This is a genomic window from Streptomyces sp. NPDC033178, assembly GCF_055577685.1.
In genome coordinates, this window is sequence record NZ_JBVIPT010000020.1 from 55,344 (window position 1) to 168,005 (window position 112,662).

A 112,662-nucleotide genomic window follows, 5' to 3' on the forward strand; every position below is an offset into this window, starting at 1 on the left:
GGCGGCTCTCTGTGCGAGGGGTGCCACGAGACGGTGAACGCGACCCGGTCACCCGGCGCTACCGTGAAGTCGGCATAGGTCGTCTGCGACTCGCTGTAGGTCTCGGCCTCCGTGTCGAACCACACCGAGTCCGGGCCCGCCACGGCCGCCGTGCGCCCATTGTGTTGGTGCACCGTCGGCACGATCCGGCCGTATGAGAAACGCATGCGCAGTGCCGAGCGCATCGGGACGCAGCCCGAGACGCCCTCCACGATGCGGATCAGCTGGGGAGCGCCGTCGCGCGGGGGCATGAAGTCGATGACCCGGACAGTTCCGCAGGGTGTGTCCCACTCGGACTCCAGGATCAGGGAATCGCCTCGGTAGCAGCGCCGGGTGGCGGGCGGCGGTGGGGTGTCGGCGGCGTGGGCGGGACCGATGTGCCAGAAGCCGTGGTCCTCGTTGCCGAGCAGGCCGGCGAAGATCGCGGGCGAATCGAAGCGGGGCAGGCACAGCCAGTCCACCGATCCATTCAGGCCGACCAGAGCGGCGCTCTGCATGTCGCCGATGAGCGCGAAGTCCTCGATGAGGGATGTCCTTCGCTGGTCCAGGGGGGACGTCGGCAGGACGCTCGGGGCGGTCACGACGGTCACGGCACCTCCACGGGCATAAGGCTGGTGATGAGAGCCGACGCGCCGTGGCTCGATTCCGGGCGGCGTTGCATCAGGGAAACCTGGCCGAGATCCTGGTCACGGCGGACACGGACCTGCTGCCAGCCCAACTGGTCGCGGTAGTGGGCCACCAGCGCCGGATCGGGAACCCGGCACCGCAGCCACGCCGGCGGGTCGGGTTGGTGGGCGGCGTAGTCGCCGACCCATATCGCCATCAGCCACCCGATCCGGTCCCTGCGGAAGGTGGGGTGGGTGTGAGACATCGTCACGATCCAGGTCCGCTCCCGCAGTTCCGCGGCCTTCCATCCAGGGGCGGCGGGAGCGGTCGAGAGGAGAACGCTGCATCCGAGAACCTGGCCGTCCTCCTGCTTGAAAAGGCCGATGACCGTGGTGGTCTCTACCGGCTGGCCGATGAGACCGAGCACGGCGTTCCCCTGGCCGTAGCTGCGTTTTCCCCGCCTGCGTAGCCACAGCTCTCTCTCCGCGATCATGGCGGCCATCGGCTTCAGATCCGCGGTGGTCACGCGGCGCATCACGTACACGAGGTCTCGCACCTATCGGCTCGTAGTGGCGGCGGTCATGGGCAGGCACTGATCCAGGAGCCGGGCGTAGGCGTCGCTCATGACCGGGGGCACGACTTGGGAAGCAAGAGCGTGTAACTGCCGGAGATAGGGCGACTGGCTGGGTGGGGAGGTGAACGACCTCCCGGTCGGCTCGGCGTCACACCATTGCGTGGCGCGCCCGGTGACGTACTGAAGACCGACGATCTTGAAGGTGCATGTTGCGTGGGCGAGCCACGGCATCGTCCGCATGAGGCGCAGGTGTCCCTCCACGCCGCGGCGGGAGGGCCCTTCCAGGACGGCCTTCTCGGCGCGGAGCGCCTCCAGCAGCAACCGGGCTTCCACTCCGCACCGGGCCTCGACGAGTTGGTGGGCTGCGTCGTTGGCCAAGGGCCACTGGGGAATGGCGTGGAGCAGGCATGCGGCGACCACCTGCGGTGGGGCGTCCGGGGTGTACCGGCCAAGTGTGTTGACGATGTTGACGCCGTGGCCCAGGGCGTCCACGCCGTCAAAGGCCTGGCCCGGGCCCCAAGCAGCGGCAAGGCGAAAGGCGGCTTCTGCTCTTGGGTCCTGGCATGCGCGGGCTAAGAAGCCGACCACGGCATGACTCCTCTCTACTACGGGGATCAGGCGGCGCTGGGGTCAGTGAACGTTCAACCCGGCCCGGGGACTGTCGTCTCTACTGCTCGGGCAAGTTGATGCGCTGCAGGCACCGTCAGGTCGGAGACCCGGAGACGGTGCGGACGCGAACGGACGCAGGTGCTACAGGCCGGATTGGATGTCACTACGACGATGTGGCCGGATGCGGCACTCAGGACGGCCGTTATCTGGCTGGCCAGGTTCTCCAGGGCCCGCCAGTCGTCGTCCGGGGCGTCCTCCGTCGCGGATTCCGGATACAGCAGCCGGGCGAGCAGACGCGCCATCGGTGCGTCGATGTCGCTGACGCTCACCACAGTTTCGGTGGCGTGGACGCCTTTTACTTGAATGCCTGCGGCCGTGAGAGCGGTGCGCAGACGCTGTGCCGCCGCAAGCGGCGGAGCCAGGTGGTCCATGATCCACTGAGCCAGGCAGCATGCTCCGTCACTGGTCATGAAGTTGATACGCATGACCGGTTCGGGTCCTACTACGTCGGCGCTGATCTCGGCCTTGATACCCAGGCCGTCCATGGCCTGCTGGAGGTAGGCGGCTGGCGATCGGTCAGGCAGAGTATCGACCGGGAAACCGGAGACGTCCCCATCGTGGGTGAACAGGGTCAGCGTCACCGCTGGGCCACGCTGTTCTTGGCCAGCACTGCACAACGACCTGACCGCGGCCACACGCAGCGCGTCCTTCAAGGTGCGTGCCGCGGCTCGGCGCTGATCGAGTTGCGCCCCGTCGGCCAGAGCTTCAGGGGGATCGGACTGGGCCGGGCCAGTGGACATGGATCCCTCCTCGGACTGGGCGTGAGGAAGCGAGCGGAGCATGAGGGTCACCGTGTCTCCACGGGCATGCGGCTCGCGGCGGCCCCGAGCGATGGGCTTGAGCTGGAGGGGAGGAGAGCGTTCAGGGAGAGATTCAGTGGGATCGTCGCGGTGAACAGCCAAGACGGTGGACGGCTGACCCACCACGGTGTGTGTAGGCCGGTACGCGCGTGCCGCGGGGGAAGCGAAATCCAATCGCCGGCCAGGTAGCGGGACTCGCTGGGCCACGGCAGGTCGCCGGAGTTCGGCGGGACGAAGAAGTTCCAACGATCTCCGACGGCAAAGACAGCTCCGCACGGTGCCCCGTGTCGACGGAGGTGGTGCCACGTCTGGTCGGCGAGGACGTACGGCACCTCGACGATGTCGAAGCGCTGACCAGTCTGCACGCGGGTCACAACGGGGCTGCGCCACGCAGCTCCCAGGACTTGGAACGCCTCGAACTCAGGGCCGCTACGAGACACCATCGGCTCGAGCCAGTCCACCGTGAACCCATGTACTGGGTGAGCGAGCTCGGTACGGTCACCAACGTTCGCCCGGGGATCGGAGGAAACAGGTGCCGTTGCCGGCCATCTCCGTGTGACGTTTCCGTCGATGGCCACGTGGGCCTGGTGGGTCAGGGTGAGCGTCGGAGGCATGGGTCCTTCTTGTTGCCGATCTGGGCGGAGAGCGGGATGCATGAAGGTCTTCGTGCTCGCTAACGGGGCATCTCGCCAGCCACGACGAACACGATCAAGGCGATGACGAACACGAGGAGGCGCTGTTGGTTGAGGGGCATGGGTTGGCTACGCACTCAAGTTCGGCCCTCTCCGGCCGGCGGCGAACGTTCGGGGGACGCGCGTTCACGGCACCCGGCCGGAGAGGGAGTGAGTGGCATCAGCCCGGAACTGATGCACCAGGTGACTACGGGGAGTTGTTCTTCCGGTCCCTCAAGCGTCGTGGCCTGCACGTGGCACCGGTACGCCAAACCCGCGCCACTTCTTCGCCACTTCAGAGGCAGTCAAGGAGTGGTCTCCGGTCCGGTGGATGCGGACGACTGGCGGAATCCAGGGCAAAATTCCCTCGTCGCTCTCCGCCGAAGGCGCCTCAAGTGTGTGCCGTGGCCATTTGTGCGTCATTTTGGCCCGCATTTGTCGGAGCGCAGGCCGTTTGATGGCCGACTCCCCCTGGGGGAAGAGGAGTGCGGGCCGGGGATGTCCGAGGTTCAGGTCTGGTAGCGAGAGTGGGTCATGTGCCAGACGAACGACTGGACGATGTGTCCCACTGCCTCGGCATGTGCTCGGAGGGGACCGGATCCGGTGGAGGTGAATTCGGTGATGCGTGTTCGCGCAATCTCGGCCTGTTTCTCGCAGAGCCGTGCGATGTGGCGAAAGGCATCCTCGGTCGAGTGACCGTGCTTGGCTATGAGGAGCGTTGGGAGACTCAGCGGCTTCGTGCGCGCTGACTCTCGCGTGTAGGAAGCGAGATCGTTGATCCAGCCGGCGAGGTTGGCCGCGGCTGACTCAAGGGACCAGGCCGATGCCCGCTCCTCGTCCGAGAGTTCGTACTGCAGAACGATCTCTGAAGCGGCGAGGATGGTTCGTACAAAGACGGTGTGGGGCCGCATCGCGCAGTACGTGGGCACGGTGACCCGCTCTGGCCTGGCTAGTTGGTGGGCTTCCCACACTATCCCGGCGAGGTTGTCCCGAACGCGTCCGGCGAGCCGCAGGTACTGGATGGGTGTGGCCAGGGCCCGGAATCGTGCCATCAAGTCATGAAGCGCGGCGGGGAAGGGGCTCGTGGGGGGCGCCAAGTGGTCGTCCGCAAGGACCAGGGTCAGTTCCCCGACGCGGTTGACCAGCCGAGTGCGGTCACGTGCTGCGGCGGACTCGCCGTAGGTGTCGTCGAAGGCGGTGAGCCAGAGGAAGAGGGCGGCACAGAGCTCGAGTCGGTCCGGGGCAGCGGTCGGCAAGGTGCGGGCAATGCCCTGACCCGTGATGTTGCACAAGGATCGGAGCGCGTCGGACGGGGACAGAAAACGGAAGTGGCGAAGCCACTGCAGGAGGTATTGCTCGGTTCGGTCTGCATGAGGACTGGCGAGGAACGGGCCGGGAAAGGTACTGCTGAAGTCGGGCATAGGCAGGGCGCCGGAACCCGTGCCGGCGCTCACGTCGCAGCCCGCGACGGAGCGTGCCTCGCCTCGGCCGTCATATGCAGCGCGGAGGGGTGCACAGTGATCTCTCCAATCGGTCGTACGACGGCTTGGGGCGAAGGCCGCAGCCGCCAGCGGGACGCGACGATCGCCGTGATGAGGGTGGCCTCGGCCCAGGCGAAGGAGTCGCCCATGCACTGACGCTTGCCGGATCCGAAGGGAATGAACGCGCCCTTGGGCGGCTGAGGACGCCCCGTGAGCCACCGGTCGGGGTCGAAGCGCAGGGGCTCGGAGTACAGATGGGGATCGCGGTGCAGTGTGTAGGGGCTCCAGATGAGGTCCGCGCCGGCAGGCAGGGCGAATTCCCCGAGCTGTACGGCCGTGCTGGCCTGCCGCGTGACGAGCCAGGCGGGGCTGTACAGGCGAAGGGTCTCGCTGACCAGTTGGCGGGTGAAGGAAAGCTGCGGGATGTGCTCGGCTGTGGGCTGGTTGCCGCCGAGCACGGTGTCCACTTCGTCGTGCAGCCGGCGTTCCAAGTCGGGGTTGCGCCCGAGCTCATGGAAAAGCCAGGCGAGCACCACCGCAGTGGTCTCAGATCCCGCAGCCAGGAGGCCGGTGACCTCGGACAGGATGTCGTCGTCGGGCAGGGCGGTGCCGGACTCGTCGTGCGCGGCAAGGAGCAGTGATACGACATCGTCGTAGGCGTCCGGGTTGGCCCGGTGGTCCGTGATGATCTTCCCCACTGCCGTGCGCAGGACATGACTCGCGTGCTTGACCTGCCTGTTGTGGCGGTTGGGTAGCCGCTCCAGCGCGGCCACAGGGAGCAGGGCGCGCCGGATGGCGGCCCTGAAGACGACGTCGACACTGTGGAGGATCGCGCGCGCGAGCACGGGCTCGGGCGTGGAGGAGAAGGCGACGGCCATGACGACGCCCTGCGTCATGAGCTGCATCTCGGATTTCAGGTCGAGAGTGGCCCCGTTGGGCCAGGTGTCGATGGTGGGCTGCACGGTGTCCCGCATGGTCTCGACGTACCCGCCGACCTTCTCCCGGTGGAATGCGGGCTGCATCAGACGGCGCCGGGCCAGGTGGCGTGCGCCTTCCGCGACAGGGAGGGCGTCAGCGCCGAAAATCTTGAGCTTTTCGAAGAGAAGCCCCTTGGTGACGTGCTGAGACTTACGGGTGAGCAGTTCCTGGATCAGATCCGGCGAGTTGACGACCGTGAGGGTCTTCGGCCCGACGGTGACCCGCACGATCGGGCCGTGGGCTCGCAGGGCCTGGAGGAAGGCCAAGCGGTCCCTGAGCAGTGGTAGTGCGTGGCCGATGAGCGGTCGCCCGCCCGGTGCGATCGGCGGTACGGATGTATCGGCAGCCACAGTGTCTTTTCCCTCCGTTTCGGATGCGTGCATGGGTGCGTCCGTCGGCTCAGTGGCGCCGAGCTCGCAGCAGTTCCAGGGCGGCCACGACCTCGGCGTGGACCATGGCCTGGGGGGCGTAGAGGGTCTTGTCGTGCCAGAGCGCCGGATGCGGTCGGGCTGGGTCTTCAACGGCGGCGCGGAGGACGGCTTCGGCACGGTCCAGGGCACGAAGCACCTGCGGCTGCACACGATCGGCAGGGGCGCGCAGAAGGATCTTCACGGCGTAGGCAGTCTCCTCGGCGGTGCCTCCCCAGACCCCCCAGGATCCGTCCGTGCCTTGTGTAGCCAGGACCCAGTCGGCAGCCGAGCGTACGGCGCCGACAGCGTGGCTGCCTCCGTAGCGGGCGAGGGCGCTCGTGCACCTCTCGGTGGCGTAGTAGGGGGAGGCGTGCCATTTGTCCGTCCAGGCGCCTTCGGGTGTCTGCTGTGCGAGCAGCCAGTCCCGGGCCATGTTCATGCGGGTCCAGTGGGCGGAGCCCGCCTCGGGCCGGTGCGGCAGGTGGCTGCCGAGGGCCTGGAGGGCGTGGGCGTTGGCGCTGACCGATCCGGTGTCCTCGCCGACATAGCAGTCGTAGTGGGTCCGGGCTTCGAAGGCGGACAGCGGAGCGGGGTCATGGGGTTGGCCGGCGAGGGCGGAGACCAGGATCGACATGGCGGTGTCGTCGGCGTCCGGCAGAAGGCCGGGGGCTCCGCGTACCCCCGCGGGCTCGTAGATCTGAGTCGCCCAGGCGCGGACGGTGGACAGGCAGGCGTCCGGCAGCCCCGGGCCGGCGAGCGCGGCCGCAACCCACAGACGTTCGAAGACAGCGATCGGCGCGGCTTCCGGGAAGAGGCCGTCGTAGCGCCGGGCTACGGCCGACAGTTGTGTGACGGCCTGCGCCCGAGCGTGGTCGGGATCCGTTGCTACAGCTGCCCATGCGGCGGTCGCGGCGGGCGAACTGCCGATGAGCCCGCCTACCAAGCCCACCCCGGTGAGTGGGGCGTGCCGGGCGATGCCCTCAAGGGTGTGGTGGAGTTTGGCCGGCAGGACGCCTGCCGAGCGGTATCGCTGGCCGACGTGATCGGGCAGTGCGCCATCAAACCCGCGCGGCACAGCGAGACGTGCTCCGCGGGACCATACGCCGAGCCGCGCCAGCCCGCGGATCGCTGGCTGGTCCTGGTGCTCGTTGATCTGGGCGACGAGGCTGGGCACGAGGATCTCGATGGCCGCTGTGTCCGGCCAGGGACCCGCCGGCGGCAGACTGCCCAGTGCGGCAAGCCCGTCCGCTGCAGAGGATTCCAGTTCTTCTCGAATCTTCCTGGGGGACGCGTCGTAGCGCAGGACGGACAGGACGGCTTCCACCGCGCTGAGGGTCGGAAGCAGCCGGTGGGGCTCCGGACCCTCCCCCCAACTGCCGTCACCAGCTTGTTTGTTCAGAAGCCATGCGAGCCGCTGGTCGTGACCAGGCAGCCATGATGCCAAAGAGGTCACGCGGGCCGTCTCGTACACCGACGGGCGGACGCTGCCCCACTGATCGTCGTTGACCGAGGTCACGAGGCGGATGGCCTGGGAGGCGTAGGACTCCGGCATGCGAGGGAACTCTGTGGTGTTGGCCGGGCTCTGGGCGTTGGTCATGCTCGCCTCGCCGTGGCTATTCGCGCTATTTCGCGCAGTGCAGCGGCTGCGGCCGCGTGGATGGGCGCCCGTTCGAGTGCGGCGACGGCCGCCGAGCGCCGGGTACGGATCATCTCCTCCACACGCTCGCGGGCACCGGTTGCCTCCAAGACGGCCCGGACACGGAGGATCTCCTCATTAGTCAGGTCGGGTCGGCCGACCAGCGTGCGCAGCACGTGCAGTTCGTTGTCGGAAGCCTGTTGCAGCGCGAGCGCCAGGAGCACGGTGGCCTTGCCCTCGCGTAGGTCGTCGCCGACCGGCTTGCCGGTCTCGGCGGGATCGCCGAATACACCCAGAAGATCGTCGCGCAGCTGAAACGCTTCTCCTAGCGGCAGTGCGAAGGCACTGCACGCCTGGAGGATGTCGGGGCCGGCGCCGGAGAGAGCCGCGCCGATCTGCAGTGGCCGTTCCACGGTGTACTTCGCCGTCTTGTACCGCACCACACGAAGTGCGGCCTCGACGTCTCCCGACAGCCGGTCGGTCGCCAGCAGGTCCAGGTACTGCCCGTAGACCAGCTCGTCGCGCATGGCGGCCACGAGCGGCAGAACCCGGGCCAGGGCACCGGGTTCGACTCCGCCGTGAAGGAGTTCATCGGACCACACCAGGGCGAGGTCCCCGAGCAGGACGGCTGCGCTCCGACCGTGCACGTCGCTTCTGCTGCGTCGGCCGCCGCCTGCCGTGTAGGCAGTGGACAGCACGCGGTGGGCCGAGGGGTGTCCGCGGCGGATGTCGCTGGCGTCCATGACGTCGTCGTGGATCAGGGCGAAGGCCTGGAACAGCTCCAGGGCCGCCGCGACGGTCGTGGCCATACTGCTGGTCCGGTCTCCGCCGCCGGCGTGCCATCCCGCGAAGCACAGCTGTGCGCGCAGCCGTTTTCCGCTGGCGAGGAGTTGCCGCAGCGTCGTGTGCAGCGGCGCCATCTCGGGACCAGGTGCGGCCAGTTCCTTGCGGCCGAGGAACTCGCGCAGTACTGCGTCGACGTCGAGCTTTACGGCGGAGAGGTCCGGTGTACCGGCTGAGGATGCTGTGTGGGTCATCGGCGGGCTTACCCCCTTTAGTCCAAGAAGCGTCATGGATGGATTCCGTCTCCTCGAGGGCGGGCAGGGGTAGGAGCCCCCCGGAGATCCGAGCGGCTAGTTGGGCGGGTCGCGAAGGCGTTCGCGGCCCTGGGGCATGGCGTCGCGGCACGCGTGTCTGGTGTGCGCGAATGTTCAGGCGATCACGAAGGCGCGGAGGCGAGCCCTGGAGCGGCGTGTTCCGGCGGCGCGGTCCGTCGGCTCCAGGGCATGGATGCCTGGCTCTCGGAAGACCGCGGGGAGAAGCGGCAGGGCAGAGAGGTGAGGATGCGGTAGATAGCGTGGGCCCGGTAGGTCAACTCGCTGGTAGGGACCGCGAGTTCGACGTCGGGCAGGTATGAGGCGAGCCGCTCGATCGCCGCGATCACGATGACGAAGGCGCTGGAGCCGGCGGGGCACTCGTGTGGGCCGGCCGCGAAGGCCAGGTGAGCCTTGTGGTCCGAGCGGAACTCGTCGTCGGCCTGGGTGGAGTAGGGACAGGTGTTGACTGCGGCGTACGACACCATGACGGGTTCGCCGGCCCTGATGTTTCGGCCGTGGAAGGGGATATCACGGCGGGGCCGGTGGAGGCTGTACATGGCCAGCGGGGTGTCGGTGCGCAGCACCTCGTCGACGGCGGTCTTGATGGGCAGGCTGCCGGTAATCAGGGTGCCGCGGTACCGCTCGTCGGAGAGCATCCGCAGGATGGTGTTGGCGATGAGACCGGCCACGGTCTCGTAGGCAGCGCCTACAGTGATCATGACCTGGTTGGCGACGTCCTCCGGGGAGAGGCCGTTGGGGTGGTCGATGAACCACGACGTGAGGTCGTGGCCTCGCTGGGTGGCCTTCATCTGGTACAGGGTGCCGAGGTAGGCGTTGAGGGTCTGTTCGCCGTGGGCTTTGGTGCTGGGATCGGTGCTCATCATCGACTCGATCGCCGCAGAGAGCTGGGGACAGTGCTCGTCGGGCATGCCGAACAAGGAGTTCAGGACCATCAAGGACAGCCGACGGGCGTACTGGCTGATGAGATCGGCTTTGCCCAGGTGGGCGAATTCGCTCAGGAGCGCGTCGGCGTGCCGACGGGTCACGTCCCGTACGTGCTGGGGGTCGAGCAGGGCGAAGCTGTCGGTGACGACCTTGCGCAGGTGGGCGTGCTCTTCGTCGTCGGCGAAGAAGAGGCTGGGACGCCACTGCACGAGCGGCATGATCGGGCTGTCCGGTGGCAGGTACTCTATCCAGCCCCGGGTGTCCTTGGACCAGGTGCGACTGGTGTCGTGGAAGAGATCGAGGGCGGCGCGGTAGTCGGTGATCACCCAGACGAAGACGCCCGGGTCGATCTCGGCGAGACCCACAGGGCCCTGTTCACGCAGCAGCGCGAAGCTGCCCTGGGGGTCGGCGGCGTGGTCGGCCCCATAAAGAGGCACGGCGGCATTCGGCGTGGTGGTCACGAGAGGGTGTCTCCGGCACGGGTGACGAGGTAGGCGGTGAGGGTCTTCAGGGCGTTCAGGGTCGAGTCCCTGTTCCGTGCATCGATCGCGACGAGGGGGGTGTGGTCTTCGAGGGCGAGCTTGCTGCGCACAATTTCGAGGTCATGCTCGGGGGACTCCGGGAATGTGTTGACGGCGACCGCGTAATCCAGGCCGGACTCCTCGGCCAGATCCATGACCTCCCAGGAGTCGTCCAGCCGTCGGGTGTCGACCAGGATCAAAATGCCCAGAGCGCCCCGAGCGTGGTCCGCCCACAGAGTTCGGAACCGGCTTTGTCCGGGGGTGCCGAACAGGTAGAGCACGATGCCGGCCTGAACGAGGGTGAGCCGTCCGAAGTCGATGGCTACCGTGGTGGTGTCCTTGTCCTCGACGAAGAGGGCATCCACGTCGGCCGCGGCGTTGGTCATGACCTCCTCGGTGTGGAGGCTTCGAATCTCCGATACCGCCTCGATCGCGGTCGTCTTGCCGATCCCGAAAGGCCCTGCGATAAGGATCTTCACCCGGTCGTAGTCCCCGGTGGGCAGATAGACCGGAGCCGGTGGACTAGATGGCGGCGAGTCCATGGAGAACCCTTTCCAGGAGAGCCCTATTGGGCTTGTTGGTGTCAGGAGCGTGAGCTCTCACATGGCCTTCGTCGACGAGTTGTGAGGCGAGCAGCTTGCACACTCCGATCGGCAGACTGAGGTAGGCAGCGGACTCCATAACAGTCAGTGAGCCGCTGCCGACCAGTTCGAGGAAACGCTGCTGCGCGGGATTGTGGTGCGCGGCGGGGGGCAGGCCGGTGGCGGTGAGCGCGGTAAGGCGCTGGAGCGTGTTGCGGGTGGGATTACCGCCGCCTCTGGTTGCCATGTAGCTCGGGACCAGCCTTGGCCGCCGGCCCTCGGTCATGACGCTGAGTCGTCGGTGCGGGCGGAGACGGACATGAGCTCTTCGCCGAGCTTGTTCGCCTGCTTGGCCATCGCGTGCGCGATGATGCTCATCGGCGTCTCCGGGCCGTAGGCGACGGCGATGAAGGCGTTGGTGTTCTTGCCGGCGGGCATGACCGTGAGCCTGCCCGGACTGATCGGCTCCTCCGGGTCCTCCGCGTCCGGGTTTTTGACGGCGGCCAGCTCGACAGTGAAGATCGAGATTGGGGTGTGCGGGGATGCGTCCAGTGCGGTGGCGGCTGCGGCACGCGCTGAGCCATGAAGGGAGGAGACCAGCGCCGCGATGCCTTCCATCGCGGCGACGCTCTCCTTGCTCTCCCGGTCGACTTTGTCGCAAGCACCGACGACCAAGCCATCGGCGGACAGGATGACGGCGCTCCTGACTCCTCCGATGGCGGTGATCGGGTCCAGGACCCAGGAGGGATCGCCGAGCTTCTCGCTGAGTGTTGATGTGGTCATGTGTTGTCCTTGGGGTCTGTTTCGGGGGCGATGTCGGCTCGTCCGGTGGCCAGGCCCCGCTCGAAGCCCTCCCAGTCCGTCAAGACCTGGTCGGGATCCGGGAGTTGCGCCTCAGGCGTGCGAGGTTCACCGGCTACGGGCGTTGTGCGCGTCCGGCGCCGCCGTTGAGGCAAGTCCGAGGCGACCTGAGGGCCGGTGGGTGGAGCCGACGCCGTCGCAGGCGGTCGGTGCGTGCGTGGGGCAGCGGCAGGTCGGGGAGCCATGGCCGAGAGTGGCTCGGCCTTCGGGTCGACTGTTGTCAGCAGAGCAGGGGGCACGGAGATCACCGCGCGAACGCCGTGGTAGGCGGACACTTGATCGACAGAGACTTGGAACCCGTGATCGGCGACGACGTAGCCGATGGCCGCGAACCCGAGAGCGGGTGGATCACCCAGTTCCGTGAGGAGTACAGCCTGTGGATTCTTCCCGGACACCAGCCGAGTTCCTCGGGCGGCTGCCTCGGCGCTCATCCCCTTGCCCGCGTCATCTACTTGGATACAGACAGCGCCGTTGTCGGTCTGCAGAAGGGTGACTTCCACGGAGAGGTCGCCACGCGAGGACTCCAGGGCGTTTGCCAGCACTTCGGCGCAGACCACGGCGAGTGGTTCGGCGGCACGGCCGACAACGCCAACGTTGTCGGCGAGCAATTTCGAGTTGACCTGGATCCGCTCGTAACCGTGCAGGCGTGACATGGCGCCGTTGACGATGTCCGGGAGATGGGTGTCCGGGCGGACGAGGCCGGGCCAGGCGTCGCTGACGATCGCTGCCTTCTGGACCAGGCGGGCGATCTGCTCGTTGTGGTGGTCGAGTTCGAGCAGGCTCTTGAGGGTCGCCTGGTCCTGGCAGTCCTGTTGGAGGGCAACGAGCAGCGTCCGCAGCTGGTAAGCCTTGGCCTGGATCTCCATACAGGTGCCACGCAACGCTGCACGAGCGGCAGAGTTGATACGACGGCGTTCATCAACGGTTGTGCTGACAAACAGCTCCTCGACAGCGTCGAGCAGTTGTGCGTACTCGGTGCCGGCGAGGCTGTCGCTCAGCAGGCCGGGAACCGGGTAGTGATCACTGATCAGCTTCAGCGCCCGGGCGGGGAGGCGGGTGGTCAAGAGGTGGCGCAGCTCGTCGTGCAGCGCCCGTTCCTTGGCCCCGGCGGCGGCAAGCAGCCCGCTCTGCGTCGTTCTCTGCTTCACGAGTTTGGCGTGGTCGCGGGACAGGGCTGCGCGTGAGCGGGCCAGGCGCGCCGTGGCAACGGCGCCAGCGGCTGTCGTGACACTGAGTACCACGGTGGCTGCTTCGAATATCGAAGTCACGGGCTGGTGTCCTTGGGGTAAGGGTTGGGTCCCTTACTCAAGGCAGCAGGTGAGGGGGAACCCCGGAGGCGGCCTGAGGAAAGGGACGTGTAGGGACGGGGGTGCGTAGCGCACTCGTGATCAAGCGTGGGCCGTTTCATGTGGCACCGATACGCCAAACCGACGCCATTTCGCGGCCACTTCTGGCGAGCAGGGCATCGTTCGCTGAATTGCAGAGCCCTATGGCCAGCAAATTGTGGGTGAATCGGGCACTCTCGGCGGCCGTTGCCTGGACCGTCAATTCGCGCCCCGGGAGTTCGCTGCAGCTACTGGTTCGCCCACCCCTCGGCGGCTGCTACCGCTGCGGCGGCATCCGGAACAACAGCGACGGAAGGATAGGCGTCGAGAGAATCGCCGAACGCGCCCACGCGGATGACAGGAATGCCGGCCGCGAGAGCGGCGCCGACCTCAGTTCTGGTAACAGCGTCGGGCCGGTCCCCCTCCAGCGCGATGACCAGGCGGGACTGGCGGATGTCGTCCAGCCGTGCCTGCGCGATCGCCTGGTCGGCGGCGGGGCCAGCGTCGACCTGGCTCACCACACAAAGCCCAGGGGAGCGGTCCAGCCAGCGCGCCGTGCTGTACAGCGGACGCGGCAGTGCGGCGCGCAACTCGTGCAGCTCCTGCCTCTTCTCGGACGGGCCGCCCAGGTAGACCGGTGCCCTACCGTCCGGCAGCGCCCGCCAAGCGTTGACCGAAGGCGACCCCGGATCCGGTACGCGCGCGGCAAGTCCTGGCGGGCGGCGTACGGGAGGCAGCAACGGCGTATCGGCGCGAGGAAGATCATCGACCACAGTCGGCAGGCCGATCCTGGTGCGCATGCGGTCGAGCTCGACTTCTGCCGACGCCGGGTAGAGGAAGCGAGGCGAGTCGTCCTGGCGCAACATGAAGGTGCCGAACAACTGCTCCTCCTTCATGACCGAGCGAGTCCGATCCTGGAGGAGAGCAAGGTGACGCGGATCGGTCCGGCCGCACGCCACCGCCTGAGTCACCGCGAAAAGGACTGCCTCGCGGGCGTCGTTGTGCAGGTCACAGTGCTGGAGCAGAAGCCACACCGCGTCCGTGACGTGGCGGCCGTCGGTGTCGGCACGGGGCCAGCCGAAGCGGTCGACGGCGACGAGTACGTCGGCGGCCGCCGTTTCCCAGAACGTCAAGTACGACTCGAGGTCCGGATGGGCTGCCGCCAGTTGAGAATCGAGCCGCGGCAGGAGGGTCAGCGGCATGGGCCAGTCCGGATAGCCCAGGGCTTTGGCAACGCGGTGCTCAAGGTCGGGCGTGGCCATCAGCATGCCCAACACCTCGGTCAACAGCACCTGCTCGTCCGCCGCCAGGCCGAACAGGTGCTCCCAGACTCGGTCCCTGTTGCTGCGCTGCACAGGGCGCAGGGTTTCGGGTCGATCGAGGACCGCGGCATCGCGGAGGAGCGCCCGGGCTCGGCTGACGCTGAACACTCCGTCGTGCGTGGTCGGGAGTTCCGGAACGCGGAGAACGAGCGCAGGGTGAAGGTGCGAAGGGAGGAGGCTGCGCGTCCGGGCGCGGACATCCGCAACGGTCCCCTCGGAGTCCAGGACGACGAGGACCCCGAAGACGGCTCCCAGAGCAGGATGGGGAAGGTCGACGACGCCGACCTCCTTCACATGCGGGTGGGCCACGACGGTTGAGAAGATCGCCTCGGCAGGCGGCAGCGACGCCGCTGCTGGCAAGGCGCTCGGTGAGGCCACGAGAACGACCTCACTCGACTCGATGAGATGGGCTGGGTCGCCGGTGCTCAAGACCCTCTCTCCTTCGCCGTCGATCAAGCGGTCCGCTGGCAGATCGCCCTGCACTCCGAGCCCAACCGGTTGGGGAGACACGACAGTGAGGTGTCCTTCATCCCAGGGGTGGGCGCGGCGCCCGTCGGCGTTCACGACCCGAGCACCGACGCAGAGGCTGAAGTGCCCGCTCGGGGGTACGTGCGCTGCTCTGGCAACCGAGTACGCAAGGCGAACACCCTCGGCCGTTTCGAACACGTAGACGACGCGGGCGTAAGGCAGCTGCCGGAGCAGCAGCTCCTTGCACGGGGCTGGACACAGCGACCCAGAGGTGAGGATGGTCCGGAGCTGATGGAGATCGGCTGTACCGCCACGGGCCGCGAGGGACTCCAGGTGCACGCCCTCAAGTTGGTCGCCGCTGATGGCCATTGATGTCGCCCCCTGTTCGGCGGCGACGTCCCACAGCTCCCTGTGTGACCGCGATGTGGTGATCACGGTTCCCCCACTGCAGAGGGCCTCCAGGGCCCGGTTCTGGATGCCACCGTCGAGCAGGCGGTCGGCGACGAGTAGCCGCTCACCCGGGTCCTCGGGGTGGACGTTCAGATGGAGCGGCCACCACGGTGGCCGCAGGGCGAGCTGCTGGGCGAAGTCGCGCGCGTTCCAGCGGTAGATGGTGCCTTCCCCGGCTGGGTGCCCGTGCGAGAGCCGGAACAGGGTGGTGCACTCCCCTGAGGCCTCGTCGTCCGCCTCCTTCCGGTCCGGCTCAGATGCCGGCCAGGCAACGGACCACGACGGTGCGTCCCGGTCACCGCAGAACCAGACGCGCGAAGCATGGGACGACGCCCGGATGGAGGCGAGGTCCTCGGCGTACGCGGCGTCGAAGAAGACGGCGGCCGGGGACAGGCCGTCGAGCGTGCGGCAGAACAGCTCCCACGGGTCGGTGCAGATCGGTGCTGCTCCTGCGCGCAGACAGGCAGCCAGAGCGATCAGGTGCTCGGGGCGGTTGCCGAGTGTGATGATGACGACGTCTCCCCTGCGGACGCCTGCTCCGCGGAGCGTGGCGGCGACCGCGTCGATCGTCCGGGCCATGGTCTGCCAGTAGACTGCCGCCCCGTCGTGGATCAGTGCGGGTCTGGTCGGTTGGCTGGCGCCGATTTGGAGCCACAGCTGTGCGAGGCCGCTCGGCGCTCCGCTGTCCGCAGCGGTGGCAGGGGCGTTGTCGGCGCTCATGCCCCGGCCTCCAGGGTCTGGAAGGTGTGGCCGCCCTTGTTGCTCGGGCGGAGCATCCCGGCGTGGCCGGCGGCGCCGTTGGACGTGCGCCGGTGGAGGAGGCGCGCCGTGATCTCGGACGCGGCGGTGCGTGACATGGGCTCACTCTCAGAACGGTCGGCTGCACCATGTGCGCGCGATTGATCCGCGCTCAAACATGGCCGACGCCGACCGCACCAGGGAGGTGACGGAGCCGGTCGGCGCCGGCACCTCCCACCGTGGCCGACAACGCGCGGCACCAATACGCCGAACCGGCGCCACTTCGTGGCCACTTCTCCTCAGCCCTTCGAGCTGAGCACTCCCTCGCTCTGATCCGCCGTTTCCACTCCTTCGGGGCGACACGCGGGGACGGAACCGGGAGAAGTGGCGTAGATGTGGCCACGGTTTGGCGTACCGGTGCCGTTCGCAGTCCGTCACCGTGGTTGTGGGCCAAGTCCGGCCCACGCCGTAGGGCTTCTCGAAGCGCAAGGAGACGGGAGTGCCCCCCACCACCGCACAGTTGGTCCACGACCAGGGCCTCGGACAACTGCTCAACCACCGTGACGTCGACCTGAAAGACATGGCCGCACCCCAGCGAGTTGCCCGGGCGGAGGTCCGCGCCGTACTGGAAGACCATGCCGATCCAGGGCGAGTTGACGACGCTCTGCTCGTCACCAGCGAACTGGTCAACAACTCTCTGACGCACGCCGGAGGCCCGGTGAACCTCACCGTCGACCTCTATGAGTACGGCGCTACAGTCAGCATCCTCGACTGCGTCGGCAACACCAGACCTGCGGTGACCGCACCCGCGGAGGCGGACCTTCCCATCGATCACGCCCCCGTTGATCTCGCGATGGTTCGGGACAGTGGGCGGGGCATGTTCCTCGTGAATGCCTTCGCGACCGCATGGTCAGTGGAGGAAGACGAAGGTGGAGGCAAGCGCGTCGTCGCGATCTTCTCACTGCTCGGCGGCATCTCCTGATGCCCGCCGCCGACCTCGGTGACCGCTATCTGTCCCGCGGCCTCCTCGTGACTCCGCTGGGCGTGACCTGCGCCAGCGGGCGAGACCACAGCACGCCAGAAGACGGAGACCTCCTTGACGGACTGCGTTCTGCCGTGGCGCACGGGGCCACACTCCTGGACACAGCAGACTTCCACGGCAACGGCCACGCCGAGCGCGTGATCGGACGATTCCTCCGCGAACTGCCGGACGACGCCCCACTACAGCTGAGCAGCAAGGTCGGCCGGATCCGCGGATCAGCTCCACACCCGTACGCAGGGCGTCACATCCATCACCAGTACGAGCAGTCCGTGGAGAACCTCTACGCCGAGAGCATTGGCATCTACTCCCTGGACTCGTTCGACTTCGGCCCAGGTGACCGCTACCTCGGCACCGCCATAGAATCCATGCACACACTTCGGAGGCTGGGGTCCATCCAAGCAGTCGGAATGCGGGGCCCGTGCGTGGACTACACCGCCACTCCCCAACAGACGGCCACGCACGTCGAGCGCTTCCTGTACCTGTTCCGCCTGATCAAGCCGGACGTCATCTGGACGCCTTTCAACGCCCTCACCCCGTCTGTACTCCTCGAAGGCGAAGACCTCTTCACCTTCACCGCCCGGCGGGGCGTCGGCCTGGTCCTGGCCGCGCCCTTGGCACATGGAATACTCACCGGACAGCCTTCAAGCGGCGCGGCCTTCTGGCGCACCATCGGAGGATTCGAACCCCACGTCGCGGAGACGATGACGTCGGGCTTCTGCGCGCTACGTGCCCGATTCGGCACCGCGCCGGGCACGCTGACCCGGGTGGCCCTCCGGTTCAGCTTGCAGCGCGGCGAGCACTGCGCCGTCGTGGCTGGCTTCAGCAACGGGCGCCAGGTCACGGAGAACTACCGCTGCCTCGCCGGACCGCTGACCCAGGACGAGCTCTCCTTTGTCGACGAGGTCTACGCCGGCTTCCGGGCTTGTATCAGCGCCGCCGCGGAACGGAGCCCGGTCGAACACGCGAGAGTATGACCGCGCCGGCCGAGGAGAGGGAGAAGGACGGCGTGAACTGTCCTACGTACGCGGCGCGGCGGACGGGCCTGGCTCAGGCGTGCCTGCTTCGGAGGTACCCCGATCAACCTGCCCGCCGAGGGGTCACGAACCTGACCGGCGGTACTCGGCCGTCAACATCAGCTGTCGTTCCAGGCGTGTGACGGAGGCAAGGACAAAACTGCTGGGCAGGAGCGAATGCTGACCGGCGGCTGGCATCCGGGACGCGGCCGGGACCGGCAGGAACAACGTGAGGCGGTCGACGAACCCCCCCTCAAGGAGGCCATCGCTGAGCTTCGAGTCGCCGATGAGCAAGACCGTACGAGCCCCGGCTTTCCCGATCTCGGCGAGGGCGGCCACTGCGGGCAGGCCTGCAAGGTCGCCGGGCACGCGGAACACCTGCGGCCCGTGGCCTCCGGGGCAGCCTTCTTCCGCGGCGGATACGCCTGCGGGGATCACGAGGTCGTGTACGTGCCGCTGTCGTTCGACTTCGGCCTGGGCAGCCGCCGAGAGCGAGTTGACTGCTCCGCTTTCGTTGATCTGACGCAGCACATGGACAACCGGCTTGCTCGATGTGAGGGAGGCTAGCCACGGGCCGAGAACGAGCAGCGCCTCTTCCTCCAGCACGTGAGTCTCGACCTCCACGCCCGCGCGGCGTAGTCGCTCAGCCCCGCCCTCGCCACGTGAGGTCGGGTCCAGCACGGCGATGAGCACACGGCTGACCTCGGCGTCGAGGAGAGCCTGGTGGCAGGGAGGTGTGAGACCGATGTGATTGCACGGCTCCAAGGTCACCACGGCCGTTGCCCCGGCTGCACATTCCCCCGCTGCGGCGAGGGCGTTAACCTCAGCATGAGCCTCGCCCTTGCGTAGGTGGTAGCCCTCCCCGACGACTTGCCCCGCCGGGTTGAGGAGGACGCATCCGACGGGCGGATTGGGGCTGGTGGTACCGAGACCGCTCGCGGAGATGGCGATGGCGCGACGCATCGCGTCACGTTCCGCTTGGGCCGGCATGCGATCTCCTCGTACTCAGCAGGCGACGGCTTCGATGAGCTCGGCAACCCCGCGGTGAGTGCGTGCCGGCTGCAGCGCGTTGACGGCCTTGATCGTCTCACGGAACGTACGAGCAGATCCGGAGAAGCGAGCGCTGGTGAGGGCGGCATTGGCCTCTTCCACGGCCTGCTCGATCTCGCCGATCTGAGCGTATGAGGTTGCTAGACGGGCGTGAGTGAGACCCCGGTCGCGTTGGTAGACGTCCGGCAGTTCGCCGAGCGACGTGCTCAAGATCGGTGCTGCGCGCTTCGGCCTCCTCAACAGCAACCAGCAGTGCGCACGCTGCCCTTCGAGGTAGGCCGGTGTCGCGAAATCGCCATGGCCGCTGCGGCCGTCCCCGGCACTCTCCGGGACCGCGGCGAACTCAACCGCCTGGTCGATCAGGTCATGGCAGTGCGCCTCGTCGCCCATGAGCGCGTAGCCGTGGGCTTCCTGCTGGAGGGCCGCGGCACGCATCTGCGGTGTCAGGACCCGGTCGTAGCGCTGCGCCGCCCTGGACAGGCTGATCGTCTGCGCGGCATTACCCGCGGTCGTGGCCTGCTGCGCCCGACGGAAGAGGGTCCACGCCGTCATCGTCTCGTCCCCCGACTCCACTGCCCACTCCATGGCCCGCTGGGTCCAGTACGAGGCACGGTCGTCGTCGTCACAGTCCTCGTGCAGCCAAGCCGGGGACTCGGCGTAGCGCGAGGCGAGGTGCAGAACCTCGTCTCGTACCGGCGGCATGGCGCAGCCCAGGAAACCATCCAGCACGCTCAGTTGCTGGTGGACGCCCTGCAGTGCATGGCGAGGGCCAAGCAGGTTGTCGCTGCGGACCAGCATGTGCCACATCTCCCGCAGATGGCTCAGCACGGCATCGACCTGCGCATGCCCCAGGCGGTCGAACGGCACGGCCGCGGTGCCTCCCTCGCCGGGAACGTTCGGTAGGCCGGGCAGCACCGCAAAGCTTCCCGCGCGGAGGAGCTGGCGACGGTCCACGGGGGCGCCTTCCTGCGAGAGGAGAAGCGACTCTGCAGAAAGGATGCCCGCTCTATCCGCGTCCGGCCCCATTGCGGCGGGGAAAATGCGATTCTGTCCCGATTGCGCTGCTGTTTCGCCCGGACCCGAGTCGAACGCTGCTGCTGGCGGGGGAGGCGGTCTGAACAGCGTTGGGCTCGGGACGTTGAAGAGGTGCTCCAGGACGCGGCGATAGTTCCGCTGGGGCCGCTGCAGGTCGCCGGCCAACCAGTGGTCCCAGGTGCGACGCGCGACGGCGAGATCTGCCAGGTCGCGTTCCCCGGTCTTCTCTGCGAGGTCTCGCGCGGCCTTGGCGAAATGCTGGTTGAACGTCTCGACGGTCGTCCAGTCCCTCTCCTGGACAAGCTGGCGAAAGAGGGTCATCCTCATCGCCTGCACCTCCCACACTCAGGCATTCCCGTGCTCCTCCCCCGGGTCGACGAAGGTCAGGAGCGGGACCCTGTACAGATCCGGTGCCGGGCGGCGGACGACCTCGGGTGTCGTGATCTCCTCGATTACGAGTTCACCGATGAACTGGACGGTCCCGCCGAGGAGATGACTCGTGCGTCCCTCCGCGGACTCTTCCTTGACGCCGCCGGAGACGTGGATGTGGGAGGCGACGCAGCCCTCCTCCTCGTTCCAGGCGAGGGTGCCACTGCCGAACACCTCAAGCGGGCGATCGATCTCGACCTCCTCCCACAACGGCCGTTCGGGGTGCTCCATGGGACCGGAGCAGCCGACCAGGCGGATCGAGGAGAATCCCCCGAGAAACGTCGGGATGTGGCCCGCGCGGACCCCGTGCGCGGCACAGAACCTGTTCAAGGACTCGAAGAAGTCCTCACCGTGGTCGATGGCGACCATGAACCTGCGGCCGATGGTGATTTCGGTAGCGCGCAACGGAAGCTCCGGATCCCTCGTAGTGGCGATGGTCAGGCCCGGGCCGCGAACTCGGCCTGGATCTCGTCGGCACTCGCGCCGGCCCGCAGCAGGGCCAACAGGAGCAGCCGAGCCTTACGCGGCCCCAGCGCCCCGCCGCTGATGAGGCCGCGCTTGAGCAGGTCGCTCTCGGAGCCAACGAAGTCGTACGTGGAAGCGAGCACGCTTCCCGCGCCGGTGCGCGAGCTCAGGACTACGGGAATACGCGCAGCGAGCTCCTCCAGCGAGTCGACCCACGTCTTCGGGACGTGCCCGGTTCCGAAAGCCGCGATCACCAGGCCGTTCACACATCCACCAACAGTCGACAACATCGCGCCGTCACTGCCCAGTGTTGCTTCGAGCGTCTCCACCGCGGCCGGACGGATGAAGGGCAACCGTAGGGGGGAGCGGCGACGCAGAGAGAAGTGCAGCCGCGGTCGGCCCTCGACGACGTGCCCGATCGGGCCGGCTCCGGGGGAAGCGAACGCGGAGGTGCTGGTGCTGTGAATCTTCATGACATGTCGCGCGGCATGGATCTCGTCGGAGAACACCACCATCACACCGAGATCGCGGGCCTCTGCGCTCGCGGCTGTGCGTACGGCCGCCAGCAGGTTGGCAGGACCGTCGGCGCCGGCCATCGCCGGATTGCGCATCGCTCCCGTGACTACGACCGGCGCGGACCCCTCATAGAGGAGGTCCAGGAGGTAGGCGACCTCCTCAAGGGTGTCGGTGCCCTGGACGACAACGAAGCCGGCCGCCCCCGCGCTTGCCCGCTGGTTGAGGGCGTGCGCCAGATCGGCGATCTCTTCGACCTGGAGCCAGGCTCCGGGAACCCGGAGAACGTCCTGGAGCTCCAGCTCGGCTTCCTTCTCGAGTCCGGGAACGGAGGCCACCAGGTCGGCGGCAGTCAGCTTCGGGGAAACCCCGCCTGTCTCGCCCTTCGACGGCGTCATGGACACGGTGCCACCGAGAGTGAACACGGTGACCGGTGAGACGGTCGGGTGGGCGGTCGAGTCCACTGAAGGCCTTTCATCGGGGTCAAGTTGTACGTTCACGGCGGCCGGCGGTCCGTCAGCTGTTCGGTGCGAAGGACCCGAGGTACCTGAGCACATTGTCGAGTGGGTCAATACTCAGGTGTCGGCTTCGTGGCCGCACGACACTGGCGATCCCGCATTCGCCCAGCTCGCGACATCTTCCGGTGAGCCATGCCCAATTGAGGTTCAGATAGGCCGCGAGTTCCTGCAGCCTGGCAACAGGATCGGGCCCCTGCATGATGCTGGCGGCCCGCGCGTCATCGAACACATCACGATAGCCGCGCAGGGTGAGTCGATCCGTGACGGTGTCCGCGGCCCATACGGAGTCGGTGCGGACCCAGTTGGCCACGACAGCCCGCTGTCCTGAAGCCAGGGCGAAGCCGTCCACTTGAGAGTATTCCGGGTGAGCTGTCACGTGGACGTGGATGCCGTACATCTCCATCAACGTGATGGCGAGGAAGAGAAGGATGCGCTCGTATGCCGCACTTCGTTCTACTTCTACCTCGGGAATGCAGAAGGACCGGCTGAGGGGGGTGCCAGAGTCTGTGTACTGGGCGGAGAGGGACTGAAGGTAGGCGATCTTGTGCCGGAAGAAGAGCCACGCCGCTGCCTGTTCTCCGGTCTGTTCGCGAGTCCAGAAGACGGGCGGCTCCGAGACGTCCTGCAGCTGCTTCTGGATGTGCTGAGCACAGAATGCGGACCCCAGCCACTGGGAACTCACCGTAGTGAGGGCAGGGAGGGCCATCCGGCTGGGCGCGGATCGGGGCAGGGAAAGGTAGGTGCCGAGGCCTCCCCACTCCTCCTCTAGCGCCTGGTCGTCAGAGAGGAGGCCTTCGTCGAACTGTGCCAGCGCCCACACGAAGGAGTAGGTGATGTCGTCGAGGAGTTGAGCGTGAGAGAGGCGGAGCGCCCCGCCCGGGATGAAGGGAAGTCGGACCCGGCGGACGTGCGACGAGTCGACTATGTAGAGGCTGAGACCGTCATCCGCTTCATGCACTCCGACGAGGACGCCCCGTCTCGCGGGGCGGAGGAAGCGGTCGAGGACCTGTGTATCGGCGGGCTGGACGTGCACTCCGTCGGCGTCCACCGACGCCGGATGGAACTGGACGGCCATGGTGGTGCCGTCTAATTCCTGTCGGCCCGTCAGCTCCCATGAGTCCGCCAGGTCGTCGGTGGCGGACATGAAGAGGCGCGATGTAGCCCACTGCTCCCCGATGTGGACGGCTGCACGCAGACCGCCTCGATCGTGAACACCCGCCTTGGCGTTCAGCACGTTCGGAGCAGGTTCGAACAGGTCGCCGCACGGGAATCCGAGGAGCCGTTCCAGTACCAGGGCGGCCACCCTCTGAGGGCGCCCGTACCAGGTGCCGGAGGCCCACCGCTCGAACGTCTTGCGCGGCACGGTCAGCGCGGCAAGAGCGGGCTCACTGCGTTCCGTGGCCAACCCTCGGGCCGTTCGCTCAAAGTGGTCGGAGAACACGCCCCAGCTGTTCCAACGGCGTTCCTCGACGAGGACGCGGAACAAGGAGGGGGCAGGCATCTCGGACCTTCCTGGGGGGTGAAGGCAGGGGAGCGCGCTTCCAACTACGTGAGCTGGGTCACCACACAACTATCCTCGCGCAACAAGCAGTTGGCAAGCAGCACTATGCAAATTGCGTAGTTAGACTTGCAATCTGTTGCCGCGCCGACGGCCGTGGCACACTGCCCGAGACGCTCACCACCCGGGGGAGAAGGACTCGAAGTGACCGAAGCGCGCTCCGCCCCGACCGTCCTCCAGATCGTCCTGGGCCGACGGCTCGCGGCCCTGCGTGAAGCCGCGGGCATGTCTGCGGTGCAAGCCGGTGAGGTCATCCGTGTTGCCACTTCAACCGTCACTCGGATGGAGAAGGCCGAGACAGGGCTGAACTACGCCAAGGTCAGCCTGCTCCTTGAAGCTTATGGAGTCAGCCAGGGCGAGAAGGCCGAATTCCTGGACCTGCTTGACAAGGCGACTGACCCTGGCTGGTGGCAGAGCTTCCGGGACGCACTCCCGACCTGGTTCGGAGTGCACGTCTCGTTGGAGACCGCCGCAACGCACATTCGCAACTACGAACCTGCCGTCGTTCCCGGCCTCTTGCAGACGGCGGACTACGCGCGCGCCGTGCTGGAACGCGGCCTGCCACGCATAGGCTCCGATGTCCTTGAGCGAAGAGTGCACTTGCGTACCAAGCGTCAGGAACTCCTCACGCGCACGAACCCGACGGCCCCTCAGCTCTGGGTCATCATGGACGAGACGACCCTTCGGAGACCCGCCGGCGGTCCGAACGTGATGGCCGCTCAGATCGACCACCTCCTCGCGATGGCCGATCTCCCGAACGTGTCGATCCAAATCTGCCCATCCGACAAAGGTCTTCATCCAGGCGGTTTCGGCCCGTTCAGTATCTTCCGGTTCGAAATTCCGGAACTCCCGGACATCGTCTGCATCGACACTTTGAGCCGCGCCACCTACAGCGAAGAGAAAGACGAAGTCGCCCTCTTTCGGGAGGCACTCGATCAGATGAGTGTGTACGCACTGTCACGGGATGCCACTAAGGAATTCATTGGTGACATCCGCAAGGAGCTTTACGCATGAGTCATGTCAAGAACGCCAACAACGAGTTGGGAACCGAGCAGTGGCACTGTCCCTGGAGCGGCAGCAACGGCGGAAACTGCGTTGAGGCCAAGAAGCTCAGCGACGGTCAAGTGGCCCTGCGCCAGTCGACAGACCCAGACGGCCCCGCACTGATCTGTTCAGCTCAGGAGTTCCAAGGCCTCATCGCCGCAGTCAAGAACGGCACGGCCGACTTCCTCCTCGCCTGAACCTTCACCCAGCCACGCCTGAACACAGCTGTTCTCCAGAGCCACGAAGGACCAAGAATGACCTTAGCCCCGATTGACACGAGCCGTCCGCACCCCGCCCGCATGTACGACTACTACCTCGGCGGGAAGGACTACTACCCCGTCGACGAGGAGGCGGCCGAACGGGTGATATCCCTGGTGCCCGGCATCAAAGTCGCTGCCCGGGCCAACAGGCGGTTCATGCATCAAGCCGTACGACTGCTGGCCGAGCAGGGGATTCGCCAGTTCCTCGACATCGGAACGGGCATTCCGACAGAACCCAACCTCCATCAGGTCGTTCAGCAAGTAGAACCCAGCGCTCGCATTATGTACGTCGACAACGACCCGATCGTATTGCGTCATGCAGAAGCTCTTCTCCGGAGTACGCCTGAGGGCGTAACCAAGTACGCACAGGCAGACGTTCGGGAACCTGACAAGATCATCACGGCCGCCCGGGAGATCCTCGACTTCGATCAACCCATTGCTCTGTCCATGGTGGCGCTGCTGCACTTCGTTTCCGACGAGCATGACCCCTACGGCTTGGTCAACACGCTGCTGGCGCCACTACCTGCTGGCAGCTTTGTCATCCTCACGCACGCCACCGGTGACTTCGACCCCGAGGGTTGGAATAAGGTCGTCGAAATCTATCGGCAGAGCGGTGTCCCGGCTCAGGTGCGGTCTCAGGAGGAGTTTGGTCGCTTCTTTGAAGGCTTGGAGCTTGTTGAGCCGGGTGTGCAGGTTTCCACCCAGTGGCGACCCGATCCCGACCAGGCGAAGGCCAACGAAGAATTCCCGCTTTACGTGGGTGTGGGCCAGAAGCCATAACTTTGGGCGCAAGTGTCTCTATCCCGGTCCTCAGCGGAAAGCGCCGATGTCACAACGTGAGGGGGCGTGGTCGCCGTGGCCTGTAACTGCCGTCGGACGCTTAGCTGTTCGCCAGGACTTCTGTGATCGATGCGACGATGAGGCAGGTTCCGAGTGGCAACCCATCGCGCTGGGACTTGCGCGATAGACGGAGCATGATTCCGGCGAACGTGGCGAGCAGCCAGGCCAACAGGATGCCGGTGAAGGCGGTGGTCCAGCTGAACTGGCCCAGGACCAGGCCGATGAGGCCGGAGAGCTTCGTGTCGCCACCGCCGAGCTGCCCAGGTGCGAGGGCGTATAGGGCGGTGAAGGCTGCCAAGGTGACCATCATCGAGGCCGCGCTTCGCAGGAGTGGCGTGGTGCTGTGCGAGGTGGCCGCGTCAACGCAGAAGAGGGCGAGGAGCGCGGGGTAGGTGGGGATGATCAGGGTGTTCGGTAGGCGTCGTGCGGTCAGGTCGGTGATGGCTAGTGAGACCCCGACAGCGGTGAACCAACTGTAGGGGAGGAGCTGCGTCCAGCCGTCGATCCGGGAGGCGAGCGCTGCGAAGATTGCGGCTGTGATGACTTCGGGGATGGGGTGTGGTGCCAGGCGCTGGCCGGCCCCGGGCGATGGGACGAGACGGCGGGTCATGGCATAGACAAGGCTGCCGATGGCCCCGCCCGCAACGGCCCATGGGTAGATCTCCTGAAGCTGCATGCCGACCCTGAACTGGAAATATCTAGTGAACCTGGCAAAAACGGTGCGAGGGGAGGGTGGCGAGCGGTCACCCGAAGCTCCCGGCTGCAATGTGGCGCTGTGTGCCGGGGAGGCTGAAGTTACCCGTCCGCCTGCCGGTCAAATTGCAATGCAAACTTCCCGGTTAGGCAAAGGATCCGCCAAGTAGCCGTTCCCGCTTTGAAGTTGGAGCGTGTCGGGCGGCGTTCGCACCTTGCAGCGGGAACGGGGCGAAGCGATAGACGTGGAACACGTTCATGTGCTGGATGACGGGATCTGCATCGTTCGCGGGGTGATGTGACTGTGGTGGTCTTAGGGGTACGTACGCCTGCCGGGCGGGCCGCCTGGAGGGCGGGCACGGTTGTCCTGACGCTGCTGATCGCAGGCTGTAGTGCGGCCGAGTCGACCGGTTCTACCTCGCAGGGAGGGGGCAGAACGCCCGCTGGCCCAGCGAGCGGATCGGCGTCTGGGTCCTCGCCTTCTGCCTCCCCCGCATTGGTCGCGCGTAAGCAGGCGACGGCGGCGTACGTAGGGATGTGGCAGGACATGGCGCAGGCCGGGACGACGTCGGACTGGAACTCGCCGAAGCTGGCGCAGTATGCGACCGGCGACGCCCTGTCGGCGATCTCGCGCAGTATGTACGCCGATCATTTCAATGGCCTGGTGACGAAGGGCGAACCGAAGAACTACCCGAACGTGACCTCCGCGGAGCCCGCGGTGAATCCGACTACGGTCATGATCTCTGACTGCGGTGATTCGACGCATTGGCTGAAGTACCGGAAGGACAACGGCAAGCTCGCGGACGAGGGCGGGGGGCGGCGCGCAATCACCGCCGAGGTGAAGAAGCAGGCTTCCGGCTCCTGGAAGGTCACACGGTTCGCAGTAGAGGGGCTGGGCTCATGCTGAGACGTGCGATCGTCGCGGTCGGCGTGGCCGCAGCGGCCGTGATCGTGAGCGCCCTCCCGGCGATGGCCGACGGGTGGGGGAACGTCGACTGCACGCAAAATCCCATCCCTGGCTGTGACCTGGGTGCGGGCTCGGGAGGCCGGTACGGCGCGCCTCCGCAGGGCGGCGGAGGTTCGTCCGGCTCGGGCGGTACGTCCAGCGGTGGTGGGAACAGCGGAGGTGGTGCCCGGGAGGAGCCGGAGTTCTCGAACCAGGATTTGAACTTGGCTGATTGTTCGTACCAGCGCAGCGACTACGAGCCCCCACCCGGGGTGGCGCAGACGGCTTACGAGGGCGGGCAGGACGGTGGCGGGGCGGTCGTGGCGGTGTCCGCGGTGTACTCCCCGACCACACCGTCCGAGGTCGTGCCGGCGGCTGACCCGAAGCCGGGTGAGTCGGGAGCGTGGTACGTGTACAAGTGCGCGGCGGGTGGAGTGCGGGATGCGGTGTACCGGCCGCCGATCTGGATTCCGGACGCGCCGCAGCAGGGCGGTGGGGCTCCACAGCCGACGCCGGCGCAGCTGGCGCAGGTGGCGCGCGACCAGTTGCGGTTGCCGTCTCCGCAGATCCAGGCGAATCCGGCGGATGAGCAGTTGGTGAACCTGCCGACCTGGTTGTGGCTGGACCGCGGCGACTGGGGAGCGGTGTCGGCGACGGCGTCGGTGCCCGGGGTATCGGTGACGGCTGTGGCGCGGCCGACGTCCGTGGTGTGGACGATGGGCGACGGCAATTCGGTGACGTGCACCGGAGCTGGGACACCGTACGGAGCGCGCACGAGCCCGAAGAGTGCGTCCCCGGACTGCGGTTACACCTACCGCACCTCTTCCGCGGGCCAGCCGGACAGCGCCTACGCGGTCTCAGCGAAGGTGCACTGGACAGTGACCTGGGCCGGTGCCGGCCAGACCGGCGTTTTCCCCGACATGACGACTACATCGAATGCCGACTTCCGCGTCGCGGAGAGCCAGGCCCTGAACAACGGCGGCTGACGCCGAAGCTCGCCGTCGTCACCAGGTGGCGCGGGAGCAACAACCCCACACGTGATCTTGTCTACCGCGTCGACGGCGCGGTGGAGAGAAGTCCTGCGCCGGGAGGTGGCAGTTGGTGAATACCCGTGTGCCCACGCACTCGGATCCGGCAAGCCCGGGGAGCACGCCTCCTGCGGGCTGGACAGGCCGCCGTAACGGGAAACCCCCGGCACGGATGACCAGTGCACCGAGACCACGTCGACTTCCCTACCTGCTGGTGGGCTTGCTGCTGGTCCTGGGCTGCACCGCAGGCGGCGTCGTAGTGGCGACAAAGGTCGGCCATCAGGAGCCGGTGCTGGTGCTGGCCCGTTCGGTCACGGTCGGGCAGGTGCTGTCCGATCAGGACCTGCGGGAGGAGAGCCTCTCGGCCGACAGCGGGCTGGCGTTCATCCCGGTGCGCTCGCGGGCCAAGGTGGAGGGACAGCCCGTCGCCTACAGCCTGCCGGCTGGGACCCCGCTGACCAAGAACGTTGTGGGCGAGGCTCGCATCCCGCCGGCCGGGCAGGCGGTGGCCGCGGTGGGGCTGAAGGCGGGCCAGTTCCCGCCCGGTGTGCAGCCCGGCAACCGCGTGACCGTGGTGGTGGCGCCCACCAGCACGAACGCCGCCAGTTCGACGTCCTCGTCGTCACAGGTGTGGAACGCCTCGGTGACCGAAGTGCGGAGCAACAGCACCGATCAGACCACGGTGATCTCGCTGCAGATGGCGCAGGAGGATGCCCGCCAGCTGGCCGCGGCACCGACGGGCCAGATCAGTGTGGTGATGGTGCATGGAGGCAGGCAGTGACGCTGGTGGCGCTGTGCAGTCTGAAAGGCTCTCCGGGCGTGACCACAACCGCCTTGGGCCTGGCGGCTGGGTGGCCGTCCGCGGAGCAGCCGGTGGTCGTCGAGTGCGATCCGGCCGGCGGCGACCTGCTGGGCCGTTACCGGCTGGAGACGGCTCCGGGGCTGATGAGCCTGGCGGCGGCCGCCCGGCACAGCGGAGAGCCGGGGCTGGTCTGGCGGCACACGCAGCGGCTGCCCGGCGGACTGCCGGTGATCGTCGGTCCGGCTGGTGCGGATCAGGCCCGTGCGTCGCTTGCCCAGCTCACCCAGAGCGGAACCGGGGCGCTGCGGCGGGCCGCAAACCGCGCCGGCACGGTGGTAATCGCCGACTGCGGGCGCATCGACCCGGACTCTCCGGCGCTGGAGGTGATGCACGAGGCCGACGTCATGCTGCTGCTGGCCCGCGCCCGCGACGACGCCCTGGCCCATGTGGCCACGCAGTGGCACGCCGCAGCGCGCTGGTCGCGGCACCCCCATTTCGTACTTGTCGGCGACGGCTATCCGACCGACGAGGTCGCGCGGGAGCTGGAGGTCGAGGTGATGGCCCGCATCCCGGAGGACCCCAAGGGCGCGGCCGCACTCGGCGGACATCCTGGGCGGCGCTCGGCACCGGGCCGTTCGCCGCTGGGCCGGGCCATGGTCCGCATCGCCGGGTTGGCCGCTTCCCGCGCCTTCGATCCACCCGGAGCAGTGCAGCAGGAGCAAGCTACCGGCTTCAACCCGGGGGCGGGTTTCGTCGACCTGCCAGCCGGCCCGGCAAGCGATCCGAGGACGTCATGGAGTGAGGTGCGGCGATGACCGAACCGGAGAAGAAGCACACAGCCCTGCCGTACGGGGGAGTTTTCCCACCACCGGACGGACACGGACAGCCACCTGCCCGTCCGGCCATGCTGAACGGCCTGGGCGCCCGGCGGATGCAGATCGGGCCGCCGGCCGAGCGGTTGCGACTCCACCTGCGCCAGCAGCTCTCGGAGCGGATGGCGCAGCAGATCCGCGACGACGAGGCCGCCGGTCGCCCCTCTATGACCGATGCTGCCCGCTTAGCCCTGGCGGGGAAGATCCTCACGGACGCCGCCGAGGCGTACACCCAGAAGCTGCTTAGTGGCGGACAGCAGGTGGTGGCGCCGGGCGTCGAGCAGATGGTCATCACCGCCGTCCTGAATGAGGTGTTCGGGCTGGCCGGTCTGGAGCCGCTGCTGAAAGATCCGCAGATCGAGAACATCAACGTCACTGGCGACCGCGTCTTCGTTCGCTATGCCGACGGCCGCCGCGAACGCCTGCCACCGGTTGTCGGCTCCGACGCGGAGCTGGTGCAGCTCATCCGCGACCTGGCAGCCCGCAGCGGGCTGGAGGAACGCCGCTTCGACCGTGGCAGTCCCGGGGTGAGCTTCCAACTTCCCGGCGGGGAGCGGGCGTTCGCCGTGATGGCGGTCACCGCCCGCCCGTCACTGTCCATCAGACGCCACCGCTTCCAACGCGCCACCCTGGCTCAACTGCGTGACAACGGCACCCTCGACCCGGGCCTGGAGTCATTGCTGGGAGCGATGGTCCGCGCGCGGAAGAACATCCTGGTCACCGGCGGGACCGCGATCGGCAAGACCACGATGCTGCGCGCCCTGGCCTCCGAGATCCCGCCGTGGGAGCGGCTGGTCACCGTTGAGGACGTCTTCGAGCTAGGCCTGGACGTCGATGAACCGGCCCACCCGGACGTTGTGGCGATGCAGGCACGCGAGGCGAACATCGAGGGCCAGGGCGAGGTGGGCCAAGCCGAGTTGGTGCGGTGGGCGCTGCGGATGTCCCCGGACCGGGTGATCGTCGGCGAGGTCCGCGGACCTGAGGTCATTCCAATGTGCAATGCCATGAGCCAGGGCAACGACGGCAGCATGGGGACCCTGCACTCCAGCACGAGCCGGGGAGCGTTCACCAAGCTGGCCGCCTACGCAGTCCAGGGCCCCGAGCGGCTGCCGCTGGAGGCCACCAACCTGCTGGTCGCCAACGCGCTCGACTTCGTCGTCCACCTGGACAAACCTCGCGGACACGACGACAAGCGCGTGGTCTCTTCCATCCGGGAGATCGTCGATGCCGACGACAAGCAGATCGTCTCCAACGAAGTCTTCCGGCCCGGCCCGGACCTGCGCGCGGTACCCGGTGTGCCGCTGCGCACCGAAACCATGGACGACCTGGTCGCGGCCGGCTTCAAACCCGAGGCGAACGAACGCCCCGAGTGGATGTGGCGCCAGCCATGACTAGATACGTGCCCTTGATGGGACTCCTGGGCCTCGGCGTCGGGTGCGGGCTGGTGCTCCTCATCCGTGCGTGGCGGCTCCCCGCCTCCGCTGCTGGTCCGACTCGCCGCCTGCGGCGGCGCGAGCCGCGCAGCCATGCCGGGCGCTGGCTGGCGGTCGCGGCCGGGACGGGGCTGCTGGTCGGGGCCATCACCGGGTGGGTGGTCGGCGGACTGCTGGCGGCCATGGGCGCATGGAGCCTGCCGCGGATCCTCGGCTCCGGCACGGCCGAAGGAGACCAGACCGCCCGGATCGAAGGCATCGCCGGATGGACAGAGATGCTGCGCGACACCCTCGCCGCCGCAGCTGGCCTGGAACAGACGATCCTGGCCACCGCCCCTACCGCGCCGAAGGCCATCCGCCCCCAAGTAGCGGAGCTAGCCGCCCGGTTGGAGCGCGGCGAGCGCCTGAACACCGCCTTGCGGCACCTTGCGGACGACCTGGCCGACCCGACCGCCGACCTAGTGATCGCCGCCCTGACACTGGCCTCCGAGCACCAGGCCCGGCAACTCGCCTCGCTGCTGGGCGAACTCGCCGCTACCGCCCGCGCGCAAGTAGAGATGCGCCACCGGGTCGAGGCCAGCCGCGCCCGCACCCGCACCACCATGCGCGTGGTAGTTATCACCACCCTGACCTTCGCGGGCGCCCTGATCCTGTTCAACCCCCAATTCCTCACCCCATACGACTCCGTGGCCGGGCAACTGATCCTGCTCCTGATCGGGTCACTGTTCACGATCGCCTTCATGTGGCTGCGCCGCATGGCCCGCATTGAGGCACCGGACCGCTTCTTCACCGGGCTCGAAACCATCGGCGAGGCACCCGAGGCCGCTGCGCCCGTGCATCAGGAGGTGACCTGAATGATCGCCCTGATGCTGCTGGGCGTCGGAGCCGGACTGGGCCTGTGGGCGCTGGTGGTGTGGCTGATCCCGCCCCGCCCGCCCCTGGCCGCCCTGATCTCCCGGCTGAACACCGCTCCTGCGCCACCGCCGATCCTCACCGCCAACACGGGCGGCTGGGCCGTACGACTCGGCAGCCCGTTCACCGGCCTGTTGCGCGCCGCCGGCCTGCCCGGCCGCACAGTCGGCCAGGACCTCGCCATCGCCGAACGGTCGCCCGAAACTCACCTGGCGGAGAAGGCCGCGCTCGCGCTGACCGGACTGCTGCTGCCCGCCGCTGTCGGCGTGCTGTTGACCCTGGGCGGCCGCCCGCTGCCCTGGGTTGTGCCGCTGGGCGGCTCTCTGGCCTTGGCGGTCGTCGGCTTCCTCCTGCCCGATGCGACGGTGCGGGCCGAGGCCGAACGTCGCCGGGAAGCCTTCCGCCACGCGCTGGGCGCCTACCTGAACCTGATCCACGTCCTGCTCGCCGGAGGATCCGGCGTCGACGGTGCCCTCACCGACGCGGCCGGTATCGGGCAGGGCTGGTCCTTTAGGCAGCTGCGCCGCGCGCTGAACACCGCCCGCCTCACCCGCACGTCCCCCTGGGCGACACTCGGTCAGCTCGGCGAGGAACTCCAGATCAGCGAACTGAGCGAACTCGCCGCTGCGCTGTCCCTGGCGGGGACCGAGGGCGCGAAGGTACGCGCCTCGCTGGCTGCCAAGGCTGCCGCCATGCGACAACGCAGCGGCGCCGAGGCCGAAGGCAAAGCCAACGCCGCAACGGAACGGATGGCCCTGCCCGGCATCCTCATGGCCTTCGGCTTCATCATCTTCATCTTCTATCCCGCCCTGACGCAGATCACGAACTCGCTGTGACGAGGCCTCGACGCCAGAAGGAAGCCCTGATGTCCCTGCTGAACTCGCTTATGACCCGTGCCCGGTCCTTGATCCGCAGCCTCGCCGACGACGATCGCGGGGTCACCACGGAACATGTCATCTGGATCGCGGGCCTTTCCACTCTCGCCATCACCATCGTCACCATGTTCAGCCCGGAGATCATCGCTGCGGCGAAGAACGTGGTGTTCGACATCAACAGGTAGGCCGTGCTGACATGACACCTACCGCAGCCAGACAGCAACCGTGCGCATCTCGCGCGGCCCGCACCGAAACCCGCCCCCGCACCGACCTGCTGCGAGACGAGCGGGGAGCGGTCACCACCGAGATGGTGATCATCATGCCGGTGCTGCTCACCATGGTGCTGCTGCTCGCGCAGGCCACCGTCTGGTGGCACGCCGTCCACATAGCCCAGGCCACCTCCGCCCACGCCCTGGCCGTCACCCGCGTCCAGGACGGCACCGCCGCAGACGGCCGGGACGAGGCCCAGCGCGTTCTCGACCAACTCGGCCGCGGACCGCTGCGCGGCGCGCACGTCACCGTCACCCGCACCGCCGACGGCGCCGAGGTCCAGGTCACCGGCACCGCCAGCAGCGTTGTTCCGTTCCTGCACCTGCCGGTCCGCACCCACGCATCCGGCCCCGTCGAACAGTTCCGCCCAGCGGCCCAGGCGGCGCCATGAGGCAGCTCCCGCGCGCCGCCGATCCGTGCCCGCGCTGGGGCCGTTGGCAGCACGCTGTCCGCCAGCTAGCTGGGCTGCGGCACGATGCGCGCGGATCGGTGACGGTCGAACTGGTGCTGACCATCCCCATCCTGATCCTGATGCTGTGGTTCCTGGTCTACTGCGGACGGCTGTCCGACACCCGGCTGCAGATCGAGGACGCCGCCCACCAGGCCGCCCGCGCCGCCACGCTGGACCGCAGCCCGTCAGCCGCCGCGGCCGACGCCCGCGCCACCGCCGCCACCGCCCTCAGCGACGCCGGCGTCACCTGCCAGAGCATGTCCGTCATCACCCGCGGCACCCTTCAAGCCGGATCCACCGTCACAGTCGCAGTCTCCTGCACCGTCGGCCTGCACGACCTGGCTCTTCTCCAGGTGCCGGGCACCACCACGCTCACCGCCGAGTTCGCCTCACCGGTCGACGTCTACCGCTCAACGACGACCACTGCAGGAGGTGACACACCGTGAGAACACGGCACGGTCGCCCCGCCCGCTTGCGTGGCCTCGCCGGTGACGACAAGGGCCAGGTCACCCCGTTCGTCGTCATCCTCGCGGTGGCGATCGTGATGTTCGCCGGCCTCGTCACAGACGGCGGCCTCGCTCTGGCCGCCAAGGTCCGAGCCATCGGCGAAGCCCAGGAAGCCGCCCGCGCCGGCGCCCAGGCCCTGGACCTCGCGGCGTACCGCAACTCTGGCACCGTGCGCCTCGTCCCCGGCCACGCCCGCACACTGGCCCAGACCTACCTTGCCTCCACCAGTGACACGGGCACCGTCACCGTCACCGGCGACACGGTCACCGTGACCGTCACCGCCCACCAGCACACCCAACTCCTCGGCCTGCTCGGCCTTGACTCCCTGACCGTGACCGGCACCGGCTCCGCCCACCCCGCCCGGGGCATCACCGCCCCTGAACCCTGACAAGGCCCGGCCATGCCCGCACGCAAACACCCTCCCCGCCCCCGGCCGGCCCGGCGCGCCACTGGCCTGCTGCGGCGTGGCGCCCACCTGCTGCGCGGCCTGCTCGCCACCGCGGCGCTGACCGCCCTGGTCGCCGCGATCCCCTGGGGGCTGGCCCGGTACATCGGCTGGCCGCTTCCGCGCCACCTACCCACCTGGCCCGAGATCGAAGCTGCCCTGCTCGCCCCGATGAGCACCAGCTTCCTGCTCCACACACTGGCATGCATCCTCTGGCCGGTCTGGGGCGCCTTCGTCCTCGACGTCGCCCGCGCCACCGTGGACGAGGCCCGCACCTTCCCCCGGCCAGCCATGCCCCACGCCGGCCCGCTCAACGCCCTGGCCACTGTGCTCGTCGGAACGATCATCATGGCCCTGCTGGCCCAACGGCCCACCGCCCCCGCAGCAGCTGCGCCAGCCCCCGCCGCGACGAGCACCGCCACCACGGTGAACACCCCAACGCCTGCGCCAGCCAGGCTGGTTGCCTTCGCCCGGCACGCCACCGTGCAGACGCAAGGCCACAGCCGCACACCCGGGACCGTCGAAGTCGAGCCGCCCCACGACGGCATCTACGACAGCCTGTGGCGCATCGCCGACCGCACCCTCGGCGACGGGAACCGCTGGCCCGAGATCTACGCCCTCAACCACGGCCGCCCCCAGCCCGACGGACACAGCCTGACCACACCCAACCTGATCCGTCCCGGCTGGATCCTCCGCCTGCCCAACGACCCATCCAACTCCGGCACTTACGACCCTGGACACCGCAAGCCCGCCAGCCCGGCGCCAAAATCCCCGCGTCCCCCGCAGACCAGCATCCCCACCACACCGACCCCCTCACCTTCACCCGACACCTCGCCGCCCACCAGCACACCGCCCCCCAGCAGCACCCCGACGACGCCTTCCACCCCGGCCGCACCGTCGCTGCCCCTTCCCACCCACGATCCCCACCGTCAGCCCGGTGTCAGTCTGCCCACGGGAGCATTCGTCGGCCTCGGCCTCGCCGCGCTGATCACCGCCGCCCTGCTCACGGTCCGGCGGCGCCGCCGGGTTCGCTACCGCCCCGGAAGCGGCGAACGCGACGACCTGACCATCGCCCCCGTCGTACGCGCCCTACGCATCGCCCACGACGACGCAACCCACACCGACGAGCCCAACGCCCCCGAAAGCGCTGACCCGCCGGCAGAGTCCCGCCCAGCCCTTCCCGAAGCCATCCGACCGACCGGCGAAGACCCGGACGCTCCCGCGCCCCCACCGGTTGACGGGCGGGTCATCGGTGTCAAGGACGGCCAAGCGCTCGCCTGGAACCTGGCACACGCCCGCGGACTCGGCCTCATCGGCCCAGGAGCCCTCGACGCCATCCGCGCCTTGCTGGTCGCCCTGCTCGCCGAAAAAACCCGCCAGCCCACCACCGGCCCCGTCGAGATCCTCATCCCAGCTTCCGACGCCCGCACGCTGATCGGCGATACCACCGGCCAGCCGGCTGGGCTGCGCATCGTCGACGACCTCGACGCAGCGCTAGAGGCCATGGAAGCCGAACTCCTCACCCGCAGCCGGACCCACACCGACCCCGACACGGCACCGGACGCGGGCGATCCGCCCCACGGCGACCTGGTGCTCGTCGCCACTCCCGCCCCGCACGCCGACCGCCGCCTTCAAGCGCTCCTCGACAACGGTTCCACCCTAGGCCTGGCGGGCATCCTCGTCGGCCAGTGGCGGCCCGGCGCCACCGCCCGCATTCGCCCGGACGGTACCGTGACGGCCATCAGCCCCTCCGCCGCGGACACACTCACCGGCGCCCGCCTGTTCACCCTGCCCACCGATGACGCACAGGCACTGCTCGACCTTCTCCACGAAGCCCAGCCTGTGACGCCGCCTCCGGACTCCCGGTCCCCAGCCATCACGGCCCTCCGGCACCCTGAGCCCGGCAGCCTCGGTCCCGGCACCGAACCAACCACTTCCCGCCCAACACCCCCGCGGCCCCGCCGGCGTCTAGCCCATGGACCTGCCACCACACCTCCCGACACCCGGCAGCCGCCGACGGCCGACAGCAACCAACATCGCACGGCCCCGGACAACGTCAAACGCCCTGAACCATCCCCCACCACGCCCCATTCAGATGAACCCCACCCCGCAACGACGACCTCCCGGCCCACCCCCACACCGGATACAGCGCCCACGCCGCCCAGCCCCGCCCCCGCATCCGTTCCCGGCACGCCGCCGACCACCGGCCATCCAGGCGACCCACGCCGCGCCACCACCAGCCGGCCAGCACCAGCAGACACCTCACCCTCATCTACCGACCAAGACGACGCTTCCCGCCGGGACCTCGGGCCCCAACAGCCGTTGAAGCTCGCCGTTCTGGGACACATGCGCCTGACTCACCACCAAGGCGACGGCGGCGAACACGCCAATCTCACCGATGCCTTAGCCCCCAGGCAGCGCGAAGTCCTGACCTACCTTGCGCTCCACCGGGACGGCGCCCGCCGCGAAACTCTGACCGCAGCCCTGTGGCCCGACGCCCCGCGAGACCGCCCCTCCAACGCCTTCCATGCCACCGTCAGCCAGCTGCGCCGGGCGCTGCGCATCGCCACCCACGACGCCGTCCATGACATCACCGTTCACCACGACGGCCACTACGCCCTGGACCGCCGCCAAGTCACCGTCGACCTATGGGAACTACAGGACGCGCTCGAGGAAGGCCGCCGCAACAGCGACAAACACAGCCGCCGCGCGGCCCTGGAACGCGTCGTCGATCTGTACACCGGTGACCTCGGCGACGACCTCACCACCGAATGGATCGAAGGCACCCGCGAAGCCCTCCGCCGGGACGTCCTCGACGCCGTCAGCGCACTGGTGCGCACCGTGCGCGATGGCCACCCGGCAGGGGCGCTCGCCCTGCTCGAACGTGCCCGCGTCCTCGACCGCTACAACGAAACGCTGTACTGCGACATCGCCCGGCTCCAGGCCGAACTCGGCCAGCACGACGCGATTCCTCGTACGCTCGCGCTGCTGACGACCACACTCGCCGAAGTCGACGATGAGCCAAGTCCCGAAACCGTAGCCCTCTGCGACTTCCTCCAACGCGGACCGCGCCGCAGCAGGCAGGCCAGCTAACGGCCCCGCACGGCCGGGGGGCGATGCGGGCCTGGGCCAGTTTGTCTGCGATGCGATGCTCAGTCGTCTCCGGAGATCTCCTCGTGCCGACGCTGCCGGGCTCGGTCCACCAGGTCCGCGTGGCTCTCCACCCACTCGACTGCCGGCACCACCAGGTCCAGTAACTCCCTCGCGGCAGGCGTCAGCTGATACGTCGTGTGATAGGGGAACTCCGCCTCGCGGATTCGCTCGACAAGCTCCCCCTGCTCCAGCCGCCGCAGCGTCCGGTTCAATGTGCTGTCCCGCAGGCGATGGTGCGTCCGCCCGGGCCAGCCATCGTCGACATGCCTGTCCTGAATAGCGGTAAGCAAATTCGAATACTGAGCCGATTCCTGATAAAGAGAGGCGAATACATCCCACACCCATTCGCCGCTCAGTAGGTGACGTAGGTCGAGGACGCTCTGTAAATATCTCTCGTCGCTGGGCAGAACAGTGGGGGGCGTGTTCCGCCCGCGTCGCCACCGGTTACCGTTAAAAAGCCCTTGCTGCGCAGCGGCGCTGACCCGTGTGGATCTTCTGCGTGCACGATCGGCCATGACCGTCTTCCCCTTGGGTCTGGACGCGTCGGTCTCGTCACGCTACGACAACCCTGCCACGAAGGTAAAGCGTATTTCGCAAAGGACCAGCGCATAGGCCAGTGTCATGCTCTTGTCGCCGTGAGTAAGATTGTGACTACGGAACGCGTTCGCCAATGGGGGTTCCAATTTCAGTGCCGATACATCTCCTAATACATCTGCCCACTAGGTCGGTAGCCCCCGCGCCCCGCCTTGGTGCAGGTGGCCGCCCCCTCGGCCCCTTCCTGGGCTGTGCGCAACTGAGGGGCTGGTAGGCACATCAACAGACGGGATGGCGGCCGAGGGTAGGGGATATGTATGACATGGCGTTGTTTTAATTGATGTTCTTGATTGGTTTTATATTCGCTATCTCTATTTGTTACGCTCGATCCCGGCTTCCCTCTTCCGTTTGCTCCAAATTGAGTTCCTGGTAATTGCTTCATCCGCCTTTGATGGTCTCCCATTTCTTGGTGATGTTGTTTTATTCGCCGGTCTCGAATTTCCGTAAAGAATAGGGAAAGGTGAGTGGTGACCCTTGAATTGAAGCGGAAATGCGCGAGAATGGAAGGGTAACGACGCGATACAGAGGGTGCGCGTCACGAGTGATCGGAGAGGATCGTGAGCGATCTTCCCGCCAAGGGAATGCAGGCGAATAAGCCTGTGGGAGATGTCACGGCAGAGGATATGAAGCGGGTGACGACGGAGGACTTTACGGAACTGCAGAGGATCGCGCGCGGCTACTGCCGCACGGTCGATTCCACGCGGTCCCGTAAGCGGATGGACGGAAGTGCGACCGTGGCGCGTAGCGGGTCCGCACTGTACGGAACGGATGACGTGAGCGACGACGTCACGCAGGATGCCGTTTTGATCTTCACGAAGCGGCTGCGCGAAATCATCGCAACCTGCGAGGTTTCGGCTTTCTGGGTGGAAACCCGCGAAGCGTGCGCATGGCAGTACGTTCGCAGGGACGGGGAAACGATCATCGTGTCTCGTGAAAAGCTCCGCTACTGGGCGGTCCGGGATGCTGCCGCGCGGAACGGATATCGGCTGGACGTCAAGCCGGAGCCGGTAGACGCTACTCCGGGCGCACAGACCACGCGCGGAATCCCGCACGCCGACAAGCTGTCGACCCTGGCAGTAACGCCGTATCTGTCGGGACAGAGCGAAACGATCTTCCGGTCTGCGTGGGGTGACGGACGCGAATTCCCGGTTTTGAGCACGATCCTGGACATCGCGAAGCAAGCGGATGATCTCGGCCGCACCAGCGTGCTCGGACGGACCGCGCAAGATCTGTACGGCGGACCGCGTCACTCGTCGTCCAAGGTGCAGCGCACGCGTGACGCTGCGGTCAAGGAATGGCGAGACTTGACGGCGTCCCTTGACGCCGTGCGCGACGAACTGATCTACCGCAGCACTGAGCCGCCGCGCACTGCCTGATAGCGGGCAACCGTACGGGTCCCTGGGCTTTCAGCTCAGGGACCCTTCGCGTTGCCCCAAACGGCAATGTGAGCGGCTGCACCGTGGGTGGGATTGGGGTGGTGTGGCATCCCGTAAATGGGTGGCAACGTGCTGCGAGAGCAACCGATCGCCGCAACACTTGCGTTACTCCTTGAATACCGGACGCGCGGCAGGCTGTGCCGTCCGGCCGTATCCTTGCCCCCGGAAGAAACTTGAAATACTTTCCCGTGATCGGTATTCGGACGGTCCGGCGCCCCGTATATAGGTGAGAGCGCGTTACGGCAGCGGCCAAACGCGTGAATGCCAGTCTGCCGTTTCCCGCCCGTTTCTGGACGGGAAACGGGCAGACGCAATGGCTCTCGCCAGACCGGGCAGCCAATTGTGTGTCCGGACACAGTAGGCCGCACTGCGTCATGCCTGAAAGGGATCTTCGGCAATCCCCCTTGTGATCGGTAATCGGGGGCTTTCGGGACCCGTATTTAGGTGAGAGCGCAATACGGCGCACGGTGAATGGTCAAGATTCCGTACCGTCCGCTCTCGGCGCGTATGTCTCGCCAAAAATCACGCTTGATCGACGATCGGGCGTTTTGGATGGCGTATTTCTGTGGGAGTGGCGTGCCGGTCCGGGAATTTGGTAGCGCGCTGCTCTCTGCCCGTTCGGGGAGTTCATCCATTCCTGGTCAGACGGGGAGAGCTGATCATGAGCGACACCACGCTGGTCACCAGCGACTTAATCGACCTGTATGACGTTGTGTTCACGCACGGTGGCTTCACAGTCCGGTTCAACGCGGCCGGAACCCTGGCCCCGGCAGCATCGGGGTTTGCCGTGTCCGCGACTGACGAACAGTGGTCCATCCCAGCCGCCGTGGCGTTTGCGGACTTCGCGTCGGCCGTTGAGCGGCTGCACACCCTGTACCCCACCGCCAATGCCGTTGGGGGATGGGTGAACGGCCAGCAGTTGTACTTGGACCCGGTCGAGATCATCGACGACCGCGTCAAAGCAGAGTTCCTTGGTCGTCTGCGGAAGCAGATCGCGATCTACGACCTGTCCGCCTCCGAGGAGATCACTCTCTGATCCTGCCCGTGATCAATGGTCCCCAGAGGGGCCGTTGCTCGCGGGGAAGGCCAGAACTGATCCGGGGAGGGGATCATGAAACTAGTCTCACGCGTTACCGGTCAGGAGATCACTCCAGGCTCGACACTGCACGTGCAATCCGGCCCAACTGCCGGACGGGCATGGCGCTTTGAGCACATCGTCGAGCGGCCGGACGGCAATCATCACGTGCACGTCACCCGCTTAAGCGGGAAGTTGGGGCGCACCCCCCGGCAGTACCACCCGGATGTATTCGGGTGCCAGATCACGATCGACATCACTTGGCGGCAGAGCGTCCGCAATGCGGCGCATCACGCGTGGACCAAGGTCGACGACTACCTGATGGCAGGGGCATTCGCTTTGGTCCCGCTCGCCTTCTTCGAGCACTACGACTGGGCCGAAACGATCACGTCGTCCCTGGGGTTCGGCGGTCACTGATCTGCCGGAGCATCGGGCGCGCGCTGCTGGCGTGCGCCCTGCTGCTCTTACAGACGAGAGCACGTCCGTGCCGGTCGGCTGCCGGTCCGGATGCATGGGCGAGGGATTGAGGAGAGAGGACATGGAGGCTCAGCAAGTTGCCGACTTGATCAACCAAGTGAGTTTCCGCCCGGGATGGGAGTTTCGGGCGGATGTGATGGCGGAGGGGGTGCCGTATGTGATCGTTCAGGTGCTCGTCGAGACCGTCAATTCCGACCGCGACCAGGCGCTCTTGGGCTACCCGGAGGAGATTCTGCTTGCCCCTTCGGTGATCATCGATGCCGGGGATTACATGATTCCGGACGACCTGTATGCGGCCATGATGCAGTGGATCATCGATTTGGAGATCCACGAGTGCCGCGAATTCTTCCGGGTCGGGCCGGACAAGGACGCCCCGTTCCATCCTCACCGCCGAGACGGACAGAGGGCGTGGGACGAAATGACGGGCGCCCCGGTCGTCGAGGGGTTCCGGTCATGAGTGGTATCTCTGATCGCGTGTGGCAGGTGATCGGCTGGCTCGCCCTCAGCTGCGTCGCCTTGCTGAACGTGTTCCCGGGTTTCTTCGGCGTCCGCTGAGCCCGCTCGCCCCAGGCTCCGCCGCCGCAGTCGAGTCATCCCGTACTCCCACCGAGACTCCCGTACCCCCTCAACTCCCCCCACCCCGGAGGGGGTACGGGGCCAGGCTGGGGGCGCTGCCAAGCCGGGCGGCGCCCCCAGCGCATTCCACGGCACCAACGGCGTCCGTGAATTGACGAGTCGGCATCGATCAGTTCCCGGGAGGGTGGGTGACCAGTGGCGCGTCCTACCCGGTTCCTGGGGCGTGACCAAGCATCTGCACGACGCAGAGCAGACCCATTCACGGTCAGTGACTGTCTGTGAGGCCGGAGAGCTCTACGTCCGCAACGAGCGCTCAGGGCAACCGCGTGCACCTCGCCCTGAGGCGGACGGCGGAACTCATCACGCTTGGTGCCGCCGTCTCGGACGCCATCGGACAGCTCGTTTGACTGCCGTTCCAGTCCGGCGATACGCCGCCGCACCGGGTCGTGCCGAGCGCCACGCGTGCGACCAAACGCGGCAACGAGCCTCGCCTGCGGGCCGCTGAGGGCCTGTGTGACCTCGTTGATTCCTGTCCGCTTCTCCTTTCTGGAAGGTGCCACGATGAGCATCGCCGAGCGCGCGGCAGCCGCATGTCGGCTGCTGGAGCAGCGCACCACGACCCTGCCGATTTCTCACTTCACCGCTGCCAATATCGCCCGGGCAGCGGGGCGGCTGGCTGCACTGCTGGGCATCGACCCGGCACAGGTGCGGCCGAAGACCAGCTGGAACCACATCACCTATCCCTTGGTGCCGCTCACCCTGTTCGTGAGCGACCGGGACGATCCCGGCACGCAGTACACGTTCTCCTGCCGAGATCCGCTCTTCGACGACGAGCCGTTCTTCCTCATGGGCCCTTGCCCGGTGTGCGGCGCCGACGTCCCGCTCGCCGAGATCCGCACGCTGGCCGATTTTGGGGCCTTTCTGGCGAGTGGTCCAGAACCCCTGCCGGAGAACAACGTCCTGCCCAACAGCTATCCGGACGAATTCGACCGGTACCCGGCGCACACCTCGAAGTGCCCCTACCGCGAGGGCGACTGCTGAGCCCACGCCAGCCGCCGCGCGGGGGTACCGCTGCCGCCGCGGATCCCGCTGAGTGCCAAGGCCGTGCCACGGCGCGCCCGCGTCACGGACCGAGGACTCGTCCCCGGCGCCCGGCGATCAGCGGGCGCACCGGGGTCGGCCGAGGAATGCCCAATCAACCTCCGGGGGGAGGAAGCCATGATCCCGATCAACGTGTCTGCCCAGACACGTGAACAGTTCGTCCAAAACATCATCGCCGCGTGGCACTCCGCCACTTCGGAGCAGCAGCAGTGCGGCCGCACCTGGTACCGCACCGCCCACGAACTCGCCGCGATGATGACCGACGGCAACCCGCGAGTGGGTGCCGGCGTCATCGCCGCCCTGTCGGCGAACAAGTCCTGGCCGGAGAACCTCCGCTTAGCCCGACAGGCCTGTGAAACCGGTCTCACCTCCGGGCACTTCACTGACGCCCTGCACAAGGCGGCCCAGATCGTGGCCGGAGCGGACCCGGCTGACGTACTCCCCATGGAGCGCAAGACCGGGCAGTTCTTCCGTCTCATCGCCAATCCGGACGACCCGGACGCAGTCGTGATCGACCGCCACGCGCACGACATCGCCGTGGGCGAGACGTACGGGCAGCGCGACCGCGGCCTGTCCAGCGCCGGACGCTACGCCCTGCTGGCCCACTGCTTCCGCGAGGCCGCCCTGCGGCTGGGCGAACTGCCCAGCACGGTGCAGGCTGTCACCTGGGTCGCCCACACCGAACGCATCGCGGGCACCAGCACTCGCGGCCCCCGCCGGGCAACGTGACTGGCCCCACCACCCGCCGCTCCGCACGCGGCACGCCGAGCCCGGCATGACCGGTTGTGTCCCAGGTGGCGCGCCAACGCTCTGAGCGGGGCTCATGGTGCTCGAAAACCGGTGGCCGGCCGTATCTCACTGAAGATCGGTAATCGGAGGCTTTTCTCTGCCGTATCTAGGTGACACTTCGGTGCTCAATGGCACGCAGTGCTTACTGCTCGGCTCAGTAAAACGAGCGCCGATAATCCCAGTTCCGCAGCTGCGTTCCGGCCCTTTTCCGGCGCGGCTGCCTGCCCGGTTGCGTAGCTCAGTTGGTAGAGCACCGGTCTTATAAGCCGTTGAGGTCGCGGGTTCGAGTCCCGCCGCAACCACCACCCGACCACCGATACAGCGCTCAGCCGCGTTGACCGAAATCCCCGCTCCCCTCCACGGGCGCTACGTGCGCTCCGGGAGGGGGCGGCCGCATGTCCCGTAGCGCCCCACGCCCGCACGCCTGCCCCGTGCCCTCCCCACACCGACGGGGCCGCGCGTGCGGGTCTGCGGCCCTACGGGGCCCGCCCTGGCCCTTTCGAGTCTGTGGAGAGGAGGCCACCAGGCATGGCCAAAAGCGCGACCGTGCTGCTCCTGGAGGCACAACAGCTTGGCGCGATGATCCGAGAGACCTTGTCGAACGCTCCGGTGCGCTATGCGCCCCGGAGCGCCCACGATCCCCGCCCCTGGGTGGTCCACGAACCCAACCTTGACCAGGACTTCCGGCTGACCGGCCGGGAGTGCACCGCCACCTTCCCCGACCAGGCCCGCACGGTGCCCACCGATCTGCCACCGGCCGCGGCCAAGCAGCCAATCCTTCCAGCAGCGCAACGGCCCGGCCCTCGGGAGGCGTTGACGGTGACCGCGAATACCTCAACTGCTGGCCTACCGGTGGGACATGACGTTGGCGCAGCAGATCGCGGCGTAGCTGCCGGTCCACCGGATGACCGTCACACCGTCGTCCGGCTGACGGGACGCGATCCGGCTGGATGAGGGCATTGCGCCCTCTGGACCTGGAGCGACCGGTGATCGCGGTGAAGATCCGGAAGGCCGACAAGTGGGCAGCGCTGGCTAGCCCGGTCCCCGCAAGCCGCTGTGATCGAGGTAGGCATCGAAGCCGGGCCCGGTCGCATGCAGCGCTGCTGCATCAGCATCGAGGACATCACCAAGGAGTCAGGCTGTGGCCAACAGTGACCGGGCGTTGGAGTGCGACAAGCGGGATTGCAAGAGGATCCCCACCTACGCCCTGCGGACGGACCGACTGTCGACCACCTTCGAGGTGTGCGGCGTTCACGTCATGTGGGCGATCAAGTTCTTCATGGAGATGCACGGCCGGAAGGTCGAGCCGTTCGTCATCTCGAAGATCGCTTTTATGCGGGAGGCCAGCGAGGCCGTACCCGCGATCAAGGCCGAGTTGCTCGACGAGGCGGCCGACCGCATCCAGGACGAGATCACCGTCCAGACCCGCAGCGAGGAGTACGGCAAGAACCGTGCCATCGAGCTGCTGCGCGAGATGGGCAAGGAAGCGCGCTCGTGAGCTGCGCAATCGGCACTCAACCGCGTGGCTGCTCAGCCAAAGGGTGCCGACGAGACGGGCGATGCGTGCTCACGGCACTGATCGACGAGATCGGGACCCTTTTTTGGCGCCCTGTCCACATCCGCCTGACGAGGGCCGCGCATGTGGCCCTCGTCAACCACATCCTCAAGCACATCATGAAGGAGCCGAACCATGACGACTGATCTCAACGCCCGCTTCACGCAGGAGAAGGCAGCCCAGATGGAGGCCGTACACGAGGAGGCGCGCACGTTCCAGGAGCGCATCGACCGGGGCGAGATCACACCGATCGGCGGTGACCGCTACCGCGTCCTCACCGGCTGGGACGAGGACGAGACCTTCACCGTGCGACGCAACACCGAGGGACGGATCGAGCAGATCCTCGCCCGACACGGGCTGGACACCACCACCGGCGGGGCAGCCCTCTACACCACCACCCCGGCCTGGCACGGCCTGGGCGCCGTAATCCCCGGCGGGACCACGGACATCGACGAGGTATTGAAGCTGGCCCGGATCGACTGGGAGGTCAGCAAGAGGCCCGTTCTGTACGAGTGGGACGACGGCATCCGCGACGCCGCCGACCACTACGTCACCCTCCGCAAAGACACAGCCGACGCCCTCGGCACCGTGGGCGAGCGGTACGAGGTCTTCCAGAATCGGTGTGTCTTCGAGTTCCTTCAGGACCTGGTACAGCGCTACGACGCGGTCTGGGAGTCGGCCGGCGCACTGCGCGGGGGCCGGAAGGTCTTCGTGACCATGCGGATCCCCCACTCGATCGTCATCGACCGCGGCGGCCTGGACGACGAGATCACCCTCTACCTCGCCGCGATCAACTCGCACGACGGGACCTCCTCGGCCGAGTCCGTCGTCACGCCCTGGCGCATCGAGTGCGGCAACACCGAGCGCTTCGCGACCCGGGACGCCGTGCACCGCTGGGGCATCCGGCACACCAAGGGTGGCCTGTCGGCCCTGGAAGAGGCCCGCCGCACGCTGGGCCTGACGCTCGACTACGCGAAGGCATTCGAGGCAGAGGAGAACCAACTCGTCCGCACCGACCTGCTGATCGACGACTTCCACAACCTGATCGACGGCCTGTGGAAGGTCGATGAGGATGCCAAAGACCGGGCCAAGGCCTTCGCACAGCAACGGCACGACGAGATTGAGGGCATGTTCCACGACGAGGCCCGGAAGCTGGGACGCACCGCGTACGCGGCCGAGCGGACTATCACCGACTTCCTGGACCACCGGATGGGGGTCGTGCCACGCAACCTCTCCGAGGACCTGGCGCGTGCACAGCGGTCGCTGGAGGGGACGAACGACGACCTGAAGTCCAAGGCCCACCGCAAGCTGCTGCTCCTGACGCAGTGACCCAGACCGCGGCGCCCGTCCGGGACGTGCCACCGTACGGGCGGCTCTACCAGGGTCGTTAACTCAACGGCAGAGCAGGCCCGTTAAACGGGCGCTGGATGCCGGATCGATCCCCGCCCACGGGCCGGGCCTGCCTTGCGCCCCTGCGTCTCCGGGGCTGGGTGCCTGTTCCCCCGCACAACCGGCGCCTGACCGGATCGGCCGCCGGACGCATGGCTACGACCTGGCCGTGGCCCGCGATCACGGTACGACGCGATGCGTCATGGCGCGTTCCTCGACGCCGTGCCGGACGTCGACTACCTCACGGCCCGGCACGGCTGCGGGCCGTCTTCACCGATCACGCCTCACCTCGCCGCTCCGCTGTCTGCGGCCCCATGCCATAACCACTGATGAACGCAAGGGAGTTCACACCATGCAGACCTACACCTTCGTCTTCGATCGGCCTGAAAACGAGGACCAGGATCAACCTCATGTCGTCGCCGCCGAAGGCTACGGCTACCAGGAGGCCGAGATACAGGCTCGCGACTACCTTCGGGAGACCACCGAGATCACCAGCGGCTTCCGCCGCACGCTGATCTTCCGGGGCGCTCCCCTCACACCCCCCGACACCGACGGCGGGGCCTGGATCGACGCCCGCCCTGCCCAACTTCCTGACCCGCAGGGGGAGGCACGGTGACTGGCCCCGAGAAGGAGAGGTACCTGGACGACATGGTCTTCGAGATCACGGGGATCCAGGAGGTCACGGAGAAGAACTGGACCGAGTTGTACTTCCGCCTCAAGATGTATGCGGCCAACGGCCTGTTCGCGCACGGCTTCGTTATCACCCCCGAACTCGCGTACACCCAGATCGGCTACAAGAACGCCTCCATCACGCCGAAGACAGCTGCCCAATTCAAGAATCAGTTCTGGACCGGCCGCCAGCGCGACGCGGCCAGCGATGCCAACAAGTGGCTTACCGAGCGGGACGGAAACGCCACCGCGACCCGCTGAGTCGCCCGGCACCAATCTGACAGGCTCAGCCCCGCTGAACCAGGACCAGATTCCTGGAGCCGTTCCTCGGCCACCGGCCCGCGGCTTGCCGCTTTCCTCGCCCGCCAGCCTCAGCGGGCCGGTGCACACCCGATCCGTCTCGATCCAGAAGGGAGGAACCATGCTTGAGGAGCAGCAGATCGAGACCACACTGATCGGCGAGATCGCTGATCACTTCACCGTCTGCGGCGACGGCCAGGTCTCCCACGCCGGCCTGGTGATCGCCCACGCCGACCAGCGTCAAGGAGAAGCTGTCATCCAAGGCTACGACCGAGAATCCCAGACCCACTTCACGGCGACAGCCCACGTACACGTGACCCCGGAGCCCACGGACACCGCCACGGTCTTCCCGAGGGAACACGAGGAAGGACACGAGGTCGGCCCCCGCTACGTCGATCCCGAAGAAGGCTGATCCTTAAGCCCCTCAGCACTCGCGGTACGCGTCTGCTCGGAGGGCCGGTACCGCATACGGGACGAGAAGACAGCCTTCCCAAGATCGGTATTCGGGACCCGCCAGCGCCGTATATCCATGAGAGGGAAATCGGAGCGATCAAGGAAGGGCCATGAACAGCACACACTGGTTCGTCACGGGCTACGAGCGAAACGGCAGATTCGAGGCGTCGGCCATCGCCGCCCCCTCTGACCATGCCGAACGCGGCAAGCAGTTCGACGGTCTGCTCTACAGCGACGAAGCCCAGGACGGCGGCATGCTCGTCTTCACCGTTCTGGCGATAGACGAATCCGCTGCGCTGCGACTCGGTCAGACAACCTATGCGGGGTGGAGGAACGGCACGCTGCCCGAGGTGCGGTGAATCATGAGCGCCGCAGCATTCAAAAAGCCATGTGAGGTGACGATGAACCTCGACAACCCGCGGTACTACGTCCGCGTCTTCCAGGCTCGCGTCAAGCATGCACAGCTCAGCGACGACCCCGGCATGTTCGAACTGGACCGGGAGATCGAAGCCTTCGCCCTTGACATGCAGGCGCGCGATCCCGAATTCGAGATCATGGAGTTCTATGCGGCCGTGTACGAGAGCGACGGCAACATGGAGCGCGGACGGAGCCTTGCCATGGAGAGGCCGAATCCCGAGGTCCTCTACCGCAAGAAACAGAACGGCTCGTACACACTCCTTGTCGGAAACGAAGAATACGGATCCTTCGGGACCGAGGAGGCCGCCAAGGAGGCCAAAGACCACTGGACCCGTCAGTTGGCGACAGGGCACCCACTCACGGACCGGGAAAAGAGACTGTGCCGCCGTGACACCCACCTGGAATACGGGATCACCTTCCGCGAGTACCTCGGAGGTCTCGCCTGGACGCCGGATCTGTGGGAGGTCTTCCAGAGCGGACGTCGCGTCGGGCGGTACACGACGGAACGCGGCGCACTCCGACGCATAGAGCGTCTCAAGGAAGAGACGCGGACCGAACTGGAGGGATGAGCCATGGCCGACAGGACGACTCGCACCCAGCTCAAGGAGCAGCCGCACAACGCGCTCATGCTCGAAGCCCTCTGCAACCGATGCGGCGAGACATTCACTCCCGCAGATCTGGGCGACCTTGAGCACGTCGAAACGATCGACGGCGCATCCTGCGGCGGGAAAGGCGAACTCGCCGGCATCGCCAGACTCCGCGGCTCCAAAAAGACCCAGAGCACCTAACGAGACCCTTCGGTGGACACAGAACCCTGCCGGGCCGTCCTGCGTATCAATCACAGGCGTGCACCCTCGGCCTTCAGCCCTGCACGACCTGTCCTCCGCAGTGGCAGCCGCAGACGCCTCGCACGCGGCTGCCCCCGGGATCACCACGTCCTCCTGCCGATTTCCGGCGGCAGCGCCCCACAACTCTGTCGCCGCCGCCCCCGGCTTCGGGCGCACGGCCACCCCGGTCTCGTCAGCCACGCGCAGGAGAGGCGAGCCGGTGACCAGGCATGTGGTTCAGTTCTCCGGCGGGATCGGCAGCTGGGCCGCAGCCCAGCGCGTCGCCGCCGAACACGGCACCGACAACCTGGTCCTGCTCTTCGCGGACACGCTGATCGAAGATCCAGATTTGTACCGGTTTCTGCGCGAGGCGGCAAACCAGATCGGAGTGCCGATCACACGCGTTGCCGACGGGCGCACCCCGTTCGAGGTCTTCTGGCAGCAACGCTTCCTCGGAAACAGCCGCATCGCGCCCTGCTCGGAATTTCTCAAGCAACGGCCGTGTCGGCGCTGGCTGGAGGCTCACGCCGCTCCGGCCGACACCGTACTGTACGTCGGCATCGACTGGTCCGAGCAGCGCCGCACGCCCGCCATCGAACGCGGCTGGGCACCTTGGACCGTCACCTTCCCGATGTGCAACCCGCCGTACCTGACCAAAGACGAGATGCTCGACCAGGCCCGAGCGGCCGGTCTCGAACCACCCCGGCTGTATGAGCTCGGCTTCGGGCACAACAACTGCGGCTCGCTGTGCGTCCGCGGCGGTCACCGGCACTGGGCCCGCGTACTGAAGGTCTTCCCCCAGCGGTACGCGGAAGCCGAACGCCAAGAGCAAGAGCTGCGAGCCGAGCTCGGCGACGTGGCGATCCTGCGTGACCGATCCGGCGGCCGGTCCCGCCCGCTGACGCTGACCGAATTCCGTGAACGCCAAGAAGCCTTGCGGAGCGCCTCGGCGGCGTGAGACCTGGCCCCGGAGCCTCCTCGAAGCAGACCAGCGCCGGAATACCCGAGACCGCGCTCGACCAAGGAGCTCGTGGCCAGGCCTTCGGGTCTGCCAGTTGAGAGCTCGGGGACTGGCCAAAACGGGACGCGGCGGGAATCTCTGCGTGATCGGTAATCGGCCGGATCCGGGCGACGTATTTGGGTGACGCGCACCAACTTCGGAGCACCACCCACGGATTCACCCCCCAACATTGCTTGCAGCCCGGTCAGCCGTCCGCAAGACCTCGAAATCATTCACGTACTCATTGACTGCACACACAGGGGACCACCATGGCGGACACCAAGCAGCACTCCATACGACACGTCCTGCACCGCGAAATCGCGGGCACCATCGGCCTGCTCACCGACGAGCAGGACTTCACTGCAATGCGGCGCTACCGCACCTTCCCTTTCGACGACCACGAGTCCTATCTACGGCAGGTGGAAGCCCTGCTCCGGACACGCGCAGACGAAGGCAGCCACACCACAATCGCCCTCTTCGACCCCGAGGAATACGCTGAGTTCTGCGCCGAAACCGGCCTCGACCCCGACGCCCCGGCCAGCCGCACCCGCTTCACCGCCGAACTCGCCACCACTGGCCCCACCCTCTCCTACGAGGGACAGCCCCTCACCGAAATCGTCCCTGACCTCGTCGACAACGCTGTCCGCCAGGCCACCTGGGAGTACGCGGCCACCGTTCTCTCCCGCATAGGCCCCTGCGCCACCTGCGGAGAAGACATAGGCCGCGCAGCCTTCGCCCGCGCCTCGGACCTGCTCCTGCGCATCCTCGACGCCGCGGGCACCGGCGAGCACCACCTCGTGTGCAGCGTCTCCGCCGAGCCCGAAACCCTCGTCGCCGTCCTGCACGCCGACGACAATGCCGAGAGCGACACACGACTCGACGAGACCGAAGCGCTGGAATTCACCACGGTCCTCGCCCTCGGCATCGCGACACACAGCGCCGGAGGCCTCGTGATGCGTACCAGCGCCCCCGGCACGAGCGACCGCGTCTACGGCTGGCGACTGCACGGAGACGGACTCCAGCCGCTTACCGCGGGCGAGGTACTCGACGCCTACTGCACCGACACCGAATCAGGAGACATCGTCTCCCCGGAATCGGGTGTCGACTACAGCGAGCCACCCGACCTGGGCGACTCGGGACAGGTGGGCGGACACACGCACTGAACGCGCGAGGGGCGCCCCTTGGATCACCGCCGGTCGGGCGAGTCCCCGGGCCTGACCCGGACCGGCACTTTCCCCACGATGACCGGTACCGCTTGCAGCCCCGCACGGGGCAAGGGCCACAAGTCCCATCCCCGTGCCGCAGCGGCGGCGAAGCTCATCCGCAACGGGCTGCTGGAGGAGGTCAATCTGCCCCGCCCGACGCCGCTGGGACGGAAGCTCGTGGAGGCAGCGCAGAAGGCCGGCCGACAGATGGACACCGGGGTGGCCACAAGCCCCGCGTGATCGTGGCCAACCGTGCACCGACCCCCGGTAGCCAGCAGGCAACGGCCTGAACGAGCTGCGGGAACTCCTGCGGTTCGAGTAACAGAAGCGAGCCCCAAAGGACGCGAAGCATGGGCAGCGTCGCACCCTACGCCTCTTCTGGGGCCAGCTCGCCTCATACGGAAGGGAGAGGAAGGTCGCCATGACGGTTGACCAGGTTGGCAAGGACGGCTGGTTCTTCCTGACCTGCGGCTGCGAGGTCTTCGTAGTGAGGGACTGGCGGCTGCATACCCAAAGCCCCAACACGGTCGAGTGCCCGGAGTCGCAGCGCCTTCATGCCGCGTACGCCGATGTTGCGCTCAACAAGTCCGTGTGGCATGCCCTGCCGGAACGCCGGGCGATCTATGAGCATTACGGAGTTCCGCAGGACGTGATCATTGTGTACGAGCGACAGGCTCGCCGCTGGCCGGTCCCGGCGCTGGAAGAACCCGAACTGGTCGACCGGATCGGCGACGTGAGCGGTTGGTACAACCTGCGCTGCGGCTGCCGGATGTGGGTGCAGTACCCGGGCTGCTGGATCCACATGGTCGATGCCAGGAAGTCGTGCGCCGAGATGAGCAGGCTCCGGCACGCACACCTGTCGCGGGTGCCGCACGGCTCCCCGCCGGGGCCGGAGGCCCTGGCGTTCTACCTTGCGACGCTGCACCACGTCGGCGCTCCTGATTCCAAGATCCAGCAGGTGGAGAATCTGGCAGGCATCGGACAGCAGACGCGTGAATACGAGGGAGTAAACGTGGCCATCGACGGGCGCCGAGACGATGCGGCCGAGGATCTGAAAAACGCCACCGATCTTCAGCACTGACCGGCGGTGCACACCGTCGCAGAGCAGATGTTCCGGATGCGCAAGAACGGCATACGGACGGAGATCGAACCCGACGTGGCGGAGCACGAGCAGCAGCGCAAGCGGTCCGGCATGAGCACTGTGGAGGTGAGGACGCCGAGGAACTCCACCTGTGCGGCTACTGCGCGCACTACGGCATCGCGCTCTGCACCTCGGTTGTCTCCGAGACCCCGACCGCGGTCGACGGAACTACCCGGTGCACGGGTAGCCCCTGACCCGCGGTCGCGTCACCACACCATTCCACCATGTTCTGCGGCACTGAACCCCCGGTGGAAGCTGTTGGACTCACGCGAGGCATTCGCCATCGAACCCTGGTCCGCCTCGACTCCCGAGGCGAAGACCTCCCAGGTCCCGGCAGAGCTTCACCACAAGACCACTGACTGGGCGCTCGACGCGCGGCCTGAGGCCGACGAGGAGAGAAGCCGGCGGCTGCGCCTACTAGCACCACACGCCACTGCACATCTTCTTCAGCGGCTCACCGGTCGGGAGCCGCTTTTTCATGTCCAGAAACGGAGGAAAGGACGTGCCGTTCAGCCTTGCCGAGTTCAAGCGCCGTGCCCAGACCTGCACGGCATTCCAGTGCGTCAACCACACGCACCCCCACCTGTCCGGTCCACGGACCATCACGTCCATCGGACCGAAGGTCATCCAGTACGCCATCGAGGGCTTTCCAAACACCGGACGTACCGAGTGGCCGAGGAAGGGCCTCTACCGCATCGAGGGCAACAAGATCACTTGGTTGCACGACGGCGACGGTAGTGACTGCTTCACCTACATCTTCCCATTCGATGCCGACGCCGAGCCCCGTCACGTTGCGCCGGAGGAGGTCAACGCGCTGCTGGCTGGGGCGACCGCGGTAGGGGAGCACCGGCCCAACGGGGTCACTGTGTGGCACCGCGACGGCTGGCGGTACCCCGTGACCTGGAGCGGCACTCCTATGGGCGTCCTTCCCGGCGAGCCGGTCGACGCTCACGTCCTGGCCGCCGGGTCGGGTACCTACCACGTGGACCTCTCCCTCGGCGGGACCGCGTGGTTCCGGATCCCGGAACCGGCTGTTCCCCGCCTCTTGCTGACTGGGGTGGCCGACGCCGAGCGCGACGGTGCCCGCTTCACCAGGAACGGCTGGACCTTCTACCTCGCCTACGTTTCCGGCCTGTGCGTACGCCTGACGCCCACCGGCCTGGACCGGCAACTCGTCGATCTGGCCTTGCTGGTGAGCACGCAGGACCCCGGATGGGACGACTCGGACGTTGCCCTGGACATGGCCGAGCGGGTCCTCAAGACCGCCGGACTGCACTGACGGCGGCCGACGGGTTTCCTGGAGTTCGTGGCCGTGGAGGTCAGGCGGTCTTGGAGAGCGCACTCCCAGTTGCGTGCGGCCTCCAGCTGGCCCGGCCTATGCGTCCGTTGATCAAGACTCCGGCGGCGGCTTCGTCTGCATTCCCCGCCGCCGGTCGCGCCCGCTCCCGGCCCTCCCTGCCCGGGAGCGGGCCATACAGAGGCCATGCCCCCTCGCCTCTACGCATTTGCCCGGCTCTGGGCACCGAGCGAACCAGACCCATCACCGCGTTGCTTCGCCACAGGAAGGAGAGCGCTTGTGGACCCATTCGTCCTTCATGAGGAAGCGGCCCGTGCCTGGCTGACCGAACTCGTCGTTGCCCACGAAGTTGACGCGAGCTTTGGCGGCGAGGTCTCGGTGCGCAGCGCTGACTCCCCACCGATCGGGATGGCCTGGGACCCTAGGCAACCGGGCGAGGAGGACGGAGTGTCCCTCCTGGTCGAGGCTGCTCAGGTCGCCGGCGTGGTCGGCAAGCCGGAGGAGATGACGATCACCTTTGAGTTTGTGGATGATGGGGACGAGGGTGTCTACCGTTGGCTGCTGGACATCGCGGACCCCCGTCCGCTGAAGGTTGCGACACTGAGCGAGGCGATGGCGGTGCTGGGAGAACCGGATCTCCACCGGGCGGGGATTGAGGCCGCTGTCGCTATCCTGCGGGAGGCCGTGCATGCAGCCAATCTCCTCGTCCACCAATTGTCGGACTACGTCGAGGCCAGCATCGAGCGGGGCGGCAACTGATCTACAGCCACGGGCTCCGCAAGCGTCCCGGATGCGGGAGACTGCCGGGGGAGCCTGGAGGTAGGGACAGTGAAGATCGATTTGACTCAAGCCCGAGCCACGGTGAAAGAGCTGGCCGAAGAGCTAGAAGCGCTGGACGGGACGGAAGTGCTTGAAAGGCCGAGCCGCGTAGCACGTCGCGAGAACAGCCACACCAGCCGCACGCTGCTGCGTCTGGCCCACCTGGGCGACCGCGTCTCCGTGGAGATCATGGGCGTTTACCACGACTTCAAGCTCCGGGATAACCCGCCGCAGGGAAGTGACCACTGACGTGAACCCGGACACCGAGAGCCTGGTGCTCGATGTTGCCGGCCGACTGGAGTGGGCCATCCTCGAGCGGGACAGCCCGGCGATGGTGGCTTTGCAGGGCGACCGTACTCTCGTGCTGTCCGACTACGACTACCTGCGCGACGAGCCTACCGCCGCGGCGTTCGAGCAGCGCGCGGCCGAGAAGGCCCGGGAGAACCACACCTCCCGCTTCGTCTTCGCTGTCCCGCAGGTCTGGGTCGACACCGACGACACGGTTCAGGCCCGGGCGGTGTCCAACCACCCGTTGCGCGAGGGCGAACGTGAAGTGATCGCCTGGATGAGTTACGACGCCCACGACGGCGTGGACTACGGATTCGTGCCGTATGTTCGCCGGCCCAATGGCGAGCCGATTTTCGCCGACCCTGAAGTCTTCACCGCCGCCGTCCGTCCCCGTGAGCAAGCGCCGGGCTGGACCCTGCTGCGCGCCCTGACGCAGGACGGCGCCGAGCCGACCGGCACATAACCGCTCGGACCCCAGCACCGCCACGGCGGGGCCATAGTCCAGCCGCAGGACGCAGCACCCGAGGGCAACCCTCCGCTCGCGACCTCACAGAGCCCGGACCGGTCGACCGTGCGACGAGCCGCACCTCGCATCCGCACCACCATGAGCGTGCCATGGGCAACGGTGCTGTTGCTGTCCCCTCACCGACTGCCCGCCCGCCAGCCATGGTCACGGCTCAAGGCGGACCCGCCCCGGCGGACGACGAAGAACGGTGCGAGGGCCTGTGTGATGTCGTGATCAATCTTGCCGATCCGGATCCGCCTGGAAGGCGGATCCGGTAGGAAGACGACCGTGACACGCAGGCAACTCACTGACGAACAGTGGAAGTTGACCGAGCCGTTCCTGCCTATAGGCGAGTACGGCCCGTACCCCGGGCGGCTGCGGGATCAGTTCGAGGGGGTGATCTGGCGGTTCAGGACAGGCGCGCAGTGGCGTGAGATGCCGGGCGAGTTCGGGCCCTGGCCGACCGTCTACGGACGCTTCCGGGTCTGGAGGAACGCCGGTGTCTTCACCGCCCTGCTGGAGGGCCTGATCGCCGAAGCCGCCCGCCAGGGCAGGACGGACCTGTCCCTGGTCAGTGTGGACTCCACGACCGCCCGCGCTCACCACGACGCCGCCGGGATACTCATCGGCAAGGACATCATGAAGGGTCTCGAGGAAGCCGCCGCCGAGCAGGAGATGACCCGGCAAAAGGGGGCGGCGAGGCGGAACAGAACGGGCAGGACGGCGGAAACGAGCCTGAGTGGGAAGAACGTCGGCGCGTCCGCCGTCGACACAGACTCCGTCTGAGGGAAGCCCTGCTCGGCAGGTCCCGTGGCGGGCTGAGCAGCAAGATTCACCTCGCCGCCGACCGGAAGCGCCGGCCGCTGTCGTTCGTCCTGACAGCCGGGCAGGCCGCGGACAGCCCGCAGTTCATCCCCGTGCTGAAGAAGATCCGCGTTCGTCTGCCGGCCGGTCGGCCCCGCTCTCGGCCGGGCGCGGTCGCTGCGGACAAGGCCTACTCGTCCCGCGGCAACCGCTCCTACCTGCGCCAACGCCACATCAAGGCGGTCATCCCTGAGAAGAAGGACCAGGCCGCCAACTGCAAGAAGAAAGCCAGCCGGGGCGGACGGCCCGTCAGCCACGACGCCGACCTCTACAAGGAACGGAACACCGTCGAGCGCCTGATCAACCGGCTGAAGGACTGGCGCGGCATCGCCACACGCTTCGACAAGGCGCCCGAGAGCTACCTCGCCGGCCTCGAACTCCGTGCCTCGATCATCTGGCTCGAAGATCTCCTGCGAGCAGCTGATTGATCACGACATCCCACAGGCCCTAAGTGGGCGGTTCGTAAGGTGATGTCCGTTTCCGGCTGAGGTTGGAGCAAGGGCGCTGGTGGAGGTTCCGTCGGCTCGGCTATTGCTTCCTGGTGAAGTTGCCGGTGTCGGTCTCGGTGAGATCCCGAGTTTGACCAGGCGTTTTAGCTTGGCGCGGGTTCCTTCGACGTTCTTCGGCAGCAGTTCGTGGCCGAGGGCTTCGCAGACGTCCCTGGCCCGTAGCGGCCTGGTCGCGTGGTTGAACGCGGCGAGGATGCGGGGGTAGTCCGGGTGCTCGGGCAGGTCCGGCGTGTGGGCCGGGAGCCGGTCGGCGAAGTCTCCGAGGCCTGCCAGCTCCGGAGACTTCGCCGAACGATCGGTTACTGGACGTCGACGTAGTCGCTGGTGGCGTTCACCGAGGATGTGGTGCTGGTGCCGGCGAAGCTGAAGCGCCAGTAGCCGTCGACGGACGCGGTCGTCGTGGCTTTCAGTGTGCCCGTACTGCTGCTGTAGACCGTCTTGACCGTCGTGTAGGTGCTCGTGCCGGCCTTGCGGAATTGCAGCTTCACCGGCTGGTTGGCATATCCCCCATAGGTGCCGGTGTCCCAGTTGGCGCGGCTCAGCTTGCCCGTCGCCGTGAGTGTGGCGCCCTTCTTCACTGGCTCCGGCGAGGCGTTGACGGTGAGTTGGGTCGCGCGCAGGACCTTGCCGGTGCCGGCGATGTCCTTCTCGATGTAGTCGCCGTCGTTGGCGTCCACCGCGGCCAGTACCTTCCAGGTCCCGGCGGCCGCGTTGATGAGGTCGGCGGCCGGGTCGATGGTGATGCTGGTGGTGCAGGTGGCTGTGGTTGCTGTCTTTGTACAGGTCAGCGGGGAGTCAGAGCCGGCGAAACCGTCCGGGTTGTCGAGCGTGCCGTGGTACATGAAGCCGTAGACGTCACTGATGCCCGAGTTGTCGGAGGCGGTGATCTTGAGGGTGAATGTCTTCCTCGCGGTGGTGCCGAGCACCACGGGCTTGCCGCCGTTCAGGACGACGCCGGTGATCTGCGTGTCGCCCTGGACCTCGTCGGCCTGGGCGGCCGGGACGGTGAGGGCGGAGAGTGCCAGCGCGCCCGAGAGGCCCGCTATGACAGCACGTATGCGCATGTTTCCTCGAAGGTAGGTGTCATCTGCCGGAAGCCGACAGGAGCCGAAATGGCTCTCGAAGGGTATGGATCACGCATAAATGCACTGGCCAAGGACCGGTCAAATCACTGCCTCGGGCGAGTCAACTTTTCACCTCTCAACGACCCAGTCGTGCACAGCCTGCGGCAAGCGCCTGTGCGGATGGGACTCCGACATCCCGCCGCAGTCCTGGGCCAACTGCGCGCCCCCGCCCCCCGGAAGACCGCCTCTTCCTCGTGGTTGCCGTCGGATAAGCCGCGCCCGCCGGCCGCATGAGCTCCTATCCGGTGGCCAGTTGCTGCAGTTGGTCGAAGTCGGCGTCGGTCAGGGGCTGGTGCCGCCGGGTCTACGCAGTCGATGGTCACGGAGGTTGTACGGACGGGGAACAACTCCAGCCGGCGGGGCAGTGCTCGACCGGTGCGGCGCTCTGCGTGACGTCCATGTGGCCACCCGACTCTCTCCTCTGACGGGGTGCCAGCCGGGCGTCACGCGGCGGGCACCGCCGCGAGCGCCCGGCCGAGTTGTTTGGCGGAGACCGGTCCGCGTTCGGGAAGGCCCGCCCCCGCATCCTCGCCGCGTTCAACCACGCGACCAGGCCGCTACGGGCCAGGGACGTCTGCGAAGCCCTCGGCCACGAACTGCTGCCGAAGAACGTCGAAGGAACCCGCGCCAAGCTAAAACGCCTGGTCAAACTCGGGATCTCACCGAGACCGACACCGGCAACTTCACCAGGAAGCAATAGCCGAGCCGACGGAACCTCCACCAGCGCCCTTGCTCCAACCTCAGCCGGAAACGGACATCACCTTACGAACCGCCCACTAAGAGCGGCGCCTACGCCACAACAGCCGGCGCTTGGCGGGGGCCGCCGGGCGCTGAGGCGTGCCGTCGCGAACACCGGACTGTGCCGTCAGTACACCGCCCGGCACGGGCGGTTCGGGGGCGGGCCCGAAGGACCCGGCAGGGGCGTGCGGTCGACGGGTGCGCCTTGCAACCCTCGACCTGCCTCCTGGTTGTCGAGGTAGAAGGTGATGAGGTGCGCGAACTGCGGCATCTGTTGCCGAAGTCGGCCAGCCACCTCAGGTTCCAGTATTTCGCTGTTGAGGGCGATTCTGCCGTCGTCACGCAGCGCCGCACACAGCATCTGGCCATCCGGCGTGCGGTGGTATCGCCATTTGGCACGGGCCTCGGCCTCCCGCAGTGCCCAGTCCTGCGCGCTCATCCCTCGCTTCGTCGCCCATCGCCGATCGTCGGCGATCTGCTGCTCATGCAGCACCCACGCCCGCACACGCACTGCGGCGCAGTACTCCTCCTCGGTGAGGCGGGCACCGCCCTCCCATGGCTTGGGCAACGCCTCCAACTGGGCTACCTGATGCAGGTAATGACGCTGCAGCGATACGTCTCCGCGGGCGCCGGCGGCGTAGGCGTACTGCTGCAGAGAATCGACCTTCAACGTGAAGTCCGCCCGCAGCATGCTCGCCCAGTCGATGTTCTCGTGGTCACTGACCATGAATTGCCCTCCGTCAGGCCCAGTCGTGCCGGGCACCTCGACAGTCACTCGGCGCCGTCACCCCCACGAGGACGGATGCCCATGATGATCCTTGCTCCCGGGCAGCAGCACCATAGGACGACCGGCCGCTGTCACCGGGCTCACCGGGGGGTGGGCCCGCACCGAGCAGACTGCGGCCGCGCCGTGGACGGATCAGCTGCCTGAGCTCGCCAGCCGGCCCCTCGATTGATCACGACATCACACAGGCCCGAGGACACCCCGCGACGACGTGTCAGTGCGGACCACCGGTGCCGCGAGCGGGACGAGACGATCGCCTTCCCGAGATCGGTATTCGGGGCGTGCCACGCCCGTATTCCTATGAAGGGAATTTTTCCGGAGAGATTCAAGGAGCGACCATGAAGAGCATTCGCTGGTTCATTACGGGATATGAGCGCAACGGCAGATTCGAGGCGTCTGTCACCGCCGCCGCCTCTGACGATGCCGAACGTGGCAAGCAGTTCGACGATCTGCTCTATAGCGACGGAGCCCACATCGGTGAGAGCTACACCTGGCGACCGACCATGAGTGAGGAGGAGCAGGCGTGAATAACCCCGGCATCAACGGCCGCCGAGCACGTGGGCTGCACGGCCAACTCGTCCAGCGGCTGGGCCAGATGATCGTCTCCGGCGACCTGGGCACGGACCACCCGCTGGTCCCTGAGGAGATCGGGCAGCGATTCGAAGTCTCCCGCACCGTCGTCCGTGAATCCCTCCGTGTCCTGGAGGCGAAGGGGCTAGTCAGCGCCCGACCGAACGTCGGTACGCGCGTGCGCCCTGTCAGTCAATGGAACCTTCTCGACCCGGACATCATCGAGTGGCGGGCCTTCGGTCCTCAGCGCAACGTCCAGCGCCGCGAGTTGAGCGAGCTGCGCTGGACGATCGAGCCGCTTGCCGCGCGCCTCGCCACCGGACACGGACACGACAAAGCACAGCATCAACTCGCGGACGCTGTCGCGAGCATGGGGTACGCCGTCGGGCAGGGCGACGCGATTGCCTTCTCGCGCGCCGATGCGGAGTTCCACGCCCTGCTTATACAGATGGCTGGCAACCCCGTGCTGGAACACCTCTCCAGGATCGTGGCAGTCGCCCTCCAGGACTCCGACGACTCGTTCGGCCTCTGCAACCCTGGCAACAAGGCCTCGCTAACGCACCACGTTCAGATCGTCGACGCCCTCGCCGCCGGCAATGGCTCGGCAGCCGAAGCAGCCATGCGTCAACTGCTCACCGACCCCACAGAGGCAGACCCCGGATTGCCCGCACAACGCAAGCCCTGACGTGGGGCCGGTGGCGCGCCCCCGACCCTTTAACGCGCCAGAGGCTCCGCTCAGAGGCAGCGCCACCAGGCGCCTTCCCGTCCTGCTCGTGTTTAGGGTCGTTCCTGCTCCTGACAGGCGTCCCTCCCACATCTGATGGCAGAACGAGGAATATGGTCCAGGAATCGAACGCTCGTTGGTTCAAACATATGTGTTGGTTCCGGCCTGACTACTCGGTCGGCAGCGCTGTGGCCAGCGGATATGGCTAGCTGTCCAGATGATCTGTCGGCGGTTTTGTCCGGCCGATCTGTCGCTTCTTGCGCGCCGAGGCCAGATCTGGGTAGTTGGCCCGGCTGACCGTCCGGCCACTTGTCGTCATCGGCGCGGATGAGGGAAGAGGGCGGACGTCGGTGTGTCGCCATCCGTCCAGGGGTAACCTGCCGAAGAGGCAGGACGCCAAGGCGGTGGGTCTGAAAACCGGAGGCAGGAGCCTCCAGCGACGGGCGCAAACCGACAAGTGGCCGACGGATCGCTCGGACAGTGACAGCTTGATTCGGAACCTGCAATATGTTCAGGCCGATGGTCTGGTGGCACCCGCGTAGTCGTCTCCCTGGTACCTGTACGGCTCGATCATGATCGTTTTCCCCGGGCGGGGGGCATCGATCATCTGTCCGCCTCCGGCGTAGAGGCCGACGTGGTGGATGCCGCCGTTGGGGCTGCCGTAGAAGACCAGGTCTCCCGGCTTGAGCTGCTGTCCCGCGGGCACACGGGGGCCGGCGTCGAACTGCTCTTGGGCGGTACGTGGCAGGGTGATTCCGGCGGCTGCGTAGGCGGCTTTGGTGAGGCCGGAGCAGTCGAATCCCGCGTTGCCGGTGCCCGGGCCGTTGCCGCCCCATTCGTAGGGGAGTCCGAGCTGGCCTTGGGCGTAGTTGATCGCCTCAAGAGCAGCGTCGGCGGGGGCCGTGTCGGCGCCGAAGGCTGCGCCGCTGGCGTACGTCTGGGCCTGGGTAAGGACTTGTGAGACGTACGAGTCGTCGGGGTTATAGGTCTTGATCGCACCGGGGAGGTTCTTGCTGTCTCGGGCGCCGGAGTCGCACAGGTACGCGGCGGCGGTGTAGATCGCGTCGTGCGGGTTGTACGGCGAGGGCGGAGTGACTCCGCCCTGCGGCGGCGGGTGTTTGGCAACGACGCTCTGGAAGGTGGGCAGCAGAAACTGCATGGGCCCGCGGGCCCCGGCCTCGTTAGTGCCGCTGTGCACGCCGGGGAGCGTTGAGCGGCCGTGGTCGGATTCGGTCTTGCCGATGGCGGCCAGGACGGACCAGTCCAGGCCGGGGCACGTGGTGGCGGCGTCCATGTACAGGGCGAGGTAGTCGGACGGGATGTCGGTGAGTGCGGCCCTGCTGGGCTGGGTGCTGCTGCTGCCGAAGCCGGACAGCATGCCGCCGGCCCCGGCGCCGCCGAGGACGGCGACCAGTACCAGCAGTCCCAGGGCCGCGGCGGCGATCTTTCCCATGTCCGTTTACCGCAGTGGGCGACGGTCTGATGGGTCGGGTGGCAGCGGAGCCGGCGGCAGGAGGCCGCTGCCCAGGTCCGCTCCGCCAGCCTGGGTGGGATCGGTGGATGAGGCAGCCAGGGGCGGCAGGTGTGGCCAGGCGCGGCCGAGTTCGGCGAGCCGCAGGCGTTGCGGTGCGGGTGGGCGGGCGTCCAGTGGCTGCCAGCGGGCCGCCGCGGGGTCGTTGTGCTCCTCGTCGAGGAAGTCGGAGCTGGAGGTGGCCACCGGCACCAGGGACGGGTCGTCGAGGCTGGTGAGCGCTGCGGACAGGGCGCGGCGGATGCGGGCTTCCCGGCGGGAAGTGGGGACCCAGAACAGGACGGGGGTGGTGATGCCGGTGGTGGTGGCCAGTTTGGCGTAACCGGCGAGTTTTCGGCCCAGGCGGTCGGGGCGCTCGGTGCCGAAGTCGAACTCCAGGAACCACTCGAATGCCGTCGGCGTGGGGCTGTGCTCGTGCCAGAGGCCGTAGGCGTCCGGGCGGACGATGTCGCCGAAGTGTTTGGCGCAGCGGGTCTCGGACCACCAGGCGGCGAGTTGGCCGGCGGCGTCGGGGCGACGGGAGTGCGCGGTGAGGGCGCTGAAGAAGCCGTTGGTGCCCACGGTGTGGGCCAGGTGCAGGGAGTAGGCGATGCCGGTCGCCCGGTCGTGCCGGTAGTCCAGGGCGCGCAGGTCGAGACCCTCCTCGCGGGCGAGCAGGGTGGCACCGGCGAGGTCGAGGACGTAGTGCATGGGGGCGGTGCCGTAGGTGACGAAGGGCTGGAACCGGTCGATCACGCGCCACTGGTACAGCCGGAGCAGACGCATGTTGGCGGCCCGCACCGACGGCCAGGCCATATCGACGATCTGGTGGGTGGTCAGGACCCGGTGCTCGTAGAGCATGCGGGCCAGCCACCGGTCGCGCTCGGTCAGGCGGGTGGCGAGCCGGGCGATGTAGCCGCTGATGGCGGCGTCGCGCTGGCTGATGCGTTGGGGCCGGTGCCCGCGCAGGGAGCGCTGGGGAGTGGGATTGGTGATCAAGACGGTACACCTCCGAATGAAACGGGAGCGGTTGGTGGAGTGGCCGTGCGGCGGCGCGGCTGGCCGCCGCACGGGGCCTGTCAGGGTGGTGAGCTCAGTCGCCCGCACGGGTCGGTCGGGGGTCCGCCGACTGCCCTGCGGGCCCCGTGCGGGTCGGGACTGGCTTGGGGCGGGCGTTGCGGCGGGCGGCGGTGCGGATCTGCTTGGCGCGGCCCGGGATGGGCGGCGGGAGCTGCTCGGTGATGGCGGTGAAGGCGGGCGCTTCGGCGCCGTGCACGACCGGGCGGATGACGGCGTGGAAGGCGTCGAGGTTGGACAGGTCGTGTGCGGTCAGCCGCGGTTCGGTGTGCCGGGCGAGGTGGCGGGCGTCCTCGGGCGAGGAGTTGAAGAAGATCTTGGTGCGGGCGTTGGTGCTGATGCCCTCCTCCAGTTCCTTGGGCAGCTGGCGCAGGTACTGGTGGGCGAGCGTCATCGACAGCCGGTAGCCGCGGGCCTCGGCGAGCATGTCCTCCAGCGCGTAGGGGAGGTTGAGGAAGTTGTGTGCCTCGTCCAGGTACAGCCCGGCGTCTGGGCGCTGGCCCTGGGAGATGCGGGCGCGACCGGTGGCGGCCTGCCAGGTGCGGGCGACCACGATGGAGCCCATCAGGTGGGCGGTCTCGGTGCCCAGGGCGTCTTTGGCGATGCGGACCAGGCAGATTCCGCCGTCGAGCACGGCGTCCATGTCGACGGTGGAGGGCCCGCCGGCGAGGGCGGCGCGGACGAAGGGGCGCAGCAGGAAGCCGCGGAGCTTGTTCATCAGCGGTGCGGTGACCTGGGCGCGGGCCGGCCCGGAGAGGTCGTCGTACCAGGACCAGAAGCCCCGCAGGATGTCGTCGTCGATCTGGTCGACGGCTCGCTGGCGGAACGAGGGGATGGACAGCAGTTTGGGCAGGTCGGTGAGGACCGGCGTGCCGGCCTGCGCGTGCAGGGTCAGCAGCCCGGCGCGCAGGATGTCGTCGGTGCGGGGTCCCCAACTGCTGGCGTAGACGCGGGAGAAGATTGACACCAGGTTGTCGACCGTGCGGGCCGCGTCGGTGCCTTCGAGCGGGTTGAGGATGGGCGGCCGGGCCTTGCTGTCGGCGTCGAAGAGGATCACTTTGTCCCCGAGGTGTGCGGGCAGCCGCATCAGTACGTCGGTGATCAGGTCACCTTTGGGGTCGATGACCACCAGGCCGCGTCCTGCGTCGGCGTCGGCGAGGATCATCCGGGCCATCAGCTCGGATTTGCCGGAGCCGGTGGCGCCGAGGATGTGCAGGTGGTGGCGGGCGTCCGGCACGCGCAGCCCGACGGGGCGGGGGTGGCCGGTGTCGGTGAGGCCGATGGGCCTCACGGCCGGGTTGGTGGTGGCGATGCCGGGCGGCGGCGGCACCGCGCGGGCGCCGGCACGTTGCAGGCCGGGAATGGCCTCGTCCCACGGCAGGTGTGCCACGGCGGACAGTTCCGGGATTGACAGCAGGTCGCCTTTGTTCAGGCGGCGTTCGGCGACGTACACCGCCGGTCGGCGGAGCTTGGCGCGGCGGTAGTAGTTGTGTTCGGTGAAGGCGGCGAACGCACTGGCGATGGCGTGGCCCCGGCCGCGCAGCCGCTCCCGTACCGCGGCCCGTTTCTCGGTGCTCAGGTCTTCGGGCACCGTCATGGTGATCGCGTAGCGGATGCGGGTCTCGTATGGGGCGCCGCGCTGCTTGGCGACGATCACCTTGTCCTCGGCGGACGCCTCCAGCGCCGTCTGCCGGTCTAGCACCGGGGCGGCGCGGTGGGAGCGCGGGGCCCGGTAGCCCGGGGTGAGCAGGTCGAGCACGCGACTGACGGGGCGGACGGGCTGCCCGGTGCGCGCCCGACGGGCAGCCCGGCGGGCCTTGGTGATCCGGCGCCCGGTGACAGGGCGGGCCAGGATCTGCACCACCGCCTGCTCGCTCGGGCCGAGGCCGACCGGTGCGCCGAGCAGGGCGCGGATCGGATCGGCGGGGAAGTTTGTGCGGATCGGCAGGGCCTCGGGGCGGGCCAGGCGCAGCTCGCCGCCTGCCGCCTCGCTGCGCTGCCCGGCGAGGGGGGTGGACGGCGGTGCGGGTGCGGTGCGGGTGCGTGCGCCGGGCCAGGCTGACTCGATCGCGCGCTCGACCATCCCCGGCGGGACGACACCCGGGACCCACAGGCGAACGCGGATCGTTTCACGGTCGAACGCGTATTCCCAGCCCAGGTGGGGCTGCCCGGTCAGGCGGCGGCACCAGGCCGGCCGCAACAGCCCCAGCAAGTTCGCCCACAGTGCTTCGGCACCCGCCGGATCGGCGGTGGGCGGCGGCAGCACATTGACGATCCGGGCGTCGGCGTTCAGCATCCGGCGGCAGCGACGCCGCCACCACCAGCGCGCCCCGCCGAACCCGGAAGCGGCTAGCACCAGGACGGGGCCCGCGACGGGCCCCCAGACGGTGACCCACTGCGCGACGTGGGCCAGGACCGCGTGCACGGCGCCGCCGGGATCGCGCAGGTAGTTCCCCAGCGGAGAATCGGGGCCTGCCGCAGCCGCGATGCGCGATGGCGACGGCAGGAGGTGGCTGGTGAGCATGGCAAGGGCCTCCAAGGGCGCGGTCACGAAGCAGGGGTCAGGCGGCACGACCGTGGTGCTCCGCCGCGGGCAGCTGGCCGGACTCGGCCAGTGCCGAGGGCTCGGGATCGGCGGTGTTGTGCACGAGCCGCAGGCCGCCGCGCTGGGCGCGGCGTTCGGCGTCGACTTCTGCCTGCCAGGAGCGAAACGTGCGGCCACCCAACCGTTTGAGGAAATGCGGGATGCGGTTGGCCGGGATGCCCACCAGGCGCGGGCCGAGGACGGCCAGCAGGTCACTGGCCTCCTGCGAGTGCCATCCCGCCGCGGCGATGGCTGCCTCGTCGGGGAAGACATCCGCCACACGATCGCGCTCGACGTCGAGAACGGCGTCCTGGGTTCCGCCGAAGCTGTAGACCCACAGGAAATTGGCCGGTGGGTCGGGCTCCACCAGGGCCCGGAACCGGGCGACTTCCTTGGTGTAGGCGTAGAAATTGGTCTCCGGCCGGGCGCGGATGATCCGCAGCCACGCCAGCAGGTAGGAGTCTGAGAGGAAGTCACCCGAATCGTGAATCCGCACCCAGGTCCCGCGGAATTTCCGCCTCCCGAGCTCGGCGGTCATCGCTTCTTCCCAGCCGGACAGGTCATCGAGGACGAAGCGGAGATTGGCCTGGTGCTTGGCTTTCACCGTGGGCCAGGTGTAGGTGCCATGCCGTGCGTAGCAAACGTCGCGGCAAATCCCAGCCGAGGGGCAGGTGTTGTAGGTTTTTCCGTCCGGAAAGCGGCCGGCCCAGGCGGGCAGCGTCCAGTTCCAGACGCCGATCGCGCGCATTTCGCGGTTCTGGGTCAGCAGCCGTGCGGGCCGCGTGGGAACGAGAGCGGGCACCGATGTGTGAGACGACATAGATGGCCTCCCAGAAGACGATCAGGAGAGATACGACGGCCTCTGTGCAGAGACCGGCGCACAGGTCGCAGAAGCGGTGATGAGGGACCGTTCAGCCGGCGTCGAGATCGATCTCGCTGCCGGAAACGGCGTCATAGGCGTCGTCGGGGGATTCGGCCGCTTCGAGATCCAGGAACGGATCGTCGGTGTCCGCAACTGCGCCGCTTTCCAAGTAGGCGGCCAGCTCTGCCGGATTCGTGGTCACCAGGTAGTGCTCGGTCGGTGAGGCCACAGACTCGAAGGCCACCCGCTGCGTGCCAGAGGACAGCAGTCCCTGACCGCGGTCGGCCGTCAGCAGGAACTGCCGCTCGCCCTCGGACAGATCGAACGTCCGGGTGATCTCGTCGATGGCCTGCGGGGCCTGGCGCAGCAGGATCTGGGTCGCGGCATTGGCCACCACCGCCTTGCCCAGGTCGGAGCCGAGTACGTCAGCGGTGTCCTGGGTGGCCACGGTCAGCCCGGCCCAGTGCTTGCGGGACGCCTTGGCCATCCGGAACAGGAATTCCGCCCCGGCCGGTTCCTTCATCAGCAGCCATGCCTCGTCGACGGTCACCAGACGGGGTCGGCGCAGCGCCGGGTTGGACACCCGGCGCCAGACCGCATCCAGCGTCAGCAGGGTCCCGATGGGCTTGAGTTCGTCCGGCAGGTCGCGCAGGGAGAACACCACCAGGTGGCCATCCGGCCGGGTGGTGGTGGGCCCGGCGAACAGCCCGGAGAACGCACCCTGGGTGAAGGGGCGCAGCCGGGCCGCCAAGTCCGTCGCGGTCTGGTGCTTCGCGTCGTGCAGGGTGGCGGCGAGGTCCGCCAGCAGCGGGGCTGGCCGAGTCCAGGTACGCGCGTCTGAGGTGATGCCGGCCCGCTGGTACGTCGCGGCGATCGCATGGTCCAGCACCGCCCGCTCGGTCGGCGCCAGAGTCGAGCCGAGCAGTACGGACAGGACGGTGTGCAGGAACAGGGCGCGCCGGACCAGGGCGTCCTTGGGCGCGCTACGGCGCCCGTCGGGGCGGGTGTGGATGGGCAGGTCGAAGGGGTTGAGCCGGACGGTCTCGGCGCCGAGGTGGACGTAGGTTCCGCCGACTGCCGAGGCAAGGCGGGCGTACTCGTCCTCGGGGTCGATGACATAGTTCTCGATCCCGCGGTAGAGCGAGCGCAGCAGTTCCAGCTTGACCAGGTAGGACTTGCCGGATCCGGAGCGGCCCAGGACGACGGAGTTGTGGTTGTCCAGCGCGAAGCGGTCCCAGTGAACGAGGCCTTGGCTGCCGACGTTGTACCCGTAGAGCACGCCGGACGGGGCGGCGACCGAGGTGGGGTCCGGCGGGGGCAGGTCGGGGCTGGTGAACGGGAACGCCGCGGACAGCGCGGCGGTGTCGAAGGTGCGGCGCATCCGCACCAGGTCCAAGGCCATCGGCAGGCAGGTCACCCAGGCCTGGAGGCTGCGGTAGGTGGTGGGCTTGGCGTCCAGCAGCAAGCTGGCAGCCAGCGACCGAACCGCCGCGACCTCGCCTGCCAGGTCCTCGCGGCTTACGGCATGGACGGTCAGGTACAAGCCGAGCCGGTAGAGCTTGCCCTCGCCGCGGGCGACCCGGGCGGACAGGTCGTAGGCGTCCTCGGTGGCGGCCTCGACCTGCGGGTCGATGAGCCGGCCGTGGTCCTGGGTGTAGCGGCGGCCCGATTCGAGCTTGGCGAGCTGCCGCTTGAGCCGGTTGGCGGCGGTGACCGGGTCGACCGGCTCAATGTGCAGGCTGACGTCCACCCGGCCGGGATAGGTCAGCAGCGGCTGGAGCCAGCCCGGATGCACCTCACGCGGGTAGCCGGTGACCGCGAAGGAAGCCACCCACTCCGCCCCGACCTCCAGATGCCGGGGCGCAACGGCCAGGGCATCCGGAGCGAACGCCCCGGCGCGCTCGCGGGCAGGTTCCGGGGATGCCGGGTGTCCTGCGTGCGTGCGGGAGCGCTTCACAGCGCGTCCCTCCCTTCAGGCTCGTCCCAGGGCGAGGACGTGTCATGGGGCCAGCCCTCCTCGGCCGCGGCGGTGGTGATGACGTCGTCGGCGCCGGCGAGAGCGGAGGACGGCGGCAGGAGGCTGTCGGGGTTGCACGCGGCGGCCAGTACGGCGGTGGCCTGGCCGGCGTCCAGCGGCGTGACGACGATGCCGATGGGTCCCAGGAGTTCGACCGCCTCGCCGAGCCGGCGCACCAGGCGCGCTTCAGCGGCGCGCCGGACAGCATGATCCTCGACCTCGCCGCCGGGCGGCCCTTGCCTGCGGCGGGTGAACGCAGGCAGCGGCGAGCCGCCGCCCAGTACATCGGCGGGAACGCTCGGGCCGAGGGGTTCGCGCAGGACGAGCAGGACCTGGCGGCGCAGCAGGTCGGTGTTCTGGCCGAGCTGGGTGAGGTAGTCGGCGTGCTCGCGGGCAGCGGCCTCCAGCGCCGGGTGCGGCAGGGACGGGGCATCCCGGCGCAGCTCGCCGATCTGCGTGGACAGGTCCAGGCGCTCGGCGCGGATGAGGACCTGGACGGGGGCGGTGAGTGAGTGCAGGTAGCGGCCGAACGCGGACACCAGGGAGTCCTGTTCGGCGGGGGTGCGCAGGGCGAAGTTGACGGTGCTGCACACCGCCACCGCCGCGACCCCGTCTGTGCCGAGGTCAATCACGCCGGTCTCGCTCACGCCTTCGGCGGGCAGCCGCAGCGCGGCCGGGGCGATGCCGCCGGTGGGCTGCTCGGGTTCGGTGGCCTGCCGGGTGAGCCAGGCGGGCGCCGGGTGGATGCCTTCCGGGGCGGCGACCTGGTAGCGGGGCGTCATGCGCTGGCGCAGGGCGGCGAGCAGCAGCCGGTCCAGCGACATCCCGTCGCGCCTGCCCAGCGCCAGGAAGGCAGTGGTGGCCCCGACAGGGATGGCGGGGATCAGGAACACCGGCAGGGGCACGAAAGCGCGCGTGATCGACCATGTGCCGTACAGCACGATGCCGGTGACGGCCAGAATCAGCAGCTGACGGGCGGTCAGGTTGGCCAGGACGGTGTCCTCGCGGTCAACGTCGGCAGGGATGCGCACGGGCTGGGTCATGACGGGTCACCTCCTGGGCGGCTGCCGCCAGTACGGCGCGGGGGTGGCGGTGGAGTGCGCCTCGCGGGAGGGGTGGTGGGTCGTGGGGAGCTGAAGACGGCCGGGGGTTGGGCGCTGGTGCGCGGGTGCCGCATCGGGGTGACCCGGGGCTCGGGCACCGGTGGCCGGAAGGTGGCGGGTGCGGGTGGCCGGGTGGCGCGCCGGGGCGCAACGTGGGGCCGTGGAGTGGGCTGCTGGAAGCGCGGCCGGGCGGGAACCGAGGGCCGGCCGGTCGGCTTGGTCGGCTTGGTCGGCGTGAGCGGGGTGCCGCCGGAAGCCCGGAATACCGGTGGGCCAGGCGGGCGGGCAGGTTGTGTCGGCGGCGTGGCCGGAGGGGCAGGGGAGGCGCCCGGGCGGGGATTGCCGGGAGCCCGGAATTGCGGCATCGGTGGCGGTCCGCCGGCCGGGCCGATCGGCTGGCCTGCCCCGGGGGCCGTGGGAATCGGCTGGAGGAACAGTGGCGGTCCCGGCGGGCGCTGCGGGCCGCCCGCCGGTCGGCCGGGCCCCGCAGGCGGGGGGTTCCCGCTCCCGCTTCGGCGGGCCGCACCGCCTGAGGACGGTCCCGAGCCGGACGGCCGGGGAGAGCGGGACGTGCCGCCCGGCCCTGCGGGGGGCGGTGCGCGGCGCGCACCGCCGCGCGAAGCGGCGCCCGCTCCACTCACGCCCCGCAGCAGTCCCATCGTCTTGTACATCACGTAGGCGCGGGCCACTCTGCCGACGAAAGAGCGGCCGTTGCCGAAGCGGATCGACCCCAGGATCCAGAACGGGATCTTGAAGACGACGTACATCAGCGCCAGCGTGATGAGCACGTTGACCAGACCGTTCTCGGTGAGTCCGAACAGTCCGTTGGGGCCGAACCCGCCGGGAGTCAAGAACACCCGCACCCCGGTGATCAGGGCGAGGGACTGGGCGACCTGGATGGCCAGCACGCCGCCGAAGGCCTTCCACCACCAGCGGGCGATGCCGTCGGTCTGCGGAAGGGCGTGGCAGATCAGCGCCAAAGGTGCGGCGACGATCAGAATGATCGTCAGGGCCACGCGGACGACGAAGGTCAGCAGCAGGGCGACCAGGACCCCGATGGCCACGAGCCACATCAGGACGAGGAAGATGCTGCCGCTGTCGGAGTTGAAGGAGCTCAGGACGAAGTCGCGCAGAGCAGGCCCGGCGGTATCGGCGTTGGCGCCGCCGCCCATGGCGGCGCGGGAGAGGGCATTGGACAGGTCGACGGCCTTGCCCGCGAAGAACAGCGACAGGGCTGCGGCGAGGAACCCCAGGGGAATCCGCGGCGCTATTTCCTTGATCGAGTAGCGGGTCTGCACGGTTTCGTGGCTCATCACCACGACTCCGGCGATGGCGACCAGCAGGGCGTAGCAGGCGAGAGCGATCTGCCAGGAATTCGTCCACAGCTCGCCCACGCGCGGCATGGACGCAGGACTCGGTGTGGTCAGCAGCGTGCCGCTGAGCAGGTCCAGCAGCGGATTGAGCGCGAACTTGATCACCGACTTGAAGAAGCCGGTGATCGCACTGCTGATGCCCTTCGCGATCCATCCGGATATCCCGCCGGTGCCGTCGCCGTCGGGAACCCGGGCCGGGGGCAAGGTTCCCGGCGTCGGGGCCGGGGAGGCCGATGTACCGGGCTCAGGGATGCAGTCCGATGCCGGGCACGAAGACTCGGTACCTGACGGTGTTGGTGTGGGCTTGGCGGAGGCGGTTGGGGCTGGCGCCGGGCCGGGGCTTGGGCTGGGGTCGGCATAGGCGGAGAACACCGAGGCGAGCACCGCCAGGGCCACGGTGCCGAGCACCAGGGCGCGGCGCCAGCGGCGCCACCGGCCGCGGAAGGCCGCACGCGATGGGCTCGGTGCTGCCGGGCGCCCGGCCCCGGTCCGGTCCGGGGCGGCCGGACCGGTGAGCCGGTGTGCCACGGCGGTGGTCGCCTGGGCGGTGGTCATCAGGCCCCCACGATCCCTTTGAGGATCTCGACCACCAGCGGGGCCAGCGCAGCCAGCCCATAGCCCCAGCCGGCACTCTTGAAGGCGGTCTTGGCCTTCTCCACCTCACCGGGATCGCCCCCGGCCATGACGTAGCGCACGCCGCCGATGGACAAGAACACCGTGGCGAGACCCGCCAGAATGCCCATGATCCAGTTACGGATGTTGTCCAACACCTCGTCGACCGACTTCGCCAGCGCCAGAACCTGGACCGGTTCGGCGGCGTGCGCCGAGGCGGCGAGCAGGGCGGGCATCAGCACGGTCAGACCGATCAGCAACAGCCCCCGGCGCAGCCAACGGCCCCGGGGTCGCGGCGTCGCAGCGTGGTGTCCGGCGCCCGCCGCGATGAGGGGAAGACGGTGGGGAAGGGGTATCAGGCGCATTTAGGCACCTCCGATGACGTGGCGGCAGGAAGGGCGGGCGTGGATCCCCCGCACCCGAGAAGGCCGGAAACGGGGCCCGGTTTGGACACCGCTGCCGCGGATTTCCCATCCGGCTGTGCCGGGCCGCCGCGCCCCGTGTTGGTAACGGACGGTGACCGTCGGGTCGGGTGGGGCCGCGACGTGACGGGGGTCAGTTCGTCAGTGACGTAGGAGGCGACGGGGTCGTCCGGGTCGGTGGTCGCGGCCTGCTCGCGCAGGAAGGCGACCAGACGTCGCTCGGCGCGCTGGCGGGCCTTGTAAGCCGCCTCGTGGCCCATCTGGTGGTGGTCGGCCCAGTCGGTGATGGGCGTCTCGTCCAGTCGGGTGGCGCCGATCAGGTCGGCCTCAGTCCGAGTCAGGACCGACTGTCGGACCGCGCGCGCCAGTACCAGGTCGGGGTGACCCCACGGCGGACGCGGCGGCGCCGACCGGAAGTCCCTGCCCACGGGAGTCGGCGCATCCAGTGCCTCGGACAGCGCCGCGAACCCGGCCCGGTAGGCCGCCCAGCGCAGCCGCACCAGCACCCGCGGCCGGTCCACGTCGACCGTCGCCAGCGCGCCGAGGAACCCGCCGAGCACCTCGGCGTGCACGTCGAACACCTCGCCGGGGAACCGGGCCGTCAGCCAGCGGGCCACCCCGGCCAGCGCTGGCAGCGCTATGCCCGCGCACGCCAGCGTCCACGTGGCGCCGTGCTCCCGGGACTGCCGCACCAGGTGCGCCCAGACGGCGTCCCGGGTGCGCCGCGGGCAGCGGCGGCGCAGCATCCGATCCCGCAACTCGTCCAGCGGGATGCGCCGGTTGGGCAGGCCCGGGAAGCCCCGGCCGTCCAGGGACAGCGGCTGCGGGCCGGTCACCATCAGCGTGAAGCACTCCCGGGCGGTATCCAACGGCGACGGCTGTTCGACGGTGCAGGCGCGGTGCGCGTGATACCTCTTAGCCATGTCAGGCGACTCCTTCACGAGGCGGAAGAAACGACGCCTCAAGGAATCCAGACGGTCGACAAGAAACCGACAAGAAAACGACAAGGAGATTCCCTTCCAGGAATCTCCTTGCTGCTAAAAATTGCTTAAATAGGGGGCTTGTCGTGGGGCTGGAACGGCCGCAGGAACGGGGCGGCGAGTGGCACTCTAGGAGGGCATTAGTAGCCGCTTAGTAGCCGATGACCTGCTTCTTTAATGCTGTCTTAGTAGGTCTTTAGGTGTCCTATCCGGTGCGCCCCTCCGATGGCACGACACCATTTTCAGAGCTCGCCGGGCGGCCAGGAAAAGCCGTAGCTAACGCACTGAAGCGATTGCGGTCAGGCTGGCCCCGTCGCCTCATGCCGGGCCTATATACGGAAGCTCTCCGGGAAAGTCTGCGACCTCGATATTGCGTGCGGTCCGGCCGCAGGGAAACGGCACTGCGGGTGCGGGCAGAGCAACGAACCTCGCGGCGCGGTGTCCAAAACAGCCCCGAATCCCGGCCTTCTGCGGTGACCGTGCACCACCACGCCACCACCGCATCAGGAGAGTGGGCATGACACCACCACCCCGCCCGCAGCCCCCCGCAGGCGACTCCACACCGCCGGACGGGCACCGGCCGCACCCCCTGCCCTCGCGTGGCCGCGCCGGCACGCGCTCACGCCGCCCCCGGCGTCCCAGGCGCCCAAGCTCCGTCTGGCCGGTCGCCCAGCGCCCCAGTCATCCCGACGCCCGCCTGATCGAACCGTGGCTGCTGGAGACCATCGTCGAGATCGTCGCCACCTACACCCGGCCCGGCCACCGCGTGCTGCTCCTCGCCCCGCCCACCGGCCCCGGAGTGCCGACACCCGACCTGGCCATGCCCAGCACCCGGACCGGCGGCGGACTGCTGCCCGCACTGATCGAGGCAGCCGGGACCGCCAGCCGACTCGGCCGCACCCTCGAAGCACACACCGCCGACCCCCGCATCGCCGCCCGCGCCGCTGAGGACACCGCACCGGCCGGACCGCAGTCGGTACACCGACTCCCGACCGAGTCGGTTCCTGCCGCACCGACCAGCCACCGACCGGTCCGGCGACGCAGCCGACCGACCACAGTCGGCCCGGACCGCTTCGACGCGGTCATCGCTCCCGTCGATCCGCACCATCCGGACTGGGTCACGGGCATCTCGTGGGGCGGTCTGCTGACGCCCTCCGGAGTCCTCGCCTTCATCACTCACAGTGACCACTGGCGAGGCAGGCTGATCGACCCGGGCGGCCTCGTGACACAGGCCGCCGACGTCGCCGGACTGGCCTTGCTCGACCGCGTGGCGCTCCTTCAAATCCCCGTCCGCGACAGCGCCCTCGCCCCTGAGCCGGACCTGCCTGCCGTCCTTCCTACGGACACCGCGCCCGGCGTCCCTCCGGTGCCGTGGCACCTGCGGGTGCACGCCGACCTCCTGCTGTTCGTCCGCCCCCGACACGCTGTCGATCCGATGGGGAAGGACCGTCGATGACCGCCCGCTTCCCGCAGCCCGTCGCACGGCCCCGCCCGCTGGTGTCGGTCTGGCCTACCGGACAATTCGACAGCCACGCCCAACTCGCCGAGGGCCGCTACGTGCCCGAGACCGCCCACGACGCCGGCCGCATGCCCCCCGCCGTCGCCGCCTACGCCATCATCACCCACACCCGCCCCGGCGACACCGTCCTGGACCCGGACTGTGGCGCGGGCACCGTCCTGACCGAAGCCCTGCGCTCCGGCCGACACGCCATCGGACTGACCGGCCAGCGCCGCTGGTGGACCGTCGCCCGCGCCAACGTCACCGCAGCCAAGTACGACGGGGCCGCACCGGACGGCATGGTGCTCGACAGCCCGCCCGCATCCACCGCAGCACGGCTGGCCGGACTGGCCGGGGACGTTGACCTCGTCCTGACCACCCTGCGGCCTACTCCCGCCGGGCCGGACCCTGACGGGGCGGCGGACAACTCCTCCGCCCGCCTTCGCCAGGCGTTGACCGAGTGCCGGCCCCTGATGCGCCCCGGCGGCCACGTCATCGTCACGATCCGGCCGCACCGGCACCACGACCGGCTGCTCGACCTGACCGGACACGTCCACAGCGCCGCGCGGGCGGCCGGACTGGTGCTCGTCGAACGGTGCGTCGCCCTGCTGGCCGAACTCCGCGGTGAACGCCTGATCGTCCGGACCTCCTTGGGCCAGCGCCGGTGCACCGCCCGCCATGAGCGCGCCACTGGCCACCCGGTCACACTGACCGCCCACCATGACGTCCTGCTCTTCCGCGCCCCGCACGCGGCAGCTGCAGCCGCCGCACTGCGTCCGCCCCAGCTCCCCCTACGGCGGCGGCACCACACCGCCGACCAACCGGACCACGAAAAGCTGCTGCAGGAGGCCGCGTGATCACCCCGTACTTCGCCGGCGACACCGTCACCCTGTACACCGGCGACGCAGTCGAGGTCCTGCGCGAACTCCCCGACAACACCGCCGACTGCGTGGTCACCTCACCCCCGTACTGGGGGCTGCGCGACTACGGCACCGGCCAGTGGATCGGCGGCAACCCCGCCTGTACGCACTCCACCGGACGGGGCACCAGTACCCCGCCGCCCACCCACCCGAGCACGCCCTATCCGGCCTCGGCTGCACACCGCGGCGGCGACCCCCGAACCTGCAGGCGCTGCGGCGCTGTGCGCCACGACCGTCAGTACGGACTGGAGTCCACCCCCGAGGACTACGTCGGCGCCCTGCGCGGCGTGTTCGCCGAACTGCGCCGGGTGCTGACAGCTACCGGCACGGTGTGGCTCAACCTCGGCGACTCCTACAGCACCACGCCGCCTGGACGTACCGATGACCCGATGCGCAGGAGCACAGCGATGGGGCGACGGGCCTTGGGGATCATGAGGGAGTCGGTCCAGCGCGCCGGGGTGGACCGCACCGAGGCCCTGCCGCGCAAGAACCTGCTCGGGATGCCCTGGCGAGTGGCCTTCGCGCTGCAGGCGGATGGCTGGATCCTGCGCAATGCCATCGTGTGGCACAAGCCCAACGCCATGCCCGAATCGGTGCACGACCGGATGTCCAACCGGTATGAGTTGGTGTTTCTGCTGGTGCAGCAGCCGCGGTACTTCTTCGACCTCGACGCCATCCGCGAACCCCTGGCCCGTCCCGAGGCACTGGGGAAAGGCATCGTCATCGGCGGCTCCCGCAAAGGCCACCGCGCGGGCGTTGGCGCGACCGAACGCCGACGCGGCCAGAACGTCTACGGGGGCAAATACACCGACGACACCGCCTTCTCCGCCCAGCCGCCCGGCGAGGCGCTGCAGCCCACCGGACGGCGGCATACCGCTGCCCACACCAAGGGCAAGAACCCGGGCGACGTGTGGTCGATCACCACCCGTCCGCTGCGGGCCGCCCACTTCGCCACATTCCCTGTCGACATCCCGCTGCGTTGCATCGCCGCCGGCTGCCCGCCGCACGGAACCGTGCTCGACCCGTTCAGCGGCGCCGCCACCACCGCCCTCGCCGCCCGCCAGCTCGAACGCCATTACGTCGGCATCGACCTGCGCAGCGACTTCCATGACATCGGTCTGGACCGGCTCGGCCTGCCCTGCCCCGGGACCACCCGGCCGCAGGACAGGAGGGCCGCATGAACCCGCGCCCCCGGGGTGAGCATCGACCGTCAGGGGCCCCGCCTGATGTCAGACTGCTGACCGGCGACGCCGTGGACGTACTGCGGACCCTGCCCACCGGCAGCGCCGACTGCGTGGTGACCTCCCCGCCCTACTGGCGACTGCGGGACTACGGCACCGGCTCCTGGACCGGTGGCAGCCCCGCCTGCCCGCACCCGGACACCACCGACCCGACCGGTCCTCCCGCATCAGTGAGTGCGCCGCGCTCCTGCACCCGCTGCGGCGCCGCCTGGACCGACGAGCAGTACGGACTGGAAGCCACCCCGCTCGCCTACGTCCAGCATCTGAGGCAGGTCTTCACCCAGCTCTACCGCGTCCTGGCGCCCACCGGTACCGCATGGCTCAACCTGGGCGACAGCTACTCCACCAACAGCGACGGCTACTGGTGCACCCGCCCCGGCCAGTACCGCCAGCCCCGCTACCGACCACCCGCCGACGTGCCCCACAAGAACCTGATCGGCATGCCCTGGCGAGTCGCCCAGGCACTCCAGACCGACGGCTGGATCCTGCGCAACGCCATCATCTGGCACAAGCCCAATGCCGCCCCCTTCCCCAGCCGTGACCGGCTCACCTGCCGGTACGAAGTGCTCTTTCTCCTCGTCAAACAGCAGTCGTACTTCTTCGACCTCGACCCGATCCGCCAGCCCTACACCGGCGACCGGTCGCTGTCCCGCCGCACGCACCGAAGCAGCAACAAACCGCACACCGCCCGCGGCACCTGGCCCTCATCCAGCCGAACACAGACAGCAAGCCCGATCCCGCCCGGGCGAAACCCCGGCGACGTCTGGACCATCCCCGTCACACCGGGACAACGCCAGCCCCACCCCGCCGCGTTCCCCATCGACATCCCGCTGCGCTGCATCGCCGCCGGATGCCCACAGCACGGCAGCGTGCTCGACCCCTTCAGCGGCACCGGAACCACCGGACAGGCCGCCGTCCGCCTCAACCGCTCGTACACCGGCATCGATCTCAACCCGGCCTTCCACCGCCACGCCCTCACCCGCCTCAACGACGTGGTGCCCGGCATCGGCGACGTCGCCGACCACTCCGTCGGCCCGCGAACGGAAGCCGCATGAACAGCGACACTTTTCCCCAGGAGCGAGCAGCCGCCCGCACAGGACGTCAAACCCGTCGGGCACTCGCCCCCACACGCGCCAGGCCGAGTCAGCCGGTGCTGAATGTCGTCCCGGTGACCTTCCGTCAGGCACGCGCCTTCATCGCAGCTCACCACCGCCACCATCGTCCGCCGCAGGGAATGAAATTCACGCTCGGCGTGGCCACGAAGGAAACCCTGGTCGGGGTGGCAGTGGTGGGACGCCCGATTGCCCGTCACCTGGATGACGGACGCACCGCGGAAGTCACCCGCACCTGCACCGACGGCACCCCCAACGCCAACTCAGCCCTCTACGCCGCCGCCTGGCGAGCAGCGCGTGCCCTCGGCTACCAGCGGCTGATCACCTACAGCGAGAGCGGGGCCAGCCTGCGAGCAGCGGGCTTCCAGCCGACGGCGCGCCTCGCCCCTCACCACGGATGGGACCGCCCCAGCCGACGCCGGCGGCCCTCAAACCAGAGCATCGCCCGAACCCGATGGGAAGTTGCGCGTGCTCCGGATCCAAGCGGACCGACCGGCCGGGCGAACAACCTGTTCCCGGATGACCAACCCCACACCGGTACCTAGCCCTTCCGGGCCTCCCAAAACGCCTCGCGGACTGTAGGATGTCGGGCCCTAAAACAATCTGACCAGCTGTTTTGCCCACCGATCAGCAACCGTCCAGGCGTGCAGATCCCAAGGGAGAGACATGCAAACCAACCCGTCACGACAGGTGTTCATCCCCAGCGGGAGCACGTACGCCGCACTGGCGCCCACCAACCGCTCGGCCACTGCAGCCCGGCCGCTCCTGCGGGCCGCCTTCTACGGGCGGACCAACAGCTCCTACCTCGGCCACGCGGGCCAAGCCATTGCCCGTCAGTTCCAGATCTGCCGCCTTGCCTGTGCAGGCCATGCCGAACTGGTCCAGTACTTCTACGACATACCGAAGGCAATCGATCGGACCGAACTCCACCAGACTCCGCCCTTCCTGCACTGGCCGGAATATCACGGAGGCTGGCAGGACCTTGTCGAAACCCTTCCGGAAGAAGGGCGGGATTTCGACGCCGTCGTGTGCCTGTCACTTGACCGCATCTCCCGTCGCGACAGCGAAGTGAAGGAAAGCGGAGAACTTCTCGCCCGCCACCAAGTCCCGCTCATCTCCGCGGAAGGCGGCTGGCAAGAGATCAGCCCCTTTCTGTGGGATCTGGCCTCAAGAAGCGCTTCCCTTCCGGACCCCGGAGCTTCCGACCATCGGCCAAACCCGGGCGCGCTGAGGAGCCCCCGTGACCGCCGATAGCGCGAAACCCCGCGACGAAGATGCTGGAACCTTCGTGCACGAGAGCACCGTGCACATGGTCTTCGAGATCGAGCGCATTGACGGAACACAGGCCGAACGCTTGCGGAAGGAACAGACCCGGGCAATACGAGGGGTGGTGCAGTGGCTAGCCCAGATGCGATCCGAGCTTGGGCAGGATCGCGCCGCGTAGCGGGCTCGCGCAACTCCACCAGTGGAGGAACGGCCCTTGCCGAGCCTCGGGTGATCCGGCTGGCGTTTGCCAGCCGGACCTCCACTTACGACCAGCAGGACCCCACCCTCTCGCTGCCCCGCCAACTGCGGTCCTGCAAGCACGTCCTGCCCGAAAACGCTGTCATCGTCGTGCACTTCTACGATGTGGAATCCGGCCGCAAGGACCTTGCCGACCGAGGCCAGAGCCACGCACACGAACTCTTCCAGATCCCTATCCCTCGCGACGGCGGCATTCAAGATCTCCTCGAAGAGGCAGAGCGCCCTGACCGCCGGTTTGATGCGGTGATCTGCGAATCGATTGACCGGATCTCCCGCCGCGCGTACATCGCCACCGACATCGAGCACCGGCTGGAACAGGTGGGCGTGGCGCTCCTGGCCTCGGACGAGCCCATCCAGTTCGGCGACATGGGCAAGTCCAAGACGGCCACCCAGGTGCTGACCCGGCGGGTGAAGCAGGGCGTCGCCGAGTGGTACGTCACCGAGATGTTGGAGAAGTCGTGGGATGGCTTCGAAGTCCACACCGAGCACGGCTACAACATCGGCAAACCCTGCTACGGGTACCAAGCCAAGCGCGTGCCGCACCCTGTGCCGGCCAAGCGCGCGAAAGGCGTCAAGAAAACGCTCCTTGAGGTCCATCCCGTCGAAGGACCGGTGGTGCGCAAGGCATTCGTCTGGCGCGTCGTGGAACGCCTGGGCTATCAGAGCATCGCGGACCGACTCAACACCGACCTGATCACCAATCCGCCCCCGACCCCGGTCGAGCCCGACCGATCGGTGGGCCGCTGGACATACTCCAACGTCCGCGACATGCTCACCAACCCCAAGCACACTGGCCACATGGTGTGGAACCGGCGAGCGCGCAAAGGGAAGGGGAAGAACCGGGCCAACCCAGTGGAGGAATGGGTGTGGTCTCCGGAACACACCCATGAGGCACTGGTGGACCTGGAGACCTTCGTCCAGGCCCAGCAGGTCACCGAACACCGCAAGCGTTCCCGCACCGATTCCGGCCCCAACCGGCACCCAGACACCAAGCGGACCTACCGACTGCGCAGCTACGTCTTCTGCACCGTGTGCGGCCGCCGCTATTCAGGCAAGACCGCGCGCAACATTCCGTACATGGTGTGCGTGCCGAAGAAGAACTACCGGCCCGCCAACCACCCCAATGGCTTCTGGGTCCGCGAAGACAGCCTGCTGGACGGTCTGAACAACTTCCTGGCCACCCAGGTCTTCGGGGCGGCTCGGCACTACCTGCTCGACCGGGACCTACGCGCCCTGGACACTGCAGAACAGCTGGCCAGGGAGGAACGCCTCGGCTCGCTCAGGACAGCGATCAAGGATACGGAGAGCAAGAGAAAGCGCCTCATCCGCAACCTGGAACTGGTCGAGACGCCCGACGAGGAGTTCCTTCGAGATATCAATGAGCGCCGCGCGGAGCTGTTGGCGAAGAGGGAGAACCTGCAGCAGCAGATGATGGAGTTGGAAGAGCAGGTCCACCAGGCGCCGAACCCCGACCTGCTCAGCCGCCTGCCGGTGACACCCGTTGATCTTGCCCTCGTGCCCGATGAGCTGTCTCGGCGGCTGTTCGAAGCCTTGCGCCTGGAGATCCACTATGACGGAGCGACAAACGAAGCCCTGTGCCGCATCACCCTGACCGGCGACACGATCGACACAGTCGCGCGGGCTATGCACGAAACGGCGGTCATCCCGCTGTCACGGGATGCCGCCGATCGCGACAGTCATCACGAGAAGGAGAAGACCGGGATGAAAACCAATCACGATCTTGCAACCATCTGTGAAGTGCCCCCGGCAGGATTCGAACCTGCGACACCCGCTTTAGGAGAGCGGTGCTCTATCCCCTGAGCTACGAAGGCGTGGTGCCGGTTCCTGGGCTCAGGTGGGGGTGGGGGTGTCGTGCGTGTCCCCAGCCCTCCTCCTGGTCGCAGGGAGAGGTACCGGGAACAGCGTAGCGGACGAGCGTGGGAGCTGGGTGGGCAGTGGTCCGGGGGTGGTCTGTGGGCGGGCTCGGGGTCGGTGCGGTGGCGGTGTGTGGTGCTGCCGGTGCGGTATTCCCTTCGTTCGGGTGGGAGGGGAGCCCCACCCTGGCCCTTGGAAGCCTCGCCCCGCTCACCACACGCGCGCGCCCCGCTCACGGCCCGCCACCGCGCACCCCGGCCCCCGCACCCCGCTCGCCATCCACCCCCACTCCCCACCCACACGGCAGACCCGCCTCGATCACCGTCGGTCCTCCCGTGGGGCTCGTCAGGCGTACGGTGCCGTCGAGGGCGGCGATGCGGCGGCGCATTCAGAGTGGGCCCGAGCCGGTTGTCTCGTCGGCGCCGCCGTGGCCCCTCGTCGGAGATGGTTACGGTCAACCCCTTTGGTACACGGGCAAGTTGGACCGAGGCGCGGCCCGAACCGCTGTGTTTCGCGGCGTTGGTCAGGGCCTCGGCCACGGTGAAGTGGGCGGCTGCCTCGACCCCCGCTGCCGGGGCGCGGGTTGCCGCAATCCAGGTCGGCCGTGTCGACGGTGACGTCGAGGCCGCTGCTCTCGGCGAGAGCCCGTGCGGCGCCCACCAGTCCGCGGTCGGTGAGGATCGGCGGGTGGATGCCGCGGACGACGTGGCGGGGTTCCGTCCGCCCTCGTCGCGGTCAGTTCCTCGACCCGCTCGCTGAGGCGTGCCCTGGGGGAGGGCTTGAGCAGGGCGGTGGACCATCTCGCTTCCAGGTCCGCGAGACGGGTGATCAAGGGGAGGACCAGCGGTTCGCGGTTCACGAGTCCGCAGCGCACTCCGTCCACCAGCAGTGCCACCGGCCACAGCGGGAGTGCCAGGATCGGCAGCAGGCTGCCGTAGCCGTACTGGGCGAACATCCAGCGCAGGTCCATGAGCGTGCCGGGGTCGTGGACCGCGGTGCGCAGGCGGGCGCGGAGCGGGCCATCGCCCAGGGGCAGGTAGGCCTCCGGGATCCGCTCGCCCGTCCACCCGGTCACCCGGCGGCGCTTGGCCCCGGCGATCCGGCGTACCAGCGTCACCGTCTCGGGGAGCAGCTCCGCGCCCGCCACCGCGAGGGTGGCCGTGGCCGTGATCAGCAGGACCGCGAGGAAGAGCGAGGAAGAGCATCGTGCCGAAGGTCAGGAACGCGGCCCTGGCCAGCTGGACCGTTGCCCCGGCCGCCTGCCGCGTCGTCTTCCTCATGCCGTTCAGGCTGGCTAGGAGCCGCGGGATGCCCCGCGCGGGAGAGCGGGGCCCCGTCCCGGTGGTGTAGTCCGCTACACCACCGTTCGGGAGCGCGCTCCCTCGTGGCGCCGGGCCGCCGCCGGGATCGTTGATCTCGGAAGTCGACGCCCCCCCGGGAAGTCGACGCCTCCCCCGGGAAGTCGACGCCCCCCCGGGAAGTCGACGCCCCCCCCGGGAAGTCGACGCCCCCCCGGGAGGCCGACGCCCCCCGGGAGGGCCGACGCCCCCCGGGAGGGAGCCGGGCCACGGGAGGGAGCCGGGCCACGGGGCAACCCCGGCCCACTGCCTCAAGCAACGCCCCGTTGCCGGGCCCATTGCCTGACCCACTGCCGGGCCCATTGCCGGTCCCAGCGCCTGACCCACTGCCTGACCCACTGCCTGGCCCATCGCCCGAAGCGCCCTCATCGCCCGAAGCACTCCCATGCCTCGCCCCTGCTGCCCCGCCCCACACCTCCCGACGTACACGACCCCTGGAGACCCCGTGGCTACTTTCCTCTACCGACTCGGCCGGTTGGCCTTCCGAAGGCGCTGGTACGTCACCCTCCTGTGGGTGGCGGTCCTCGCCGCTGTCGGTTTCGGTGCGGCCAAGGCACCCGCCGCCCCCGAGGCGACGAACAGCATGCCGGGCATCGAGTCCCAGAGGGCCTTCGACCTGATGGAGCAGCGCTTCCCCGGGACGGATGCCGACGGCGCGACCGCCCGTATCGTGTTCGTCGCGCCCGACGGGCAGAAGATCACCGCCGCCGGCCACCGGAAGGCCGTCGACACCCTGGTCGAGCGCGCGGCCGACGGACCGCAGGTCGCCAGCGCTGTCAACCCCTTCCAGGCCGAGGCCAAGGCGGTCAGCGAGGACGCGACGACCGCGTACGCCACCGTGACCTACAAGGCCGACGCCGACGACCTCACCGACGCCGCCAAGCACCGGCTGGAGAGCGCCATCGAGCAGGCCAGGGACACGGGCCTCACCGTCGAGGTCGGCGGAACCGCCCTGGAGACCCAGCCCTCGGCCGGCGGTTCGGCGGAGGCGATCGGTATCGCCATCGCCGCCTTCGTACTGCTGATCACCTTCGGGTCGCTCGCCGCCGCCGGGCTTCCGCTGCTCACCGCGATCCTCGGCGTCGGGGTCAGCATGGCGTCGATCATGGCACTGGCCAGCGCGTTCGGTCTGTCGTCCACGACCGGCACCCTCGCCACCATGCTGGGCCTCGCCTGCGGCATCGACTACGCCGTGTTCATCGTCTCCCGCTACCGCGAGGAGCGCGCCAAGGGCCACTCCCCGAAGGAGGCGGCCGGGCTCGCCACCGGTACCGCCGGATCCGCCGTCGTCTTCGCCGGCCTCACCGTCGTCATCGCGCTGGCCGGGCTCTCGGTGGTCGGCATCCCCATGCTCACCAAGATGGGTCTTGCCGCCGCCGGAGCGGTCGTCGTCGGGGTGCTCATCGCCCTGACCCTCGTCCCGGCTGTTCTCGGCTTCTGGCCCAACGCCGTTCTCGCGCGCAGGGCCCGCCGGAGCGGACGTATCAAGGAGGGCGGCGAGAACAACGGCGGCAGCCGCTGGGCCCGCTTTGTCCTGCGCCGCCCCGTCCCCGTCCTGATCGCCTCCGTCGCCGGACTCGGCGCCCTCGCGATACCCGTCATGGACCTCCAACTGGGCATGCCGGGAGCAGAGGCCAAGCCCACCTCCACCACCGAACGCCGTGCCTACGACGACCTCGCCGATGGCTTCGGCCTCGGCTTCAACGGGCCCCTCACCGTCGTCGTGGACGCCAGGAACGCCGAGAACCCGAAGACCGCCGTCCGTACGATCGAGGAGAGGATCGGCGCCACCGACGGGATCGTGTCCGTCTCACCGGCGCGGTTCAACCCGGCCGGCGACACCGCCGTGTTCTCCGCGATCCCGTCCACGGCACCCACCAGCGAGCGGACCGTGGACCTGGTCAAGAGCATCAGGGCGGACCGTCCCGCGACCGAGGCCTCCACCGGCGCGGAGTTCGAGGTCACCGGCACCACCGCACTGAACATCGACGTCGCCCAGAAGACCCAGGACGCGCTGATCCCGTACCTGATCCTGGTCGTGGGCCTGGCCATCGTGCTGCTGGTGATCGTCTTCCGGTCCGTACTCGTCCCGGTCAAGGCGGCGCTCGGCTTCCTCCTCTCGGTGCTCGCGGCCCTCGGTTCCGTCGTCGCGGTCTTCCAGTGGGGCTGGGGCGCCGGACTCCTCGGGGTCGAGACGACCGGCCCGATCATGAGCATGATGCCGATCTTCCTGGTGGGCATCGTCTTCGGACTGGCCATGGACTACGAGGTGTTCCTGGTCGCCCGGATGCGGGAGGCGTACGTCCACGGGGACACCCCGAGCCAGGCGATCCGGACCGGTTTCCGGTACAGCGCCCGGGTCGTGGTGGCCGCCGCGCTGATCATGATGGCGGTGTTCTCCGGGTTCATCGGCGCCGGCGAATCCATGATCAAGATGATCGGCTTCGGGCTCGCCATCGCCGTCCTCTTCGACGCCTTCGTCGTCCGCATGGCCCTCGTCCCGGCCGTCCTCGCCCTCCTCGGCAGGGCCGCCTGGTGGATGCCCCGTTGGCTGGACCGGATCCTGCCGCGCGTGGACGTGGAGGGCGAGGCCCTCAGCCACCGGGCCGCAGTCCCGCAGGCCACGAAGGACGAGGGCCCCAGCGAGGCTCGTACCGAAGAAGAGGAGACAAGGCCGGACTTCACAACCGTCTGACCGCCTCCCACCGAGGGCCGCCCGCCGACACAGGGGCGGCCCTCGGCCCGTACGCACCCGGGACCGAGCACAGCCCCGCACAGCCCCGCACCCGGCAGGAAGCCGCGATGACCATCAGCCGGCAGCGACTCGTACGCAACAGCCCCCGCGCCCGCGACACCTCGATCGCCCTGCTTCTGTTCGCCGTCTCCGTGCCCGGCGCGCTGTACGTCTCCACGGGCGCCGCATCCCCGCTCCCGTGGTGGGCCGTGCTGCCGCTCTCGGGTGCCTCCTGTGCGGCCCTCTGCCGCTGCACCGCACCCATCCGTACGTCACCGATGCCGTGACCACCGCCTGGGTCGTGACGGCGGCCGGGCTCGGTCAGCTGCAGACTGTTCTGTCGCTGGGGCCGCTCATGGCGGCGCTCTACTCGTTCGCCCTGCGCACCGACCCCGACCGGGTCCACGGGGTCCTCGCCGACCTCGCGGTCTCCACGTCCTCGGCATGCGCGAACGGGCCCAGTCCGTCGGTGGCAGCCTCCTCGCCCGCCACCGCCCCGAGGGTGGCTTCGAAGTGGTGGCCGAACCGCCGCTGAAGCAGAAGGACTTGGGGGCGCTGGGAGACCTGCGAGATCCAGGAGCCCCGGGACAGGAGGGCAACGGCGGGTCAACGCCAGTCGGGAGCGCCTGACGCGGGTGACGGAACACTCTCGATCTTCGTCCGGATCTCCCGCATGACCGCGACGACCCGGGCCTCGTGTTCCGCGTCGAGCCGGGCCACCGGCACCGAGCAGCTGATGGCGTCGACGGCCGGTGAGTCGTACCGCAGGGCGAAGCCGAAGCCCGCGATGCCGGTCACCGTCTCCTCGCGGTCGATGGAGTGACCGCGCTCGCGCACCTCCGCCAGGTCGGCGAGCAGGGTGGCGCGGTCGGTGTGGGTGTTCTCCGTGAGGGCGGCCAACGGGCCCTCGGGGAGCGGGAGTTCGTCGTCGGGGCGCTCGGCGAGGAGCGCCTTGCCGAGGGCGCCCGCGTGGGCCGGGATCCGGCGGCCGACCCGGCTGATGGTGCGCAGGTACTCGTGGGACTCGCGGGTCGCGAGGTAGACGACGTTCGGGCCGTCCAGCCGGGCCAGGTGGATCGTCTCGCCGAGCGCGTCCGAGGCCTCGTCGAGAAAGGGGCGGACCGTGCGGACGTGCGGGTCGCTGTCGAGGTAGCTCGTGCCGGTGTGCAGCGCGCTGATCCCGATGCCGTACAGGGAGCCGGTGGTGTCGGAACGTACCCAGCCGCGGTCGACGAGGGTCTGCAGCAGCTGGTACATGCTGCTGCGCGGAACGCCCAGTTCCTCGGCGAGTTCGTCCAGGCGCGCGGGCCGGTCGCCGCGCGCGGCGAGCAGTTCGAGCAGCGCGACGGTACGGGCCGCGGACTTCACCTCGCGGACACCCGAGACCCCGGTACGGGCCCGCGCGGGGGCCCCTCCGCTCAGCAGCCCTCCGCTCTGCGCCCCTCCACCCCGTACCTCTTCGCTCTCCGGCATGGGGCTCATCGTAAATCCGCGGTGTCGCACCCATTGACCCTGCGCGTTCACCAACTTAGCCTCCATCTTCATACGTAGACGGCATCTGCATATGGAGACAGAGTTCATGACAGGGATCAGCGCGGAGGCCGAAGGCACTGTCCAGCGGCTGCGTGACGGCATGGCGGGCGGGGTGCTGTCCTTCCCCCTCACGAGCTTCCACGGCGACGGCGGCCTCGACCTCGACTCGTACCGGGCGTACCTGACCGGCCAGTTGGCGGCCTCTCCGGGCCTGGGCCCGGCCCCGGGCGCGGTCTTCCCCGCCTGCGGCACCGGTGAGTTCTTCTCGCTGGACGAGGACGAGTACCGCGAGGTCGTCCGGGCCACGGTCGAGGTCGCCGCCGGCCGGCTGCCGGTGGTGGCGGGCATCGGCTACGGCTGGGCGCAGGCCCGCCGGTTCGCCCGCATCGCAGAGGAGGCGGGCGCCGACGCCCTCCTCGTACTCCCGCACTATCTGGTCGCCGCCCCGCAGGACGGACTCGTCGAGCAGCTGCGTCACATCGCCGCCGGCACCTCGCTCCCGCTGATCGCGTACCAGCGGGGTCAGGTCGCCTTCACCGCCGAGGGCCTGCGCCGGATCGCCGGGATCCCGACCGTCATCGGCCTCAAGGACGGGCACAGCGACCTGGACCGGCTCCAGCGCCTCACCCTCGCCGCCCCCGACGGCTTCCTCTTCTTCAACGGCGCCTCCACCGCCGAGATCCAGGCCCGCGCGTACGCCACCGTCGGCGTCCCCGCCTACTCGTCGGCCGTCCACGCCTTCGCCCCCGAGATCGCGAACGCCTTCTTCACGGCCCTGCGCACCGACGACCACACGACAACGACCAAGCTCCTGCGCGACTTCTACGTCCCCCTCGTAGAACTCCGAGACCGAGTCCCGGGCTACGCCGTCTCCCTCATCAAGGCAGCAGCCCGCCTGCGCGACCTCCCGGTGGGCCCGACCCGAGCACCCCTGACGGACCCCGGCCCAACAGACCTGGCGGCCCTGGAAAAGATCCTCGACACGGGCTTGGGCCTGGTCGGCGCACAACGCCAACGCTGACCGGCCCCTTTCTTTCAGGGGCGCGGGGAACTGCGCGATCAGCCCACGAGGACTCGCACCGACGCACCGACGCACCGACGCACCGACGCACCGACGCACCGACCTCAGCCACGCCCTTCAGGGGCGCGGGGAACTGCGCACCCAGCCCCCACCAACCCGCACCCGGCCCCGAACCGGCGGAGCCACCTCGCACCAAACCGGCGGAGCCACTCGCCCAACAGTTCAAAGGGGAACTGCCATGCCTCTCCTCGTAGTAGGGATCAGCGTCCTGATCCTGCTGCTCCTGATGACCCGCCTGAAACTCAACGGCTTCGCCGCCCTCCTCCTCGTCGCGGTCGGCGTGGCCCTGGTCCGCGGGATACCGGTGGCCGACATCCCGGACGTCCTCTCGACCGGCATCGGGGACCAGATCGGCGACACGATGCTCACCATCGGTCTCGGCGCGATGGTCGGCCGGGTCATGGGCGACTCCGGCGCCGCCCAACGCATCGCGGGCAAGCTGCTGGACGCCTTCGGCCCCCGCTGGGTCCAGGTCGCCATGGTGGTCACGTCGATGCTCATCGGCGTGACCATGTTCTACGAGGTCGCGTTCATCATCATCGTGCCGATCGCGTTCACCCTGGTCAGGGTCACCGGGGCGAACCTGCTCTGGGTCGGCCTGCCGATGTCGATCGCGCTGTCCACGATGCACAGCTTCCTGCCGCCGCACCCGGGCCCCACCGCCGTGGCCGCGACCTTCCACGCGTCCGTCGGCCACACCCTCTTCTACGGCCTCTTCATCGCCGTACCGGCCGGTGCGCTCATCGCGCTCGCCTGGCCGCGGCTGCCGTTCATCAGGAGGATGAACCCGGCCATCCCCAAGGGCCTGGTCAGCGAGCGGGAGTTCGCTGACGAGGAGATGCCCGGCATGGGCTGGTCGCTGTTCGTGGCCCTCTTCCCCGTGGTGCTGATCGCGGGCGCCGCCGTGACCGACATGGCCACGTCCGGCGAGAGCCCGTTCCTGAACTTCGTCGCGTTCATCGGCTCGGCACCGATCGCGCTCATGCTGACGCTGCTGCTGGCCATCTGGGCGTTCGGACCGCGGATCGGCCGCAGCATGGAGGAGGTCAGCGCCTCCTGTACCTCCGCCGCCAAGGCGATGGCGATGATCCTGCTGGTCATCGGAGCGGGCGGCGCCTTCAAGAACGTCCTCGTCGAGGGCGGCATCTCCGACTACATCAAGGACGCCACCGACGGCTGGTCCATCTCGCCGATCATCCTGGCGTGGCTCATCGCGGTCATCCTCCGCGTGGCCCTCGGCTCGGCGACGGTCGCCGTCGTCACGGCCTCCGGCGTGGTCCTCCCGCTCCTCGCGGGCAGCGGCGTCCACCCCGAGATCATGGTGCTCGCCGTGTCGTGCGGGTCGATCGCCTTCTCCCACGTCAACGACCCGGGATTCTGGCTGTTCAAGGAGTACTTCAACCTCTCGGTCATCGAGGCGATCAAGGTCCGTACGACCTATACGACGGTGCTCGCGATCATCGGCCTGGGCGGCGTCCTGGCGCTGGAGTGGGCCCTGGACGTCCTCAGCCTGTGAAGTCTTGACCGCCGCCCCCAACCACCCTCACACACAAGGGACTTCGACCCGCATGAGCTTCCTGAGCCAGCCGACCGTCACCCACTTCGCCGTCTACCCCGTCGCCGGCCGCGACTGCATGGAGTTGAACCTCTCCGGCGCCCACGGCCCGTACTTCACCCGCAACGTCGTCGTCCTCAAGGACTCCGAGGGCCGTACGGGACTGGGGGAGGTGCCTGGCGGCGAGAAGATCACCCGGACCCTCCGCGACTCCGAGTCCCTGGTGGTCGGCGCGAGACTGGGCGACTACAAGCGGGTTCTGCGCGAGATCGGCGCCCGCTTCGCCGACCGCGACTCGGGCGGACGCGGCGCCCAGACCTTCGACCTGCGCACCACCGTCCACGCGGTCACGGCCGTCGAGTCGGCGCTGCTCGACCTTCTCGGGCAGCACCTCGACGTACCGGTCGCGGCCCTCCTCGGCGACGGCCAACAGCGGGATTCCGTACGGGTATTGGGCTATCTCTTCTACGTCGGCGACCCCGACCGCACCGACCTGGAGTACGTCCGGGAGCGCGACTCGGACGTCGACTGGTACCGCGTCAGACACGAGGAGGCCCTGACGCCGGAGGCGATCGTCCGCCAGGCCGAGGCCGCCTACGACCTCTACGGCTTCCGGGACTTCAAGCTCAAGGGCGGCGTCCTGGCGGGCGCGGAGGAGGTCGAGGCGGTACGCGCGCTCAAGGCCCGCTTCCCCGAGGCCCGTATCACCCTCGACCCGAATGGCGCATGGCCACTGAGCGAGGCGATCGAACTCTGCAGGCCACTCGTCGGCACCCTCGCCTACGCCGAGGACCCCTGCGGGGCGGAGGGCGGCTACTCGGGCCGCGAGATCCTGGCCGAGTTCCGCCGGGCCACCGGCCTGCCGACCGCGACGAACATGATCGCCACCGACTGGCGTCAGATGACCCACGCCCTCGCCCTCCAGTCGGTCTCCATCCCGCTGGCCGACCCGCACTTCTGGACCATGCAGGGGTCTGTGCGGGTGGCCCAGCTGTGCAACGCCATGGGGCTGACCTGGGGCTGTCACTCCAACAACCACTTCGACATCTCGCTCGCCATGGTCACCCACTGCGGTGCCGCGGCCCCCGGCGACTACAACGCCCTCGACACCCACTGGATCTGGCAGGAGGGCCTGGAACGCCTCACGGTCGACCCGCCCCGCATCACCGACGGCGAGATCTCCGTTCCCGACGCCCCCGGCCTGGGCCTCGACCTGGACATGGACCGCCTCCTCGCCGCCCACGACCTCTACAAGGAGAAGGCCCTCGGCGCGCGGGACGACGCCACCGGAATGCAATACCTCATCCCCGACTGGCGGTTCGACCCCAAGCGGCCTTGTCTGGTCCGCTAGGACCAAGGGGGTTCGCAGACGCACAACAATCCGCGCACCCCCAACCCCCCTCAGTACACCCCCAACCCCCCTCAGTACACCCCCACCTCCCAGTACACCCCACCCCTCAGTACACCCCCGCGACCGCCACCTCCACGGCGCCCGCTTCCTCCTCCCAGTCGGTCTCGTCCCCGCCGACCGACCCCCCGCTCGCTATCGGAATGCCCGACAGCACCTCCGCAGGCAGGTCGAAGGCGTCCACCAGAGTCATGAGATGGGGAGCGAGCTCCCCGACCACCGTGTCGACGGCCTTCGGCAGGGCCCGTACGTGATCCGGCGTCAGCCGTCCCTCGGCGAGCAGATCCCCCGTGTGCTCGCCGAGTTGCTTCAGCAGGAACAGCCGGCACAGGCTCCGCATCAGGAAGGCGGCCCGGGGGTCCTCCACCCGCGAGGAGGCGGCGAGGAAGGCGTCGGCGGCCTGGAGGCGGGCATGTGCGGAGACCATCTCCAGGGCGGCGTCCGAGGTCACGTTCCAGCGGCCGACCGGGTCGCCCGACGGGCCTTCGCGCAGGGCCGTGCGGGCCCGGTCCTGCCAGATGCGCTCGGCCTCGGCCAACAGGTCGCGCAGGAAGGGGAGTTCGGTGAGTTCCCGGCCCTCGGGGTCGCCGGACTCGCCGGCCCGCACGCCCTGGTGGCCGAAGACCATCTCGGAGGCGGCCTTCACCCAGATCACCAGGTTGTCGCCCTCGGCGGTGATGCCGCCCTCGATGTTGAGGGGGAGGTCGGCCAGGCCGTTGGCGGGGAACAGGCCCTGGGCGCCGCAGCGTTCGCGGCACTCGGTGGTGATCGCGCGGGCCTGCCAGGTGATCCAGCCCTTGGCCACGGCCACCTCGCGCTCCACCTCGGCCCGGTCCTCCTCCGCGTGCACGGCGAACCGGCTCACCAGCGAGCGGTGCAGGAACGTCATCGCGTACGCCGTCGCCAGTGCGTGCAGCAGCCGGCCGTGGTGGCTGCGGTGGGCGGCCAGCGGAATGCGCTCGCCCGCCTTCGGTCCGGCCAGGAAGCGGCTGTGCGCGTACCGCACCGCGATGGTCAGCGCGGCCCGCGACATGCCCAGCGTGCCGGCGCTCATGCACAGCTTGCCCATGGTGACGCGGTTGATGGAACGCAGCAGCCGCTTGCGCCTGTTGCCGAGGGTGCTGGCCAGCGTCCCGTCGGCCCCGAGCCGCCCGTGCTCGGCCTCCAGGAGCGCCTCGCGCGGCAGCCACACCCGGTCGAACGAGGTGAGGCAGTGGTCGACCGGGGTGCCGGTGCGCTGGGGGAGCGGCCGGACCCGTACTCCCGGGAGGTGGCCGTTCTCGTCGCTGAGCGGGGTCAGGAAGAGGAAGGTGCCCTGGTCCTCGCCGTCGACGACGAGGCGGGCGGCGACCACCGCCGTCTTGGGGCCGCCGGTCAGGCTGGTGTTGGGCATGAACTTCCGCGCGCCCGGCGTGGGGGTGGTGAGGTGGAAGCCGCCGGTCGTGCGGTCGAACACCGCGACCGTCTCCATCGACGCGACATCGTTCCCGTGCTCCAACTCGGTGCAGAGAAACGTTCCTGTACTCCGGAGCGAGGTGAACGCGGACAGGTCCCTGCCGCGGCCGCCGTCGTGGTCGAGGACGCTCCCGAGGAACAGGTTGTAGTGGATGCTCGCAAGCGTGGTCAGCCCGCCGTCCACCGGTCCCGTCCACTCGTGCAGCCCGGCGAGGCGGTACGGATCGGCCGCAAGCTCCACCGGATCACCGGCCGCGTCGTTGAGGAGCCGCAGCCGCTCGTACGAGAGGGCCGTCCGCTCCTCGGGCGGCAGCCCCGGGCGGTACGCGAACTCCTTGCCGGAGACGAGCCGACGCCAGACCCCGTGCACGCGTTCGCGATCGGCGCCCTCGAAGAGCAGTTGGGCCAGCTCGTCGGCGACGGGGTGGGTCTTGGTGTGTGCGGGCACGGCCATCGAACTCCCCTGGGTGTGGGAACCGGTCAGGTACGAACCACTGCGCATCGAAGATACGTACCAACCGGTTTTGTTTTCAAGGGTGCTCAGGAGGCGAAGGCGCTTACTGGGGGAGCCCTCGGGGGGCGCTCACGGCGCGGCAGGGGCTTCGGTGCAGCTCACGCGGGGGCCACGAGGTCGATGTGGGTGAATCCTTGAGAAACCGTTCAGCTGGTTTTATTCTGGGCCGCGAGGTCGCAGCTGCCCGGTACAGACCTCATGGTCTCTTTTCCCGATGAGCGGGATGGTACGGAGGTTGTTCGTGGCGCGGCAAGAGCGGGCCATTCGGACGCGGCGGGCGATTCTCGTCGCGGCCGCCGAGGTGTTCGACGAGGTCGGATACGAGGCGGCGACCATCTCGGACGTCCTCAAGAAGTCGGGCATGACCAAAGGCGCCCTCTACTTCCACTTCACATCCAAGGAAGAGCTCGCCCAGGCGGTCCTCGCGGCGCAGGTCGAGTCCCTGCCTCGGGTGCCCGAACAGGAGCTGAAGCTCCAGCAGTCGCTGGACGAGGCGCTGCTGCTCGCCTATCTGCTCAAGCGGGACACGGGTGATCCGATCGTCCAGGGCAGCGTGCGGCTGACCGTCGACCAGGGGTCGCCCAAGGACCACCTGAACCGGCGGGTGCCGATGCGGGCCTGGCAGGACCACACCCAGGCCCTCTTCCAGGAGGCCAAGGCGAAGGGCGAGGTCCTGCCGCACGCCGACGTGGACTCGCTCGCGAAGCTGTTCGTAGGTGCCTTCACCGGCGTACAGGTGCTGTCGCGGATCATGACCGGCCGCGCGGACCTGGCGGAGCGGGTGGCCGATCTCTACCGGCATCTGATGCCGTCGATCGCGGTGCCGGGCGTGCTCGTCCGGCTGGACTTCACACCGGAGCGGGCGGCGCGGATCCACCGCGAGGCCATGGAACTGCGCGAGGCGGAGGCGGCCGAGACCGAGGCGGAGGGCGACCTGGAGGACGGCCGCCCGGAGGCGGACATCGCGGCCGGCCCGCAGGCCGGTGCCGGCACCGGGGCTGAGGCGCCCGCGGGGGTCGCGACCGCCGCTCAGTGAAGCGCCCTCGCGTCGGGGGCGTGTCGACGACCGACCGAACGGAGTGCACGGATGGACATGCCTGCTTGCCCGTACGCGCTGGACGTGACGGGGCGCGATCTCGCCTCGGAGGCCGAGAAGCTGCGCTCGCGAGGGCCGGTGGCCGAGGTGGAACTGCCGGGCGGCGTGGTCGCCTGGGCGGCCGTACGGCAGAAGTACGTCAAGCAACTCCTGCTGGATCCAAGGGTGTCGAAGGACGCCCGGCAGCACTGGCCCGCCTTCGTCGAGGGGCGGATAGGCCCCGAGTGGCCGCTGTATCCGTGGGTCGCCAACGAGAACATGCTGTTCGCTTATGGGGATCACCACTCCCGGCTGCGGCGGCTGGTCGCGGGCGCGTTCACCACGCGCCGGAGCGAGGCCCTGCGGCCGCGGATCGAGGAGATCACGGCCGGGCTGCTGGACGAGCTGGCCGCCGTGCCCGCCGGTGAACGGATCGATCTGCGGGCCGACTTCGCCAGGCTGCTGCCGATGCGGGTCATCTGTGAACTGTTCGGGGTGGCGGAGGAGGCCCGCGAACCCCTGTGCGCCGCACTGGAGTTGGTGTTCGGCACGGCCGTGCCGGCCGAGCGCATGGCCGCCGCGCAGATCGAGGTCTTTGGGATGCTCGCCCGGCTGGTCGCCGAGAAACGGGCCGAACCGGGCGGCGACCTGACGTCCGCGCTGATCGAGGCCCGCGACCAGGACGAGGACGGCGGGCTCACCGAGGAGGAACTCCTCGGCACCCTCTACCTCATGATCGCCGCAGGTCAGGAGACGACCTGCACGCTCATCACCAACGCCGTCGGGGCCCTGCTCGCCCACCCGGAACAGCTCGCGCACGTCCGCGCCGGCCGGGCCACCTGGATGGACGTGGTGGACGAGACGCTGCGTATGCACAGCCCGGCGGCGTACTCCCCGATGCGGTTCGCGGTGGACGACATCGCACTGGGGAACCCCGCACCGGCCGACGGCGAGTCCGTTGGCGAAAACGACGGCGAGCCCGACGGCGTGCTGATCCGCAAGGGCGACCCGATCCTGGTCTCCTTCGCCGCCGCGTCCGGGGATCCGGAGGCGTACGGGGACGACGTCGCCGTCTTCGACCTGCTGCGCCCGGGCCGCCGCGAGGACCTGGCCTTCGGGTTCGGGGTGCACCGGTGCCTGGGGGCGCCGCTCGCCCGGATCGAGGCGAGCGTGGCGCTGGCGGGGCTCTTCGACCGCTTCCCCGGGCTGTCCCTGGCGGCGCCGGTGGACGGCATCGAGCCGGTGGAGTCCTTCATCGTCAACGGTTACGGGTCGCTGCCCGTGCTCCGGGCCCAGCAGGAGCAGGAGCAGTAGCAATCGCAATGCCCCGACAATAGAAACCGCACGTGCGGTTTGTTATCGTGATGGCGCCTCTCTGGCACGCCCCTCGCAGCAACGGAGCGCTCTGATGGCCCAGCAGGAACGCGCGGTACGTACGCGCAACGCGTTGATCGAGTCGGCGGCCGAGCTCTTCTGCAAGGACGGCTTCGACGTCGTGTCCCTGTCCACGATCAGTGCCCGGGCCGGGGTCAGCAACGGCGCGCTGCACTTCCACTTCGCCAGCAAGGCGGCACTGGCCGTGGCGGTGTGGGAGGCGGCGGCGCAGCGGCTCCGGCGGATCACGGTCGAGGGCCGGGCGAGGAGCGAGGCCGCCGTGAGCGCCGGGGGTACCGGGGCCACCGGTTCCGGCGGGTCCTTGCAGGTGCTGGTCGACACCACGCACGCGCTGCTCCGGGGTCTGCGGCACGACGTGATCCTGCGGGCCGGGTTCGACCTGAGCGAGAGCCCGGTGCCCGTGGCGGCCGGGGCGGATCTGCGGCGGCGGTGGCAGACCTGGGTGGAGGGCGTACTGGCCGAGGCGGCCCGCGAGGGCGCGCTGGCCCGTGACGTGTCGCCGCAGGACGCGGCCCATGCCGTGGTCGCGGCCACCGTGGGCTTCGGGGCCCTGGGCAGCCGGAACGCGCAGTGGCTGTCGCAGTCCATGCTGACCCGCTTCTGGGCGCTGCTGCTGCCGCGGCTCGCCACGGAGGCGGCGCTCAAGGGGCTGGTTGCCTCTGGGCGGCGGGAGGGAACGGCGGGGGTCGACGGCGTGCCCCCGCCGTTCCGCGTCACGGCCCGCTCGGGAGCGTGACGACGTCGATGTTGAAGGTGTGGCTGCCCAGGCCTTCCGCGATGCCGATGAAGAGCAGGGCGAAGTGCTCCTGACCGCGTGCGGTGCCGATGCCGCCGAGGTCCAGCTGTGAGGCCGCGGACCAGCCGAGGTCGGTGAGCAGCCGACCGGTGAGCCGCTTGGCCGCCGCGCTGTCACCGGACAGGAAGACGGTGCTCCGGCCCTCAAGTGAGCCCGGCCGGACCATCACCGAGGCGTCCATCGTGCACAGCGTCTTGACGACGGGCGTCTCCGGGAACGCCTTCTGGATCAGCTCTCCCAAGCTGCTGTTGGGGTGCGAGAGCTCGGTGAAGTCGTCGGACAGGCCGACACCCACGTCGACGAGCGTCCTCCCGGCGAGAGCCGCCGCCCCGACCGTACCCAGCAGCTCCACGGACACCGTCCCCGGAGTCGCGTTGACCACCACCTCGGCGTCCGCGACCGCCGCGTCGAGCCCCACGACGGTGAAGCCCGCCCCCGTCACATCCGTTCGCTCCTCCGGTCTGCGTGAGCCGAGCACGACGTCGTGCCCCGCGGTGGACCAGCCTGCTGCCAGCGCACGGGCCACATTGCCCGTGCCGAGAATTCCGATACGCATGCGGCCGACGCTAACTGCCTTGTGTCCCAAGGGGATCGGGCCCGCGGACCAGGTGTCACCGGTACCTGAGGCGTAGGTCCGGGGCGGCAAGGACACCCCCGACCAGCCCCCACGACCCGCAGATGCCCACCTGCCCCGAGTCGTGCTCCCGCAGGCCCCGGGCGCCCGTCGGCTAGGCGACCGGCACCCGGGCGAACCGCCCCGCCACCCGTAGATCCCCCTCGATCCGCCCGGCCGTCGCGGCCAGCTCCGGCAGCACCTCACCCACACACTGCTCAACCGTCCGCCGCGAGCTGTGCATCGCCACGTTCACGGCCGCCACGACCCGCCCCGTACGATCCCGCACCGGAACCGCGATCGACCGCAGCCCCTCCTCCAACTCCCCGTCCACCAGGGCGTATCCGGCCTCCCGGACGTGATCGAGGACGGCCGCGAGAGCACCCGGGTCCGTGACCGTGTGCGGGGTCAGCGCGTCCAGGCCGGTCGGAAACGGGTCCCGCCCGGCGGCGGTGAGGCCGGCGAGCATCACCCGGCCCAGAGAGGTCGCGTAGGCGGGGAAGCGCGTACCGACGGTGATGTTGACGCTCATGATGCGGCTGGTGGCGACGCGGGCCGTGTACTGGATCTCGTCGCCCGCGAGGACCGCGAGGGACGCCGAGTCGTGCAGCCGGTCGGCGAGTTCGGCGAGATGCGGGGCCGCGATCTGCGGAAGCGTCGTACGGGAGAGGGGCGGGAAGCCGAGGGCCAGGACGCGCGGTGTCAGCGTGAACGTCCGCCCGTGGGCGGTCACCTGGCCCAGGTGCTCCAGAGTGATCAGCGCACGCCGGGCCGTCGCCCGCGCGAGCCCGGTGGCCTGCGCGACCTCGGTGAGCGTCAGCTCGGCCCGGCCCTCGCCGAACGCAGTGATCACGGTCAGTCCGCGGGCCAGCGACTCGATGAACTCCCGGCCCAGTTCATGCTTCGAGGCTCCGGTCCAGGTGGCGAGTCCGGCGGGTGTGGCGGGCGTGGCGGGCTGCTGGGCGGGGGCGTCCCGCAGATCCCGTTCCATCGCGCGCACGGTCGCCCGCAGCCTGGGCAGCAGGGTGTCCCGCAGGGAGCCGGCAGTGTGCCTGCTGGTGTGGCTCACCACGCTCACCACACAGGCGATACGCCCACCGCGATCCCGTACGGGGACGGAGAGGGCGACCAGGCCCGGCTCGATCAACTGGTCGTCGAGCGCCCAGCCGCGGGCCGCCGTCTCACGCGTCCGTTCCTCGAACTCCTCGTCCCCGGTGGGGTGTTCACGCGGCGGTACGGCGGGAAAACCGTGGTCCTCGGGATCGGCGGCCCGCCGTTCGCGCCAGCGCGTCCAGTCCTCGTCGGTCCACTCCGTGGCGAACAGCGGGCCCGGCGCGGTCCGTTCGGCCGGGAGCAGATCGCCGATGCGGAAGCTCAGCGACATCGCGCGCCGACGGGTCGCCTGGTGGATGAAGCGGATGCCGTCCCGGTCGCCGACCGCCAGCGACACCGACTCGTCCAGTTCGTCGGCGAGCGCGTCGGCCCGCCCGTCCAGCAGCCGGGGCAGCCGCAGCGCGCCCAGATAGGCGTTGCCCAGCTCCATCAGCCGCGGCGTGAGCACGGCGTCCCGTCCGTCGAGACGTACGTATCCCATGCGGGCCAGCGTCGCCGCGATGCGGTCCACCGTGGACCTGGCGAGGCCGGTCGCCCTCTCCAGGGCGCTGAGACTCGACGTACCGCCTGCCTCGGTGAGCCGTTGCAGCACGGTGATGCCCCGCATCAGCGGGGCGACCGCCTCGACGGGTACGACTGCGGGGCCGACTGCGTCGGGCCTGGCGGGTGTGAGGTGGGTCGGTGGCATGGCTCCCCATTACGGTGTGCGAACCACGGTAATGAATGCGGGGGAACGGTCGTGCCGAAGCTGCGGGCCGCCCGTGGCTGGTCGCGCCCACGCGGCGGAGCCGCACGTGTCACAGTCCCGCGCCCCTGAAGGGGCACGGCCGTCTGAAGGGGCACGGCCGTCTGAAGGGGCACGGCCGTCTGAAGGGGCGCTGCCCCGCCCGCCGGCCCCCGGCTCACGAATCCGCCTGGCGGTCTCGGGTCACGTACACCTGGTGGTTGCCCTTGGAGTCGGTGCCCGCGACCGTGATGCGGATGCCGGTTCTGAGGTCCTTGAAGTACTGGCCGGGGGAGAAGGTCGCGTCGGAGAGTTCGGCGTGGACGTTCGGGCTGCGGGTGCAGCCGCCGCTGTCCTTGGTGGAGTCGATCACCGTGATCGGGCCCCGGCCGGTGTCGACGGTCGCGTCGACCTTGTAGATGAGCACGCCCGTCTTGCAGACCGCCTCGTCGTTGCCGGCCTGGGTGCGCAGCTCGACCGCGTACCCCGTCTTCGAGTCGACGGGGACGAAGACCAGTTTGCCGCCGGTGCCGGGCTCGGCCAGCGGGGTCAGGACGTGCTCGGTGGTGCCGGCCGCGGCCGCGCAGCCGACCTGGGCGTCGTCGAGCCAGCCGAGCTTCCACTTGTGCCAGCCCAGCAGGTCGTTGTCGGCCCCCCAGTCCTCGCTCATGATGTCCCAGTGCCCGACCGCGGCGCCCCCGTCCTGGGTGTAGAGGTCTGGCAGCCCGAAGACATGGCTGTTCTCGTGGGGGAGCACGCGGTAGCCGGTCTCGTCGTACGAGCCGGAGCCGTCGTCCTGGCGGCTGTAGACGAAGGACGCGTTCGCCACGGGCACCCCGTCCGCGACCGGTGCCTCCGTGTTGGCCGCGAAGGTCACCGACAGGACCGTGTCGAGGGCGGAGGGGCCGGCGTTCGGGGTCATCAGGACGTTCAGCAGGTCGTACTCCCGGAAGTCCACCTTCGGATCGGCCGCGGCCACGAGGTCCTGGACCAGCTTGCGGTAGCCGGGGTCGAAGGGCGCCCCGCGTTCTATCCCGTACTCCTCGAAGGACTTGGGCATCCGCAGCCAGCCGCCTATCGGGGTCTCGGGGCGGTAGTCGAGGCGGCCGTACGAGCTGGTGCGGAACCAGTTGGTGGTCTGCGGGAAGAACTCGCCGAAGCGGTCGAGCGCGCTGCCCTGGCCGGGCGCGTCGGAGAAGTCGACCATCAGGTTCAGGGCGCGGACGGTGCCGGTGGACCGCGAGTAGCCGGCCGGGGTGGGTATGCCCTCGGACATCTGCACGCCCATCGAGCCGCTGATCATGCAGGGACCGAGAGGGGAGGAGCGCGCCAGCGCGACGGGTCCCGCAGCCGTGGTGGAACCGGTTGTCAGATGTCCGGTCCCGGCCGAGGTGCTGACCGTCAGGGTGAGGACGGTGACCGAGGCGAAGGCTGCGGCGCGGCGGCGCGGGGATATCCGACGGCTGGTCGGCTGCATGCAGGGGCCTTTCGCTCCAGGCAGCCGGCCGGTGTGGCTGCACCCTGTTCGATCACCCTGTGCCGCCGGATGCGAGGGCGCGCGCTGGAGGAGCCCGATCGTGGGTTTCCTGCTCGCGGGAGCCCTCCGAGAGGTGTGACGCGGGTCACATGGAATCTCTTCGAGGTTGGGAAATAACTGGGGATCGTTTCCCCGTTTAGCCATGTGTCCGAGCGAAACGGGGAGTCGATCCCCGGATCGCGCCCACCGGCTCAAGGAGTACGCCGTGGAGACCGCAGTCCGCGTACAGCACAAGGTGACCCGGCCGCGCGCCGACGCCCTGCGCAACCGGGAGCGGATCGTCACCGCCGCCCGCGTGATGTTCGTGGAGTTCGGCCCCGACGTGCCGCTCGACGAGATCGCTCGCCGGGCCGGCGTCGGCAACGCCACGGTGTACCGCAACTTCCCGGACCGTGACGCACTGGTGCGGGAGGTCGTCTGCTCGGTCATGGACCGTACGTCGGAGGCGGCCGAGATCGCGCTCGCCGAGACGGGCGACGCGTTCGAGGCGCTGTCGCGCTTCGTGCACGCCTGTGCCGACGAGCGGCTCTCGGCCCTCTGCCCGATGATGTCCAGCACCTTCGACCAGCACCACCCGGACATGGAAGCGGCGCGTGAGCGGATCGAGGAACTGACCGAGCGGCTGATGGAACGCGCCCGCGAGGCCGGACAGCTCCGACCCGACGTGGGCGTCGGCGACCTCATGATCGCCGTGGCCCAGCTCAGCAGGCCCCCGGCCGGCACCGCGGCCCTGTGCTTCGACCGGTTCGTCCACCGCCACCTGCAGCTGTTCCTCGACGGTCTGCGGGCCCCGGCCCGATCCGAACTGCCGGGTACGACCGCGACCATGGAGGACCTGCGCAAACCCTGACCGATGACTTCCGCCCCTCGCGGCGGTCCGTACCAGCGATGACCCGACCAGTGCTCGCGTAACCCCACTTACGCACCGAACCTTCCGGCCGTCACCGACGACGCGCCGCGCTCCCTTACTGCCTTTTTTCGATCCGAAGTCCCGAAGTGGGTACCTCCATGTCTGAAACAGTCCAGGCCGCCGCCGACAAGGCGCAGGCCCCCGATCCCAACCGCTGGAAAGCGCTGACCTTCATAGCGCTCGCCCAGCTCATGGTCGTGCTCGACGCGACCATCGTGAACATCGCGCTGCCCTCGGCCCAGCAGGACCTGGGCATCTCCGACGGCAACCGGCAGTGGGTCATCACGGCCTACGCCCTCGCCTTCGGCGGACTCCTCCTCTTCGGCGGCCGGATCGCCGACATCTGGGGCCGCAAGCGCACCTTCGTCACCGGCCTCATCGGCTTCGCCGGCGCCTCCGCCCTCGGCGGTGCCGCGACCAACGAGGCGATGCTTCTCGGCTCCCGTGCCCTGCAGGGTGCCTTCGGCGCACTGCTCGCCCCCGCCGCGCTCTCGCTGCTCGCGGTGATGTTCACCGACTCCAAGGAGCGCGCCAAGGCGTTCGGCATCTACGGTGCGATCGCCGGTGGCGGTGGCGCCGTCGGCCTGATCCTCGGCGGCTTCCTCACCGAGTACCTGGACTGGCGCTGGACGTTCTTCGTGAACATCCCGTTCGCGGTCGTCGCCGCGGCCGGTGCGTACTTCGTCATCCGTGAGCCGGCCGGCCGCAACCGGTCGCCGCTCGACATCCCGGGTGTCGTCCTGTCCACCGTCGGTCTGGTCTCGCTCGTCTACGGCTTCACCCGCGCCGAGTCCGAGGGCTGGGGCGACTCCATGACGATCGGCCTGTTCGTCGCGTCGGCGGTGCTCCTCGCCGCCTTCGTCCTCGTCGAGTCCAAGGTCAAGGCCCCGCTGCTGCCCCTGCGCGTCATCACCGAGCGCAACCGTGGCGGTGTCTACCTCTCGCTCGGTCTCGCGATCATCGCGATGTTCGGCCTGTTCCTCTTCCTGACCTACTACCTGCAGATCGTGAAGGGCTACTCGCCGGTCAAGACCGGTTTCGCCTTCCTGCCGATGATCGCGGGCATGATCGCGGGCTCCACGCAGATCGGCGCCCGGCTGATGAACCGCCTCCCGGCGCGTCTGCTGATGGGCCCGGGCTTCCTGGTCGCCGCGGCCGGCATGCTGCTGCTGACCCAGATGGAGATCGGCTCCTCGTACGCGGCCCTGCTCCTGCCGGCCATGCTGCTGCTCGGCCTCGGTATGGGTACGGCGTTCATGCCGGCCATGTCCCTGGCCACGCTGGGCGTCGAGCCGCGTGACTCCGGTGTCGCCTCCGCGATGGTCAACACCTCGCAGCAGGTGGGCGGTGCGATCGGTACGGCTCTGCTGAACACGATCGCCGCGTCGGCCACCACGGCGTACGTCAAGGACCACATCGCCGGTGCCACCACCCAGCCCCAGCAGCAGCTCGTCCAGCTGCAGGCCCAGGTGCACGGCTACACCAACGCGATCTGGTTCGCCGTCGGCATCCTCGTCGTCGCCGCGGGAATCGCCTTCACCTTCATCAACGCCGGAAGCCCCGACGCCACCGCGGCCGCGGGCTCCCTCGAAGGCACGGAGGACGACGTGAAGGTCCCGGTCATCGTCCACTAGGCGCTCCGCTGGGGGGGCGCGGTCAGGAAACCGCGGGTGCGCTGTGGCTGGTCGCGCCCACGCGGCGGAGCCGCAAGTCGACAGCCCCGCGCCCCTGACGGGGCCGCCCCCAGCAAGCCACTTGGCACGACCGGACCTGCACGAGGTCACCCACTGACCTCGTACGTATGCAGGGGTGGGGACGCCTTCATACGTACGAACCGGGATCTGCCCCGGCTCCGAGAGCGGTGGAGCCGGGGCAGATCCATGTCCCGGGGCTGCGGGCTGGGGCCCGCGATGGGCCGCGTGAGCGGCTTTTAGGGGCGCGGGGAACTGCGCAGTCTTTAGGGGCGCGGGGAACTGCGCAGTCTTTAGGGGCGCGGGGAACTGCGTGACCTAGCCACAACCAACCCGCACCCAAAAGGAACCCGGCGGAGCCTTACCGAAGCCAGGGCAGGTCCGCCCCCGCCCCCTCAGGCTGAAGCCCCTCCGCGATGAGCAGCATGGCCTCACCGAGAGCCTTCTGCTGATCGACCGTGAGCCGGTCGAAGAAGGCCTGCCGGACCGCGGCCACATGCCCGGGCGCACTCCGCATCAGAACCTCGTACCCCTCGTCCGTCAGCACCGCGAACTGCCCCCGCTTGTCCGAAGGGCAGTCCTCCCGCCGCACCCACCCGTTCTTCTCCAGCCGCGCGATCGCGTGCGAGAGCCGGGACCTGGTGATCTTCGCCTTCATCGCCAGCTCGGTCATCCGCAGCCGCCGGCGTGGGGCCTCGGCGAGACCGACGAGCAGGCCGTAGTAGATGTGAGGCATGCCCGCATCACGCTGCAGCTGGCGGTCGAGATGGTCATCAAGAAGGGTGGTGGCATGAATGTACGCACGCCACGTGCGCTGTTCCTCGTCACTGAGCCAGCGCGGCTCGTCAGCGGATGCCGTGTTCATGCATCTACTGTACGAGACCCCTCCTTGAATGTTAAACAAATCGGGAGTAACCTCGCATCGTAGAAGTTGAGACTTCAAGAAAGTGGGCCCGACCGGAGCCGGTCGAGCCGGTCGAACGAGTGCCCAAGGGAGCCGCCATGTCCGCCGCCACCGAGGAACGGGCCGTCGTGGAGCGCATGCCCGCCCTCTACCTCTCCCACGGCGCCCCGCCGCTGGCCGACGACCCGGTCTGGCCCGGCCAGCTCGCCGCCTGGTCCAAGGACCTGCCGCGCCCCAAGGCGATCCTCATGATCTCCGCCCACTGGGAGGAGGCCCCGCTCGCCCTCGGGGCCACCGAGACCATCCCCCTCGTCTACGACTTCTGGGGCTTCCCCGAGCACTACTACAAGGTGCGGTACGAGGCGCCCGGCGCACCCGAACTCGCCGAGTCCGTCCGCAAGTTGCTGCGCGCCCCCGGCATGCCCGTCCAGGACATCCCGGACCGCGGCCTGGACCACGGCGCGTACGTCCCGCTGGTGGAGATGTTCCCGGCGGCCGACATCCCGGTCCTCCAGGTCTCGATGCCCACACTCGACCCGGTCCGCCTCATGGACATCGGCCGCAAGCTGGCGCCCCTGCGCGACGAGGGCGTCCTCATCGTCGGCTCCGGCTTCTTCACCCACAACCTGGCGGCCCTGCGGCAGGGCGGGATCCCCGGCTGGTCGGCGGAGTTCGACGAGTGGGGCCACCGGGCCCTGGACTCGGGTGACGTCGACGGCCTCCTCGACTTCCTCCACAAGTCCCCGGCGGGCCGGCTGGCCCACCCGCGCACCGAGCACTTCGCCCCGCTGTTCGTGACGCTGGGCGCGGCGGACGCCGTCGGCGAGCTGGACGCCCAGCGGTCGGTGATCGACGGCTTCTGGCTCGGCCTGGCGAAGAGGTCGGTGCAGTTCGGCTGAGACCGGCGGGCCCGTCGGAGGGTTCCGAGGGCCCACTGGAGGAACTCCGCGGGCCCGCCGGAGGAGCTCCGAGGCCCCGACCGGCGGGCCCACCGGTCGAGCCCTCAGAGTTCCTTCTCGTACCAGGCCACATCCCAGTACCGCCCGAACTTCCGGCCCACCTCCCGGTACGTACCGACGTGCCGGAACCCGAACCGCTCGTGCAGCCGCACGGACGCCTCGTTGGGCTGGGCGATCCCCGCGTAGGCCCGGTGCAGGTCCTCGTCCGCGAGCGCCGCGAACAGGGCCTTGTAGAGCAGCGTGCCGACACCCCGGCCGTCGGCGTCCGGGGCGAGGTAGATCGTCACCTCCACGGACGTCTCGTACGCGGGCTTCGGCCGGAAAGCGCTGGATGTGGCGTAGCCCAGAATCTGCTGTGAGTCCCCGGCCGTGGCAACCATCAGCCGATGCGGGCCGTCTTCAGGGTGAGAGAGCAGCCAAGGGCGGCGCTCTACCGGAGTGAAGGTCGCTGTGTCGAACGTGATCGGCGTCTCACGCACGTAGTGGTTGTAGATGTCGGTGAGGGCGTCGAGGTCGCTCTCGACTCCTGGCCTGACCTGCACCTCTGTACGTTCCGACGGCATCTGCCCTCCCTCGGTGGCCGCACAGGGTACTGCAAGATCAGAAAAATCGAATAGCAGCTTGGGAATTCTGTCCGGATTCCAGTCGTTGTTTCCATCGGATGCAGGGCACCCGGGAGGGTGTCCGAGCCACCACCAGACCCACCAGGACCCGCAAGCCCACCATCGCAAGGGAGCACGCATGGCAACCCGTGCCGTCGCCCGTCGTAAGTCCGCCTCAGGCGGGACCGACGCGGCACGCAGTGTTCGCGTCGTAGGCGGCGAGATCGCCGACCGCGACCTGGTCGGCATGTATCTCGACGAGATCGCGCGCACACCGCTGCTCGACGCCGCCAAGGAAGTGGACCTCTCCCAGACCATCGAGGCGGGCGTGTACGCCCAGCAGATCCTCGACGGCGAGGTCACCGACACAAAGGTGAAGGCCTCCCGCGAGGAGTTCGAAGCGCTGGTCGCCGACGCCGAGCGGGCCAAGGACATCTTCATCCGGTCGAACCTCCGCCTGGTCGTGGCGGTCGCCCGCCGCTACCCGCGCAGCGGCCTGCCGCTCCTGGACCTGATCCAGGAGGGGAACGCGGGCCTGGTCCGAGCCGTCGAGAAGTTCGACTACCGCAAGGGCTTCAAGTTCTCGACGTACGCGACCTGGTGGATCCGTCAGGCCATCACCCGTTCCATCGCCGACCAGTCCCGCACCATCCGCCTCCCCGTCCACCTGGTGGAGGAGCTGGGCCGGATCCGCCGTGTGCAGCGCGAGTTCAACCGCGAGCACGGCCGTGAGCCGGAGCCCTCGGAGATCGCCGCGGAGCTGGACACGAAGCCGGAGCGCGTGGTCGACGTGCTGGACTGGGCCCGTGACCCGGTCTCGCTGAACATGTCGGTGGACGACGACGGCGACACCCAGTTCGGTGACCTGCTGGAGGACACCTCGGCCGTCTCGCCCGAGCAGTCCGTGCTCACGCTGCTGCGCAGCGAGGAGCTGGACGACCTCATCGGCCGCCTCGACCAGCGCACGGCCTCGATCATCAAGATGCGGTACGGCATCGAGGACGGCCGGGAGCGCACGCTCACCGAGGTCGGCAAGGAGCACGGCCTCACACGCGAGCGCATCCGCCAGATCGAGAAGCACGCACTGCTGGAACTGAAGAAGCTGGCCCGCGACACGGGCTTCGACGCCGCCGCGTAGGCCGCCCCGGGCGGCCGGATGCTCCGGCCGCCGGCGGCCTGCCCTGCGACGGGTGGCTTCCGGCCGGGGGCGCGTATCGCGCGCCGGGCGGTTGTGACCGGTTTCGCGGGGGCGGGTGTGTACTGTCTGCCGGAAGCGGGCGGGACGCCTCCCGCGCCGACAGCGGGGCCCGTCCCGGGCGGGCGGTCCCGGGCGGTGAAAATCGCCGTCGTCGGGAGGGTTGGCCTCGCTCGGCCGGGGCAGGCGCTCCTACCGGCGGCCGTGTACCTCGGACCGGGGTCGGACGTGCCTTGCCGGGCGGCCGGGTCAGGTCTCGAACGCAGTCGTACGGAAGTCCGTTTACCGCCGCTTCAACACGTCGGCCCCGGGGCACAAGACTCCAGGGCCCACAGAGCCGAGTCCCGACGCACACCCCCCCGGCGCCGGGACTCTCCCAGAGCCGAGCTCCGGCGCCTCCCCCCCTGGCGCCGGGGCTCGGCTCCATCTTTGGGGGTGCGGGTACGGGTTCGGGTGCGGGCTTTGGGGTGCGGGTGTGTGGTGGGTGCGTGGGCATGGCTGCCCGGGCCACCCCGGACCTGAACCCCGGGGTGACCCGGGTGGCACATTGTGCCACGAGGGCAAACCCTGCCCTCACGGGTGCCGGGCCGGCGGGCTTCTTTCGCCCCCGCCGCCCCTACCCATTCCCGTCCCTTACTCGGGGGCTCCGCCCCCGAACCCCCGCTCCTCAAACGCCGGAGGGGCTGAAATACCTCAGGGGCGCTCGATGCCTGAGGGCCGAGATACCTAAGGGGCGCGGGGAACTGCGCAGTCTTTTGGTTTTTGGGGGCGCGGGGAACTGCGCAACCAGCCCCAGCGGACCCGCACCTCTCAGCTCGTCGCCGTCGCTCGGGTCAGGCGTCCTCCCAACTGCCGCACGTACTCCACGAGTTCGACCGGCTCATGCACAGTGAACTCGCAGTCCAGCATCGTGAGCCGCACCGCCAGCCACTCCACGGCGTCGGCGGAGGAGCTCCGCAGCAGGCAGCTCCGGTCGTCGACCGGCTCGGGCACCCCGAGCCACCCGGGCAGTCGTGCCGCGATGAACTCCGCGGGTGCGGCGAACGTCACCGCGAACTCGTACGTCTCCTGCCGCCCGTGCATCGACTGCCGCAGATACTCGGCAGCGCTCCCCGTCGGCAGCTCGCGCGGTGTGAAACGGGCTCCGGTCGCGAACGGGTCGGCCACCCGGTCGACCCGGAACGTACGCCAGTCCGCGCGGTCGAGGTCGTATGCGACGAGGTACCAGCGGCGGCCGGTCGAGACGAGCCGGTAGGGCTCGATTCGGCGCCGGCTCTCCGCCCCGTCCTTCGCCCGGTACGCGAACCGCAGCAGCTCCCGCCCCGCGATCGTCGAGGCCATCACGGTCAGCGTCTCGGGCGCGATGCTCGCACCGTCGCCGCTGGTCAGGGGAGTGGTCGCGGCCTGGAGGGTGGAGACGCGATGCCGGAGGCGGCTCGGCAGGACCTGTTCGAGCTTGGCCAGCGCCCGTACGGACGCCTCGTCCACGCCCTCGACGGCGTGCCCCGCACCGGCCCGCAGCCCGACCGCGATCGCCACCGCCTCCTCGTCGTCGAGGACCAGCGGCGGCATGGCCTTCCCGGCGACCAGCCGGTAGCCGCCCTCCGCGCCCATCGTCGCCTGCACCGGATAACCGAGCTCCCGCAGCCGGTCCACATCCCGCCGCACGGTCCGCCGCGAGACACCAAGCCGTTCGGAAAGCTCCCCACCGGGCCACTCCCGCGGAGTCTGAAGAAGGGACAGCAACTGAAGGAGCCGTGCCGGGGTGTCGGTACTCATGGGGTCTCCCTCTCGTGGTTCCTCGTTCCTCCGAGAATGCCTCACCACTAGGACACGACCTGACCTACATCCCTCCTACCTTCAGAACATGACTTCTTCCAGCAGCACTCTCCCGTCCCCCCGGCCGGAGGCCGACCGCCGGCGCTGGTTCGCGCTCGCCATCGTGATGACCGCGGCCTTCATGGACCTGGTCGACGTCACGATCGTCAACGTCGCGATCCCGTCGATCCAGCGGGACGAGGGCGCGTCCTTCAGCCACATCCAGTGGATAACGGCCGGCTACGCGCTGGCCTTCGCGGCCGGCCTGATCACCGGCGGCAGGCTCGGTGACATCCACGGCCGCAAGCGGGTGTTCCTCGTCGGCATCGGTGGATTCACGCTCGCGTCCGCGCTCTGCGGCTTCGCGGTGAACCCGGACATGCTCGTCGCCTCCCGCATCCTCCAGGGGGCCATGGCCGCGCTGATGGTGCCGCAGGTCCTGTCGATCGTGCACGCCACGTTCCCGGCGCACGAGCGGGGCAAGGTCTTCGGGATGTTCGGCGCGATCGTGGGACTCGGCGCGGTGTCGGGCCCGATCCTGGGCGCGTTGCTCACCGAGTGGAACCTGTTCGGCCTGGAGTGGCGGCCGATCTTCCTCATCAACCTGCCGGTCGGCATCGCGGGCCTGATCCTCGGCCGGAAGTTCATCACCGAGTCCAAGGCCCCGCACGCCCTCAAGCTCGACCTCGTCGGCGTCGTCCTCGTCACCCTCGGTCTGCTGATGCTGCTCTACCCGCTGACCCGCGGCCGCGAGCTGGGCTGGCCGATGTGGGGGTACGTCGTGATGGCCGGCGCCCTCGTCGTCTTCGCGGCGCTGGTGGCGTACGAGAAGAGGAAGGCGGCGCGCGACGGGTCGCCCCTCGTCGAGCTCTCCCTCTTCAAGGTGAAGAGCTTCGCCGCGGGCATCGCCGTGCAGACGGTCTTCGGCGTCGGCCTCGGCATCTTCTTCCTGGTCTGGACGCTCTACATGCAGGTGGGCCTCGGCTGGAGCGCGCTGCGGGCCGGTCTGACCGGCGTTCCCTTCTCGATCGCGGTCTCGGTGGCCGCGGGCATGTCGGTGCAGAAGCTGGTGCCGAGGTTCGGGCGGAAGGTGCTGCAGACGGGCGCGCTGACCATGGCGGCGGGCGTCCTGCTCTACATCTGGGAGGCCGATCGGTACGGCATGTCCATCGCCTCCTGGCAGATGGCGCTTCCGCTGGTCGTCATGGGGGCCGGCATGGGCCTGATCGTGGCCCCGCTGACGGACGCGATCCTCTCCGAGGTGCCGCGTGAGCACTCCGGTTCGGCGTCCGGCCTGATCAACACGGTCCAGCAGATGGGCAACGCCCTCGGCCTCGGCCTGGTCTCCGTCGTCTTCTTCGGCACGATGTCCGACCACCTGCCCGGACCCGAGGTGGGCCCCGCCTTCGTCGACGCCTTCCAGAACGCGCTGGTCTGGGTCGCCGTGGTGATGACGGCCATCTTCCTGCTGATGTTCGCCCTCCCGAAGCGGCCCGCCCAGCACGTGGAGGGAGCGGAGGCAGCCGAGACCCCGGAGATCACGCCGCTCGACAAGACGCCCGAACTCGTCGGCTGACGGCAGCGGCCGACCGGATCCGGCATCGCGAGGCCCGGCCCCTCAGGGGGTCGGGCCTCGCCGCATGCCCGGCCATGCCCGGTCCGATGTCCGTTCATGCCCACATCCATGCCCGAACCTGTTTACTTTGCGGAAATCTGGGCGTAGCCTCACGCTGAAACCACAGGTTCGGGCACAGAGCGGAGGCGAACGGACATGTACGCACCGGAGCGACAGCAGGAGATCCTCCGACTCGCACGTGACGGCGGCCGTGTGGATGTCGTGTCGCTGGCCGAGGAGTTCCAGGTCACGGCGGAGACGATCCGGCGGGACCTGACGGCCCTCGACCGGGCGGGACTGCTGCGCCGGGTCCACGGCGGTGCCATCCCGGCCGGGCGGCTCGACTTCGAGCCCGATCTCGCCGAGCGCGAGACCACCGCGGCCGACGAGAAGGACCGCATCGCCAAGGCGGCCGTGGCCGAACTGCCGGACAAGGGCACGATGATCCTCGACGCGGGCACGACCGTCGCCCGCCTCGCCGGGGCCCTCCCCCTGGAGGCGACGCTCACCGTCGTGACGCACAGCCTCCCCATCGCGGCCCGCCTCGCCGACCACCCCGGCATGCAGCTCCACCTCATCGGAGGCCGCGTCCGGCACCGTACGCGCGCGGCGGTCGACGCCTGGGCGCTGCGGGCGTACGGAGAGATCCGCGCGGACGTCGTCTTCCTCGCGGCGAACGGCTTCTCCGTCGAGCACGGCCTGACCACCCCGGACCTCGCCGAGGCCGCCGTGAAGCGCGCAGCCCTCTCCGCCGCGCGGCGCGTGGTGCTGCTCGCCGACTCGGCCAAGCACGGCCAGGAACACTTCGCGCGCTTCGGCGACCTCGGTGAAGTGGACCTGTTGATCACCGACAGCGGGCTGAGCCCCGAAGACGCGACCGCCATCGAGCGCGGCGGCACGGAAGTAGTGCGCGCATGATCCTCACCGTCACCCCGAACCCGTCCCTGGACCGTACGTACGAGGTCCCCTCGCTCGACCGCGGCGAGGTCATACGGGCCACCGGCGAGCGCATGGACCCGGGCGGCAAGGGCGTCAACGTCTCGCGGGCCGTCGCCGCGGCCGGCCGGCGCACCGTCGCCGTGCTGCCGCTCGGCGGAGCGCCCGGCGCGCTCGTCGCCGACCTCCTCGACGCCCAGGGCATCGAGGTCGCACCGGTCCCGGTCGCCGGGGCGACCCGCTCGAACATCGCGCTCGCCGAGGCCGACGGCGTACTGACGAAGATCAACGCACCCGGGCCCGAACTCACCTCCGCCGAGGAGGAGTTGCTCCTGGAGACCGTGCGCGAGCAGTCCGGCGACGCCGACTGGATCGCCTGCTGCGGCAGCCTGCCGCGCGGCCTCGCCCCCTCCTGGTACGCCGAGATCGTCGCCCGCGCCCACCGGGCCGGCACCCGCATCGCGCTCGACACCTCGGGACCGGCGCTCCTCGCGGCCCTGCGCGAACGGCCCGACGTCGTCAAGCCCAACGCCGAGGAACTCGCCGAGGCCGTCGGCCGCCCCCTTGCCACGATCGGCGACGCGGTCAAGGCCGCCGAGGAACTGCGCGAGCTGGGCGCCCGTGCCGTGCTCGCCTCCCTCGGCGCCGACGGGCAGTTGCTCGTCAGCGAGGACGGCGCGTGGTTCGCGGGCGCGCGCGTCGACGTCGTACGCAGCAATGTGGGCGCGGGCGACTCCTCGCTCGCCGGTTTCCTCATCGCCGGCGGCAGCGGTCCCGGCGCGCTCGCCTCCGCGGTGGCCCATGGCGCGGCCGCCGTACAGCTTCCGGGCAGCGTGATGCCGAGCCCGGCGGACCTCGACCCGTCCGCGGTGACCGTCA

At 68.8% G+C, this 112,662-nt stretch carries 108 protein-coding genes, 2 tRNA genes and 5 pseudogenes (2 of these 115 running past the window's edge); 70 read left to right on the forward strand and 45 right to left on the reverse strand.

The window, feature by feature from the left end; genetic code table 11:
* The 15 genes from ACZ5VQ_RS38680 to ACZ5VQ_RS38750 form a co-directional block, all read right to left on the reverse strand.
* On the reverse strand, window positions 1-563 hold the 5' portion of the coding sequence (locus tag ACZ5VQ_RS38680; RefSeq protein WP_469109232.1) for a glycoside hydrolase family 15 protein. Its footprint begins 1,306 nt before the window's first position; the window shows 563 of its 1,869 coding nt (coding positions 1-563); it begins with the start codon at window positions 561-563; its stop codon lies off the left edge, out of view.
* Between the two features lie 62 nt (window positions 564-625).
* Window positions 626-1,201, reverse strand: a complete 576-nt coding sequence (locus ACZ5VQ_RS38685) for a hypothetical protein (RefSeq protein WP_469109081.1) — start codon at window positions 1,199-1,201, stop codon at window positions 626-628.
* Window positions 1,202-1,711 (reverse strand): hypothetical protein, encoded by a 510-nt coding sequence (locus ACZ5VQ_RS38690; protein ID WP_469109082.1) that lies wholly within the window; start codon window positions 1,709-1,711, stop codon window positions 1,202-1,204. It abuts the gene before it with no gap.
* Between the two features lie 149 nt (window positions 1,712-1,860).
* Window positions 1,861-2,628, reverse strand: a complete 768-nt coding sequence (locus tag ACZ5VQ_RS38695) for a hypothetical protein (RefSeq protein ID WP_469109083.1) — start codon at window positions 2,626-2,628, stop codon at window positions 1,861-1,863.
* Between the two features lie 1,240 nt (window positions 2,629-3,868).
* Window positions 3,869-4,813 (reverse strand): terpene synthase family protein, encoded by a 945-nt coding sequence (locus ACZ5VQ_RS38700; RefSeq protein WP_469109084.1) that lies wholly within the window; start codon window positions 4,811-4,813, stop codon window positions 3,869-3,871.
* On the reverse strand, window positions 4,810-6,168 hold the full coding sequence (locus ACZ5VQ_RS38705; RefSeq protein WP_469109085.1) for a cytochrome P450: 1,359 nt from the start codon (window positions 6,166-6,168) through the stop codon (window positions 4,810-4,812). Before ACZ5VQ_RS38705 ends, ACZ5VQ_RS38700 begins: the two co-directional genes overlap by 4 nt.
* A gap of 49 nt (window positions 6,169-6,217) precedes the next feature.
* Window positions 6,218-7,825: a labda-7,13-dienyl diphosphate synthase gene (locus tag ACZ5VQ_RS38710; RefSeq protein WP_469109086.1), complete on the reverse strand. Its 1,608-nt coding sequence runs from the start codon at window positions 7,823-7,825 to the stop codon at window positions 6,218-6,220.
* Window positions 7,822-8,901: a polyprenyl synthetase family protein gene (locus ACZ5VQ_RS38715; protein ID WP_469109087.1), complete on the reverse strand. Its 1,080-nt coding sequence runs from the start codon at window positions 8,899-8,901 to the stop codon at window positions 7,822-7,824. The genes ACZ5VQ_RS38710 and ACZ5VQ_RS38715 overlap by 4 nt, the downstream gene beginning before the upstream one ends.
* 182 nt (window positions 8,902-9,083) lie before the next feature.
* Window positions 9,084-10,367, reverse strand: a complete 1,284-nt coding sequence (locus ACZ5VQ_RS38720) for a cytochrome P450 family protein (protein ID WP_469109088.1) — start codon at window positions 10,365-10,367, stop codon at window positions 9,084-9,086.
* Entirely contained in the window at window positions 10,364-10,969 is a 606-nt protein-coding gene (locus ACZ5VQ_RS38725) for a GTP-binding protein (protein ID WP_469109089.1), read from the reverse strand. Before ACZ5VQ_RS38725 ends, ACZ5VQ_RS38720 begins: the two co-directional genes overlap by 4 nt.
* Window positions 10,950-11,255, reverse strand: a complete 306-nt coding sequence (locus ACZ5VQ_RS38730; RefSeq protein ID WP_469109090.1) for a DUF742 domain-containing protein — start codon at window positions 11,253-11,255, stop codon at window positions 10,950-10,952. The genes ACZ5VQ_RS38725 and ACZ5VQ_RS38730 overlap by 20 nt, the downstream gene beginning before the upstream one ends.
* 35 nt (window positions 11,256-11,290) lie before the next feature.
* On the reverse strand, window positions 11,291-11,791 hold the full coding sequence (locus ACZ5VQ_RS38735) for a roadblock/LC7 domain-containing protein (RefSeq protein ID WP_469109091.1): 501 nt from the start codon (window positions 11,789-11,791) through the stop codon (window positions 11,291-11,293).
* Window positions 11,788-13,137, reverse strand: coding sequence for an ATP-binding protein (locus ACZ5VQ_RS38740; RefSeq protein WP_469109092.1), 1,350 nt, complete (start codon window positions 13,135-13,137; stop codon window positions 11,788-11,790). Before ACZ5VQ_RS38740 ends, ACZ5VQ_RS38735 begins: the two co-directional genes overlap by 4 nt.
* A gap of 305 nt (window positions 13,138-13,442) precedes the next feature.
* Window positions 13,443-16,154, reverse strand: a complete 2,712-nt coding sequence (locus tag ACZ5VQ_RS38745; RefSeq protein ID WP_469109093.1) for an AMP-binding protein — start codon at window positions 16,152-16,154, stop codon at window positions 13,443-13,445.
* Complete coding sequence (locus ACZ5VQ_RS38750) at window positions 16,151-16,291, reverse strand: hypothetical protein (protein WP_469109094.1); 141 nt, start codon at window positions 16,289-16,291, stop codon at window positions 16,151-16,153. The genes ACZ5VQ_RS38745 and ACZ5VQ_RS38750 overlap by 4 nt, the downstream gene beginning before the upstream one ends.
* 380 nt (window positions 16,292-16,671) lie before the next feature.
* On the opposite strand from ACZ5VQ_RS38750, the gene ACZ5VQ_RS38755 reads away from it, so the two are divergent.
* Complete coding sequence (locus ACZ5VQ_RS38755) at window positions 16,672-17,154, forward strand: ATP-binding protein (RefSeq protein WP_469109095.1); 483 nt, start codon at window positions 16,672-16,674, stop codon at window positions 17,152-17,154.
* Window positions 17,154-18,188 (forward strand): aldo/keto reductase, encoded by a 1,035-nt coding sequence (locus tag ACZ5VQ_RS38760; protein ID WP_469109096.1) that lies wholly within the window; start codon window positions 17,154-17,156, stop codon window positions 18,186-18,188. Before ACZ5VQ_RS38755 ends, ACZ5VQ_RS38760 begins: the two co-directional genes overlap by 1 nt.
* A gap of 123 nt (window positions 18,189-18,311) precedes the next feature.
* On the opposite strand, the gene ribD is transcribed toward ACZ5VQ_RS38760, so the two are convergent.
* The 5 genes from ribD to ACZ5VQ_RS38785 are packed head-to-tail and all read right to left on the reverse strand — an operon-like array spanning window position 18,312 to window position 23,540.
* Window positions 18,312-19,217, reverse strand: a complete 906-nt coding sequence (gene ribD, locus ACZ5VQ_RS38765; RefSeq protein ID WP_469109097.1) for a bifunctional diaminohydroxyphosphoribosylaminopyrimidine deaminase/5-amino-6-(5-phosphoribosylamino)uracil reductase RibD — start codon at window positions 19,215-19,217, stop codon at window positions 18,312-18,314.
* Between the two features lie 15 nt (window positions 19,218-19,232).
* Window positions 19,233-20,639 carry a hypothetical protein gene (locus tag ACZ5VQ_RS38770; protein WP_469109098.1) on the reverse strand — a complete coding sequence of 469 codons (1,407 nt, stop codon included), beginning with the start codon at window positions 20,637-20,639 and terminating at the stop codon, window positions 19,233-19,235.
* 18 nt (window positions 20,640-20,657) lie between these two features.
* Complete coding sequence (locus ACZ5VQ_RS38775) at window positions 20,658-21,146, reverse strand: PPC domain-containing DNA-binding protein (protein WP_469109099.1); 489 nt, start codon at window positions 21,144-21,146, stop codon at window positions 20,658-20,660.
* Window positions 21,147-21,178: 32 nt separating this feature from the next.
* Window positions 21,179-22,183: an asparaginase gene (locus tag ACZ5VQ_RS38780; protein WP_469109100.1), complete on the reverse strand. Its 1,005-nt coding sequence runs from the start codon at window positions 22,181-22,183 to the stop codon at window positions 21,179-21,181.
* A gap of 52 nt (window positions 22,184-22,235) precedes the next feature.
* On the reverse strand, window positions 22,236-23,540 hold the full coding sequence (locus ACZ5VQ_RS38785; RefSeq protein WP_469109101.1) for a transcriptional regulator, XRE family protein: 1,305 nt from the start codon (window positions 23,538-23,540) through the stop codon (window positions 22,236-22,238).
* Between the two features lie 399 nt (window positions 23,541-23,939).
* Between ACZ5VQ_RS38785 and ACZ5VQ_RS38790 the strand changes: the two genes are divergently transcribed.
* From ACZ5VQ_RS38790 to ACZ5VQ_RS38800, 3 genes are read left to right on the forward strand one after another with little or no spacing between them, the layout of a single operon-like run.
* On the forward strand, window positions 23,940-24,809 hold the full coding sequence (locus ACZ5VQ_RS38790; protein WP_469109102.1) for a helix-turn-helix domain-containing protein: 870 nt from the start codon (window positions 23,940-23,942) through the stop codon (window positions 24,807-24,809).
* Window positions 24,806-25,036 carry a DUF397 domain-containing protein gene (locus ACZ5VQ_RS38795; protein WP_469109103.1) on the forward strand — a complete coding sequence of 77 codons (231 nt, stop codon included), beginning with the start codon at window positions 24,806-24,808 and terminating at the stop codon, window positions 25,034-25,036. The genes ACZ5VQ_RS38790 and ACZ5VQ_RS38795 overlap by 4 nt, the downstream gene beginning before the upstream one ends.
* A gap of 57 nt (window positions 25,037-25,093) precedes the next feature.
* Window positions 25,094-25,879, forward strand: coding sequence for an SAM-dependent methyltransferase (locus ACZ5VQ_RS38800; protein WP_469109104.1), 786 nt, complete (start codon window positions 25,094-25,096; stop codon window positions 25,877-25,879).
* A gap of 100 nt (window positions 25,880-25,979) precedes the next feature.
* On the opposite strand, the gene ACZ5VQ_RS38805 is transcribed toward ACZ5VQ_RS38800, so the two are convergent.
* Window positions 25,980-26,615: an A24 family peptidase gene (locus tag ACZ5VQ_RS38805; RefSeq protein ID WP_469109105.1), complete on the reverse strand. Its 636-nt coding sequence runs from the start codon at window positions 26,613-26,615 to the stop codon at window positions 25,980-25,982.
* Window positions 26,616-27,179: 564 nt separating this feature from the next.
* Between ACZ5VQ_RS38805 and ACZ5VQ_RS38810 the strand changes: the two genes are divergently transcribed.
* The 12 genes from ACZ5VQ_RS38810 (at window position 27,180) to ACZ5VQ_RS38865 (ending at window position 38,266) form a co-directional block, all read left to right on the forward strand.
* The gene (locus tag ACZ5VQ_RS38810; RefSeq protein ID WP_469109106.1) at window positions 27,180-27,539 is read left to right on the forward strand and encodes a hypothetical protein; all 360 of its coding nucleotides are present in this window, start codon (window positions 27,180-27,182) and stop codon (window positions 27,537-27,539) included.
* Complete coding sequence (locus ACZ5VQ_RS38815; protein WP_469109107.1) at window positions 27,533-28,564, forward strand: hypothetical protein; 1,032 nt, start codon at window positions 27,533-27,535, stop codon at window positions 28,562-28,564. Before ACZ5VQ_RS38810 ends, ACZ5VQ_RS38815 begins: the two co-directional genes overlap by 7 nt.
* A gap of 214 nt (window positions 28,565-28,778) precedes the next feature.
* Entirely contained in the window at window positions 28,779-29,387 is a 609-nt protein-coding gene (locus tag ACZ5VQ_RS38820) for an SAF domain-containing protein (RefSeq protein ID WP_469109108.1), read from the forward strand.
* A gap of 38 nt (window positions 29,388-29,425) precedes the next feature.
* Window positions 29,426-30,223 carry a MinD/ParA family ATP-binding protein gene (locus ACZ5VQ_RS38825; RefSeq protein WP_469109109.1) on the forward strand — a complete coding sequence of 266 codons (798 nt, stop codon included), beginning with the start codon at window positions 29,426-29,428 and terminating at the stop codon, window positions 30,221-30,223.
* Complete coding sequence (locus ACZ5VQ_RS38830; protein ID WP_469109110.1) at window positions 30,220-31,671, forward strand: CpaF family protein; 1,452 nt, start codon at window positions 30,220-30,222, stop codon at window positions 31,669-31,671. The genes ACZ5VQ_RS38825 and ACZ5VQ_RS38830 overlap by 4 nt, the downstream gene beginning before the upstream one ends.
* Before the next feature lie 17 nt (window positions 31,672-31,688).
* The gene (locus tag ACZ5VQ_RS38835; protein ID WP_469109111.1) at window positions 31,689-32,567 is read left to right on the forward strand and encodes a type II secretion system F family protein; all 879 of its coding nucleotides are present in this window, start codon (window positions 31,689-31,691) and stop codon (window positions 32,565-32,567) included.
* Complete coding sequence (locus ACZ5VQ_RS38840) at window positions 32,568-33,461, forward strand: type II secretion system F family protein (protein WP_469109112.1); 894 nt, start codon at window positions 32,568-32,570, stop codon at window positions 33,459-33,461. It begins immediately after the preceding gene.
* 29 nt (window positions 33,462-33,490) lie between these two features.
* Window positions 33,491-33,685 carry a hypothetical protein gene (locus ACZ5VQ_RS38845; RefSeq protein ID WP_469109113.1) on the forward strand — a complete coding sequence of 65 codons (195 nt, stop codon included), beginning with the start codon at window positions 33,491-33,493 and terminating at the stop codon, window positions 33,683-33,685.
* Window positions 33,686-33,696: 11 nt separating this feature from the next.
* On the forward strand, window positions 33,697-34,161 hold the full coding sequence (locus ACZ5VQ_RS38850; RefSeq protein WP_469109114.1) for a TadE/TadG family type IV pilus assembly protein: 465 nt from the start codon (window positions 33,697-33,699) through the stop codon (window positions 34,159-34,161).
* Between the two features lie 98 nt (window positions 34,162-34,259).
* Window positions 34,260-34,667 carry a TadE/TadG family type IV pilus assembly protein gene (locus ACZ5VQ_RS38855; protein ID WP_469109115.1) on the forward strand — a complete coding sequence of 136 codons (408 nt, stop codon included), beginning with the start codon at window positions 34,260-34,262 and terminating at the stop codon, window positions 34,665-34,667.
* A complete protein-coding gene (locus ACZ5VQ_RS38860; RefSeq protein WP_469109116.1) occupies window positions 34,664-35,116 on the forward strand; it encodes a TadE/TadG family type IV pilus assembly protein in 453 nt (150 codons plus the stop codon). The genes ACZ5VQ_RS38855 and ACZ5VQ_RS38860 overlap by 4 nt, the downstream gene beginning before the upstream one ends.
* A 12-nt stretch (window positions 35,117-35,128) precedes the next feature.
* On the forward strand, window positions 35,129-38,266 hold the full coding sequence (locus ACZ5VQ_RS38865; RefSeq protein WP_469109117.1) for a hypothetical protein: 3,138 nt from the start codon (window positions 35,129-35,131) through the stop codon (window positions 38,264-38,266).
* Between the two features lie 59 nt (window positions 38,267-38,325).
* Here ACZ5VQ_RS38865 and ACZ5VQ_RS38870 read toward each other — a convergent pair whose 3' ends face one another.
* Window positions 38,326-38,841: a winged helix-turn-helix transcriptional regulator gene (locus ACZ5VQ_RS38870; RefSeq protein WP_469109118.1), complete on the reverse strand. Its 516-nt coding sequence runs from the start codon at window positions 38,839-38,841 to the stop codon at window positions 38,326-38,328.
* A gap of 636 nt (window positions 38,842-39,477) precedes the next feature.
* Between ACZ5VQ_RS38870 and ACZ5VQ_RS38875 the strand changes: the two genes are divergently transcribed.
* The 26 genes and pseudogenes from ACZ5VQ_RS38875 to ACZ5VQ_RS39000 all read left to right on the forward strand — a co-directional run bounded on the left by ACZ5VQ_RS38875 (window position 39,478) and on the right by ACZ5VQ_RS39000 (window position 57,531).
* Window positions 39,478-40,296, forward strand: a complete 819-nt coding sequence (locus tag ACZ5VQ_RS38875) for a hypothetical protein (RefSeq protein WP_469109119.1) — start codon at window positions 39,478-39,480, stop codon at window positions 40,294-40,296.
* Between the two features lie 721 nt (window positions 40,297-41,017).
* Complete coding sequence (locus tag ACZ5VQ_RS38880) at window positions 41,018-41,392, forward strand: hypothetical protein (protein ID WP_469109120.1); 375 nt, start codon at window positions 41,018-41,020, stop codon at window positions 41,390-41,392.
* Between the two features lie 75 nt (window positions 41,393-41,467).
* Window positions 41,468-41,848: a hypothetical protein gene (locus ACZ5VQ_RS38885; protein WP_469109121.1), complete on the forward strand. Its 381-nt coding sequence runs from the start codon at window positions 41,468-41,470 to the stop codon at window positions 41,846-41,848.
* Between the two features lie 121 nt (window positions 41,849-41,969).
* The gene (locus ACZ5VQ_RS38890) at window positions 41,970-42,365 is read left to right on the forward strand and encodes a hypothetical protein (RefSeq protein WP_469109122.1); all 396 of its coding nucleotides are present in this window, start codon (window positions 41,970-41,972) and stop codon (window positions 42,363-42,365) included.
* A gap of 680 nt (window positions 42,366-43,045) precedes the next feature.
* Window positions 43,046-43,525: a hypothetical protein gene (locus ACZ5VQ_RS38895; protein ID WP_469109123.1), complete on the forward strand. Its 480-nt coding sequence runs from the start codon at window positions 43,046-43,048 to the stop codon at window positions 43,523-43,525.
* Window positions 43,526-43,702: 177 nt separating this feature from the next.
* Window positions 43,703-44,314, forward strand: a complete 612-nt coding sequence (locus ACZ5VQ_RS38900) for a DUF7178 family protein (RefSeq protein ID WP_469109124.1) — start codon at window positions 43,703-43,705, stop codon at window positions 44,312-44,314.
* 287 nt (window positions 44,315-44,601) lie between these two features.
* Window positions 44,602-44,679, forward strand: a tRNA-Ile gene (locus ACZ5VQ_RS38905).
* Between the two features lie 223 nt (window positions 44,680-44,902).
* Entirely contained in the window at window positions 44,903-45,328 is a 426-nt protein-coding gene (locus tag ACZ5VQ_RS38910; RefSeq protein WP_469109125.1) for a hypothetical protein, read from the forward strand.
* A gap of 187 nt (window positions 45,329-45,515) precedes the next feature.
* A complete protein-coding gene (locus tag ACZ5VQ_RS38915; RefSeq protein ID WP_469109126.1) occupies window positions 45,516-45,872 on the forward strand; it encodes a hypothetical protein in 357 nt (118 codons plus the stop codon).
* A gap of 65 nt (window positions 45,873-45,937) precedes the next feature.
* Complete coding sequence (locus ACZ5VQ_RS38920) at window positions 45,938-46,075, forward strand: hypothetical protein (protein WP_469109127.1); 138 nt, start codon at window positions 45,938-45,940, stop codon at window positions 46,073-46,075.
* Window positions 46,065-47,258 carry a DUF932 domain-containing protein gene (locus ACZ5VQ_RS38925; RefSeq protein ID WP_469109128.1) on the forward strand — a complete coding sequence of 398 codons (1,194 nt, stop codon included), beginning with the start codon at window positions 46,065-46,067 and terminating at the stop codon, window positions 47,256-47,258. Before ACZ5VQ_RS38920 ends, ACZ5VQ_RS38925 begins: the two co-directional genes overlap by 11 nt.
* A 412-nt stretch (window positions 47,259-47,670) precedes the next feature.
* Window positions 47,671-47,934 (forward strand): hypothetical protein, encoded by a 264-nt coding sequence (locus ACZ5VQ_RS38930; RefSeq protein ID WP_469109129.1) that lies wholly within the window; start codon window positions 47,671-47,673, stop codon window positions 47,932-47,934.
* Complete coding sequence (locus ACZ5VQ_RS38935) at window positions 47,931-48,248, forward strand: hypothetical protein (RefSeq protein WP_469109130.1); 318 nt, start codon at window positions 47,931-47,933, stop codon at window positions 48,246-48,248. The genes ACZ5VQ_RS38930 and ACZ5VQ_RS38935 overlap by 4 nt, the downstream gene beginning before the upstream one ends.
* Before the next feature lie 160 nt (window positions 48,249-48,408).
* The gene (locus tag ACZ5VQ_RS38940; protein ID WP_469109131.1) at window positions 48,409-48,699 is read left to right on the forward strand and encodes a hypothetical protein; all 291 of its coding nucleotides are present in this window, start codon (window positions 48,409-48,411) and stop codon (window positions 48,697-48,699) included.
* A gap of 151 nt (window positions 48,700-48,850) precedes the next feature.
* Window positions 48,851-49,099 (forward strand): hypothetical protein, encoded by a 249-nt coding sequence (locus ACZ5VQ_RS38945; protein WP_469109132.1) that lies wholly within the window; start codon window positions 48,851-48,853, stop codon window positions 49,097-49,099.
* A 3-nt stretch (window positions 49,100-49,102) separates the two neighbouring features.
* Window positions 49,103-49,726 (forward strand): hypothetical protein, encoded by a 624-nt coding sequence (locus ACZ5VQ_RS38950; RefSeq protein WP_469109133.1) that lies wholly within the window; start codon window positions 49,103-49,105, stop codon window positions 49,724-49,726.
* 3 nt (window positions 49,727-49,729) lie between these two features.
* A complete protein-coding gene (locus tag ACZ5VQ_RS38955) occupies window positions 49,730-49,945 on the forward strand; it encodes a hypothetical protein (RefSeq protein WP_469109134.1) in 216 nt (71 codons plus the stop codon).
* Window positions 49,946-50,204: 259 nt separating this feature from the next.
* Entirely contained in the window at window positions 50,205-50,942 is a 738-nt protein-coding gene (locus tag ACZ5VQ_RS38960) for an adenine nucleotide alpha hydrolase family protein (protein WP_469109135.1), read from the forward strand.
* Between the two features lie 311 nt (window positions 50,943-51,253).
* The gene (locus ACZ5VQ_RS38965; RefSeq protein ID WP_469109136.1) at window positions 51,254-52,147 is read left to right on the forward strand and encodes a hypothetical protein; all 894 of its coding nucleotides are present in this window, start codon (window positions 51,254-51,256) and stop codon (window positions 52,145-52,147) included.
* Window positions 52,148-52,225: 78 nt separating this feature from the next.
* A complete protein-coding gene (locus ACZ5VQ_RS38970; RefSeq protein WP_469109137.1) occupies window positions 52,226-52,429 on the forward strand; it encodes a hypothetical protein in 204 nt (67 codons plus the stop codon).
* Window positions 52,430-52,610: 181 nt separating this feature from the next.
* Window positions 52,611-53,270: a hypothetical protein gene (locus tag ACZ5VQ_RS38975; RefSeq protein WP_469109138.1), complete on the forward strand. Its 660-nt coding sequence runs from the start codon at window positions 52,611-52,613 to the stop codon at window positions 53,268-53,270.
* A 538-nt stretch (window positions 53,271-53,808) separates the two neighbouring features.
* A complete protein-coding gene (locus ACZ5VQ_RS38980; RefSeq protein WP_469109139.1) occupies window positions 53,809-54,609 on the forward strand; it encodes a hypothetical protein in 801 nt (266 codons plus the stop codon).
* 297 nt (window positions 54,610-54,906) lie between these two features.
* Window positions 54,907-55,386, forward strand: coding sequence for a hypothetical protein (locus tag ACZ5VQ_RS38985; protein ID WP_469109140.1), 480 nt, complete (start codon window positions 54,907-54,909; stop codon window positions 55,384-55,386).
* Window positions 55,387-55,455: 69 nt separating this feature from the next.
* Window positions 55,456-55,695, forward strand: a complete 240-nt coding sequence (locus tag ACZ5VQ_RS38990) for a hypothetical protein (protein WP_469109141.1) — start codon at window positions 55,456-55,458, stop codon at window positions 55,693-55,695.
* A complete protein-coding gene (locus ACZ5VQ_RS38995; RefSeq protein ID WP_469109142.1) occupies window positions 55,685-56,197 on the forward strand; it encodes a hypothetical protein in 513 nt (170 codons plus the stop codon). The genes ACZ5VQ_RS38990 and ACZ5VQ_RS38995 overlap by 11 nt, the downstream gene beginning before the upstream one ends.
* 330 nt (window positions 56,198-56,527) lie before the next feature.
* Window positions 56,528-57,531 (forward strand): annotated as a pseudogene (locus ACZ5VQ_RS39000) (IS5 family transposase).
* Window positions 57,532-57,631: 100 nt separating this feature from the next.
* Here the strand turns inward: ACZ5VQ_RS39000 and ACZ5VQ_RS39005 are convergent.
* Window positions 57,632-57,987: pseudogene (locus tag ACZ5VQ_RS39005) on the reverse strand (hypothetical protein).
* Window positions 57,912-58,676, reverse strand: a complete 765-nt coding sequence (locus ACZ5VQ_RS39010) for a calcium-binding protein (RefSeq protein WP_469109143.1) — start codon at window positions 58,674-58,676, stop codon at window positions 57,912-57,914. Before ACZ5VQ_RS39010 ends, ACZ5VQ_RS39005 begins: the two are co-directional and overlap by 76 nt.
* A 578-nt stretch (window positions 58,677-59,254) precedes the next feature.
* On the opposite strand from ACZ5VQ_RS39010, the pseudogene ACZ5VQ_RS39015 reads away from it, so the two are divergent.
* Window positions 59,255-59,436, forward strand: a pseudogene (locus tag ACZ5VQ_RS39015) (hypothetical protein); the annotation flags it as partial.
* 165 nt (window positions 59,437-59,601) lie between these two features.
* Here ACZ5VQ_RS39015 and ACZ5VQ_RS39020 read toward each other — a convergent pair.
* Window positions 59,602-60,201 (reverse strand): hypothetical protein, encoded by a 600-nt coding sequence (locus ACZ5VQ_RS39020; protein ID WP_469109144.1) that lies wholly within the window; start codon window positions 60,199-60,201, stop codon window positions 59,602-59,604.
* Between the two features lie 395 nt (window positions 60,202-60,596).
* On the opposite strand from ACZ5VQ_RS39020, the gene ACZ5VQ_RS39025 reads away from it, so the two are divergent.
* Together ACZ5VQ_RS39025 and ACZ5VQ_RS39030 are read left to right on the forward strand one after the other, a co-directional pair.
* Complete coding sequence (locus ACZ5VQ_RS39025) at window positions 60,597-60,785, forward strand: hypothetical protein (protein ID WP_469109145.1); 189 nt, start codon at window positions 60,597-60,599, stop codon at window positions 60,783-60,785.
* Window positions 60,782-61,513 (forward strand): FadR/GntR family transcriptional regulator, encoded by a 732-nt coding sequence (locus tag ACZ5VQ_RS39030; RefSeq protein ID WP_469109146.1) that lies wholly within the window; start codon window positions 60,782-60,784, stop codon window positions 61,511-61,513. The genes ACZ5VQ_RS39025 and ACZ5VQ_RS39030 overlap by 4 nt, the downstream gene beginning before the upstream one ends.
* 550 nt (window positions 61,514-62,063) lie before the next feature.
* Here the strand turns inward: ACZ5VQ_RS39030 and ACZ5VQ_RS39035 are convergent.
* The 9 genes from ACZ5VQ_RS39035 to ACZ5VQ_RS39075 all read right to left on the reverse strand — a co-directional run bounded on the left by ACZ5VQ_RS39035 (window position 62,064) and on the right by ACZ5VQ_RS39075 (window position 74,035).
* Window positions 62,064-63,005: a C40 family peptidase gene (locus tag ACZ5VQ_RS39035; RefSeq protein ID WP_469109147.1), complete on the reverse strand. Its 942-nt coding sequence runs from the start codon at window positions 63,003-63,005 to the stop codon at window positions 62,064-62,066.
* Between the two features lie 6 nt (window positions 63,006-63,011).
* Window positions 63,012-64,061 carry a replication-relaxation family protein gene (locus ACZ5VQ_RS39040; RefSeq protein WP_469109148.1) on the reverse strand — a complete coding sequence of 350 codons (1,050 nt, stop codon included), beginning with the start codon at window positions 64,059-64,061 and terminating at the stop codon, window positions 63,012-63,014.
* 94 nt (window positions 64,062-64,155) lie between these two features.
* Window positions 64,156-66,690: a DUF8128 domain-containing protein gene (locus ACZ5VQ_RS39045; protein WP_469109149.1), complete on the reverse strand. Its 2,535-nt coding sequence runs from the start codon at window positions 66,688-66,690 to the stop codon at window positions 64,156-64,158.
* A 10-nt stretch (window positions 66,691-66,700) separates the two neighbouring features.
* The gene (locus ACZ5VQ_RS39050) at window positions 66,701-67,543 is read right to left on the reverse strand and encodes a GP88 family protein (RefSeq protein ID WP_469109150.1); all 843 of its coding nucleotides are present in this window, start codon (window positions 67,541-67,543) and stop codon (window positions 66,701-66,703) included.
* A 91-nt stretch (window positions 67,544-67,634) separates the two neighbouring features.
* Window positions 67,635-69,542: a VirB4 family type IV secretion system protein gene (locus ACZ5VQ_RS39055; protein ID WP_469109151.1), complete on the reverse strand. Its 1,908-nt coding sequence runs from the start codon at window positions 69,540-69,542 to the stop codon at window positions 67,635-67,637.
* Entirely contained in the window at window positions 69,539-70,645 is a 1,107-nt protein-coding gene (locus ACZ5VQ_RS39060) for a PrgI family protein (protein WP_469109152.1), read from the reverse strand. Before ACZ5VQ_RS39060 ends, ACZ5VQ_RS39055 begins: the two co-directional genes overlap by 4 nt.
* A complete protein-coding gene (locus ACZ5VQ_RS39065; protein ID WP_469109153.1) occupies window positions 70,642-72,633 on the reverse strand; it encodes a TrbL/VirB6 family protein in 1,992 nt (663 codons plus the stop codon). Before ACZ5VQ_RS39065 ends, ACZ5VQ_RS39060 begins: the two co-directional genes overlap by 4 nt.
* Window positions 72,633-73,055 (reverse strand): pilin, encoded by a 423-nt coding sequence (locus tag ACZ5VQ_RS39070; protein ID WP_469109154.1) that lies wholly within the window; start codon window positions 73,053-73,055, stop codon window positions 72,633-72,635. The genes ACZ5VQ_RS39065 and ACZ5VQ_RS39070 overlap by 1 nt, the downstream gene beginning before the upstream one ends.
* Window positions 73,046-74,035: a hypothetical protein gene (locus ACZ5VQ_RS39075; protein WP_469109155.1), complete on the reverse strand. Its 990-nt coding sequence runs from the start codon at window positions 74,033-74,035 to the stop codon at window positions 73,046-73,048. Before ACZ5VQ_RS39075 ends, ACZ5VQ_RS39070 begins: the two co-directional genes overlap by 10 nt.
* A gap of 574 nt (window positions 74,036-74,609) precedes the next feature.
* Between ACZ5VQ_RS39075 and ACZ5VQ_RS39080 the strand changes: the two genes are divergently transcribed.
* From ACZ5VQ_RS39080 to ACZ5VQ_RS39115, 8 genes and pseudogenes are all read left to right on the forward strand, one after another.
* Window positions 74,610-75,548, forward strand: a complete 939-nt coding sequence (locus ACZ5VQ_RS39080; RefSeq protein WP_469109156.1) for a hypothetical protein — start codon at window positions 74,610-74,612, stop codon at window positions 75,546-75,548.
* A complete protein-coding gene (locus ACZ5VQ_RS39085; protein WP_469109157.1) occupies window positions 75,545-76,447 on the forward strand; it encodes a TRM11 family SAM-dependent methyltransferase in 903 nt (300 codons plus the stop codon). The genes ACZ5VQ_RS39080 and ACZ5VQ_RS39085 overlap by 4 nt, the downstream gene beginning before the upstream one ends.
* Window positions 76,444-77,691: a DNA-methyltransferase gene (locus tag ACZ5VQ_RS39090; protein ID WP_469109158.1), complete on the forward strand. Its 1,248-nt coding sequence runs from the start codon at window positions 76,444-76,446 to the stop codon at window positions 77,689-77,691. The genes ACZ5VQ_RS39085 and ACZ5VQ_RS39090 overlap by 4 nt, the downstream gene beginning before the upstream one ends.
* On the forward strand, window positions 77,688-78,806 hold the full coding sequence (locus ACZ5VQ_RS39095) for a DNA-methyltransferase (RefSeq protein WP_469109159.1): 1,119 nt from the start codon (window positions 77,688-77,690) through the stop codon (window positions 78,804-78,806). Before ACZ5VQ_RS39090 ends, ACZ5VQ_RS39095 begins: the two co-directional genes overlap by 4 nt.
* A 95-nt stretch (window positions 78,807-78,901) precedes the next feature.
* Window positions 78,902-79,408 (forward strand): XF1762 family protein, encoded by a 507-nt coding sequence (locus tag ACZ5VQ_RS39100; RefSeq protein WP_469109160.1) that lies wholly within the window; start codon window positions 78,902-78,904, stop codon window positions 79,406-79,408.
* Window positions 79,409-79,529: 121 nt separating this feature from the next.
* A complete protein-coding gene (locus tag ACZ5VQ_RS39105; protein ID WP_469109161.1) occupies window positions 79,530-80,117 on the forward strand; it encodes a recombinase family protein in 588 nt (195 codons plus the stop codon).
* Window positions 80,104-80,307: a hypothetical protein gene (locus tag ACZ5VQ_RS39110; protein ID WP_469109162.1), complete on the forward strand. Its 204-nt coding sequence runs from the start codon at window positions 80,104-80,106 to the stop codon at window positions 80,305-80,307. Before ACZ5VQ_RS39105 ends, ACZ5VQ_RS39110 begins: the two co-directional genes overlap by 14 nt.
* A 185-nt stretch (window positions 80,308-80,492) precedes the next feature.
* Window positions 80,493-81,314: pseudogene (locus ACZ5VQ_RS39115) on the forward strand (recombinase family protein); the annotation flags it as partial.
* A gap of 297 nt (window positions 81,315-81,611) precedes the next feature.
* Here the strand turns inward: ACZ5VQ_RS39115 and ACZ5VQ_RS39120 are convergent.
* The 3 genes and pseudogenes from ACZ5VQ_RS39120 to ACZ5VQ_RS39130 form a co-directional block, all read right to left on the reverse strand.
* Window positions 81,612-82,037, reverse strand: a complete 426-nt coding sequence (locus ACZ5VQ_RS39120; RefSeq protein ID WP_469109163.1) for a hypothetical protein — start codon at window positions 82,035-82,037, stop codon at window positions 81,612-81,614.
* A gap of 109 nt (window positions 82,038-82,146) precedes the next feature.
* Window positions 82,147-82,219, reverse strand: a tRNA-Arg gene (locus ACZ5VQ_RS39125).
* Window positions 82,220-82,494: 275 nt separating this feature from the next.
* Window positions 82,495-83,542: pseudogene (locus ACZ5VQ_RS39130) on the reverse strand (sensor histidine kinase).
* A gap of 523 nt (window positions 83,543-84,065) precedes the next feature.
* Here ACZ5VQ_RS39130 and ACZ5VQ_RS39135 point away from each other — a divergent pair.
* From ACZ5VQ_RS39135 to ACZ5VQ_RS39145, 3 genes are all read left to right on the forward strand, one after another.
* Window positions 84,066-86,315, forward strand: a complete 2,250-nt coding sequence (locus ACZ5VQ_RS39135; RefSeq protein ID WP_469109164.1) for an MMPL family transporter — start codon at window positions 84,066-84,068, stop codon at window positions 86,313-86,315.
* 107 nt (window positions 86,316-86,422) lie between these two features.
* Window positions 86,423-86,641 (forward strand): hypothetical protein, encoded by a 219-nt coding sequence (locus ACZ5VQ_RS39140; RefSeq protein ID WP_469109165.1) that lies wholly within the window; start codon window positions 86,423-86,425, stop codon window positions 86,639-86,641.
* Window positions 86,638-86,889: a hypothetical protein gene (locus ACZ5VQ_RS39145; protein ID WP_469109166.1), complete on the forward strand. Its 252-nt coding sequence runs from the start codon at window positions 86,638-86,640 to the stop codon at window positions 86,887-86,889. The genes ACZ5VQ_RS39140 and ACZ5VQ_RS39145 overlap by 4 nt, the downstream gene beginning before the upstream one ends.
* 71 nt (window positions 86,890-86,960) lie before the next feature.
* Here the strand turns inward: ACZ5VQ_RS39145 and ACZ5VQ_RS39150 are convergent, their stop codons facing one another.
* Entirely contained in the window at window positions 86,961-87,722 is a 762-nt protein-coding gene (locus tag ACZ5VQ_RS39150; RefSeq protein ID WP_469109233.1) for an IclR family transcriptional regulator, read from the reverse strand.
* A gap of 211 nt (window positions 87,723-87,933) precedes the next feature.
* Here ACZ5VQ_RS39150 and ACZ5VQ_RS39155 point away from each other — a divergent pair, with 211 nt between their 5' ends.
* From ACZ5VQ_RS39155 to ACZ5VQ_RS39165, 3 genes are all read left to right on the forward strand, one after another.
* Window positions 87,934-88,908 (forward strand): 5-dehydro-4-deoxyglucarate dehydratase, encoded by a 975-nt coding sequence (locus ACZ5VQ_RS39155; RefSeq protein WP_469109167.1) that lies wholly within the window; start codon window positions 87,934-87,936, stop codon window positions 88,906-88,908.
* Window positions 88,909-89,146: 238 nt separating this feature from the next.
* Window positions 89,147-90,484, forward strand: coding sequence for a gluconate:H+ symporter (locus tag ACZ5VQ_RS39160; protein WP_469109168.1), 1,338 nt, complete (start codon window positions 89,147-89,149; stop codon window positions 90,482-90,484).
* Window positions 90,485-90,545: 61 nt separating this feature from the next.
* Entirely contained in the window at window positions 90,546-91,874 is a 1,329-nt protein-coding gene (locus ACZ5VQ_RS39165) for an enolase C-terminal domain-like protein (RefSeq protein ID WP_469109234.1), read from the forward strand.
* Between the two features lie 106 nt (window positions 91,875-91,980).
* On the opposite strand, the gene ACZ5VQ_RS39170 is transcribed toward ACZ5VQ_RS39165, so the two are convergent.
* The gene (locus ACZ5VQ_RS39170) at window positions 91,981-93,888 is read right to left on the reverse strand and encodes an acyl-CoA dehydrogenase family protein (protein WP_469109169.1); all 1,908 of its coding nucleotides are present in this window, start codon (window positions 93,886-93,888) and stop codon (window positions 91,981-91,983) included.
* 253 nt (window positions 93,889-94,141) lie between these two features.
* On the opposite strand from ACZ5VQ_RS39170, the gene ACZ5VQ_RS39175 reads away from it, so the two are divergent.
* From ACZ5VQ_RS39175 to ACZ5VQ_RS39185, 3 genes are all read left to right on the forward strand, one after another.
* Entirely contained in the window at window positions 94,142-94,936 is a 795-nt protein-coding gene (locus tag ACZ5VQ_RS39175) for a ScbR family autoregulator-binding transcription factor (RefSeq protein ID WP_469109170.1), read from the forward strand.
* A gap of 51 nt (window positions 94,937-94,987) precedes the next feature.
* Window positions 94,988-96,289, forward strand: coding sequence for a cytochrome P450 family protein (locus tag ACZ5VQ_RS39180; RefSeq protein ID WP_469109171.1), 1,302 nt, complete (start codon window positions 94,988-94,990; stop codon window positions 96,287-96,289).
* Window positions 96,290-96,383: 94 nt separating this feature from the next.
* Window positions 96,384-97,106: a ScbR family autoregulator-binding transcription factor gene (locus ACZ5VQ_RS39185; protein ID WP_469109172.1), complete on the forward strand. Its 723-nt coding sequence runs from the start codon at window positions 96,384-96,386 to the stop codon at window positions 97,104-97,106.
* Here the strand turns inward: ACZ5VQ_RS39185 and ACZ5VQ_RS39190 are convergent.
* The 3 genes from ACZ5VQ_RS39190 to ACZ5VQ_RS39200 all read right to left on the reverse strand — a co-directional run bounded on the left by ACZ5VQ_RS39190 (window position 97,084) and on the right by ACZ5VQ_RS39200 (window position 101,093).
* A complete protein-coding gene (locus ACZ5VQ_RS39190) occupies window positions 97,084-97,752 on the reverse strand; it encodes an NADPH-dependent F420 reductase (protein WP_469109235.1) in 669 nt (222 codons plus the stop codon). The genes ACZ5VQ_RS39185 and ACZ5VQ_RS39190 overlap by 23 nt on opposite strands.
* 142 nt (window positions 97,753-97,894) lie before the next feature.
* A complete protein-coding gene (locus ACZ5VQ_RS39195) occupies window positions 97,895-99,580 on the reverse strand; it encodes an IclR family transcriptional regulator domain-containing protein (protein WP_469109173.1) in 1,686 nt (561 codons plus the stop codon).
* Window positions 99,581-99,794: 214 nt separating this feature from the next.
* Entirely contained in the window at window positions 99,795-101,093 is a 1,299-nt protein-coding gene (locus tag ACZ5VQ_RS39200) for a M6 family metalloprotease domain-containing protein (protein ID WP_469109174.1), read from the reverse strand.
* 265 nt (window positions 101,094-101,358) lie between these two features.
* On the opposite strand from ACZ5VQ_RS39200, the gene ACZ5VQ_RS39205 reads away from it, so the two are divergent.
* The gene (locus ACZ5VQ_RS39205; protein WP_469109175.1) at window positions 101,359-102,003 is read left to right on the forward strand and encodes a TetR/AcrR family transcriptional regulator; all 645 of its coding nucleotides are present in this window, start codon (window positions 101,359-101,361) and stop codon (window positions 102,001-102,003) included.
* Window positions 102,004-102,161: 158 nt separating this feature from the next.
* A complete protein-coding gene (locus tag ACZ5VQ_RS39210) occupies window positions 102,162-103,697 on the forward strand; it encodes an MFS transporter (RefSeq protein WP_469109176.1) in 1,536 nt (511 codons plus the stop codon).
* Window positions 103,698-104,115: 418 nt separating this feature from the next.
* Here the strand turns inward: ACZ5VQ_RS39210 and ACZ5VQ_RS39215 are convergent, their stop codons facing one another.
* The gene (locus ACZ5VQ_RS39215; protein ID WP_307522323.1) at window positions 104,116-104,619 is read right to left on the reverse strand and encodes a MarR family winged helix-turn-helix transcriptional regulator; all 504 of its coding nucleotides are present in this window, start codon (window positions 104,617-104,619) and stop codon (window positions 104,116-104,118) included.
* A 137-nt stretch (window positions 104,620-104,756) separates the two neighbouring features.
* Here ACZ5VQ_RS39215 and ACZ5VQ_RS39220 point away from each other — a divergent pair, with 137 nt between their 5' ends.
* Window positions 104,757-105,557, forward strand: coding sequence for a dioxygenase family protein (locus ACZ5VQ_RS39220; RefSeq protein WP_469109177.1), 801 nt, complete (start codon window positions 104,757-104,759; stop codon window positions 105,555-105,557).
* Window positions 105,558-105,661: 104 nt separating this feature from the next.
* Here the strand turns inward: ACZ5VQ_RS39220 and ACZ5VQ_RS39225 are convergent, their stop codons facing one another.
* Window positions 105,662-106,180, reverse strand: a complete 519-nt coding sequence (locus ACZ5VQ_RS39225; RefSeq protein WP_469109178.1) for a GNAT family N-acetyltransferase — start codon at window positions 106,178-106,180, stop codon at window positions 105,662-105,664.
* Window positions 106,181-106,358: 178 nt separating this feature from the next.
* On the opposite strand from ACZ5VQ_RS39225, the gene ACZ5VQ_RS39230 reads away from it, so the two are divergent.
* The gene (locus ACZ5VQ_RS39230; protein ID WP_469109179.1) at window positions 106,359-107,357 is read left to right on the forward strand and encodes a sigma-70 family RNA polymerase sigma factor; all 999 of its coding nucleotides are present in this window, start codon (window positions 106,359-106,361) and stop codon (window positions 107,355-107,357) included.
* Between the two features lie 867 nt (window positions 107,358-108,224).
* On the opposite strand, the gene ACZ5VQ_RS39235 is transcribed toward ACZ5VQ_RS39230, so the two are convergent.
* A complete protein-coding gene (locus ACZ5VQ_RS39235) occupies window positions 108,225-109,193 on the reverse strand; it encodes a helix-turn-helix transcriptional regulator (protein ID WP_469109180.1) in 969 nt (322 codons plus the stop codon).
* An 88-nt stretch (window positions 109,194-109,281) separates the two neighbouring features.
* Here ACZ5VQ_RS39235 and ACZ5VQ_RS39240 point away from each other — a divergent pair, with 88 nt between their 5' ends.
* The 3 genes from ACZ5VQ_RS39240 to pfkB form a co-directional block, all read left to right on the forward strand.
* Window positions 109,282-110,808 carry an MFS transporter gene (locus ACZ5VQ_RS39240; RefSeq protein WP_469109181.1) on the forward strand — a complete coding sequence of 509 codons (1,527 nt, stop codon included), beginning with the start codon at window positions 109,282-109,284 and terminating at the stop codon, window positions 110,806-110,808.
* A gap of 195 nt (window positions 110,809-111,003) precedes the next feature.
* Complete coding sequence (locus ACZ5VQ_RS39245; RefSeq protein WP_469109182.1) at window positions 111,004-111,765, forward strand: DeoR/GlpR family DNA-binding transcription regulator; 762 nt, start codon at window positions 111,004-111,006, stop codon at window positions 111,763-111,765.
* Window positions 111,762-112,662, forward strand: the 5' portion of a protein-coding gene (gene pfkB / locus ACZ5VQ_RS39250) for a 1-phosphofructokinase (protein WP_469109183.1). 47 nt of this gene lie beyond the right edge of the window; only the first 901 of its 948 coding nucleotides appear in the window; its start codon is at window positions 111,762-111,764; the stop codon falls past the right edge of the window. Before ACZ5VQ_RS39245 ends, pfkB begins: the two co-directional genes overlap by 4 nt.

What these genes read in the sequence shown, in the direction of transcription:
- ACZ5VQ_RS38940 (WP_469109131.1), top strand. Translation starts at nt 48,409, where the DNA reads ATGCTTGAGGAGCAGCAGATCGAGACCACACTGATCGGCGAGATCGCT.
- ACZ5VQ_RS38840 (WP_469109112.1), top strand. Translation starts at nt 32,568, where the DNA reads ATGATCGCCCTGATGCTGCTGGGCGTCGGAGCCGGACTGGGCCTGTGG.
- ACZ5VQ_RS38980 (WP_469109139.1), top strand. Translation starts at nt 53,809, where the DNA reads ATGTCCAGAAACGGAGGAAAGGACGTGCCGTTCAGCCTTGCCGAGTTC.
- ACZ5VQ_RS39010 (WP_469109143.1), bottom strand. Translation starts at nt 58,676, where the DNA reads ATGCGCATACGTGCTGTCATAGCGGGCCTCTCGGGCGCGCTGGCACTC.
- ACZ5VQ_RS38965 (WP_469109136.1), top strand. Translation starts at nt 51,254, where the DNA reads ATGGCGGACACCAAGCAGCACTCCATACGACACGTCCTGCACCGCGAA.
- ACZ5VQ_RS38695 (WP_469109083.1), bottom strand. Translation starts at nt 2,628, where the DNA reads ATGTCCACTGGCCCGGCCCAGTCCGATCCCCCTGAAGCTCTGGCCGAC.
- ACZ5VQ_RS38760 (WP_469109096.1), top strand. Translation starts at nt 17,154, where the DNA reads ATGCCCGCCGCCGACCTCGGTGACCGCTATCTGTCCCGCGGCCTCCTC.
- ACZ5VQ_RS38715 (WP_469109087.1), bottom strand. Translation starts at nt 8,901, where the DNA reads ATGACCCACACAGCATCCTCAGCCGGTACACCGGACCTCTCCGCCGTA.
- ACZ5VQ_RS39075 (WP_469109155.1), bottom strand. Translation starts at nt 74,035, where the DNA reads ATGGCTAAGAGGTATCACGCGCACCGCGCCTGCACCGTCGAACAGCCG.
- ribD (WP_469109097.1), bottom strand. Translation starts at nt 19,217, where the DNA reads ATGCCGGCCCAAGCGGAACGTGACGCGATGCGTCGCGCCATCGCCATC.
- ACZ5VQ_RS38910 (WP_469109125.1), top strand. Translation starts at nt 44,903, where the DNA reads ATGGCCAAAAGCGCGACCGTGCTGCTCCTGGAGGCACAACAGCTTGGC.
- ACZ5VQ_RS39060 (WP_469109152.1), bottom strand. Translation starts at nt 70,645, where the DNA reads ATGACCCAGCCCGTGCGCATCCCTGCCGACGTTGACCGCGAGGACACC.
- ACZ5VQ_RS38770 (WP_469109098.1), bottom strand. Translation starts at nt 20,639, where the DNA reads ATGAGGATGACCCTCTTTCGCCAGCTTGTCCAGGAGAGGGACTGGACG.
- ACZ5VQ_RS39085 (WP_469109157.1), top strand. Translation starts at nt 75,545, where the DNA reads ATGACCGCCCGCTTCCCGCAGCCCGTCGCACGGCCCCGCCCGCTGGTG.
- ACZ5VQ_RS39050 (WP_469109150.1), bottom strand. Translation starts at nt 67,543, where the DNA reads ATGTCGTCTCACACATCGGTGCCCGCTCTCGTTCCCACGCGGCCCGCA.
- ACZ5VQ_RS39215 (WP_307522323.1), bottom strand. Translation starts at nt 104,619, where the DNA reads ATGAACACGGCATCCGCTGACGAGCCGCGCTGGCTCAGTGACGAGGAA.
- ACZ5VQ_RS38930 (WP_469109129.1), top strand. Translation starts at nt 47,671, where the DNA reads ATGCAGACCTACACCTTCGTCTTCGATCGGCCTGAAAACGAGGACCAG.
- ACZ5VQ_RS38795 (WP_469109103.1), top strand. Translation starts at nt 24,806, where the DNA reads ATGAGTCATGTCAAGAACGCCAACAACGAGTTGGGAACCGAGCAGTGG.
- ACZ5VQ_RS38890 (WP_469109122.1), top strand. Translation starts at nt 41,970, where the DNA reads ATGGAGGCTCAGCAAGTTGCCGACTTGATCAACCAAGTGAGTTTCCGC.
- ACZ5VQ_RS39065 (WP_469109153.1), bottom strand. Translation starts at nt 72,633, where the DNA reads ATGACCACCGCCCAGGCGACCACCGCCGTGGCACACCGGCTCACCGGT.
- ACZ5VQ_RS38725 (WP_469109089.1), bottom strand. Translation starts at nt 10,969, where the DNA reads ATGGACTCGCCGCCATCTAGTCCACCGGCTCCGGTCTATCTGCCCACC.
- ACZ5VQ_RS38735 (WP_469109091.1), bottom strand. Translation starts at nt 11,791, where the DNA reads ATGACCACATCAACACTCAGCGAGAAGCTCGGCGATCCCTCCTGGGTC.
- ACZ5VQ_RS39035 (WP_469109147.1), bottom strand. Translation starts at nt 63,005, where the DNA reads ATGGGAAAGATCGCCGCCGCGGCCCTGGGACTGCTGGTACTGGTCGCC.
- ACZ5VQ_RS38750 (WP_469109094.1), bottom strand. Translation starts at nt 16,291, where the DNA reads ATGTCACGCACCGCCGCGTCCGAGATCACGGCGCGCCTCCTCCACCGG.
- ACZ5VQ_RS38815 (WP_469109107.1), top strand. Translation starts at nt 27,533, where the DNA reads ATGCTGAGACGTGCGATCGTCGCGGTCGGCGTGGCCGCAGCGGCCGTG.
- ACZ5VQ_RS38845 (WP_469109113.1), top strand. Translation starts at nt 33,491, where the DNA reads ATGTCCCTGCTGAACTCGCTTATGACCCGTGCCCGGTCCTTGATCCGC.
- ACZ5VQ_RS39230 (WP_469109179.1), top strand. Translation starts at nt 106,359, where the DNA reads ATGGCAACCCGTGCCGTCGCCCGTCGTAAGTCCGCCTCAGGCGGGACC.
- ACZ5VQ_RS39240 (WP_469109181.1), top strand. Translation starts at nt 109,282, where the DNA reads ATGACTTCTTCCAGCAGCACTCTCCCGTCCCCCCGGCCGGAGGCCGAC.
- ACZ5VQ_RS39105 (WP_469109161.1), top strand. Translation starts at nt 79,530, where the DNA reads ATGCAAACCAACCCGTCACGACAGGTGTTCATCCCCAGCGGGAGCACG.
- ACZ5VQ_RS39070 (WP_469109154.1), bottom strand. Translation starts at nt 73,055, where the DNA reads ATGCGCCTGATACCCCTTCCCCACCGTCTTCCCCTCATCGCGGCGGGC.
- ACZ5VQ_RS39020 (WP_469109144.1), bottom strand. Translation starts at nt 60,201, where the DNA reads ATGGTCAGTGACCACGAGAACATCGACTGGGCGAGCATGCTGCGGGCG.
- ACZ5VQ_RS38880 (WP_469109120.1), top strand. Translation starts at nt 41,018, where the DNA reads ATGAGCGACACCACGCTGGTCACCAGCGACTTAATCGACCTGTATGAC.
- ACZ5VQ_RS38810 (WP_469109106.1), top strand. Translation starts at nt 27,180, where the DNA reads ATGGCGCAGGCCGGGACGACGTCGGACTGGAACTCGCCGAAGCTGGCG.
- ACZ5VQ_RS38730 (WP_469109090.1), bottom strand. Translation starts at nt 11,255, where the DNA reads ATGGCAACCAGAGGCGGCGGTAATCCCACCCGCAACACGCTCCAGCGC.
- ACZ5VQ_RS39195 (WP_469109173.1), bottom strand. Translation starts at nt 99,580, where the DNA reads ATGCCACCGACCCACCTCACACCCGCCAGGCCCGACGCAGTCGGCCCC.
- ACZ5VQ_RS38955 (WP_469109134.1), top strand. Translation starts at nt 49,730, where the DNA reads ATGGCCGACAGGACGACTCGCACCCAGCTCAAGGAGCAGCCGCACAAC.
- ACZ5VQ_RS38885 (WP_469109121.1), top strand. Translation starts at nt 41,468, where the DNA reads ATGAAACTAGTCTCACGCGTTACCGGTCAGGAGATCACTCCAGGCTCG.
- ACZ5VQ_RS39245 (WP_469109182.1), top strand. Translation starts at nt 111,004, where the DNA reads ATGTACGCACCGGAGCGACAGCAGGAGATCCTCCGACTCGCACGTGAC.
- ACZ5VQ_RS39185 (WP_469109172.1), top strand. Translation starts at nt 96,384, where the DNA reads ATGGCCCAGCAGGAACGCGCGGTACGTACGCGCAACGCGTTGATCGAG.
- ACZ5VQ_RS38745 (WP_469109093.1), bottom strand. Translation starts at nt 16,154, where the DNA reads ATGAGCGCCGACAACGCCCCTGCCACCGCTGCGGACAGCGGAGCGCCG.
- ACZ5VQ_RS38850 (WP_469109114.1), top strand. Translation starts at nt 33,697, where the DNA reads ATGACACCTACCGCAGCCAGACAGCAACCGTGCGCATCTCGCGCGGCC.
- ACZ5VQ_RS39080 (WP_469109156.1), top strand. Translation starts at nt 74,610, where the DNA reads ATGACACCACCACCCCGCCCGCAGCCCCCCGCAGGCGACTCCACACCG.
- ACZ5VQ_RS38865 (WP_469109117.1), top strand. Translation starts at nt 35,129, where the DNA reads ATGCCCGCACGCAAACACCCTCCCCGCCCCCGGCCGGCCCGGCGCGCC.
- ACZ5VQ_RS39235 (WP_469109180.1), bottom strand. Translation starts at nt 109,193, where the DNA reads ATGAGTACCGACACCCCGGCACGGCTCCTTCAGTTGCTGTCCCTTCTT.
- ACZ5VQ_RS39170 (WP_469109169.1), bottom strand. Translation starts at nt 93,888, where the DNA reads ATGCGCAGTGGTTCGTACCTGACCGGTTCCCACACCCAGGGGAGTTCG.
- ACZ5VQ_RS39160 (WP_469109168.1), top strand. Translation starts at nt 89,147, where the DNA reads ATGCCTCTCCTCGTAGTAGGGATCAGCGTCCTGATCCTGCTGCTCCTG.
- ACZ5VQ_RS39220 (WP_469109177.1), top strand. Translation starts at nt 104,757, where the DNA reads ATGTCCGCCGCCACCGAGGAACGGGCCGTCGTGGAGCGCATGCCCGCC.
- ACZ5VQ_RS38975 (WP_469109138.1), top strand. Translation starts at nt 52,611, where the DNA reads ATGACGGTTGACCAGGTTGGCAAGGACGGCTGGTTCTTCCTGACCTGC.
- ACZ5VQ_RS38945 (WP_469109132.1), top strand. Translation starts at nt 48,851, where the DNA reads ATGAACAGCACACACTGGTTCGTCACGGGCTACGAGCGAAACGGCAGA.
- ACZ5VQ_RS38710 (WP_469109086.1), bottom strand. Translation starts at nt 7,825, where the DNA reads ATGACCAACGCCCAGAGCCCGGCCAACACCACAGAGTTCCCTCGCATG.
- ACZ5VQ_RS38870 (WP_469109118.1), bottom strand. Translation starts at nt 38,841, where the DNA reads ATGGCCGATCGTGCACGCAGAAGATCCACACGGGTCAGCGCCGCTGCG.
- ACZ5VQ_RS38820 (WP_469109108.1), top strand. Translation starts at nt 28,779, where the DNA reads ATGACCAGTGCACCGAGACCACGTCGACTTCCCTACCTGCTGGTGGGC.
- ACZ5VQ_RS39225 (WP_469109178.1), bottom strand. Translation starts at nt 106,180, where the DNA reads ATGCCGTCGGAACGTACAGAGGTGCAGGTCAGGCCAGGAGTCGAGAGC.
- ACZ5VQ_RS38895 (WP_469109123.1), top strand. Translation starts at nt 43,046, where the DNA reads ATGAGCATCGCCGAGCGCGCGGCAGCCGCATGTCGGCTGCTGGAGCAG.
- ACZ5VQ_RS38950 (WP_469109133.1), top strand. Translation starts at nt 49,103, where the DNA reads ATGAGCGCCGCAGCATTCAAAAAGCCATGTGAGGTGACGATGAACCTC.
- ACZ5VQ_RS38970 (WP_469109137.1), top strand. Translation starts at nt 52,226, where the DNA reads ATGACCGGTACCGCTTGCAGCCCCGCACGGGGCAAGGGCCACAAGTCC.
- ACZ5VQ_RS39210 (WP_469109176.1), top strand. Translation starts at nt 102,162, where the DNA reads ATGTCTGAAACAGTCCAGGCCGCCGCCGACAAGGCGCAGGCCCCCGAT.
- ACZ5VQ_RS39200 (WP_469109174.1), bottom strand. Translation starts at nt 101,093, where the DNA reads ATGCAGCCGACCAGCCGTCGGATATCCCCGCGCCGCCGCGCCGCAGCC.
- ACZ5VQ_RS38830 (WP_469109110.1), top strand. Translation starts at nt 30,220, where the DNA reads ATGACCGAACCGGAGAAGAAGCACACAGCCCTGCCGTACGGGGGAGTT.
- ACZ5VQ_RS39180 (WP_469109171.1), top strand. Translation starts at nt 94,988, where the DNA reads ATGGACATGCCTGCTTGCCCGTACGCGCTGGACGTGACGGGGCGCGAT.
- ACZ5VQ_RS38800 (WP_469109104.1), top strand. Translation starts at nt 25,094, where the DNA reads ATGACCTTAGCCCCGATTGACACGAGCCGTCCGCACCCCGCCCGCATG.
- ACZ5VQ_RS39095 (WP_469109159.1), top strand. Translation starts at nt 77,688, where the DNA reads ATGAACCCGCGCCCCCGGGGTGAGCATCGACCGTCAGGGGCCCCGCCT.
- ACZ5VQ_RS38900 (WP_469109124.1), top strand. Translation starts at nt 43,703, where the DNA reads ATGATCCCGATCAACGTGTCTGCCCAGACACGTGAACAGTTCGTCCAA.
- ACZ5VQ_RS38835 (WP_469109111.1), top strand. Translation starts at nt 31,689, where the DNA reads ATGGGACTCCTGGGCCTCGGCGTCGGGTGCGGGCTGGTGCTCCTCATC.
- ACZ5VQ_RS39155 (WP_469109167.1), top strand. Translation starts at nt 87,934, where the DNA reads ATGACAGGGATCAGCGCGGAGGCCGAAGGCACTGTCCAGCGGCTGCGT.
- ACZ5VQ_RS38805 (WP_469109105.1), bottom strand. Translation starts at nt 26,615, where the DNA reads ATGCAGCTTCAGGAGATCTACCCATGGGCCGTTGCGGGCGGGGCCATC.
- ACZ5VQ_RS39140 (WP_469109165.1), top strand. Translation starts at nt 86,423, where the DNA reads ATGACCATCAGCCGGCAGCGACTCGTACGCAACAGCCCCCGCGCCCGC.
- ACZ5VQ_RS38925 (WP_469109128.1), top strand. Translation starts at nt 46,065, where the DNA reads ATGACGACTGATCTCAACGCCCGCTTCACGCAGGAGAAGGCAGCCCAG.
- ACZ5VQ_RS39025 (WP_469109145.1), top strand. Translation starts at nt 60,597, where the DNA reads ATGAAGAGCATTCGCTGGTTCATTACGGGATATGAGCGCAACGGCAGA.